Genomic DNA, 115,343 nt, shown 5'->3' with positions numbered 1-115,343 from the left:
TGAATAGCAAAAAGGAACCGCAGGTTCGCGGTTCCTTTTTGCTATTTTGATTTTCGGGCTTTCACGATCAAGAAATGAGGATTCGTCATTAATCGCTCATACCATTTTGCTATCCAGGCCTCCGCCTCCGGCTTGTCTTTATGCTCTAAGCTCGGCTGCGGCTCGACCATCTCTTCGATGCTGAAACAGGAGGAGGTCACGTTGATGATTTCTTGCATCGGTCTTCTGTAGAAAGCGACCTCGACGGGACCGGACTCCGGTTTGTTCCAAATCTCCGTCAGCAACGCTCGCGCAAAGTAGTCTTGCCGGTCAAAATGCTTAAAATCCATAAAGGGATGATGCACGGAGAAAATCAAGCGGCCTCCGGGTTTCAGCACCCGCTGAAATTCGCGAAAGGTTGGCAGCCACTGCTCAATGTAATGAAGCGTCAATGAACTTACGATGTAATCGAAAGCTTCATCTGCAAATGGCAGGGTCTCGGTCAGATCGCATGCAGCGATGGTCGCTTCACTGCCCACTCGCCTTTTGCAGGCTTCAATCATCGACGGACTCAGATCGATCGCCGTCACCCTAGCCCCCCGTTGAATCAACTGCTCCGTATACCACCCGGCGGCACATCCGGCATCCAATACGGACATCCGCTCCATGTTCTTCGGCAGCATCCGGAGCATGGCCGGCCTCTCGTAAAAGGCATTGTGCCCGCTCTGCGAATCCACATGCCGTTCGTAGTCTCCAGCCAGCTTGTCGTATGCCTTCAAAACCTTCTCCTTCATGGCTTCATAACCTCCATATGTACCTGCTGAATTCCTACCCATTGCTGCCGCACTAACTCGTTTGATTACGATCAGCTTGAGTACAGGGAACAATACGTGCGCTCGAAATTCTTGGCCAGCAGATCTTCTTTTCGAATGAAAAATTGCAGTTCTCCCGCATCCCACCAGCAAAAACCGACATCGTCGTCCGAATCGACAGCCAGCAGCAGCACCGTATCCTGAATTTCCTGCTGCGCGCGTTCCGCGCTGCCGCCGCAATGCTTGGTGATCTGCTGCATGGCTGCATCCATAGAGTAATTGTACTCTGAACCGGTTAAGAGCATTAATGCAGCCTCAAACTCACAATCGCCGTGCTGGGTCGAAGGATAGCCAAAGATGGTCCCGAGGTCGCCGGAATTTAGACCCGTCAATTGAAAGCACAGCTCCTCGTATGATTCATAATCATGCTCCTCATCCTCGATAACCTCATCATCCACATAAGCATAATTAGGAGGCTCAAGCGTGGCTCGGGCCTCCACACGGTAGCCGGTGAACACCTCATCTAACGCGGTTTCCTCGGGAGCGCGTCGTCGAACCGCTCCCGAACTCTGACCCTCGGGAAGATAGAGCACTCGGTGCTCAATGTTATAGGCGGGTTCATCCACGCCAACGAAGAAATACAGCATTCCGCTTGTCGGCAGCGAGCTAGTGGCGTCCTGAGCTGCCACATCCTTCAACTGGAGCTGTGCCAGAAACGTCATTGGTAGTCCCTCCGAATTGAGGGGCCACTCCACCGCTTCGGGAAGATCCGGGTCACCGCCAAAGCGCGAGTTGTTTGACTCGGCATAGTCCTCCAGCTTCTTTTTGGATAATCGTACGCCTTGCCGCGTATGCTCGATTAAATACTCTGCGGCATGTTCGAATTGATGCTCCTTGATGATATTCTGCATTTTGCTCAAATTTTGTTCGGTTAGCTTCATCGTCCGGTTCCTCATCTTTTCATGAATTTTATTCTGCCTTGATTACAAAATTGCCCTAGTCTGAAGTCACCTGCTATTCTTCCTTAAAGAGATCTTGAATGATCGACTTATCATAGCCATTGGTGATCCTGTAGGTCCAGGAATATTTCTTATGTATGCCTCTATTCGGAGAAATCCGGACGATATCCGGTTCCGTATAATGTATTTGAAAGGGCTTGTATTCGACATTAATCCAGATCCAGTAATCCGTCCCTCTTGGGTATTGCTCGATCCTTTGTAACTTCGCATCGGAGAAGCTATTCATGATCCGTTCAATGGTCGCCGGATCGGTAATTTTTAGTCGCTCCGCATCGTAAGAACTGTCCCTTTTCTCAATGACTATCTGATCTATCTTCTGTGTGTCATGGATCTGATCGCCCATCAACTCCTTGTAGGTCGTTCTGGATTGAACTAATGAAAGGACCGCTCCCGACAATATGATCAACGCCACGATTGCAAAAAAAATCCGCCATGACCTGTCACTCATCGCGATACCGCCTTGATTTCCTTTAGGTTACGGGCGATCTTACTCACTTTTATCATATCCCCCTTCACTAATGAACGTTAATCGTGCGGCGCTCTCATAATATAAACCCCATCGGCCAAGGTTTAGTTGCCGGATAATTTAACATCTTTTGGTTTGATCTGTCAATCCTCTCTTCGAAAGTACGCCAAATCTCTAAATGGACATGAATGTCCTCTTGGAATCCATGAAAAAAGCGGCAGACCGAACGCCTAGCCGTTCAATCTGTCGCCTCATGAAAAATCGCTTCGGGTGGTCGAAGAACCCTCAGCCCTTTACTTGAACTCGATTATAAATGGCTGTTGATCCGTGGGTTCGACCGCAACCGGTCCCTTCTCTTTGGAATAATTTTTGCGGCCGTTCACGAGCAGCCGGCGATGGTGCGGACTCCAATACATCTTAGAAGGTATGACCCCATGATAGATGGGCTCTGCGCTCAGTACATTCTTCCCTTGAAGCTTACCTGCATAAATCGTATCCTCCCCGTTCTGGGAATAGGCGACATATTTGCGATCCTGCGAGAACTCGAAGCTATCCACCTTCTCCAGCAGAATGGACAGCTCGTGATTTCTGCGGTCATATACGTACAAGGTTCCCTCCGTTCCTAAAAACACGAATTGGTCGTCGTTCAACCATGCGGCTTGGTCTGCCCCGATTTCATGCTCATACTGAACATCAATCGTATTGCCGTTGACGGCTCCCATAGCAATTCGACGACCGTGACCGTATTCATCCAGAACGATGAGCGCCATCTTCCCGTCATCCGAGACAATCACTTTCAAGGGAAGGGCTTCCGTTTCAAGACCCTTCAACCGATGAACACGTGCCGATTCCGATTCCGTATCATAAATCCCGATACTGGACTGCCTTTTGTTTGATTCCATCACCATATAGCTTACGAACCGGCTGTTGCCGGACCAAGCCGGCTCCTCAAACCATAGCTCCTGATTGGCTTCCGTCGTAGCTTCGAGGCTTTCCACCTCCCCGCCCGGATATGCTGTCAATTGCAGTACAACGCCCTCATCCGTTTTGGCAATTCCTGAAACATATTTTCCATTGGGGGATAATTGATACGAGAACTTATTCATTTCAATCTCCAACAAATGGTCGGCTCGCTCGTACGGGGGGGAAAAACGCTGCAAGCTCAATTTCGCCGCATTTACTGCTTCGGTTTCATAAAAAAGACCGACCACCGACTCGGATGATGACCAGCCGAGCAATTCCCCTTGTTCCTTGGATTCTGGCATTCGATAAATCGTCTTCACTTGGAATGGCCGGCTTCCCTCAACCACGGCTTGATCCGTTTCCGTGCCGGGGATGATGACGGTCTCTGATTGCAGTCCGCTTGCACAGCCTGTCAGTATAATCAAGGCAATAGCAATGCATAAAACAAGCTCTTTATAACGATATCTCATTGGACAGCCCCCGCCTTTACATAAGGAATTTCAACGTAGACGACAGTATGAAAATTCTCGCTGATGATACGGATGATTCCGCCGTGATCATCGACGATGGATTTAACGATACTGAGGCCCAGACCCACACTGCCCTCTTCCTTCTGCTTCTGGCTCACCGAGTAGAACGGCTGAAAGACGTTTGCAAGCTCGTCCGCCGGTATGGGCTCTCCGGGATTATCGAAGGTATAACGAACGCTTCCGTCCGAACGCTCAGCCTTGACGGTTATTTCCGATTGGGCTGCACTATATTTGATGGCATTATCCAGAAGATTGATAAAGAGCTGGCGCAGCCGGTCTGGCTGGCCAAGCACGAAGGACCCTTCCTCTGCCTCGCAAACGATGCTCTTTTTATAGCGCTTGGCCCGGAACGACATGGAGTCAACTACATCGCGCAAAATTTTACCCGAATCCACAAGCTCTACATCCTCTTCTCCAGGGTTGTGCTGGGATACTTCCAGCAGCCTTAGCACCATGCCATGCAGACGTCGGCTTTCTTCAACGATGTGATTCATGCCCTTATCGAAGAACTCCCGATCGTCATCCCCTTTCTCCCGAATGATCTCGGCATAACCCAGAATGGAGGTGAGCGGCGTTTTGAGTTCATGGGTCACATTGTCAAAAAAACGTTTCTCTTGCGCATTAAGCTCCTTCAAGCGATCCCGATCACGCTCAATCGTGGATATCTGGCTACCGATCCGGTCGATCATGTCATTGAAATTCAGAGCCAGTTCGCCGATTTCATCTCTTCGCCGAAACCGGATTCGAACATCCAGGTTCCCGTTCTTTACTTCAGTGGAAGCGCGGGTAAGCTTCACTAACGGTATGGTAATATTCCTGGACAGCAGGTACGAGAACAGGAACGCTGCTCCGAATATGGCCAGCGCAATGTAAAATATAATGTCCATGATCCGGCCGCTTTGTTCGTAGAGCAGGGTAAAATCCTTGGTAAATCTCAATATGCCGACCTTGACTCCGTCGATGATAACCGGATATGAATAGAGAACGGTTCCGCTGTTTCGGCCATAGGTGATGGTATAGGCCGTCTTTCCCTCGATCGCTTGGCGAAGATCCGCATCCGAGGGTCCCGAGAATCGTCTCTCGTCCGATGAGAACAGCAACTTGCCGTCGACGGTGTACGCACTGACATGGCTGGAGGTAGCATGCTTCAAATCATTCACCATTTCCTCGGCCATCTGCCCGAAATATAGCTTATTGTTCGTAAAATGATTGATAAGGAAAGCTTGCCTTACATATACATTGCTGTTGTTTTTAAGTCCGACCAGATCGGAAGTTACGATCTTCTGATTGCTTGTCCGAATGATCTCCTTGACGGTTTGATTAAGTACGAGGAACGACAGACTGAAGATCACAAAAAAACCAACAATAAACTTGGCTCTGATGGTCCGGATCATCTCTTATTCCGCCTGCTTCTCGAACTTATACCCGATGCCGAATACGGTTGTGATCAGATCGCCGGCATCCAATTTTTTGCGGAGCCTCTGAATATGCGTATCCACCGTCCGCGTATCCCCCATGAAATCATAACCCCAGACTAAATCCAGCAGTTCCGAGCGGGTATAAATCTTCCCCCGGTGACCGTACATGGTCATGAGCAGGTCGAATTCCTTCGGCGTAAGATCGACCGTGCTTCCGTCTTTCCTGACCAGTCGCTCTTCCGTTACGATCTCGATGCCCTTAAAGCGGATCACGGCTTCCGGCGCCCCTTCCCTATCCCCCTGGTTCGCCTGATCCAGCCGCCGGAGGATCGTGCGAATTCGGGCGACCACCTCCCTCAGATCGAAGGGCTTCGTAATATAGTCATCGGCACCAAATTCAAGACCGAGCACTTTATCCGTAATGTCGGATTTTGCCGTAATCATGAATATGGGGATGTTGTAGTCCGTTGTTACTTTTTTGCATATATCGAGCCCGCTTTGGTCGGGCAGCATCCAATCCAGAAGCAGCAGATCGGGACGAAAAGCCGCAAGCTCCCTAAAGCCTGCGGCAGCGCTGGACGCGGTACGGGTTTCAAAACCCTCCATCGCGAGGCCATAAGCCAGCAGATCGGCGATCGGCTCCTCATCTTCGATAATGAGAATTTTTGTTTTTATCATGAAGTCTCCATTCTTTCCATTGACCTGGTTTAATGAATCGATTTTAGCATATACGGGCTGCTTATGATAAATCCATCTATAGTAACAAGTTCATTCAGGCTGAGATTCAGGCAAATGCAGCAGATCTGGTACGGTGACGAATGAATAGCCTTGGTCTTTCAAATCCGGTATGAACAACTCCAGGGCTTCAAGCGTGTTGGCAAGTTGATTCTTCCCGTTGGCGGTGTGCTGAAGAATGATGCCTCCGGGCTTCAACTGCGTGTCGATGATCCTCATGATCTCCTGTGCGGACACCCCTGACCAATCCATCGTATCCACGGACCAGTTCACGATCGCTAATTCCATATTCTGTATAGCCTTCTCCTTGTCCGCATCCAAAGCGCCGTAAGGAGGCCTGAACAAGGATGGCCGATAACCGATAATATGGTTCAGTTCTTCCTGCGTATCCGTTATCTGCTTCGTCGCTTCCTCCATCGTTAACTCCTTGAAGTTGGGATGCGACCAGGAATGGTTTCCTATCGCGTGCCCCTCCTCTGCAATTCGCCGCACGGTCTCGGGATGTCTCTCCGCCCGGTCTCCTAATATGAAAAAGGTAGCTTTAATATGATGCTCCTTTAGAATATCAAGGATTTGGGGCGTAACAACGGCATCCGGGCCATCATCGAACGTGAGGGCGACCTGTTTTCCGTCTTTTGCCGATCCGTTAAAGTGCACCTTCTTCTCCATGGATGGGTTCCCGGTCCCGTTTAAAGTGGGCCCGGGCGGTTTATCTAAATCCCCCTTTGCTTGCAGCTCATACGAAAGTCGTTCCGAGCCCGTAAAGTAGTCTTTGAGCCCTTCCACGATGGCTTGTGCCGCAAGCTCTTGTCCTTCATCGCTCAGCAGCAAACGTTCATCCTCGGCATTGGTCAGATACCCCGCTTCGATCAGCACGGCTGGCATCGTCGGTGTAGACAGCACTTTTAGCTGCTCTTCCTTTACACCGCGATCACGCAGGTCGAGCGCCTTCACTACATGCTCCTGCAGGGTTTGGGCCAAAGGAATGCTGTCCTCATGCCGGTATAAGGTTTCGGTCCCCGACGTCATGGGGTCCGTATACGTGTTGCCATGGATGGAGATCATGGCGTCCGCATTCCAATCATTCGCGATCGCTGCCCGTTCTTCCAGCTCGATGAAACGGTCATCCGTGCGCGTCAAGAGAGGCTCAAACATAGGATCCTCCTCAAGGAGGGCTGCAATCCGTCCGGCAAGGGACAGGTTGAACGCCTTCTCATAAGCGCCGCTGACGCCAGTAGCTCCGGGATCTTTGCCTCCATGGCCCGGGTCGATGACGATCCGAAATGTCCCTTGATGATTGGGCATGGCAGGAAGTGTTTGGTAGGGCTCCGCGCGTTTGGCAGATGATGCCGGTACCATTTCCACCGTGGATGCACCTGTGTTGACTACCAATCTGAATCCGACAATAAACATGATGGCAATGAGCAGAACATAGAATAGGATGGGGAATTTTTTGCGTTTCTTGTGATCAATCATGGCTCCTCCTTCTGGGTGATCGTGCTAGATACGATTCCATAAGAAGAATATAAAGGCCGGATGTGACAACGATTTTGCCAAGATGTCAACAACTTGTGTCCGAAACAAAACTGTGAAAACTATTTTCATAGGTTTGGAGCTGATACATCCTACAGCACAAAAAAAGCCGCACAAGGTGCGGCTTTCCCGAAATTCATATCTTAATTATATCCATTAAGCCAGTGCGACCAGTAATCACCCGAAACGTCCAACGTGATATCGACCTCAATCGAACCGCCGAAGGTTTGAATCTGCGGCTGCTACACGTTCAGCGAGTAGGACGAACGGGCGATCTCCGTGGCTTGAACCATGTTACGAAGGGAGGCAACCGTTTCTTCCTTGCCGCGCGTCTTGAGGCCGCAGTCCGGATTGATCCAGAACAGCTTCGGATCCAATACGCGCAGTGCCCGTTCGATCATGCCGGTCATCTCTTCCACGCGAGGCACCCGCGGACTGTGGATATCGTATACCCCGAGCCCAATCCCCAGTTTATACGTATTCACCTCGAAACTATGGATCAGCTCGCCATGGCTGCGCGAGGTTTCGATCGAGATGACGTCGGCATCCATCGCCTCGATCGAATCGATCATGTCATGGAACTCGCAATAACACATATGCGTGTGAATTTGCGTGGTCGGCTGCACCGTGCAGGTCGTCATGCGGAAGGCTTTTACAGCCCATGCGAGATACTCGGCTTGATCTTCTTCCTTCAGCGGCAGCCCTTCGCGGACTGCGGGTTCGTCAACCTGAATCATCCCGATGCCGGCCTGCTCGAGCGCCTCGACTTCCTGTCTGAGGGCATAAGCCAATTGGTACGCAATCTGTTCCCTTGAGATGTCCTCGCGTACGAACGACCAGTTCATGATCGTGATCGGCCCGGTCAGCATTCCTTTCACGGGACGGCTCGTCTTCGACTGCGCATATTTCGTTTCTTCTACCGTCATCGGCTGCTCGAATGCCACGTCGCCGAAAATAACAGGAGGCTTCACGCAGCGGGAGCCGTAGGACTGCACCCATCCAAACTGGGTGAAGGCAAATCCTCCAAGCTTCTCTCCGAAAAACTCCACCATATCCGTTCTTTCAAACTCGCCGTGCACAAGCACATCCAGACCGATCTCTTCCTGAAGCTTGATCCAAATTTCGATCTGCTCGTGAATGAATTGCTCGTACTGCTCGTTATTCCAGTCCCCCTTGCGCCACGCCTGGCGAGCCTTGCGCACCTCGGCTGACTGCGGGAAGCTGCCGATGGTCGTCGTCGGGAATATAGGCAGCTTCCACTTGTTCTGTTGGGCGACATGACGCTCCTCGAATGGAAGACTGCGAGCCGGATTCTGAGCGCTAACCTCGGCTACAGCTCGCTGAACATCGAGCCGATTACGCTCTTCCGACTGCTTAAGCGCCTGAAGCGCAAGGTCGTTATGTTCCAGTTCATTCGCGATCCGGGCAGCTCCCGTGGAGATGGCTTTCGTCAGCAGATCCAATTCAATCAGCTTCTCGTCTGCAAAAGCGAGAGCGTCCTTTAGTTCAGGCTGCAATTTCGTTTCCTTGCTTACCGTCACCGGTACATGAAGCAAGCTGCACGAAGACTGCACGATCAAGCGCTCGGCGGCCACATATTTCGTCAGCTCCTCCAATTGCGACAGCTTCTCGCGAAGCGAGGCCTTCCAGATTCCGCGTCCGTCAATGATCCCCGCACCCAAAACTTTGTTCGCCGGAAATCCGGATTGTTGGATGGCTTGCAGATTGCCTTTGTATCCGTGCACCAGGTCAAGGCCGATGCCGCTAACCGGCAGCTGGATGATGTCCTGGTAGTTTTCCACCGATTCGAAGTAGGTTTGCAGCATGATGTTTAGGCCGGGTGCCGAAGCCGCAAACGTTTCATAGATGGTGTTTAATCGCTCCAGATCGGCTTCGCTTAATTTCGTAACCAGGATCGGCTCGTCGATCTGTACCCATTGAACGCCTTCGTGTGCGAGCTCCCGAAGGATCTGAACGTACAGAGGCAGCAATTTATCAAGCCAGGCATCCGTTTCCGAGGCTTGGTAGCCTTTGGACAATTTCAAGAAGGTGAGCGGACCGACAATGACCGGCTTGCCTTCAATGCCGAGCTTCTCTTTGGCCTCCCGATAGGCTGCAAGCGGCCTATTCTCGGTAAGAACCGGAACAGCTCCGTCCAATTCCGGCACGATGTAGTGATAATTGGTGTTAAACCACTTGGTCATTTCACTTGCTGTAGCATCCTTCGTGCCGCGTGCAATCCCATAGTATACAGACAATGGAACAATGCCGCCCTCATATGGGAACCGCTTGGGTACGATGCCGAACATGGTGGCCGTGTCCAGGATATGATCGTAATAACTAAAATCATTGACGGCGATCAGATCAATTCCGCTCTCTTGCTGCTTGCGCAAATGATTCAACCGAATCTCCTGCAGCTGCTTGTGAAATTCCGATTCTTCGAGCTTGCCCGCCCAGAACGCTTCTAAAGCTTTCTTCCATTCCCGATCAGCGCCTATACGCGGATATCCCAGTACACTGCTTTTTGCCATCTATGTAACACTCCTATACAAATTGTTACAAGAAAGATATCACGTATTGCCCGATATAGTGTAACTCAAATAAGCTATATCTAGTTATAGCCTGCGGCTATAGCGAGAGAGCTGAGATGATGAATGAAGACTCTCCTTCCTTCTTGCCGATCATGCCTTGTCATATGAATGATCTGAAAAGAACCAACACAAAAAACCGCGTTATTACGCGGTTTCTCATCACGGTCTTCCATGCGATTCTATTATTTTAAATAAGATGACTGTGATGTCTATGCCGAATCTCGGATCCAAGCATCCAGCAAACGAAACGTTTCCTTCGCCGAATCGATGATTTCATCGGAATCCTTCAAGCCGCTCGACAGCAGCGCTTCCCGGAATTCGGTCCATCTTGGCTTGGTCTCTTGACCGTATGCGTGGAAATAGCGAATGCCCGACTCTGGACTCACGGGCAAGAACTTCATCAGTTGTTTCGTGATGATTTGGCCACCGAGCGTGGACCCCTCCATCACATAGAGATACCCCCATATTTGCGCAGGCGTGCCCAGCTCGGGCAGCCGGCTGCACAGCGGAAGCTGATTTATTTCATCCTGAGTCATATCCAGATGCATCAAATCTTCTTCCAAATGTTTCGACTTCATCCGAATCGACATATCCAATCCCATATCGTTAACGGCATCCTCTGCCATAAACTTCGTTTCGGCCGGTTTAATGAATCCGTAAAACTTCGCTAAATACGATCGATATTGATCAATCGTCAGGGTCTGGTCGAATGCAGCTTTCGCGTATGGATTCTGTTCGATTTGTTCATGCTGCGCTGCCGTCTCTTCTCTTAACCGTTCTAAAATCCGTGTGCTCAATGGATAACCCCCTATCATGTTTGGAGCTGTGTTGCTGGATCAAAGCACATCTTCAGCAAACCTTATACCGAGGTGTCTGACGGTCGATGAACCCTGCGATAAATATATCATAACGAGATTCATATGAATACATAGCAGGCTCCTCGGTTTCGGAAGCCGGGAACGAAAAGAACGAGAGGCGATCATTATAAGTTGTCTATGCTGTTCAGCACCAAAATCAGTCCCGCAATGCACAAAACCCACGAAAGCACCGATCCGGAGTTCTGGGCGATTTTCAGCCGCAGCTTCTCCAGCGGACGCTGCATGTTGCGGCCAAATGCAAGGTGTGCACCGAGCAATAGGAGCGGAGGAAGCACCATGATCACATTATACGCAGCCAGGAGGGGTACCCATTGAACCGGCGTTAGTTGGCCGATGTCATGAGACCGATCGCCGCAAAATAGGGCAGTGCCGTTGCCACCTCCAGCAGGGACGTGGTGAAGCCCAGCCCGATCATCGCCCCGAGGCTTTTGGATCTTGGACGCCGCGGTTCCGTCGTCCTTTTCGTTGGGACAAAAAAACTGGCTGCAAACAAAACGCCGCCGGTAACAGCCATAACCCAGCTTACCGTTCGATTCTGAAAAATGCCTGTTACGCTCTGAAGAACAGCATCCAAACCGAGCATCAGTGCGGCACCAACCAGGAAATAAAAGCCTGCCACCGTAAACAAATAGACCCATAATCGGGTGATCAACCGATCTCGCTCCGTCAACAGCAAATAGACCGTTACGCCGAGCGTGGCGGGGCTCAAGGTATCCAAGAGCGACAACGCACCTACGGAGAGCAGCAGTTCCGTTGTCATGATGTCTCCCCCTCTTCGTCTAGTTTTTCTTCCAGTCCTGCAGCATAGATGTTAAATGCCAGCTCCATAAACTGAAGAAGCTCTTCCTCAATGGGATACAAGCCCATCTGCTCGGACTGCGCAGGAGATTTGCGGATCTCCCACAATTTATCCACGAAGGGGTCTTCGCCTTCAAAATGCTCCCGGCGTTTTTCGTCCATGCGTCTGATGATCCTCTGTACTTCAGGAGAACCGGGTCCGTTCTCCATGCGCTTTTTAAGCTGTCCCAGCAGAGCGATCCATTCAAGCGAATCCGGATCTGTGCTGTTCATATTCGGGAGAAGGTCCAGCAGCTCTTCTTCGCGCCTCTCAAACATTTGTTGTCGGAACGCATGCTTTAATGAGGGGTCTCTTCCTGAGAGATGGATCAGCTTCTGAATCACATCCCAGCTTGTCTCCCCTTCCACGGCGATGCTATGCAGGACGGCGCGGAGCGCGGATTCCATTTGGTTCAGCTTGTTTTGTTCATTCTTCACGAAGTCCAACTGATTCATCAAACTGGATGACCAGTTCCATTCCGGGTTCGAAATCATATCCGAAATTTCCTGCAAGCTGAAGCCCAGCTTTTTCAGAAACTGAATTTGCTGCAGCTTCTTTAGCTCCTCCTCGCTGTATATCCGGTGTTTACCCGGAGTCTTGGCTGCCGGAATCAGCAGGCCGATCTGATCATAATAGCGAAGCGTTCTTACCGTAATGCCCGTCTGTTTGGACAATTCTTGAATGGGAATCGATTTCATCACCTGCTTTCTTGAGTTCTCCGGTAACTCCACTATACAAGATGACGCAACGTCACTTTCAAGTCATTTTCAAAAAAATCATGTCCATGCAGATAAAAAACAAAAAAAGCCCCGGCTTTCGGGCTTTTTCCATACCATGCTGGTTTCATTTCAAGCTGAGGATTTTCGTTCGCGTTATCCCGACCAGATAGAGGACGATGGGAATCACGATCAAGTGGAGGAGCGCATAGCTTGACCATACGTTCTGAATGATGTCGGCGACATAAACGGTGTTGATGTATGTATTCCAGGCCACGATGACAAACAGCACGGACAACGGATAGATTAACGAATTCTGGTCCTTCAGACCGAATACGGTTTTCATGCCTTGAAGAATCGAAAGATACAGGAGAGAAATCTTGATAAAAAAAGTCAGGATCCACAGCGTAATCAATATGCCTTCGACACGTTGAAAGAAGTTTCCTAAATTAATCGTCTTCGCAAGTGCATATGCCGGAAACGTGCTGTTCTCCGTCTGTTCAATCCCCAAAATTAGCACGCTGAGCAGGACGGTAATGCTAAGGACGAGCCCGCCTGAAGCGGCTCCCCGCATCATTGCCCTCTCCCCTTCCTTCTCTCCTTTGACCAAGGGCAGGAATACCATTAACACAATCAGCTCCTGGAACATGGAAGAATGGAAACCGGCCTTAGCCACGGGCATCCAGCCTTCCTCCAGCATCGGCTTGATATGGTTCCAATCGATCTGGGGCATTAGCGAGAGGACAAGAACCATAAACAGAAATACGATCCACGGAAACATCAATTCACCGACGCGGGCCAACAGAATGATGCCCATTCTGGCGCACATGACGGCCGCTATCAAGAACAAGATTTGAATGGCCTCGATCGGGGTCTCCGGCATCATTTCACTGCTCAGAAAAAAGCCCAAGTTGCCAAGCAAAGTACCTGTTAGAATCAAAAAATAAAACAGATAGATCAGCGAGAAGAGTTTGCCCAGCAGCTTCCCCAGCACCTTTTCGTGGATCTCGAAGATCGATTGGCCGGGATAGAGGCGCGCAATGGCTATATACAGCACGACCATGAGGAGGTTAATGAGCAAACTGAAGAGAGAGGCCATCCACGCATCTTCCCGGGCGGTATGCGCTAATCCGGAAGGCGTAACCAGGATCGAGGTACCGATGGTCAAACCGAATGCCAGTATATAAAATTGCCGCGGTGCGATATCCTTGTATTTGATCACGTATTACCAAACCCTTTCTCATTATGAGATCAATCCGCTCAGGGGCTGCACCAAGGCGCCGATCCAGTCCAGCGGCCTTAAATAAGGCACCTCCATCATATCTCCGATCAAAGCCAGCAAGGTTGCTCCCCATACCGCATAGAATACGATGATGTCCCGGATGGAGCGAAGCTTCAGAAGATGACGGGTTTCCGTAACGAAGACGACGGCTAGAAAGAATATGAATAACCAATGCCAATTCACGGCTCATCCACCTTTTGGTTTAAGGGTTGTATGATGGATCCGACCCGGCGGATCGCTACATCGGTGTCCACCCGGATACTCATCGTTTTAAAGCTTTCGCCCCAATGATCCCGGTATTTTTTCCAAACGTCCGGATATTTTCGGTGCAGAACCTCGCCGAATCCAAAAACGTCGGCTCCATAACGCTGCTGGACCAGCCCGATGTGCTTCCGAATATTAGCATTAAATTTATCCTCGATGTCCTTCTCCAATTCGTCGATGACCGCAGGTTGACTGATATCAATCGCGCATTGAACGGCATTCACGTCGGCCTCGATCTCCAATTCGGCGGAAAAAGCGGGGGTTCCATCCGCATTGAGCTTAACGTCCAGCGTTGTGTCCGCCCGGTTCACGGCGAATCCGACAATACCATCGTCCGGACATGCAATGAATCCCGTCGTGGTGTCGACTCTATTCAGGACATAATTGACGGCTTTGCTGGGAGGTTCCCCCAGCCATCCGACCAACCGGTCCCCCTTGAACACGCCGAGCCCCGTGTGCTGAAGAAGCGTGGAAGGATTGATTTGCTTCACGTTCTCCATGGACTGGCCTTCAGCTAAACTGCCGCTTAATTGGACTCCGGATAATACCGGGTCTGACCCGCTGCGCTTTAGCTCCGTCACGAACTGCTGCAAAGTGACTTTCCCCGTCGCCGCCCATTTTTTTTCCGAGATCAGAATGGAGGAATAGAGCGAATTCGCCGGAACATATTCGAATGGCGTAACGACCTCCAGAATCTCCGCAGCTTTTCCATTCTTGGCGACGAGCATAAAGAAGTCCGTTCGAAGCTGATGATTCCGGGAGATATAATCGAGGACATCGCTGACCCCTGACCTGGCCAGATCTTCACCGAATACCAACACGCGAACGTGGGACAGATACGGCATCCGGGGGGCCATGCTCAACATGCGCTGCAGGGCGTCGGGTATGGTTTTGCCGACGGACTTATAGGTTACGGCCGGAAGACTGCCCATCGATCCGCCTTTTTTGGAGCCGGCCTCGGCGGAGTTAAGCACCTGAGCAGAAATGGCATACCCATCCTCATGGGTGTCGATGCCAAGCGCCATGACGACGGCCAGCTCATTCAGTTCTTTTCTGCTCCAGCATCCAGGGGTGAAGGTCAAGCATAATACGAGCAGGACTGAAAGTAGTATTTTTCTTTCCAACACGATAACCAGTCCCCTCTGTATGAAATAGAGACTTCGAATGCAAGTCCTCGTTATTTGACGGCTTATGTCTTGGATTTGGTCAAGTATTTTTTCATGCTGTGACGGGACAATCGCAACAAGGCATCCTTCTGGCTCCGCCATCTTATGGGGGCGAATGAGGTCATATACGGAACCCCCATGGACTGGAGGCTGCATAGGTGGAGGCCGATGATGATCATGCCGATGATCATCCCGTACAATCCGAATGACGCAGCGATTCCCATGAGCCCGAATCGCAAGATCCGAACCGAGATTCCGATATTGAAAGCCGGCAGGGCAAAATTCGCAATCGCCGTCATGGACACAACGATCACCATCGCGGCCGATACGAGACCCGCTTCCACGGCGGCTTGCCCGATGACCAGCGTACCTACGATGGAGACGGATTGGCCGATCGATTTAGGCAGCCGAATGCCCGCCTCGCGCAGAATCTCGAACGTAATCTCCATGATCAGCGCTTCGATGAATGCAGGGAAGGGAACCCCTTCCCGCTGTCCGATTAAGCTGGTCAACAGGTTGGTCGGCAGCATTTCCTGATGGAACGTGGTAATCGCAATATACAGGGAGGGAGTAAGGAGAGCTATTCCGAAGCATAAGTATCGAAGCAGTCGAACCAAGCTGGCAAAATCCCACCGCTGGTAATAATCCTCGCTCGATTGAAACAGCTGGACGAACAGGGCGGGAACCACCAGAACAAAGGGCGTTCCTTCTAAGAAAATAGCAATGCGCCCTTCCAAAATGGCAGACGCAATGACGTCGGGCCGTTCTGAATTATATACCGTAGGAAAAGGGCTGTAGCGATGATCCTGAATCATCTCCTCGATATAATTGCTCTCCAGGACGCTGTCCAGCTTGATTCCATCCAGTCTTCTGCGCAGCTCGTTCAGTACATCGACATCGCATAATCCTTCCATGTACATCACGGCCAGCTGCGTATTTGTGTGCTCGCCCACCGTTCTCTCTTCCAAGCGCAGTTTAGGGCTTTGAATTCTCCGCCGGACCAAAGCCGTATTCTCTCGAAGCGACTCGGTAAAGCCTTCCCTCGGACCTCTTACCACGGATTGCGAGCTGGCTTCCTCCACTCCACGCTGTTTCAGCGTTTCCGTTCCCACATACAGGGAGGTGGCGGTTCCATCCATGAAAATGATCGTATTGCCGGAGAGCAATTTCTTTTCAACCTCTTGAAAGGTCCGGGCTTCTCCTACTTTTCCCATCGTGATCGTCAGTTCCTGCAGCATTTTCATGCGTTCTTCCGGACGCTGGTCGGGGAGATTCATGAACAGCGGCATATCGGCATGAATCGCTTCGATTAGATATCGGGGATCTCCCATCCCCTCAATATAGACCATGACCGAGGGTATGGCGCCTAGTTGAAGCTCGCGGTAAATAATATCTCCGCTTTGTCCGAAGCGGTTCTTCAAATCGTCAATAAATATCGTCAGGGATGCCGGCAAATTTTCTTGCGGGGCTTCGCCCGGCGTTAAATTCTTCATCATCATGGAAACGACTCCTCGTGCCTGCACGGCCAGCTTTCCCTACAAGGAATTCAAGTTACCTTCAGTTATCTTTTCCTCTACTGTTCCCGGAGTTGGATATATTATGCTTTTTAAGCATTTTGACATAAACGAGGTATACATTTCTGACATTGGCCTCCTCTTCCAGGGCACGTCTAACAAAAAAGCGCGGCCAGAGATTCTCTCTGGCCGCGCTTTTTTAACACGATGAACTGAAAATTATCCTGTCGCTGTGAGCTACTTGTCTTCTCCGTCCTGAACGAAATTAAGCACAGCTTCGTCCACTGCCGCGGTCTGTCCAAGGTCCGGTTGATCTGACAGTTCTGCTTCGCAGCATTCGGGACTGCCGTGCAGTTCAAAAAGAACCAGCTCGTTTTCCCCTTTGCGCAGTAAAGGTCCGGGAATATATAATGCCTTCTGCGGTCCCGCCTTCCAGTACCTGCCGAGATTAAAGCCATTGATCCAGGCGACGCCCTTCGTCCAGCCATCAAAGCGAAGAAACGTATCTCCGATCTCCTCCACCTCGAAGCATCCACGGTAAAACCCTGGCAGACCCGCGTCGCCCCTCTCCGGCATGGACGGTTCTTCTTGCCGCGCCTGCCCTTCCTGCGTAACCGGCGTATACGAGAGCGATGACAGTTTTTCCGGCTCGAGCGGCAGGGTCCGGATCGTCCAGTCGTACAGGAACTGGTTATCGATTCTCACGCCTTCCGTGATTCCCTTGGGATCGCGAATCAGGGGCCCATAATTGACCCGACCCATATTCTCGACGAGAATATCCAGCCTCGCTCCGTCTGCAGGTACGGTAATATCGAGCGGCTTTGAATTCCAGCGTTCGACGACCCCAAGCGGACGACCGTCCAGGAATACCTGGGCGCGATCACGAACCTCCTGAATATGCAGCTGCTGTCCGTGCCGCGGTCCTTGGATAAATGTGCTGTACATGATAAAACCATAGGACTGTCCGCATTTTTCCATCGGCTGAATGCATACGCTTTTTATCGGCTCTGATAAATGCTGGAGATTGGATTCCGTAAACAGGCCGGCCGTTTCAGACAGCGCAACCTTTCCGTAGGCTGCTTTTGGAACGGGCTCGGGGAAGGCACAACCCGGCGCAAACCCATGCTTGCTGAGCACCCTCCGGACCGCCTCGTATTTCTCCGTTTTATCCCCCCATTCCGTCAAAGGGGCATCATAATCGTAGCTTGTCGTCGTAGGCTCATAGGCCTGGATGTGATTCGCTCCACTGTAAAAGCCGAAATTGGTTCCCCCGTGGAACATGTACATATTCATCGAGGAGCCCTTCTCCAGCATTTCATCCAGGACGCCGGCGACATCCGCGGCATCCCGCACGTGATGGTCCTCCATCCAGTGATCAAACCAGCCGTTCCAAAACTCCATCACCATCAGCGGCTCTTCCGTACGATATTCCCGGTATTTGCGGAAGGATTCTTCAACCCGGGAACCAAAATTCACAGTTGCGTGCACATCGCTAAGCGTCCCGCCGAGCAGCATTTCGTCGGTTGGCCCGTCGGAAGTAAAGAGAAGCACGTCGACGCCGCGCCGCACCAGTCCTTCGCGCAAATACTCCAGATAAGCGTGATCGTTGCCGTAACTGCCGTATTCATTTTCAACCTGAACAGCCAGAATCGGCCCCCCGTGCGTGGATAGCAGCGGAACCAATTGGGGGATCAACACATCGTAATAATGATCCACCTTGCTCAAATAGAGCGGGTCGCTGCAGCGAAGCCGTATTTCTCCATAACCAAGCAGCCAGCCCGGCAACCCACCAAATTCCCATTCCGCACAGATGAAAGGGCTGGGTCTGACGATGACGTGCAGGCCCAGTTTCCCGGCCAATTCGATAAACGATGCGACGTCCGCCATACCGCTAAAGTTATATTCCCCCTCCCGGGGTTCGTGCACATTCCATGCGATATAAGTTTCAACGGTATTAAAGCCGCAGGCCTTTAATTTTAATAGCCTGTTCTCCCAATATTCAGGGACGACACGAAAATAGTGAATCGCTCCCGATATGATCCGGTACGGCTGTCCGTCCAACAAGTATTGTCCGTTCTCCCATGTCAGCATTCCCATTCAGCTTTCCTCCACCTCATGTAAAAATCCAAGGCTTATTGCCCGCAATAATAAACCGCGATGTTTTTGATTCTCGGGCTTGCCGCCGATTTCTGTACCCGTAAACGCACCTTCAAGGCAGATACCGGAGCGAAGGCATCGATTTTCTTGTGTCCGATCGCGCTGCCGCGTGTAAGCTCAAGCCACTCTCCATCGATGAAGGCCTCCAGCACATATTGGCTTACCCGTTCCCCGTAAGCAATGTCCTCCATAACAACGACATGATCGATCACGCATGCGCTAGGAAGAGACAATTCAACGACCTCGCCCGATCCCGAGCTTTCAGCCAGGGCATGACCAAACCGACGCTCAATCTCACTGCCAAATGCCTGAAGCCGTTTTACATCGGCTTCCGGAAACAGCCCTCTATGGTCCGGAGCGACATTGAGCAGCAGGGTTGCCCCATGTCCAACCGATCGATAGTAGATATCCATTAACTGTTCCACGGACAACAGCAAGTGTTCTTCGTCCGGATGCCAGAACCAGCGGTCTTTTCGAATCGGAACATCGCATTCCGCGGGCACCCAGCCCGGCGTCTCGGGCAGCCATTTCAACGATTCCTCACTGAACATGCTGCCCCGCGATGAATCGGCCGTGTTCCAGCAAGGATACGGCGCCACCCCATCCTCATTGCCGACCCAACGAATCGTAGGAGCCCCCATGTTAAAGACCATGGCACGGGGCTGATATCGTTTGACCAGTTCCATGATTCGAGGCCAGTCATATTCGCGGCCTTCCGACCCCGCGCCGTCAAACCAAATTTCCACTAACGGGCCATAGCCTGATAACAATTCTTCCAATTGTCTGCAGTAAAAGTCATCATACTGTTGCGGGTCGCCATAACTCGGCTCGTGCCTGTCCCAAGGGGATACATAAATACCGAAGCCGATGCCCTCTTCCCGGCATGCATCCGCGCATTCTTTAACGACATCGCCCCGACCTTCCCTCCACGGACTCGAGGCTACGGAGTAGTCCGTCGTCGCTGTCGGCCACAGGCAAAAGCCGTCATGGTGCTTGGCCGTCAATATGAAATAACGGAATCCGGCTTCCTTCGCGGATCGGACCCACTGTTTGGCATCCAGTCGGTCCGGATTAAACAAAGACGGAGCATCCTTGCCTTCCCCCCATTCCTGGTTGCAGAACGTATTGATACCGAAATGACAGAACATCCCGAGCTCCAGGTCCTGCCAGGCTAGCTGCTCCAGCGAAGGAACAACAAGCTGGTCCTTAAGCTTTCTTGAAATGGACATAACTTCCCCTCCAACTCTCACCAGTCGTAAAAAAAGGGCTTGGGGGAAGCCCGTTAAATGGCCCCCCGAAACCCGTTTCCTACCAGGATTCTCATACCTCGTGCATTGCCCCGTTACTTGACAACGCCTTTTCGTTAATGATTTTGGTGGCTTCATCGACCATCCATTGTTGAACCTCATCAATCGGCTCGTTGCTGAGCATGAATTTCGCAAAGCCGTCATTAATGATCTTGGTCAATTCCGAAGTATCCGTCATCATGACTTTGGCTGCATCCAGATACTGGATTTCATCGCTAAACAGCGTATATTTCAACGACTCCATATCGTACTTATCCTCTTTACCGGCAACCAGCTTTGTCAACAATTCTTCGTTATTCGCTTTCTTGTAGCCAGAGAACTCGAGTCTGCTGTCCGAATCGGCTGTTGTCATGAATCTCATAAGCTTGAAGGATGCTTCCTTGTTGGTGGAATTGGCACCCAGCGCCAGCATGTTGCCGCTGGTGAAGTATTTTCCTTCATACTCTTTAGGTTCCGATCCCGCAGGAGGCACAGGTACAGGAGCGAAAGCTGTTTTGAAATCATGCGGATATTGCTCGGTATTGCCCGGATCCGCTACCGTAAAGTTACCTGTAAGAATCATAGCAGCTTCTTCATTGAAAAATTCAGTACGGTAGTTCAGCTTCGCGGCAAGCACGTCACTGTAAGGTTTGGCCGACTTATCCGTCTCCTCCATATCTTTGCGGAGCTGGAAGAAGTATTTGTAGGTCGGATCTGCCAGAATGGTCGTTCCGTCCTCATATACGAACGGATCCTTCATCATGGTTTGCGCCGGAGCGTTCATATAAAGCTCCCATGTATGGAAGTAAGAACCGTAACGCTTGTCAACGCCTTCGCCCTTGGTCAGCTTTTTGGAATAGTCGCGGTAATCATCCCACGTCCAGCCGAATTTCGGAACCTCAAGTCCCGCTTCATCCAGGGCATCCTTGTTGAGCATCACATAGTTCGTGCTCTTGGTGTACTGCATGCCATAATACTTGTCCTCTAGCTTGGCATTGACAAAGTATTCGTCTTCCGGAACGAGACTTTCCTGCTCATAGAACTCGTTCAGGGGAGCAAGGGCTCCACGTGAGGCCCGTTCGAGAACTCCGCCCAAGCTTGGGAACTGAATAACATCGATCGCTTCACCGGATGAGATCAGGAAATCCAATTTTTTCAACATTTCCACGGAATCGCCGGGAACCAGAACCACATGCTCGACCTTGATATTCGGATTCTGATCCATAAATTCCTGGAGCATGGCGTCCGTACCCGCCTGTTGAGCTTCGTTATCCCAGTTGTAATACTTGACGGTAACCTGCTTGTCAGTCTGACCGCTTCCACCGTTCCCCCCGGCACTCGTTTCCGACCCGGATTTCCCGCAGCCGCTTAATACCAGGGTGCTCGCCAGGATCGTGCTAAGAATGACGGATAATCTGTGTTTGCTTTTTTTCTTCATCTTACTTCCCCCTGCACAGATAAATTAGTTGTGGTGCTGTTTTCATGTTCATTATAGGCACCAGCATGGCCGATCAAGTGCACAATTTTGAGGTTCTAGGATTACATTTTTGACTTTCCGAACTTCTGAATTTTGACTTTAGACTTCTTATCAACCTTTGACCCCGCCCAAAGCAATGCCGTTTATAACCTGCTTTTGCAATGCGATGAACACAATGACCAGCGGAATGATTGCCGAGACTGACGCCATCATCATAATGGCATAGTTGTTGGTGTAGTCATCACGGAACAGCGTCATCCCCAGCGGAATCGTGTATAAGTCCTTGTCCAGCAAGAAGATGAGCGGATTCTGGTAATCGTTCCAGGTCCATATGAATTTAATAATCGCCACCGTAGCCAGCACAGGCTTGCACAGCGGAACCATAATGGAAGCAAATGTCCGCAGATGACCCGCTCCGTCAATTCTCGCCGCTTCCAAGTATTCATCGCTGATCCCGTTCATAAATTGGCGCAGCAGGAACGTAAAGTAAATCGAGAACATGCTCATGAAGATGATGGCCTCATGCGTATTGTAGAGTCCAAACCAGCGAATGAGCAGAAACCGCGGAATGAGCGTCGCCTGATCCGGAATGATCATGAACGAGAGCAAGGCCATAAAAACAAGATTCCGTCCCTTGAATCGTATCTTCGTTAGCGCATAACCTGCCATAGATGAGATAATCAGGGTGATTAGGGTCGTAATAATCGCTATTTTAAAAGAATTGAAATAGAAATCATAGAAGGGAACTCTTCCCATCCAGACCATCTTGAAATTGTACGCCAGATTCACCTTTTCCGGTATCCATTGAATCGGGAATCGCATAACATCCTTCTCATATTTAAAAGCCGCGGAAATCATCCAGATGAGCGGAACGAGAAACACAATGGACAATGCCCCCATGATAAAGGTGACTACCACTTTGGACGCGTTTTTTCGAAGCAGCTGCATGTACATTCCTCTCCCTCCTTATTCTTCATTTCTCATTTTCCAGGTGAGCGCGGTAATCAGGCCGATAATCGCGAACAGCAGCCAGGAAATGGCCGAAGCGTATCCCATATTGTAATATTGAAAGCCTTCCTCATAGATGCGGAATACAAGCACGGTAGAAGAATTGTTCGGGCCGCCTTCCGTTAAAAAGGCAATGATGTCAAACACTTTAAACGAGCCGATCAACATCGTAATTAACAGGAAGAAGGTTGTCGGACGGAGCATCGGAACCGTAATCGCAAAAAACTTTTTAATTGCACCGGCACCGTCAATATCCGCCGCTTCATAAATTTCATTCGAAATGTTAGTAAGCCCGGCCATATAGATAATGATCGTGTAGCCCAAGCCCGCCCAGGAACTGATAATCGAAATCGCCAAGAGCGACGTTTTCGGATCGACCAGCCATTTCGGCGGATTGCTGATCCCGAGATCCATCAGAAACTGGTTGATAGGACCCAGCGATGGGTGGAATAATGCGCTCCATACCGCAGCAACTGCGATAATCGAAGAGATATAAGGAATGAAAAACGCGACTTTAAAGTAACTCTTGAAGAACACGCTGTTATGAATCAAAACCGAAAGCACAAGAGCGATGGCAATCGGGATCGGCACCGTAAGAACCATATAGATCAAATTGTTTTTTATCGCTTGAATAATGGTCGGATCATGGAACATCTTGATGTAGTTATCAAATCCGGTAAACTCGATCCCCTGGACGCCCGACAGCATATCCCAATCGGATAAACTCAAATACAAAGAAAATCCAAGAGCAAACACGTTTAGTAGCAGCATCCCGACGATTTCCGGGGCCAGAAACAGCCACCCGATCAAAGCCTCTTTCCGCTTGGGAGTCCAAAACTTCCGCCGGCTCTTCGGCACTGGTTGTTGTACAGCCTCCATGCAGCATCACCTCGACAATTAGTAAGTTGTCATTATAGTAATACATCCGCCATCGTCAAGAAGGAGGGATTATGACCAGCCATGTGCAAGATTTTGACCTAAAAAAAGCCCCACAAAGTGGAGCCTATGCTTCGATGCTTATTCCAAATACTTTGCGGGGACCCCAGTACAGAAAGCCCCACAAAGTGGAGCCTATGCTTCGATGCTTATTCCGAATACTTTGCGGGGACCCCAGTACAGAAAGCCCCACAAAGTGGAGCCTATGCTTCGATGCTTATTCCAAATACTTTGCGGGGACCCCAAAACAAAATGCCCCACAAAGTGGAGCCTAAACTTCGGTGCTTATTCCGAATACTTTGCGGGGACCTCAAAACAAAATGCCCCACAAAGTGGAGCCTATGCTTCGTTGCTTATTCCAAATACTTTGCGGGGACCCCAGAACAAAATGCCCCACAAAGTGAAGCCAGAGCTTCGATGCTATTCCAAGTACTTTGCGGGACCCCAAAACAAAATGCCCCACAAAGTGGAGCCTATGTTTCGTTGCGCTTTGCTGAAAACTTTAAAAAGCCGCCCTTGCCGGGCGGCATGCTTCTGTATAAGTAATGGAATGCTATCGGTCCTCTTATTTACGCGCGGTGTACTTCGCTTTGTATTCGCTCGGCGTGGTTCCCACGTATTTTTTAAACACTTTTGAAAAATACGTCCTGTCCGAATAACCTAAACCCATGGCCAACGTCTCCAGATTTTGTCCGGACATTCTGAGCATTTTGGTGGCCATCTTCATTTTGTACTGATGCACGTAATCCGTGAAGGTCAGTCCCGTCATCCGTTTGAAATATCGCGAAAAATAGCTCGGATTCAAAAACAGATAGCGTGCCATGTCGATCGACGTGATGTTATCGTCAAGATGCTGATCGATATACTGCTGGATCACCTGCAGCTTCGGCTCATGAGCGTGGTTTCCCGCCCCCGATTGCCGGGTTCCCGTCATTTGGGTCAGCTTTCTCTCCACCAGTTCCATCATATCCTCCAAGGTGCGGACTGCAGCAAGATAGGCGAATAGATCCTCATCGAATTTGAGACTGGAAATCATCAATTCGATGCCGCGAAGCATGGAAGACAAATCCCTGGCAAAGTCTCCTGGATCAATGGACAGTTCTTTTGCTGTACCGGCGATCTTCTGAAGCGTGCAACGTATACCGTCTAGATCCTGCTTGATGAGATTTCGTTCCAGCTCGGATGCGTAGCCGTCAAGAAACCCTTGCGGCGCGGATTGGAACCACCTTGATCGGATTTGAGAAACCTCGGTTATCGTATAATCGGTATTTTCGTAAAATTCGCACCTGCCGTGCACAATTTCCTGATAGATGGAGCCGATCGAGCTTAATTCCATTTTGTCCGTGACCGCGATAACGTTCGGTTGAATTTTGAGAAAGTGGACGCATTGATATCGCAGCTGCCGCAAATAATTGTGCAGATGCAAACTGGCATTCTGTGCGAGATTCACCCTGAAGTTATGCAGAATCACAATGTTCCCCTGTTCCATGAACGGCGTAATGCCTTCAAACGATTCCGACAATTCCATCGCGATATTATAGACTGCGTATAAAATCAGCGGCAGCTCCGTTTTTCTGAAACGCTGGTCAAAGCTGGAGAGCCGAATGCTGACCAGTCCCAGCATAAACCACGGATACGTCCAGGAGATGCCGATCTGTCCCGCATAAGCCAAAGTGGACTCGGAAGGCGAGCCGTTGATTACCCTTTGCAGCAAATCCTGCCGAAAGAGCTGGCTGTTGTAACTCGCCGCCTCGCGATGAATCAGACCGGCCCGCGTTTTTAATAAGTGCATGGATTTGCCAAGGCTCTCTTCCAGCTGCTCGGCCGTCAGCTGGTCTTTGATCAAATAGTCGTCTGCTTGCAGTTTTACGGCTTGCTGGGCATAATGAAAATCTTCATGGCAGGTCAGGAAGATAATCCGAACCTCCGGCTTCATGCGAATAAAATGTTCTGCCAGCTCCATGCCGTTTTTTTGCGGCAGCCCGATATCCGTAATGACGATGTCCGGCCTCACTTCCTCAAACATAAGCAGCGCTTTCGCGCTGGAATACGTACTGCCGGCAATCTGCAGATTGTTTGCTTCCCAGTCAATCATCTGCTGCAATACCTTGAGCATGGGAACGTCATCGTCGATAAGCATTACTCTATACATCATTCTTCTTCTCCCTCCGGCAAAAACCCATGATGATGACTTAAGGGCAAGTACAGCGTAACTGACATTCCGCCATGCGGAAGGTTGGCGAGCGTCAAACTCGCTTCCGGTCCGAAGGTCAATCGGAGTCTTTGGACCACGTTCATCAGACCGACTCTCTCGTAGGCTCCGTCCTGCTCTTCGCTTGGTTTCCCCAGCCTGCGGTTAAGGCATTGGAGCAGCTCTTCATCGGCCCCTGTACCGTTGTTTGTAATCTCAATCCTGATCCCGTCCAGGCTGCTTCGGGAATGGATCTCAATGCGTGGAGTCTGATGGTCGACAAGCCCGTGGACGATGGCATTCTCAACGATAGGCTGCAAAATGAGTTTCGGCAAAATAAGCCCCTCGGTTTCCGGTTCCAGGTCGACCTCTAAATGAAGCGGGATTTCGTTGCGGATTTTCATAATGTCGACATAATGGCCCAGCAGCTTGCATTCCTCGCGTAAAGTGGCCGGCTCATTAACCTTGAGATAAGCCCGGAGCAAACTCATCAGGGAATCGATAATGCCGCTGTGAAGCGTATCCTTCGTCAAGATCAGGCTGCATTTGATCGAATTCAGCGTGTTGATCAAAAAATGGGGACGGATTTGCATAAACAAGGCTTCGAGCTCCATCACCCGCTTCTGTTCCTGCTCCTGTTCGATATCGTGAATCAACCGCTGCAATTGATCGAGCATCGTATTCAGCGTCTGCCCCAATTCGGCGATATCATCCTTGCCCTTGACCTCCAGCCTGACATCCAGGTTTCCCATCCCGAACTGGCGTACCACCCGCTGCAGCTTGTGAATCGGACTGTGGAGCCTCTTGGCCATCAGGATGGACATCCCGGAGAACACCAGAAACAGCAGAAGAACACCGGCAAGACCGGTATAAAAAGTCCGGGAGATCTGCCCCGACCACTCTTTCTCCGAGGCCTCGTAAGCCAGCTTCCAGTTCGATTTCAATATGGTTCTGTCCGTTCGGACGCTGCCCTTGGTTTCCGTATGATGCGGAATCAGCCCGGTATGGCCTGCGATGTATTCGCCGTTAGCGTCAAAGAGCGCCACCTTGCCAAAGTCGATCGTACCCAGCAGCTTGTTGAAGTACGTATCGGAAATGGCGCTGAGCAATACGGACACTTGCCTCTTCTCGCGGCTGTCATAGATGACCCTGGCTATATAATAGCTTTTTCCGTTTCCTGCCGAGTCGCCGCCGGCCATCCCAAGCCATTGCAGGGTTTCAGGTTTACTGAGATCGACGCGCTCCATCAGCTTGTCGAGGCTTCCGTTGATTGCGGTCAAATCCTCCGTGCCGGAAGAGATGACGAAGTGCTGACGGTTGACCAGGTACATGCGGACGTTATTATTCAGCGGCTTCGAATTTATCAGGGAGAACACGTCCTGTATCTGTCTGAAATGCACGTAATCCTGATAAGTAGCCAGCCGTTTGGTGTCTGCAAACGACTTCAGGATATTGCGAACGTTCGTATCGTTCACGATAAAATGGGAGGCAAACGTGACATCGTCAATCGTCTTGCTCAGCTCGTCGGTCATGACGTTCAGGACATTCTCGTTGCTGAGCTGCAGCTTCTCTACCATCGTATTTCGGATCAGAACAAATGAAATGATAGAAACCGCGATCAGCGGAATAAAGATCAGCAAAAGGAAAGACAGCTGAATGCGTTTGTAGAAGGTGAATTTGAACATTTTTCTCTGCGCCTCTCTTATGCTCTAGTCCTCTTTATTCTATCAGTCCTTTGTGCCGGCGGCATTCATTAAATGATGACAGTTGCTTGCTTATTTCTGCCTTGAAGGGTCATCAGAACAACCTCCCCGAAGATCTGCATGCCCTCCACCACATAAGAGTCATAATGACCGGACGGCGCACGGTGACTAACAACGAGAATAAACTCTTCATCCATATCCGGCAGCTGAATCCCGCATGCTTCCGCTTGCCCGTCATGAACCCGTTCGCCCGTTTGGCGATAAACAGGCACTTTACGGACTCGCGGCAAGGCCGTATCGCCTGCACGATGAGGATACAGCACCTGCATGATGCTGATGCATCCTTTCCCGGTTCGGGAGTAAGCCGCATTCGCATTCGGTTCCAGCAGGTTATATTCGCGGGAAATCATGCCTTCGCCGACTTCCCCACGCAGGCCGTCTGCAGCTACGGGGATAATGGAAAGATTCGCCTCCCCAAGGGTGGTTGTGCGGCAAATCAAAGACTCCCCTTCCATCCGGACTTCTCCTGGCGGGTGCGGAAAATGAAAATGCTGAGTAAAGGTATGCTGCTCAAGGCAAGCCAAGCTGTCGATCAGCAGCCAAAAATAAGGCTTGATAAAGATGATCCTTCTGCGCGGATACAACGGATCACTCCCATAGAGATAGCCGTCATGCGCCCCCTCGACATAATCGAACTCCGGCTTGCTGATCCATCTGCAGCCCAGTGGCCCGGCAATCCGGTCGAAAGACCAGGTATCCTTGACCCCGGTAAACCCGATCCCGTCGACGACCGTAGTATTATGGGCTGAACTCTCCTTTAAAGCTTTTCTCAGCGGTGTATGGTCGCTATAGTTATACCTTCCGAGATCGGTGAGCAGATCCCGGCCGTACGCATGGAGATCCATGTGCAGCATATCGGCGTGGCCATGGCCTCCCCCGAGCGGGCCGCAGTGAAAATAAAGGTACAGCGCATCCTCGCCCCAGCCCGTTCGCATCGTATAATGGCCGGAATGGGGAAAAGCTCGGCTTAGGGATGGCGGCTCCGCGGGCACCATCGCTTCGTAATCCCGGATGCCCGACATGCCGAACAGCCAGGCATGATCGTAATCCGGCAGAGCATATCCGCCAAAGCGCAAAACGGGATCCTCAAATAACCACGCGGCGTAGGTCAGAATGGAACGGATATCGCTGTCGTCGCTGTCTCCCAGCATCGGCTGCTTGTGGTTCGGCTTTGCCCAGTACAGGGAGGCTTCGGCCATCTCGCGTACCTTATGCCGGAATAGGCCGTCAAGCTCCAACCCGTTGAGATTGGCGAGGTGAACGCAGTCCAGATAACAAGCCAGCACCTCATGATGGTACGTTGGCGACTGCTCCCAGTGAATGCCGTCTACCATGATCTGAAGCCGGGCCGTCTCATTCAGTCTCTCTTCCCCTAGTTCCCGCCATCGTGCCGAACTCTTAAACTCAGGGAAGTACAGTGCGATATGGTATAAACCGCACGTTTCCAGAACGCCCCAGTTGCTGATATGCTTCCAGCTGGTGAAGGAAGCAGCCAGATACTCCCCGTGCTCGTGAAGCGAAATCAGGGCTTTGCCGAGCAGCAGCGGAGTCAGGGATGGACTGCCGATCATGTATCGAAGTGACTTGATCCAGTTCGCGCTGCGCAGACCGGCTTCGATTGGTCGCCATGTCAGCGTATCCGTCGTTGGCTCATTGGGGACAGGATTCCGATCGATCCAGTCTTCGAGTTGGCGGCAAAACGCTTCCGCATACTTCTCGTCGCCCGTCATTGCATACGCTTGTCCCAGCGCCACCCAATAGCGGTGGCGATTCAGCATGTAAGCCCACTCCGCGTCTTGATCGGGAATATGGGACCAATTCACGCTTCCCTCAAATGTAACGGGAATTTGGCTCCGTTCCATATCCCACGGAAAACGGAACAGGAACGTCTGCTGCACCACTTCTTCCGCCGTCTTCATCACGGTTTCCAGTCCATCTGCGCAATATTGCTTCACGTAATCGGTGATATACTGCTTATCCTCGCCGCTCATCCACCATCCGGGTGTCCTCCGGCAGGTGAAGTATTGATGCAGTTTACACAGTAAATCGTGCCGATGACCTTGATCGTCTGCATCCTGCATCGAACCCATAGCGGGATCCTTCAGGTTCAAAATCTCCAAAACAGCATTCGCCGAAGCTTCCATGGCATCAGCGTTCATACCAGTACCCCTTGCTGCCGGTCTCCAGCCGAATTAAAGCTTCCAGATAAAAATAATCACCCCAGATCATGAAATCATCCGGGGACAAGCCGCCGCGCACATGATAAGAGCCATGCTGCAGCAGACCCTCCGCTTCTTGGCCGATCGTGGAATAGTGGCGGACCAGCGAGGTCATGGAATCCTTCAATCCTTGTTCAAATCCGGCTCTTTCGGGATCCCCCTCCTCCAAATGTCCAATCAGTTCCAGCAAGCCCGCTGCCACGATGGCGGAAGCCGAGCTGTCGCGGTAAGTCTCTGCGGTTACGGGGGCGTTAAAGTCCCAAAGGGCGACATGATCCTCCGGTAAATGCTTTAGGAAATATCTGGCCATTCGTTTGGAAGTATCCAGGTATGCGTGATCTCCGGTGTATCGATAAGCCAGCGCGAAGCCATATACCCCCCATGCTTGTCCCCGCGTCCAGGTCGAACCGTTCGTATAGCCTTGATGCGTGGCACCGCCGATCGGCTCCCCCGTATTGGGATCGAAGAAAAAGGTATGGTATGAGCTGTCGTCTCCCCGTACGAGATAGCGCCTTGTCTTCTCCGCCTGCATGATTGCAATTTCCCGATATTGGGAATTTCCGGTTTGCTGTCCCGCCCAGAACAGCAGCGGCAGATTCATCAAACAATCGATAATGATGCGGCCGCCTTCCTGTTCGTCTCCTTCCGGACCCCACGCTTGAATATATCCTCCGCTTGGACGCCGGCGTTTCAGCAGCAGATCCGCAGCCTGAAGCGTCAACTGGCGGGCACTCTCGTCCTTCTCGACGATCCATTCCGCTTTCGAGGACAAGGAATACAGGAACCCGATATCGTGATGATCAAGCACCTTCTTTTCTGCAAAGCGGCGGCGAAAATCTTCCACTGTTCGTTTTGCTCCCAATCTAAAGGCCTCGTCGCCTGTGTATTCATAACACAGCCAGAGCAGGCCGCTCCAGAAGCCGTTCGTCCAGTCGTCATTGTCATTCAGCAAATAAGCTCCGTCCCTGCTGACGTGGGGAAATCTTGCCCCGAAGGCATCCATGTTCTTCCGGATTTTCTCTACGGCATCTTGAATCGCATTGCTCCACATAACACCTTGCTCCCTTCAAATCGATCCTGATTACGATTCATGATAAGGAGAGTCGCCCGGTTCTAGTAGAGCCGATTTTTGCCTTGATGTGCATTATTTTGACTTTTGCAGCCTTTAGTCGGTAAAAAAGGAACCAGCCTTCCCATTCAGCTCTAATCCAACCAAAAAAACGATCCGAGGTAAACCTCGGATCGTTCGTTTTGCCCTTGAAGCGGTAAAGCGTTACGCGACGAACTTTTTCCACTTTCTGATCTTGGTTCTGAAGCTTTTGAAAGGGGCGACGGAATTGATGTGCAGCCATTTCCACATCGGCCAGTTGGCGCTGGTTACCGTCCATTTTCGAACGCCCGGACGAAACAACTCTTCCTCGGTCAACCGGTTGATCCATTCGCACCATTCATCCGTCCTCTGCTTCAGCATGCTACGCAATTCTTCCAAAGAATAGCCGTCATACGCTTGGTAGAAACGCTGATACAGCGCCCCCAATTGATTCCATTTATAGTCAGGGGCCGGCGTCGTAACTTCGATGCCGGCTCGTTCATCCCGCTCCCAGCTCAGGACGAGAGACAGCCAACCAAGCTGATAGGCGATCATTTCTTGCGGCGTTCTGTCGACTTCGCCAATGCGATGATTCTTTTTATCCTCCGGGACATCATCAAATTCTTGGTCAAACAGCTTATACGTTCGTTGAATTTCAGCGATGAAAGCCTCTTTGCTCGGGTACGTTTGCAACGGTACTCTCTCCTTCATCATTAACATGTACCGCTTAACAGGCACATCCAAATCATACCATGGTTTGGGGTCGCACACGGTGACGAAGATCATCCCGCTCCCTTTGCGGAAAGCGGCAGCCACAACGAAGAATTAAAATTCTTTTGACTCTATCTCGTTCCGAAGCCGTTCAATGACTTGATCCATCGCGATCTCGCCAAGCTCGCCCTCGCCCCGTTTACGAACCGATACGTGATCGGAGTTCATTTCCTTCTCGCCAAGGACAAGCGTGTAAGGCGTTTTCAACAGTCCCGCTTCACGGATTTTATAACCCAGCTTTTCATTTCGGACATCGACGTTCACCCGGATGCCTGCATTCTCCAGACGCTTCTTCACCTTCAAGGAATAATCGATATAGTGATCCGACACCGGAATGATCATCACTTGTACGGGAGCAAGCCACATCGGGAAAGCCCCGCCGTAATGCTCCGTAAGGATCCCGATAAAACGCTCGATGGATCCAAACACCGCCCGGTGAATGACAACCGGCCGATGCTTCTGATTATCTTCTCCAATATAGGACAGATCGAACTTTTCAGGGAACTGGAAATCCAGTTGGATGGTGCCGCACTGCCAGCTTCGCTTTAAGGAATCGAGGATATGAAAGTCGATTTTGGGTCCGTAAAACGCTCCATCCCCTTCATTAATCCGGTACGGCAGTCCCAATTGATCCAGTACCTGCTGCAGCGAAGACTCCGCTTGCTCCCATAGTTCCTCGGAGCCCATGGAATCCTCCGGCCTTGTCGATAACTCGATTGTATATTCAAAGCCAAAGACTTGATACACTCGGCTGATAAAATCGATAACCCGTTTGATTTCTTCCTGGATCTGATCGGGCCTTACAAAAATATGCGCATCATCTTGACAAAACGTGCGCACCCGCATCATGCCGTTAAGAGCGCCTGAGAACTCATGGCGGTGAACCTGACCGAATTCGGATATGCGAATGGGCAGCTCTCTGTAGGAGTGCAGCGAGTTTTTGTAGACCAACATATGTCCTGGACAGTTCATCGGCTTCAGCGCATACTCCGTCTCGTCTACTTGCGTAAAATACATATTGTCTTTGTAGTGATCCCAGTGACCGGACATTTCCCACAGGCGCTTGTTCATCATCAGCGGAGTCCGCACTTCATCGTAATCGCGATGGAATTGAAGCCCTCTTGCGAATTGCTCCAGCTCATTGCGAATGATCATCCCGTTCGGCAAAAAGAAGGGCATGCCGGGCGCTTCTTCCGAGAACATAAAGAGGCCAAGCTCTTTTCCCAGCTTCCGATGATCCCGTTTCTTGGCTTCTTCTAGCAGCAATAAATGCTCATCCAGCTGCGACTTCTTGGGAAACGCCGTTCCGTAGATTCGCTGCAGCATTTTATTGTCGGAGTTCCCCCGCCAATAAGCACCCGCCACACTCATTAATTTGAACGCTTTGATTCTGCCCGTGGATGGAAGATGCGGCCCTCTGCATAAGTCAACGAACTCGCCCTGCTCATATACCGAAATAACCTCGTCCTCCGGTAGTTCACGAATAAGCTCCATTTTATACGGATCATCTTGGAATATACGTTCAGCCTCCTTACGCCCCACTTCCTTGCGAAGGATCGGCAGGTCTTCCTGAACGATCTTCTGCATTTCTCGTTCGATGGCAATCAAGTCATCGGCCGTAATGGAATGCCCCAGATCCATATCGTAATAAAAACCATCCTCAATGACCGGTCCCACCCCAAGATGAACAGATTCACTGCCGTATAGCCGTTTCACGGCCTGAGCCATCAGATGGGCCGTACTGTGCCGATATACGTACAATCCGTCCTCGGAATCCAGTGTAATGATGCTTACTTCCGCATCTTCGCGAAGCTCACGATTCAAATCCACAAGTTTGCCATCCACTTTGGCTGCAACCGCATTTTTCTTCAGTCCTGAATGGATGGATTCCGCGATTTGGATCATCGTCGTTTGTGCGGGATACTCCTTCTTGCTTCCGTCCTGCAGCGTTACTACAATTGACATGGTGATCCCTCCATCAAATTTAGATTGAACGCAAAAAAGCACTCGATCCCTAAGGGACGAGTGCGTTCAGCTCGTGGTTCCACCCTAATTTGATCCGATAATGGCAAACGCTCGTACTGCCGCGCGCTTTGTCGGATCCTCATTCAGACATCCGGTAACGGGGATGATTCGGTGTTTTCTAGTTCCATTTCGATTGTCGAACGACCGATCTGGGTTCAAAAACACAGCTACAAAGGGGTAATTCAAGAAACAAGCGCGGAAGAAGCTTTCACCAATCGCTTCTCTCTCTGGACAGGTCGTTTCACGAATCATGTCTTTGATCGTTGCTGATAGTAAAGTACTATAAGTCAGTTTTTTCTAATTGTCAAACCTAATTTCAAAGATAGTTCGATGTTAATTTGGATAACAAATCCTTCCCTCATGTATCCTATGTCAGCATCTTTTCCATGTTTACGATTCCTCGTCCTTCAGGGTCATTTTGACCAAATATCCAATACCCAAACCGACCAGAACACCCGGAAAAGCATGGTCTAGCGTTAAACCGATCCCGGCCCCGATGATGACGCATGCGTAAATAATGATATCTCCCTTTTTCAATTCTCCCATCTCCCTCTTGTCGATATGTATGACATTCTCCGTGATTTTCGTTGACGAATTATATCTTACAAGATGACGCCGCATCACTTTCAAGCGTCTATTGAGAAGTTGTCAAATTCACGAATGAATCCATAACTGAAAACAAAAAAGCCGCTGTTAACCAGCAGCTCTCATTCATAAAGATCGATTATTGAATATTGTTCATTGCGTCAATGATTACCCTAACCGGTTAAATCTCCCTTGTTTCTGCGCGAAGCGAAAACGTTTAATAACTTACCAATTACACTGCTTCCCAAGGAGGGTTGTCCATGGATATGTTTATCGATTTAGGAGTCAAACTGATCATCAGCTTTTTCGGGCTATGGATCATCACCTTTGTTACTGGGCGCAAAACCATCAGTCAGCTTACACCGCTTGACTTCCTATCCTCCTTAATCCTGAGTGAAATCGTTGGGGCAAGCCTCTATGATGATAAAGTAAAATTGTCCCATTTGTTATTCGCTCTAGCGTTATGGACAACCATGTCTTTCCTCTTCGAGAAGGCAACCACCCACTTTGTCAAGTTCGGCTATTTAACGGAAGGGCGGGCGGTTCTTCTGATCGATAACGGAAAGCTCAACCAAAAGCTGCTCGATAAATACGACATGGAATATAAACAGCTGCTGTCCATGCTCAGACGGCAAAATATTTTCTCATTAACCGAAGTCAAATACGCCATTCTGGAAACGGACGGCTCGCTATCCGTCATGCGCAAACCCGAATACGAGCCGCCGTCGGCCCAGGATCTTGGCATCGAAGCCAAGCCGGATCCCTTCACGGTAACGGTTGTCGACAAGGGAAGACTGCTCGAGGAATCCATGCTGGGCAAGCACATCGAACACAATGAGATTCAATCGAAAGCGCGGGAACAAGGTTTTGAATCCTTGGAAGATATCGCATACGCGGAGTATGGGGATGACGGAAAGCTCTATGTTTTCTCCAAAAAAGAGGTTCAGGATTGAATTTATACCCTTAGATGATCGAAACGCAAAAAAGCCTGGTACCCAGGCTTTTTTGTGTGTTTCGTATATACTAACGACAAAGCGAATTCGACGATATTCTTCCGAAAGCACCAAGCGTTATCCCTTTCTCAAAAGAAATCCATGAGGTAGGTTTGGCCTGCAGGAATCATCGTTTCCAGCTGTGCTGCAGCCTTAGCATCTCCGGTCAGGCGGTGGATGGAATACAGTGCCTGCGGTCTTTTATATCCGGTAAACAAGGCCGACAGTGTCTGAATGTCGGTAGACAGATCCGCCTGCTCCCCTCGATCGGATGGGAGCTCCGACAGTTCCGCTTTCCCCTCTCCATTCACCGACAGCCTCCACAGGCCTGCATTCCAAGGCGCTGCGGAATCCTCCACCTCGATGGTCAGGACAGCTTCCCGCCCCGCTTCAAAAGCATACTGCTCCACGAAGGATTGTAAATCCACGATACGGGCCATGAAGTAAGGAACCGTTTCCCGGGTAACGCGGGGATCCGGCAGCATATAGGGCAGCTGGTCATCCGTCGGCACCATCGTCATGGTCACCTGCTCGATCCTGGAATCATGGTTTGCAAAAAAAGTCCAAAGCGCGCTTCGGGCTTCTTCATTCAGGAAAACAAATTCGTCGCACACCAGTTCTTTGTCTTTTAGCTCATATAACGCATAGCCCGTCGGTTTGCCCTCGGCAGAATAAAACACAACGCTGTGATTGTCTCCCTGCAGGACGAATCTTGTCCACCATGCCTCTTCGCGCACTAGGGTACCGTTATACCGGCTGACATAGGCCTGATACATGCCATCCAGTACAGCAATGTCGTTTACATCTCTTACAACGCGGCCCGGCACCTCCACTTTACGCGGAAATTTGGACACCGGAATGACGTACTTATAATATTCCGCGAACAATTCCCAGCCAAACTTGCGATAAAACGGGATCGAGAACGGATGCAGGAAGGAGAGGGTCTGTCCCTTGCCCTTCATTTCTTGCAATGCATGCTTAAGCAGCGTCGAGACATGTCCCTGTCTGCGGTTCTCCGGCCATGTTGCCACGCCCGCAATGCCGCCCATCGCGAAAGTGTTCCCCTGCAAATAGACCTGCAGCGGAATGATGGTCAGTTTCGCCTGCAGCTCTTCCCCGTCAAAAATCCCCCAGAATCGCTCTGGTTTAAAATGCTTCTGATTGGACTCCCGCTGCTCCGGCGTCAGCGTATATTGAAAGGCATATTCGGATAATTTCGTGCTGATGTCAAATTCATCCGTTCTTAATTGTCTAAGTTCCATTCTTGCTTCACCTCTCCAATCTTCATATGTACGTTAATTGCTGAATGACGCGTGTGATCCCGGCACGAAAAAGTGGGTTCCAAGGCACATGACCAGTATAACATCGCAGCTGTCTATGTGGTACAAAACACCGTTCGATTTCAGGTGAATATCCACCCGTGCATGAATACAAAAAAACTTAGAATATTTTACACAAACTTTTAGTAAGCTGCTTGACAAAGATAACCCACTAAGATTATGATTAGCTCATGCAAAATAACAAGCACACCATGATCACAATATATTCAGAATAATCGGGAGGTAAGAACAGTGTCCAAATTGAATATCGGTATTATTTTAGGCAGTACCCGTCAAGGTCGTTTAAGTCCGCAAGTAGGTGAATGGGTTAAACGTATCGCTGACGAGCGCGGAGATGCAAACTACGAAATCGTAGATATCGCGGATTACAAGCTTCCGCTTTTGGGCGAGGCCGACGCGACTGAACAAGCAACGGCTTGGAATACCAAACTTGCAAGTTTGGACGGCTTTGTATTCATCGTTCAGGAGTACAACCACAGTATTTCCGGCTCATTGAAGAATGCACTCGATTATGCCCGTGAGGCATGGAACAATAAAGCTGCAGGCATCGTGAGTTACGGTTCTGTTGGCGGCGCACGCGCTGCCGAGCATCTGCGCGGAATCCTGGGCGAGCTGTCCGTGGCGGACGTTCGCGTACATCCTGCCCTCTCGTTATTCACTGATTTCGAGAACGGCTCTGTGTTCAAACCGGCAGATCTGCATCTTGTCAACCTGAATGGCATGCTCGACCAAGTGCTCGCTTGGAGCGGTGCTTTGAAGACGCTGCGCTAATCTCTAATAAAAAGGACTGCATGCCGCTTCATCTTCCGATGAGGCGGCGGCAGTCCTTTTTTCTGGCATCCACTGCTTCATGCCGAAAAACCTGCGCCTATTCGATATCAATATGAAACGTTTCGTTTAGCCCTTTCCTGCCCTCGGGCGTGATTTTAATGGCCCTGGTTTTTGGCATCCTTTGTACCCATCCTAATTCAAATAGTCTTTCCAACAGCGCATGGCCCAGCGCCCCGGCAAGGTGATGACGTCTTTCACTCCAGTCCAGGCATCGGTGCGTGAAGGAGCGGCGTTTTCTCTTCACGCGTTCCAGATCGATTTGAAACGCCCTGAAGAAGCCTTCTCCTTTTTCGGTAACCGTAAATTGATGATCCACTTCGGATAAAATCCCTGCACTGAGAAGCGAATCCGTCAATAGAATTCCCAAACTCCCCGCAAGATGATCGTAGCAAGTCCTTGCATGGCGAATGGCTTCGTGCTCCAAAGCTTGGTTGAATGATCTTATTTCAACGGGAGGCGTTATCGATAGAAGGCTCTCCATGATCCGGGCAACCTCCTGGTTCTCTATTCCGTAATAACGATGCCTTCCCTGTTTTTCGACGGCCACCAGATTCGCCGCAACCATTTTGGATAAATGAAAGCTAGCCGTTTGCGGTTTGATATTTGCCATGTACGCCAGCTCTCCTGCCGGGTGGTAACGACCATCCAATAAGACGGTCATGATGGCCGCTCTCGATGCATCGCTTACGAGTGAGGCTACCTGTGCTATGTTCGGACTCGCATTCATCTCCATCCCTCCTGATGTAATCCATATTTCGATGAGCATCGAACCTTTTCTATTCTACAATGATTTGGGATAGAACCGTTAATGGGAGGAACATTTTATGAAAATAACCGCTCAAATGATCGACACTGAACTAATTAAACCGAAAATCCTGTATTATGGAACTCCGGTTATTTTGCTCAACACCCTGAATGAAGATGACACCGTCAATATCAGTCCCATCTCCTCATCATGGGCGCTGGGAGAACATATCATTCTTGGCATCGGACTCGGGGGGAAGGCGATTGAGAACCTGGAACGGCATCCTGAATGCGTCATCAATATTCCGGACCCTTCCTTATGGGAGAATGTTGAGCAGTTAGCCCCTCATACAGGAAAATATCCGGTTCCTGAGGATAAGGCAAAGAACGGTTTTACATATGAAAAAGATAAATATGCAGTATGCAGGTTAACGCCTGCGGATTCTGTTGCCGTAAAGCCTACTCGCATCATGGAGTGCCCCATTCAAATCGAGGCCACCGTGAAAAACATCCGGATTCCTGACTATTCTTCCATGTTTGCTATTGTCGAAACACAGGCGATCCATATACACGCCCATAGCAATATCATTTGGAATGACCATCACATTAATCCCGACCAATGGAGCCCGCTAATCTATAATTTCCGGCATTATTACGGCCTTGGCAACCCGTTAGGCAAAACATTTCGGGCCGAAACTTAAGCCAGAATGATGAATGAAAGAGAGGCCATCCCAAAAGTAGATTTAGGTGCTTGACGTACGGCTCTCAAAAACAGAAAATTGTCAAATAAAGCCATGGCGGTGCTCAGGAAGTTATTCCCGACACACCGCTATGGCTTATGTTTTGATCAAGGGGGCCTCCCGCAAGATCTAAGATCTTTTGGCCCCTATTCTTGCACTCGTTGTTATGGCTGAACCGGAATGGTCAGTTCCAGATCCGTCAGATATGTTTTATCTCCGAAGCTGTCCTTCCCTTGACCGACAACGCTCCAATCCTTCTTGTTTACGGTCAGGGTAAACGGTTTAATCGTGATGGATTTCGGAGTTCCGTTTACAGGACTGTACAATTGATCGATATGATATTCGGTCTCCGGCTTGCTGTTAAAGTAATCAAACTTCCGCGGAGTCAGCACATTCCCTTGATCATCCACCAGCTCATAATAGACCATGCTCGCGATGTAATCGCCTGTTTGCTCTGCAGAAGCCGGCACCTCGCCTTTACTGTCCAGAACCAAGCGGGTCGATACCGGTGAAATATCCAATTGCTTGACGGTATAACTGAATGGTCCATCCGATTTCGTAGCCTGGTCCGGCTTCACGACAACCGATTTATTAGTGACATTCACAGGGACCCTGAATTCGTAGGTTTCGTTCACTTGAGTTACGTTGGCCTGAATGGTCAGCTCGAATTGATCGGGTAATTTCAGACCTTTGGTAAGCTCAACGATATAGGCATTGTCCTGTTGCGGATAATCTCCAAAGCTCCCTTCGCCCATCGCCACTTCTTGTCCGTCTACTAGGATTCGCGGTCTTTCGATATAGCCTTTTTCCTGATCTTCCTTAGCTACTGTCCTCGACTTAACATACTCGCTATCGGGATTACCGATGAATTTAGCGTCTTTGCTAAAATACGGAGAAGCTGTACTCGGTAAATCCACGCCCTCGCGCTCCAGGATAAAGGACAACCGGGTTCCGTCATATAGAACGTCAGCTACCTTCAACGTCACGCCATCGTGAGTTACACTCAAGTTAGGTTCGGATAGAATCCCTTGCTCTATAGCAGCTTTCACAGCATCTTCGCTGGTTCCTTCAAATAACACGCCGAGCACTGGGATTTGCTTCAGGGTTGCTGCCATGACCGGCGATACAAATCCTGACCCGATTACGCTTCCTCCCAGCACAGCAGCTGCGGAGGCAACGAGTATTGTTCTTTTTAAAACGTTCGGTTTTCTTTTGGAAGATGTTCTTGTCCTTGTCATTTCACGTTCTCCAATCCTGTTCATAATTTGATAGCTCATGCTATTCTTCGGTAAAGACGATTCTCGAATCATATCTTCTAGTACGTTCATTTCAGCGAATTCCGTTTGTTTTGGCGATTGTCCCACGTGCTACCTCTCCTTTTTGGCTTATTCGGTCCATCAGTTTACGTCGTAATCGTTCATACTTCTTTCGTATCGTTGCCGACTTGAGTCCCATAATGTCGCTGATTTCCTCGAAGGTATACTGTTCAACGGCCTTCAGCAGCAATATGTGTCGTTCTTCTGCCGTCAAGTAGGCTAACAGCTCGTACACAACCGGCTCGTGCTGAGATATTTGCATAACCGGCTGTTGTTCCTTGTAATGCTCAATCAGGTTAAGAAAACGGCTCTGCTTCTTTTTGATATTGATCAAATGATGATAGGCCATTTTATACAACCAGGCGGAGAAAGACACCTGTCTCTTGTACTGATGAAGATGTTCATAGGCACGAATAAATATTTCTTGCACCGCATCTTCGGTTTCCGCATGATTCTTCAGAATATAGTAGCAGTACGTGTACATCTGCCGCTCAAACTGGAGGATGATCGCTTGGTATGCGTGTTTATCTCCTGTTTTGACTTGTTCTACAATCGCTTCAATGGCTTCTCTCTTTCCTTCCGCTTCCCCGGGGATGGTTGGCTGCAAGCGAGCTCACCTCCTTCTGTGTTTACCTATATAACAATTCCAACAAGCGATTTTGTGACACGAATTGTTTTATGTAGTGAAATAACATGAACGAAGATCTTGCCTTGTAATAGAGCCTGGATGCTGGGTATGAGCTTCATATCGCGCCCGTTTGGCGGCTACAGCTTCGGGTAACTTTTAACGTAATTCAAGAATCGTTTCGTTGCCGGAGATACTTCCCGCAAGGAGCTTACCGCAATGCCAAGCGATCTGAAACTCTTCTCCTTCAATTCGATCAGCCGTATATTCCGCCGCTGCCCTCGCAGCACAAGTTCGGGAAGAATGCTGATGCCCAGGCCCTTCTCCACCATGGCCATAATGGCATAATCGTCTCCAAGCGTATATTTGATATCCGGCTTGGTCGGGGCTTTCTCCAGCACCCGGTTCACATCGTAATCGGAGCCTTTGCTTGGCATAATAAACGGTTCATTCTCAATTTGGGCTAAGGCAATGGAGTCCTCGGAGCTAAGCGGATGTTCCATTGGCAGCAGTACGAGCATCGGGTCTTGATGCAGAGGAATCGCATCGAATGTATCCCACGTCGGAAGTGACAGAAAGCCGCAATCAATTTTGCCCTCCGCGATCCAATCCTCAATTTCCCGATAATCTCCTTCGACCAAACGAATCTCGATATGGGGATAATCCCGCCGGAAATCCTGGATAATCCCAGGCAGCCAGTGAACGCCGACGCTGGTAAAGGTGCCGATGTGAATGGTTCCCAGCTCGATTCCATGAATGGAAGCCACCTGCTGCTCCAAATGCTCGTTCCATTTCAATATTTCCCGCATCGTCTTCACGATCTCCTCGCCATTGGTCGTCAACTTCGCGCCTGAACGGTTTCGAATCAGCAGCGAGAAGCCGAACTCATCTTCCAGGCTGTTGATCATATGGCTGACGCCGGACTGCGTAAATCCCATCACTTCGGCGGCTTTGGTCAAGCTTCCGAGCTCGACGACCTTTACCAGAACTTTGAATTTATTAATACTCACAGGGAATCCTCCGGTTTATTTTATACATGAATTTTACTCATGTTTATTATTAAGAACATTCGTTTTACTTGTCTATTGTACGTGAGTATACTGATTCTGTTCAATCACTTGAAGGAGGAAGAAGAACTTGAAACCGCTGAAGGCCGATCTTATGATTTTGTTTATCACCATGTGTTGGGGCTCGTCCTATCTTTTTATGAAAATGGGACTGGATTCGCTCGGAGCGTTCAATTTGATAGCCCTACGATTTGGATTGGCCTTTATGCTTGCAGGAGCGATTTTTTTCCCGCGCTTGTGCCGGGTTAACCTGAAGACGATCCGTTACGCCATGCTCCTGGGCTTTATTTTGTTTATCATGTTCACGGCCTTGACCTTTGGCCTGAAAACAACGACAGCATCCAATGCCGGGTTTCTGATCAGCTTAACGGTGGTGTTTGTCCCATTGATACATACGTTCCTCTTTAAGAAAAAAATAGAGAAGAAACTGATGATCAGTATTTTGCTTGCCTTAACGGGCATCGCGCTGCTGACCATCCAGCTCCCTTTTGCATTTAAAATCGGGGACCTGTTCTGCATAGCGGCGGCATTATGTTATGCGCTTCATATCAATATCGTCAGCACGGCTGCGCAGAAGGTCGACGCGTTAAGCCTCGGCATCCTGCAGCTGGGATTTACCGGATTGTATGCGTTCCTCTCGTCACTTCTCTTGGAAACACCGGCGTGGCCAAGCTCCACCGACTCATGGACGGCTGTCCTGATCCTCAGCGTCGTATGCAGCGGATTGGGGTTCATCTTCCAGACGATCGCCCAGAAGTATACAACCGCCACCCGAACGGGTCTCGTATTTTCGCTGGAACCTGTATTCGCCGCGCTTTTCGGATACTGGTTTGCCAACGAGGTCATGGATTCCAACCAGTATGCAGGAGCTGCGCTTGTCTTTCTTAGCGTTGTTCTATCCAGCGTTGATGTGAACTTCAGGAAACGGTCGGCCATGAAAAACAGACCCGTTGCGTTGGAGTCCTATTCTGCTGAATTCAAGTAAAAAAGCTTGACTTATCTCTAAAAAATTTATATCTTTATATCACGGCTTAACTGAGGGCGATATCAGTTATGCAGGAACGTGATTAAAGGGGAGTAGCTGTCACAGCAAAGTCGTCATTACGGGAAATGTCCCCGGCTTTGTTGGCAACGATTCGTTGTTTGCGAGACCTTTACCACACACTCTGTGGTGAAGGTCTCTTTTTGATTTCAAAAGGCCTTCACCTGCCGGTGGAGGTCTTTTTTGTGCCTTCAATAATACAACAAGGAGGAAATGGCATGGAGCTTTTATTGGAGTATGGATGGGTGCTGTTAGTGCTCATCGCACTGGAAGGATTGCTGGCGGCGGATAATGCGCTGGTCCTTGCCATCATGGTCAAACATTTACCGGAGAACCAGCGCAAAAAGGCTTTATTCTACGGGCTGCTCGGAGCCTTTGTGTTCCGGATCGGATCGCTGTTCTTAATCTCGTTCCTGGTGGATGTATGGCAGGTACAAGCCATCGGCGCACTCTATCTTCTCTACATTTCGATCAATCACACGTTGAAACACTTTATTAAAGGCAAGAAACCGACGGAAGACGCAAAACCGAAACCGGACAAGCCCAAGAAGCAATCCGGCTTCTGGATGACCGTCTTCAAGGTCGAAGTGGCGGACATCGCGTTTGCCGTAGACTCGATCCTCGCAGCCGTTGCGTTGGCTGTCGCATTGCCGCCAAGCGGATTGGCGAACATCGGCGGCCTGGACGGAGGTCAATTCATCGTCATCTTCCTGGGCGGATTCATTGGTTTGATCATCATGCGCTTTGCGGCATCCTACTTCGTGAAATTGCTGCAGCAGCGTCCCGGACTGGAAGTGGCGGCATTTCTGATTGTTGGTTGGGTAGGCGTCAAGCTTGCGGTGATTACCCTTGCACACCCTGATGTAGCCCTAATCGACCATCACTTCCCTGAGAGCTCGATCTGGAAGGCTTCCTTCTATATCGTTCTCGTGCTGATTGCCGTGATCGGATGGTTTGGCTCTTCGAAAGAGAAGGTACAGGATGAAGACAATGCCATCAAGGAAGTGGAAGAACAACAGCCGGGCAAAACGCTGCAAGGCTAAATCCTCTTCCGCGTGCAATGTATACCAGGCACGAGGCAACTTCATAACATGATTCATCAAACAGGACAAGGCGATTTGCTGACGGTGCTTCAACCGTTCACAAATCGCCTTTCTTCTTGCTTAGATTGTCAATTGCATATGATATAAATTCGCGTAAGCGCCTTGACGGGCAAGCAATTCTTCATGCGTGCCCTGTTCTTGGATCCCGTCTTCGGACAATACGACGATTCGCTGGGCATTCCGTACCGTTGTCAACCGATGAGCGATGACAAGCGTTGTTCGATTATCGCTTAACCGTTCCAGCGAATCTTGGACCGCTCTCTCGCTTTCATTGTCCAGGGAGCTGGTCGCTTCGTCAAATATGAGGATCGGCGGGTTCTTCAGGAACACACGCGCAATGCTGAGCCGCTGCTTCTGTCCTCCGGAGAGCTTGACGCCGCGCTGGCCGATATCCGTTTCATAACCGTCCGGCAGTGCCATGATGAAATCATGGGCATTCGCTCTTTTGGCTGCTGCGATGATCTCATCCTCGCTGGCCTCCATGTTGCCATACCGGATGTTATCGAAGACGGAGCCGGCAAACAAATATACATCCTGCTGCACGATCCCGATATTTTTTCTTAAAGAGTGCTGCGTAATCTCCCGGATATCGCCTGCGTGATCGTCTCGGCAAAATCGGCATCCTCGATATCGGGCTCTACCTCCAGGATCTCCATGAACCTGTCAAATCCCGTAATGCCTTCCTGGTACAGTCTGGCGAAGTTAACCATGCGCTGGATCGGTTCGATCAGAATGCCGATGCATAAGAAAAAGGTCAGCAAATCCGCCAGTTCCAGCGAGGCTTCCACGATTGCGGCTCCGCCGAACACAATAACGGTAATCGTAATAAGCTGGGTAAAACCGACCAGCCCTTCGTGAAAGTATGTTTCGCTCTTATACCCTTCCCTTCTGCTGTCAACGAACCGCTTGTTGGCATAGGCGAATTTCCCCTTCTCTATATGCTCGTTCGTAAAAGACTTCACCACGCGGATACCCGAAAGAGAATCCTCTACCTGTGCATTGATATCCTCGATCCGGTCCTTGCTTACCCGCAACGCCGCGTTCATCTTCTTATTATAGTAAAAAGCAAACGCGGCCATGACCGGGAGAAAGAGAAATACGATCAGGGTAAGCTTCACGTCGATATACATTAAGATGATGAATGCTCCCAGGAACTTCAGAACGGAAATGACGATATCTTCGGGACCATGGTGATACAATTCGGTCAGCGACAGAATGTCATTGGTGGTCCGTGTCATTAGCTGCCCGGTTTTGTGCTCATCGTAGAATCCAAAGGACAGCTTCTGAAAATGGTCAAACAGCTCCCGTCTCATGTCACTTTCCATATAAGCCCCCATCATATGTCCTTTGTATGAAATGAACATATCGCACAGAGTATGGATGATGACCATGGCCAGCATGACGGCACCCACCGCATAGATTTGAATCAGCTGGCTTTGAGAATTCCCTTCCAGCACGTTGATGGTGATGTATCGTATACAGAGCGGAAGCGTCAGCGTAATGGCCGAGACAACAAAAGCACATGCCAAATCTGCAAATAATAACCCCAGGTACGGTTTATAATAGGATAAAAATTTCTTGGTCCGAGAATTCAAATCGCTCTCCTCCATTATGCCGGAGGGTTAATTATTCATATCCCTCCAAACTTGATTCATGATAAACGCCATTGTTGTTCTCATCGTAAACACCCTTCCCTGTACTTGATAATTTCATCATAGCCGATAATTGACCCCAATCCGGAGTGTAAGAATGATTTAGAATTAAAAAATCCCCTAGGAACGAAAAAGCAGGCTTGGATGCTAACCAAAGCCTGCCTCTCGTATACTCACAAATTAACGATTCCATCGTTCGTTAAGCAGCTCGCCGTTGATGGCGGCCGCTGCCATGGCTCCCATCGAAGCGGCCGCAATGGCCTGATACATCTCGGTGGCTGCATCACCGGCGCTGTAGACGCCCGGCACGCTCGTTTTGCCGAAGGCATCAATGACCACACTTCCACCTTCGTTGATATTACAGCCTACAGCCGCCGGCAATTCAGAACCAGGGACCAGCTTCGGCGCGAAAAAGATGCCCGTGCACGGAATGACCGCTCCATCCTCCAATACGACTTGCCGTACCATCCCCTCGTTCGATTCAATGCGATGAATCGGGGAGTTGAATAGAGGGACGTCATGATCCTTTAATTCCTGCCGTTGTTCATCCGTCAGTTCATCCGGTCCGTTTGTACAGATGGTGTACCGATCGCTCCACCCTGCAATCACTTTGGCAAAATGCAGCGCCCCCGCACCCTTGGCAATGACGACGAGCGGTTGATCCCTCAATTCCCATCCATCGCAGTATGGGCAGACGAAGGCACTCTTTCCGTATACGTCGGCTAATCCGTTAACATCCAGCGGGCTGTCCTTCTTCCCAACGGCGAACAGCAGCTTTTTACTCCGGTATATCGTTCCCTCTCCCGTGGTAATCCGGAAATCACCGTCGACTCCCTCTACGGCGGCAGCTGTATTCTCTACGAAGCGGACGGAGGGATAGGCGGTAATCTGTTCTCTTGCTATACGGCGAAACTCCGATGGGCTTGTGCCGTCTCTCGTAAGAAAACCGTGGGTTTCCCGCGTAACCCTGTTTCGCGGCTTTCCTTCGTCAATCAACACCACGTCTTTCCTCGCTCTTCCCAATACCAGCGCAGCATTCAATCCTGCCGGACCTCCGCCGATAATAACGACATCATGCAATTGCTCCGTCATGCACACCATCACCCTTCTGGATCTTTAATGTCCATATTATGAACGCAAGACGACATGACTCCTTGTCTATTTCTCTTTGCCCAAGGAAAAATGCCAAGGACAAATCATATTATGGACTTATGACATCCATTATAGATAAACAAGATCTGTAATGCAATGCCCTCCTGCTATAAAAATTTTAAAAGTTGGTCGAGTCGTAATGCCGTTACCTCTATTTATACTTTACATACTCTATTGTGATATAGAAATTATCCTCATAGATAAGGAGAGTGATGGAATGGCAGCAAGCTTCAACAATTCATCCAAAACGCAAGGCGTATCCATTATTACCTGTACGAATCGCCCTAATTATATTAAAAACTTGTTCCATAATTTCGCTAGACAATCCCATGCCAAGAAAGAGCTCATTATCGTTGTCAACGATAGTACAATCGCCCTCTCCCCTTACCAGCAAATAGCCAACAAGCATCGAAACATACAAATCTACCGCATGCCGGAGCATGTCACTTTGGGTGCGTGCCTAAATTACGCCGTAAGCAAAACGAAATACGGCATCGTTGCCAAATTCGATGATGACGACTATTACGCCCCCCACTATTTGTCGGACAGCCTGAAGTCGTTAAGAAGATCGAACGCCGATATTATAGGGAAACGTGCACATTATATGTATTTACAAGGCTCCAAAACTCTAATTCTACGCTTTCCTAACGATGAAAATCGAACCGTAACCATGCTGCCGGGGGCTACGCTCATATTTAAGAAGCACGTCTTTAACAAAGTACGCTTTCCGAATCAAAGCGTCGGTGAAGACGATCTTTTTTGCACAAGAAGTAAAAGCAAGGGCTTCAAAGTCTATTCCGGCAACAAGTATCATTTTACGGCAGTGCGGCGGAAAAATTCATCCGGTCATACATGGATCATTAGCGATCAGGAACTCATGGCCAAGCACCCTAAAGTTCCGAATGTACGAGATTTCAAAAAATTCGTACAGCGGACGACCGGAGGCGGTCGAGCATGACGCACCGGTCATCATCCCCATCACAGCCTGCCGTATCGATCATCACCTGCACCAAAAGATCGGAATGCCTGCACAATCTGTTGGAGAATTACGCCAGACAGAATTACAGGAACAAAGAGTTAATCGTCATCTTAAATCATGGCAGTCTCAAGCTGCCGGAATATCAAATGGCAGCCAAGTCATATCGCAACGTCAGAATATATAGCAAACCGGAACGATTATCACTCGGCAGCTGCCTTAATTATGGAGTCAAGGTCTCCAAACACGGCCTCATTGCTAAATTTGACGATGATGACTATTACGCACCTGATTATTTGAACGAAAGCGTCCGTCTCATGATCAAGACTCGCGCTGATATTGTAGGAAAGAGAGCGCACTTCATGCAGCTTGCCGGACAAAAAGCTCTTCTGCACCGTTACCCTAACATGGCCAATCAATGGGTTCGCCTTGTTCAAGGGGCGACCATGCTGGTTAAACGGCATGTATTCGATCAAGTAGCGTTCCCGAATCAAAATCGCAGCGAGTGCGTCCAATTTTGTGCTGATTGTATAGCTCGTAACTATAGAATATACTCGGGAAGTCCGTATCATTTCTTAGCGAATCGAAGACGCAACTCCACCAATCACACCTGGATCGTCAGTGACAAGAATCTATTGACTCAACATGTTAAAAAGCTGAACGTAGACAATGCAAAGAAATTCGTGAGCAGAGGCTAAGCGCTGCATGAATCTAAAATGTGGCGAGCTCGAGTATGGCGTGTAGTTTGTTTAACTGAATCAGAAGAACGGTTAAGAGCCACTCCATTGGAGCGGCTCTCATTCATGCCTAGCGAATCGAACGTCTCATTTCAAATAAACGCCATAATCCAAGATGACATTCCCCAGCTCGTCCGGCATCATGAAACGGACTGGATGATAACGTTCAAAGAACCACGGGTTCTCGCCTAGGCTCCAGCCTTGTTCGGCGATTTTCGCCATGCATCGTTTATGAGGCTCCATACCGAACAGCTCCCCGTTATCCTTGCCATATAACCAACATATCCCCGCAGCGCCTTCTTCCAGCTCCGCATGGTCAAATCCTTCCGGCACTTCGATATGCTTCGGGAAAAGCATACCGATCCAATATTCAAACTGAATCCCGTTCATTCGCATAAGACCATAAGAAGCACCCTCCGATTCCGGCAAACAACCAAGCTGCCCGATCTTTTCGAACCAGCCATTGGCGAACCATTCTTCCCACTGGTCCGCGAAGCTTCCTGCCGCATTTCGATGCTCGTCCGTATACCGTTTGCCGATCAAGCGCGCGGACGGGATCTGTTCTTTGTACACACTGGTAATTTCTGCTGCCATTTTCTTAACCTCCTGGGTTCATCTTTTTGAAATATTACTTAATCAAATTCTCGTCAACGCAAGGGAATCCTGCAAGGGAGCAGCCCGGTTTCAACTTTTGACTTGGATTATGATAGTTGAGAACAGCGGTGTGAAATTGTTCAAATCGGAAGAGAACGGGTATGTAAGTTGTATTGTGTTGGAAGCATGTTTTCATTACAAAACTAGAAATTTTTAATATTGGATTTTGAAATGTTGATTATCCGGGAGGCGATCATTATGGAAAAGATCAAACCGATTCCGAAGGAAGAGGGACTTGATCATAGCTTGAATGTGCTGCGAGAAGGCTATTTGTTCATCACGAACCGAACCATCGGCTTTCAATCCGACATATTCGAAACCCGTCTATTGGGGGAACGTGCCATCTGCATGCGCGGAGAAGAAGCGGCCAGGCTGTTCTATGACCGGGATAAGTTTGTGCGAAGCGGCGCAGCCCCGAAGCGCGTGCTGAAAACCCTGTTCGGCGAAGACGGGGTGCAGACGCTGGATGGCGAAGAACACCATCATCGCAAAGCCATGTTTATGTCCTTGATGTCCAGGGAAGCTCTTCATGACATGAGAGCAATCACCCGCAAACATTGGGAGTTTGCCGTAAGCCGGTGGGAATCCAAGGATAGCGTCAAGATTTATGAGGAGGCCCAGGAAATTCTCTGCCGTGTGGCTTGTGAGTGGGCGGCCGTGCCGCTTCCCGAAGCTGAAGCAGAGGAGAAAACGGGCTGGCTTGCTGCCATGATCGAGGCTACAGCGGCTTTTGGCATCAAGCATATGAAGGGAAGAAACGCCCGAACGAAGGCGGAAAAATGGATTCAGGAGCTCGTTGTCGACGTACGCAGCGGAAAAGCGGATCCGCCGCAGGGCAGCACGCTGCACACGATGTCTTGGCATCGCGATCTTCGCGGCGAACTTCTGGATAAAGAAACCGCAGCGGTAGAAATCATTAACATTCTCCGCCCGATCGTCGCCGTTGCCATTTACGTAAGCTTTACCGCCTTAGCTGTCATTCAGCAGGAGCATGAGCGCGAGAAATTGATGACGTCCGACGAGAAACGGCTCACGCATTTTGTCCAGGAGGTCCGGAGATTCTACCCATTCTTCCCCTTTGCCCCAGCGCGTGCACGAAAGGAATTTACCTGGAACGGATATGCATTCGATAAAGGCGTGCTGACGATCCTTGATTTATACGGAACGAACCATCATCCCGGCCTATGGGATCAGCCGGAGCTGTTCAAGCCGGATCGCTTCGAACATTGGAACGGAAGTCCCTTTAACTTCATCCCTCAAGGCGGCGGAGATCATCATACGGGACACCGCTGTGCCGGGGAATGGATTACGCTTGAGATCATGAAGGAGAGTCTGGACTTTCTGGCTAACCGGATGAGTTATGAAGTGCCCGTGCAGGACGTAAGCTTCAGCTTTCATGAGATGCCGTCTCTTCCTCACAGCCGGATCGTCATTCGAAAAGTAAAGGCCCTACATTAGGATGCGATGAATCCAAGGGCGCTTCCGAAATCGCATGTGGGATCCATAACCCACATGGCTGCATGGGAGAGAAAATTAAAGCTTGTACATTGCGCCGTCTGCATGTCACAATACACTAGAGACTGTCAGCATGAACCTATTCATCTAGTCGTTCGCTAACACGTTCTCGGCTGCCCCTGCATTATAGCGCGGCGGCCGTACAATCAACCTATTTTGAATGGGAGGACCGCAATCATGAAAACGATGAAACTAGGAAGCAGTTCACTGGAAGTACCTGTTGTAGCCGTTGGTTGCATGCGCATAAATTCGCTGGAAAAAGCCGAAGCCGAACGTTTCGTGCAATCCGCACTGGAGGAAGGAGCCAACTTCTTCGACCATGCCGACATATATGGCGGCGGAGCTTGCGAGGAGATTTTTGCAGATGCGATACATATGAATGCGGAAGTCCGCGAGAAGATCATTCTTCAATCCAAATGCGGTATCCGTCAGGGCATGTTCGATTTCTCCAAAGAGCATATCTTGAATTCCGTCGACGGCATTCTCAAAAGACTTCGTACCGAATATCTCGACGTTCTCCTGCTCCACCGTCCGGATGCTTTGGTTGAGCCTGAAGAGGTGGCTGAAGCATTCGATCAGCTCGAGAGCTCGGGGAAAGTGCGTCATTTCGGCGTATCCAACCAGAATCCGATGCAGATCCAGCTGTTGAAAAAAGCGGTGAAGCAGCCGCTCGTAGCAAACCAGCTGCAGCTTAGCATCACCAATACCACCATGATACAAAGCGGAATCAACGTGAATATGGAGAACGACGCCGCGGTTAACCGCGATGGCAGCGTTCTGGATTTCTGCAGACTGCACGACATTACGATTCAGCCTTGGTCGCCTTTCCAATACGGGTTCTTCGAAGGCGTATTCCTTGGAAGCGACAAGTTCCCTGAGCTTAACCAGAAGATCGATGAAATCGCTGAAAAATATAACGTTACCAATACGACGATTGCCATTGCTTGGCTTCTTCGCCACCCTGCACAAATGCAGCCCATCATCGGAACGATGAATATCAACCGTTTGAAGGACTGCATCAAAGCAGGCGATGTCACGTTGACTCGCGAGGAATGGTACGCCATTTACCGCGCGGCCGGCAACATCCTTCCTTAAGCCATAACTGAAAACGGCCTCCCATCGACTTCGATGGGAGGCCGTTTCATTATTATGGCTGGGGAGAAGATGACAACGATAAGGGTCCTTTTGCACAATTTTCCAAGGATGGACGACCTCCTGAACCTTACAGTTGTGCAATGCTCCGCCCCGCCTGCCTTCCCGTAAACAGGCAGCCGCCCAAAAACGTTCCCTCCAATGCACGGTAACCATGAACGCCCCCACCACCAAAGCCGGCCGCTTCTCCGACCGCGTAGAGCCCGGGAACCGGTTCGCCGAATGCACTCAGCACCCTCCCTGAGAGATCCGTTTGAAGCCCGCCCAGTGTTTTTCGGCTAAGAATATGCAGGCGCACCGCAATCAATGGACCATGGGCCGGATCAAGAAATTTATGCGGCTTGGCTACGCGCACCAAACGATCGCCTATATAATTCCTTGCTCCCCGGAGCGCCGTGATCTGCAGATCCTTGGTAAAAGCCTGGTCCATCTCGCGGTCTCTGGCGGCAAGCTGACGCTTCAAATCGTCCAGCTTGACCAGATCGCTGCCTGCAAGCTTATTCATGCCGTCCACGAGCTCGGGCAGTGAACCGGCGACAACAAAATCCTCGCCGTGATCCAGAAATGCCTGCACAGGGCCCGGAATGCCCGAGCCAACTCTTCCCAGCACTTTACGGATGCTCTTTCCGGTCAAATCCGGGTTTTGTTCCGAGCCGGACAGGGCAAATTCCTTCTCAATGACCTTTCTGGTCAGAAGAAACCAGGAATAGTCAAAGCCCGTATCCTGAATGGCTTTCAGGGTTCCCAGCGTATCGAAGCCCGGGAAATTCGGAGCAGGAAGCCGTTGCCCCTTGGCATCAAGCCATACTGACGATGGACCCGGCAGTATCCGGATGCCGTGCTTGGACCATACCGGGTCCCAGTTCTTAATCCCTTCCGTGTAGTGCCACATCCGGTCTCGATTGACGACCCGCCCGCCGGCTTGCTCCGTTATTCCCAGCATCCGTCCGTCCACATGCGCGGGAACGCCGGAGAGCATCGCTCGTGGAGGCTTGCCTAACCGGGACGGCCAATGCTGCCTGATCAGCTCGTGGTTGGCGCCGATGCCTCCGCTGGAGACAACCACAGCCTCCGCATAATATTCATAGTCGCCAACGACCTCGCGGGAGCTTTCCTCGCCCCGGCCGGCCGAACTCGGTGCAAGTACCGAGCCCCTTACTCCGATGACGGCATTCTCGCGCGTAATCAGCTCATCGACTTGGTGACGCGGACGATAATCAACTGCGCCGGAACGGATGGCGTCTCTGACCCTGGACTCAAATGGCTGTACGACACCTGGCCCTGTTCCCCACACAATGTGAAAACGCGGCACGGAATTGCCGTGGCCCTCGGCGAGATATCCGCCGCGTTCCGCCCAGCCAACGACTGGGAAGAACCGAATTCCTAACGAATGCAGCCATGCCCGCTTCTCGCCGGCGGCAAAGTCGACATAGGCCTCGGCCCATTTCCGCCCCCACAAATCCTCGTCCTCCTCCCGATCGAAACCAGCGGCTCCCAGCCAATCCTGCCATGCCAGTTCACGGGAGTCCCGGATCCCCAGTCTTCTCTGCTCAGGCGAATCGACAAGGAATAAACCGCCAAAAGACCACCATGCCTGCCCGCCAATAGAGCTTTCCGGTTCCTGGTCAAGCAGCAGCACCCGCTTGCCGGCCTCGGCCATTTCGGCGGTAGCCACGAGACCCGATAAGCCGGCTCCTACCACGATGACGTCATATTTCATGCGTCTCCCCCGTTCTTTCCCTTTTCTAAAACAAGTAATTTCAACTTCACTCCAGCTTGATCGTTACAGATGGCGTTAACTTGATATTCTTTGCGGTGTAAGCGTTTTCCTCTCGCGACGGCATAAAATCGGCTATTCTCGAATGCCGGGTCCGTATTATTGTATGCCTACCCATCCCCGCTAACATGTTCCACAGCAAAATAAAGTGAACCCCAAATCAAGAAGGGTTCACTCCATGGTTAAAAGTATCTTCGTATCGTTCTAGCGTAATTGTAGGCTGCGCATCTCCTCATGTCTGCACAAGGGTTAACCGGTCTTCTCCTGCGCCTCCGCCGCCAGTTTCAGGAGCTGCTCTCGGACCCGCACCACTTCTCCAATGATCAGCAGGGCCGGATTTTTCACGTTCATCCGATGAGAAATCCTGTAGATGGTTCCGAGCGTACCCGTGAAGATTCTCTCTTCTGCCCAGGTTCCCTGCTCGACGATGGCAGCGGGAGTCCACGGCTGCTTGCCATGAGCGATCATCTCTTTACAGATGCCGTCCATTCTGCTGACACCCATGTACACCACAAGCGTATCCACGCTGTGCGCCAGCAAGTCCCACCTCACGCTCTGCTCATTACCATGGCAGCTCGTTCCGCTGACAAAAGCAACCGAGGTACTGGCTCCGCGGTGAGTCAGAGGAATTCCTGCGGACGAGGAAGCGCCCACAGCCGAGGTAACGCCTGGCACGAATTCGAAGGGAATGCCGCGTGCAGCCAATTCGCATGCTTCCTCTCCCCCTCGACCGAAGATCAGCGGATCGCCTCCCTTGAGTCTGACGACATGATGACCGTCAAGGGCAAAGGCCACCATGTTCTCGTTGATCTTTTCCTGCGGAAGAGAATGGCGTCCGGGTGCCTTGCCGCAGTATACAAGCAAAGCATCCTTCTTCGCGTAACTCAACAGCTCATCGTTCACAAGCCGATCGTACATGATGACGTCCGCTTCCTGGATACGCCGGAGGGCTTTCAGCGTAATCAGCTCCGGGTCTCCCGGACCTGCGCCGACGATATACACCATGCCCGGCCTCATCGTCTGTTCTCGACGGAAACTGCCGTCGCCTCCATTATTCCGCGGCCTGAATAGCCGGTCGCCATCCGCGCAACCCCGCGTCTCTTGCCGAATCCATATTGGGCAAAGTACAGCATCGCCCCGGTAAATACCGATCCGCCGATAAAGCTACCTATAAGCACGGGGATTTGATTCCAGAGCCACGCCTTCTTCTGCAGAACGGCTAACGGTAAGAGCGCAAAGCTTCCGGTGACCAGCTCTAAGCCCAGCACTACAATGATGACGAAGCCAACCGGAAATAGGAGCGCGCCCGCCATCGGGATATTCGTTTGGGTCGAAGCCGTAAATGCTAGCGTGGTGGCGCATGCCAGGATAGCGCCGGACAGTATGCCGCGAATAAGCATCTGCGAAGTCTTCAACCGCGCCTTCGCGGCCCCAGCCTCGATCATGTCATGCATCACCTGATCCGGTTTCACGTAATCCATGTCGGTCTACTCCTTCTAATGAAATCAATCCTTAACATTTATGACAGCCTCAAACATGACAGCGGAATATGACTGACAATGCGTTAAGCTGTACGATCCAGCAAGTAAATCGCGCCGCTTGCCGGATCCACTTCTATCTGATAAGTGTTTACATGACCCGTGTCCGGCTCTTGAACCTGTCCGCTGCACAGATCGATTTTCCAATCATGCAGTGGACAGTGCACTTGCTTCCCGCACACCATACCTTCCGAAAGCTTGCCTCCTTTATGCGGGCACTTGTTTTCGACGGCCAGAATATTCCCGTCCGACAAGCGGAACAGCGCAATTTCCGTTCCCCCGATTTCAATAGTTCTTGATCCCTTAGGATCGATTTCGTTCACATATCCTACATGCAGTTTCGCCATATTGGTTCTCCCCCTATTTCGTCACAGCTTCGGCGTCAGGCAAAGGCACGAAATTTTTACGAAGCCCGCTGTCTGACGTAATCTCCTTCCACGGATCCTTTTGCTTGCTTAAAGCCAGCTTTATTCTGGAAACAAGAGCGGCGCGGTCCTCTTTCTTCTCCAATGCTTTTTTCACATGGTCCAGGCCCACTCGCTCGATCCAAACCGACGTCCGTTCATTCCATTGTGCGTTTTCGCGGTAATATTGGATAAAGGCTCCGGCCCATTCGACTACCTCGTCTTCGGTCTTTACGACGCATAACAATTCCGTGGCCCGGACATGAAAGCCTCCATTGCCGCCGACGTGCAGTTCCCAGCCGCCATCAATTGCCACAACGCCAAAATCCTTAATGGTGGCTTCCGCGCAGTTCCGAGGACATCCGGAAACCGCCAGTTTCACTTTGGCCGGGGTGCTCAGCCGCTCAAATTCTTTCTCCAAACGCACGCCCATACCTATGGAGTCCTGCGTGCCGAATCGGCAAAACGTGGACCCTACGCAAGTTTTAACCGTGCGGAGGGCTTTACCGTAAGCATAACCGGAAGGCATATCCAGCTCCTCCCACATCCTCGGCAGATCCTCCTTCTTGACGCCGAGCAGATCGATCCGCTGTCCGCCCGTAATCTTGACCATCGGCACATCGAATTTTTCTGCAATCTCGGCGATTTTCTTTAGCTCCGAAGGCGACGTCACCCCACCGTATATCCGAGGCACCACGGAATACGTGCCGTCCTTCTGAATGTTGGCATGGTACCGCTCGTTCGTGAAACGGGATTCCTTCTCGTCCACGTAGGATTCCGGAAACAGCATGCCGAGATAGTAGTTCAGCGATGGACGGCACTTGGAGCACCCCTCCGGATTGTCCCATCCCAGCACATTCATCACTTCTTTCACGGTACCCAGTCCAAGACGGGTGATCTCGGTGATAATTTCATCTCTCCCCAGCGAAGTACATCCGCATATCCCTTCTTTTACCGGCTCCCCGGCAGCATCCCCGGCGTATAATTGAACGAGTCCCTCGACAAGAGGTTTGCAGCCGCCGCAGGATCCCGAAGCTTTGGTACAAGCTTTAACGGATGCGACGGTATTGCAGTTCTTCGTAAGAATGGCATCTTTGATCGCTTCTTTCGATACGCCGTTACAGCCGCAAATGATCTCATCATCCGCCAGCTGAGCCAGCCGCTGCTCCGGTGATACAACGCCTGCATTAGGCGCGAAGCCTAACAGAAGCTCTTTCTCTCTGCCCCTGATGGATTCCCCGCTCTTCATGAGCGAAAACAGCTTCGGTCCATCCCCCGTATCGCCGAACATAACAGCCCCGATGAGCCGGTCTTCGCGAACGACGATTTTTTTGTATACCCCTTCGACCTCGTCTTGATATCGCATGGATCTGGTTCCTTCCGGGTCTGCAAAATGACCTGCGGAGAATACATCCACGCCGGATACCTTTAATTTCGTTGACGTGACGGAACCGGCATATCCACTAGTCTCCACACCTGCCAGATGCTTGGCGAGTACCGCTCCTTGTTCGTACAGCGGGGCTACAAGACCATAAGCGATGCCCCGATGCTCCGCGCATTCGCCCACCGCATAGACGCCGGGTACGTTCGTCTCCATATAGTCGTTAACGACGATCCCGCGATTAACCTCGATCCCGGAGGACTGTGCCAAAGAGACGTTTGGCTTGATCCCGACGGCCATCACGATCAGATCGGTCTCGACGCTGCTCCCGTCCGTAAAATGGAGCGCCCTCACCCGCTTCCGACCCGAGATCGATTCCGAATTTTTATTCAGCAAAAACGTCATTCCTTGTGTTTCGAGTTCACGCTGCAGCATTTTGGCTGCCGTCTCGTCCAATTGCCGTTCCATTAAATAGGGATTCAGGTGAACCACGGATACATCCATGCCCAGATGCAGAAGACCTCGAGCGGCCTCCAGGCCCAAGAGGCCTCCCCCGATGACCACCGCTTTCTTATATTGCTGCGACGTCTTCACCATCGTTTCGCAATCCTGGATATCCCTAAAGGCGATCACGCCTTCCTTGTCGGCACCCGGCAAAGGCAGCATAAACGGATTGGAGCCGGTCGCAATAATCAAAGCATCATATGGAGCGACAGCTCCTTGTTCGGAGAATACTTTGCGATGCAGCGTGTCGATCCGGTTCACCGTATGTCCTGCATGCAATTGGATCCGGTTCTCCTTGTACCAATCCCAGTCATTAATCATGATTTCCTTCAGATCGGTTCCGCCTGCGAGGACGGATGACAGCATGATCCGATTGTAGTTCGGATGAGGCTCCGCTCCGAATATCGTAATCTCATACGCTTCGGGCGCAAGCTTGATTAAATGCTCGATAGCCCGTACTCCTGCCATGCCATTCCCGATCATCACTAACTTCTTTTTTGTCATGGTTCGCTCTCCCTCCGTCTAACACCTTCGATATACTCATCCATCAACAAATCTTAAAAAACCAAAATAGCCTGCATTCGATCCAGTAGAGTTGGCACACTCTTACCGGGAACGAAAACAGGCTTCTTTGCCGCTAATGGGATACAACGTTGTATCCGGGAAGTATAAAGTTCTTGAGGGAAATATACACTACGCATTTGAGTTCTGTCAACATATTTGACACGAAATTAAGAAAATTAATTAATTATCGACATCCGCTTGTGATTTATGTTATATAAATTAACATAGTTTCTGTTTTGTGCTAAAGCTTAACCTCTGACAGGATTTCATTTATGAAGGGAGCGTCAATCCATGCGTTCATTGCTGGTTATCCACCATCCGGTCCCTGCTTCAGAGCGAAGTGACACAGCTGCCAAGGCGCTTCTTCCGGAATTTATCCTTCGTTCATACGGCTATAAGATCCACCTTGCTCGCAATGAGAAGCAAGCGTTGGCCGGAATCATGGAGGCTGACGGAACGGTTCTCCATCTTCCGGTCTCCTCGATCAAGCCATGGTGCAGTACCCTTGAACAACAAAAGCGCGTGCCGGTTCTGTGGTGGTGCAGCGATCATGCCGCTTCGCAATCTCTCGAAGCATGTGAAGATGATGTTACAATTGATGGACTTTTATTTCCCTCCATGAAGGAGCACGAGCTGCATTGGACGCTTCATTTTAGTTCAAAGCATTTTTACGAACGTCAACAGTGGCATGACGAAAAAACGCAGCTCCTAGCCCGCATTGAAGAACGAAAATGGATTGATATGGCCAAAGGCATTTTATGCGAAATGAAACAAATTTCGGAATCCGAAGCTTACGATGTCCTGCGCAAACAGGCGATGAATGAAAGAAAAAGAATGGTGGACGTCGCCACCTCGATCGTTAAGCTGTATCAATTGCTGCAAGAGACCGGTACAGGAGGTGCCAAAAAATCATGATCCACTTATTGAAAGAAGTCGGCCGCGGCAAACGCGGCGCTCGGGACCTGACTTACGAGGAAGCGCTTCAGGCTGCAGCATCGATACTAGGTGCACAGGCTACTCCTGCGCAGATCGGCGCCTTTTTCATCGCTGAACGCATCAAGATGGAAAGCGTGGAAGAATTGGAAGCCTTCGTGAAGGTCAGTCGTGAATATGCGGACCGTTCGTTTCTACATGCGGGTATCGACTGCGCAGGTCCTTATGACGGCAGAAAGTCATCTTTTTTCTCGACGCTAGCCACTGCTTTTGTCCTCGCGGCTGCCGATCTCCCTGTTACGCTGCACGGGACTACATCCCTCCCTCCAAAGTGGGGGATTACCTTGTCGGATATACTAGCGGCGAAAGGAATAACCGGACCGGCATTGGCAAAAGACTCATGCATCCGGGCGGCCAAACGGACGGGCGTATTATATGTAGATGCGGAAGAATGGTGCCCTCCGCTTAAGCACCTTCGCCCGATTCGCGAGGAACTGGGGATGCGGACCGTACTCAACACGGCGGAAAAGTTTGTCGATTATTCCCATTCCCCTTATTTAACCTTCGGCGTATACCATAATACGGTTTTTGACCGGTTAAGCCGACTGATCATGAAACTCGATTACCGTAAAGCGATCATTATTCAAGGCAGTGAAGGCTCCGATGAATTATTCATTCACCGGCCAACGCGGACATACCGGATCGAGAACGGCAAGGCCAGCCTGCAGATCATCGATCCCGAGGCGTTCGGGCTAGATGTGCCGGTTCCGGACATCGGCTGGACTCCTTCCGAACAAGCTGACGCTACGGCGGAGGTTCTGCTGGGCAAAGGGGACCTCGCATTTATCTACCAGGTGCTGCTGAATGGTGCGGTACGTTTACAGTTGGCGGACAAAGTCAGCTCCGTCGAAGAAGGAATATATACCTGCAAAGCATTGCTGGACTCAGGGAAACCGTGGGAGTTATATAGCAAATGGTTGTCCTTGCTCATAGAATCCGATGTGGTCTCGCCAATGGGAAGGCATGCCTCGCAATGAACGGAAGAAACCCGCACCGAGTAAACGGTGCGGGTTTTTGTCATAACCTATTAAACTCCAAATCCGAATCCGAAAGCAGACAAGATGATGACCAAGAGAATAAAGAGAACCAGCACCGCTCCAACCGATCCGTATCCTCCGCCATTGTAACCGGCAACTTCACCCATGGTTCTAACCTCCTTTATTTTCGGAACACAATATCCTATGCTTGTTATATGAAAGAGTTTAGACTTTAGAGCAAAAAATAAAAACATGGGTTATTGCATCGACCGGATCTAATGCAGAGCTTCTATTTTTGAGCAAGCATATTTTGGGCATAGCGAAGAATATCAGACTTGACGTCTTCCGCCCAAATGCTGTAACGAATCTGTTGCTCCTCATCCACCCAATCCAGGTGATCCCTTCCCTTCGAGTCGGCGGTGTAGACACATTCGACACCGTTAATGACGATGGTTTCCTTGGATTCGTTCGGTTTCTCCTGCGGTACGGGCGTTCCGCCTATCGGCTGTTCGGGAACGATATCACTCGCTACGACTTGAAGCTTTACTTTGCCTTTTTCATAGTTCAGAATCGCAGCGGATGCTTCATTTACCTTCATGATCTCGGAATACACGAACTTCTCGCCGTTTCCAGCCTTCCCCTTCAATTCCTTGTCCAGCTTCTTGTACAAGCTCGACGTTCTTTCAGGACTCTTTAAGTATACAACCGCGTTCTTGAAAGTGTAACCTTTCGGCAAGGCTGCAGGCTTGGTCAGGGACGGTGCACTCATTGCCTTCGACTTCGCCAAATAATCCGTATACTTAGTGAAAGCAAAGCCCTTGGATGCGAAGTAGATTTGATCTGTCCGGTTAAATTCCTGATCGGCAGCATAGTAGGCAATCATCTGACCTGGCTTAAGTCTGTTGACCAAGTCCGTGATTTGATCGTCATATGAAACGATTCCCTTCTCCGGTTTGGCAGATATCGTCTTCGATATCGATGCGCTTTCGGTACTGGCTGCGTATGCGTTGACGGATCCGACCATCATCGTGGCTGCGAGAAATAATGCGACTTTCATCTTGTTTTTTATCATGTTACCATTCGTGCTCCTTTCGGCGGCAAAGCCTTTTGAGTTTTATTAACATCTCATATAACACCTTGCCGTCATCAAAAGGGACATTTTGTAAAAAATCGGATGCCTTTAGGGAATAAGCCCTGCCGCAATCTTCGCAAACTCATCCTTGGACAACGGATCCTTTGGGTCATCCGTAATTATATACAGCACCTCTTCATTGTCGCTTAGCCAAGTCAAGCTGCGCGAAGGGCTGGATGGACTGGCTGACAGAATCATTTCTTTCCCTTTCACCTTTATTTTTACGGCTTGGTTTGTGGGCACCCCGGCCTTGGAGCCCTTCTCTCGGGCAAAAGCTACCATCTTGATCCGATTTTCGCCTTTACGATATTCCATTCCTGTAGATGCAATCTTGAACCAAGGAACAATCTTATAGAACAGTCCCTGTTCTTCATCCGACTTCTCTGCCTGCTCTTTGAGTTCGTTCAGAAGAGTTTCATACTCCGGTGTGCCCCATACGGGATTGTTCATAATTTGAATCTGTCCATAATCATAACGATACCCTTTCGGTACATATTCAGGCTCTTGAAGCACGGGAGCGCCTTTTTCCTCGATTTCTTTTGCGAGTTCCTGATAATTTGAATGCTTAGTCAACATATAAAAATAATTCAGAGGTTGTTCTTTGACGAGTGGCGTCATGTGCAGGTCCTTGATATAAAATACCGCCTGTTCTCCCGGCTTTAACCTCTTTCTCAGCTCTTCTTCCGTCTCTTTCACACGTTTGGCGTTATATTCCGATTCGGAATATTTCCATGGCTTTATGGTAGACAGAATGACTTCGCCTTCCTTGTTCTTGATCTGTATCAAATAATGACTGGCGTAAACACTAAGCGACGAAAGAATCAAAATCGCAGTAAGCATTGCAATCATTAAGGTTTTCTTCCGATTGCCGTCATTTCTTCCGTGTTTCTTCCGGTGAATTCGTCGCACCTTTTGCATGATGGCGGGAGTCACGTCTACTTCTTCATCCACGGAGTGCATTTCCATGCTTCTCAGAATTCGATCTTGCTCCGGCTGTCCCGAATCTCGCATAACCCCGCCCCCTCCTTCTCCTGGATCAGTTGGATGACTTTCTGTTTCATTCGAGCATATTTTTTCTTCACCGCGCTTAGATTCTTATCCAGAATCTGCGCAATCTCCGTAAATGGTTTATCTTCAAAAACCCGCAACACAAGCAGATTTCGCTCCTCTGCCGAGAGCTTGGTCATGGCATATTCCAACGGTTCGCTAAACCACTTGCGCTCCAGCGTCTCTTCCACGCTATCAGCATAACCCGCCGGTTTGATCAGTCGGCTTACTCGCATGCGAACCCGTCGCTTACGAAGAATATTGAGACAATGATGATATCCAATCTTGTATAACCATGATGAGAATGAAACTTTGGCTTCATAGGTATAAAGCTTGGTAAACGCTTTGATGAAGATATCCTGGACGGCATCCTGCGCATCCTGCTTGCAGCCGAGCATTCGGCAGCAATATAGGTAAATCTGTTTTTTGTACGTTTCGACGATAGGCTCGAAACAATCCACCTCTCCGGCCTTAACACGTCTCACGTACTCCTCGATCGAATCCAATTCGAAGACGCACCTCCGTGTAAATCTTATTTACGTCTGTATAACCCCTCATCTTCCAAAAAAGGGACACCCGAAAACATAAATAAAAAAACAACTCATACCTCAAGTATGAATTGTTTTTCCGCCATGTCGATCACTTCTTTTGTTTAGAAGACATATATGTGTGTCGGACTTTACACCCGCGATGATACAAACTGAAAGATCAGCATCTCTTTGTCGTCCCTCGTTGCAACAAATTCCTGCATGGGAGAGGGCGAAACATAATTGTGCATCGTCTTTCTCCAGAATGCCTGAGCCCGCTTATTGCGATCGGTGGCATTCGTCTGGACTTCCCAGCTGCCGGCATGCTTCCCGAACACTTGCGATGCAGCATTCTCAGCAACATGTTTGCCCCGGAAGGGTTTCATAACAAAAAACTCATTCATGTAAAATTCACTGCCAAAAGTGTATGGCGGGGTTGCGACGAGGGCGAACCCTGCCGGAATACCTTCCACTCGAATCAGATAGGGAAACAAAACCGAGGGCTTCTCCCACCATATATCAAAAACTTGATTCTGGTCATATAAGGTTCTAGTATCGTCATCCTCAAAGACGCCGTATCGATTCGGCTTCCACTCCCATATCTCCGATAAATCATGCAAATATAGCGGATATAGATTGTTAATCATAAATTTGGCGGAAGCGTCGGTTAACTCCACGGTAACTTTCATATAATTTCCTCCATCCTAGACATATTCCAAACGCTTGAAATACTGCATTTTGCTATCTATAAAACCTTCATCAAAGTCGGCAATGCCCACATATTCCGAATCGCGAAAACATAGACCAAAGAGCCAAAGCTGCCGAACGGCAACAAATACAGGGACGGCAGCAAGATCATTTTCGCTGAGAGATCTGACGCTACAATACCCTCTCAGAAAGGCGTCCCACAATCTTTCCACTTCCTCCGGGTCATGTCTGCTATGTATTTCTCTGGCCAGCCTAAACTCCGCAATATCGTAAGCTCTCCAGCCGTAACCGCATAAATCAAAATCATAATGGGTCAGCTTTCCGTCCTCTGTCCATGCAGCATTCGTATTGCCGTGCAAATCTCCGTGGCACACGCCCCAATCTAAACCTTGAACCTTGAGGTCCGAAATTCGTTTCTTTAGTTCCGTTGCCATTTCACTAAGGTAGTTACAATCGGTTAACCGATGCTTCATATAGGATCTGATGATGGATAAAGGCTGATCTATAAGAAACTCCATATCCAGCCGTTCCCTTGCAAACCGACTTTCAAATTGATCCGCCGCCTTATGCATATGGCCAATGGATTCACCGAACCGGTAACTGTCCGCTGCGGCGTGAATCGGCATCTCGTGTCCTTCCGCATATTGAAATAGAACCCCGTACCGGGTTCCCTCCATGACGTTAAATCCGCTAAGGTACGCGCCGTCTTTTCCCGGAATGGGCTCTGACACGCTGATCCCGTTCGCACTGAGAAACCGCAGCAATTCCAATTCAAACTCGATGTCAGGCCGGCTTCTTCGATCGGCCCTATAGATACGGAAGATATACTTATCAACATCTGTTTCTATTGCGTACGTATCGTTCATCCCCCGCAAGAAATACTGAATTTTCACAACGGAACCGATCTCATAATTGCGTTGGATATGTAACCCTACCGCTTGTTTGGACAGAAGCGAGTAAGTGACAGGAAATAAACTCAATCCAAATCCCTCCTTGCACTCAAGGGTATCATCCTCGACAAACTCTTATATATAGGCCGTATGATTATAATTAATTTTTATATAAACAGTTGCACGTCATAATGACAAATGACAATTAGATCTCATGATTTCTGACGAAGCACGCAAAAAGAAGCAGCCCGATGACTGCCTCTTTTTATTCAATAACCTGCATATCCGAACGGATGCAGACTTAATGATTTAAATCGTATAAACCAGGTGCGTGCTCGTTGGCCAGCTCCGGCATCACAGGTAACGGGAAACCCTCCGGCGGTTGAACCACTTGTAATTCTCCGCCGTTTCTGCTAGGTGTTTGACCGCTGAAAATTTCGCCGATGCGTGTGTCATCCAGCCTGAAATTGAACTGAGCGTTATGGAAACCCATATCAACGTATTTCTGACATTCCGGGTATTTATGGATGTCATAATTCGGAACGGGAAATATTTTGCCCCATTCCACGCCAAGCGTCTCCAACGCTTTTGCAAAAGCATTTTGATGTGCATTATCCCGTACGATGAGGAAAGCCAGCGTTTCGCGGAAGGCCTTGTTCGTGCTCATCTCATAAATTCGTGTTTTTTGAAGCACTCCCGTAGATTCAAGTACAATATTATCGAGCAAATTACCAACCAGATTGCCGTGATCGTACACGTAATTTCCCATCCACGGGTTTCCGGCGGCGTCCACAGGCAAAGAACTTTGGGCTCCCATAATAAAATGATGCGGATTCGCATGTTGGATCGCTTCGTTCAGCGGGGCCGCGTCCATCCCGGAGTTTCCCGCTCCTTCTGCTCCAGCACCGGTAAGCAGCTGGTTGATTGTATGTTGGACCAATTCGACATGGCTGATTTCTTCCAAAAAAACACCGCGGATCAAGTCGCGGTACTGCGTTGCCTTTCCTCGAAAATTGCTGCTCTGAAAGAAAAACTGCATCATCGTCCGCATTTCGCCGAACCGGCCGCCTAACGTTTCTTGCAGGACTTTGGCAGCTGCGGGATCTGGTTTATCCGGAACGATCAGGTTGATCAGATCCTCTTTATAAAAATACATATGCATATCCTCCGCTTCTTCTAAATTGTCATGTATCAAGTTTGCCTAGGCCTCTCTTTTTCCATGCGTCTGCACCCGATACAATGATTTCCTGCAAATTCTCCTAGAACTTCAATCTGATTTTTTGAAAGAATGAAACAATGACCTCCTGTACATAATGACTCTGTTTGGATAAATATTAAAGGAGCGATTGGGATGGGTATATTAAGCGGCAACCCTAAGGATGAACCCATGCATTACGGGGAGATTTTTAGCGTTTGGGAAACCTCCATGCTGGCAAAGGGCATGGTTTCCTGCTACGAGGCTTATTTGAATCACGCGGGAGATAAAGACCTAAAAAAAATACTTCATGATCTGCTGGATCAGGCGAAACTCGAGATTAAAGAATGCGACGAGCTGCTAACCGACAACGGAATCCCGCCTGCACCGGGGCTTCCCGAAAGACCCCCTGTCAAACTTGAGGATATTCCGGCTGGCGCAAGATTCACGGATCCGGAAATCGCGGCCAAAATCGCAGCGGATACCTCGCTCGGACTGGTATCATGCAGTCAAATCATGGGACAATCGATCCGTGAGGATATCGGTGCGTTATTCGCTAAATATCATCTCGCCAAGACGGCCCAAGGTGTGCGAATCCTTCAGATGAATAAAGAAAAAGGCTGGCTTATTCCGCCGCCGCTTCAAATCAAGAGACCCGAATAAACATGGCGTTAAACACCAAAACACTCTGAGCTTTATCAGCTCAGAGTGTTTGCTGTTTCTAACTTCTTATTGCCAATTGACTGGCGCCCGACTACTAAGCCTGCTGCTTCTTGACAGGCTGATGATCACGCAGGAGCCAGATGTGAAAGAAATATTCAAAGATCCCGGCTAACACCACTATGAGTAGAATCACCGGGAATTCCAACGTCCAGTTCGCCAATTCACTAATAAGCCACAGCAGGACGAGTACAAGTCCTGCGTCCGCGATGGTTGCAACCATATTATTGGTTCTTGGCAAAATTAATAGGTCACCCACGAGATAAGACGCAACGCCTATTCCCAGCGCGGCAATCGCGGCTGATGCAAACGTGGCATTGGATAGCCCGACGATGATGGCCGTAATCATCGCGCCATGGACCAATAGCTTAACCAGTACCTTGTCCATTCTGATCACTCCTGTCATTGATTTATGTTTTTTCGCTTGTATAATCTATAACCCAATTTTATCCTTTCAAACTTCTCCTTTGATGAATACAACCCCCAGCAAGCGGTCTCTCAGTCAATCAGACAGTTGGCACCTGAATCTCTTGAAACGCTGAGCCTTGCCGATCCACAAGCAAAGCAGCGATCAACGCTGCTTCTTTTTGTTAATCTATTCCCTCACTCCAGCGAGGCTTCCATGTTCCGACTGAAGCTGTTTGGCCGACGTAGGGCTTATGGCCTGCTGCCTGCCAATGAGGAACATACCGAGAACGACCAGAATGCCTCCGCCCCACTGCTCCCATCCTGCGGGTTCTTTTAGTACCATGACAGATAACAATAGAGCCGTGAAAGGCATCATGCCGGAAAAAGCGGCAGCTGTTGAAACATGGCAGCGCTTAATGCCGGCATACCACATGATGAACGCCACGGCCGTCACGATCGGACCATACCATATCAGTGCCAGCCATTCTCGTAACCCGATGGCGGCCAAAGAATTGACAGGATCCTCGAAACCTGCGGGAATCAAGCATAATAGGAAGGCGATCGCCGAGACGAGCGTCGTTTGGACTACAGGATGCATGGCATGGTTTGGGGAAGCCGTTTGCTTCACCGAACCGATACGGGATAGCAGGTTAAAGCCGGATTCGCTTAGAGCCGCGCAGAGCACCAGCAAGTTCCCATATATGTGCTGCACCTTGAAAGAAAGGCCGGGCGTGAGCATTCCTTGTAATACGAGGATGCCTCCTACCGTGCTGAGAATGCCTGCCAGCTTGCTGCCGCTAACCGATTCCTTCAGGAGCATGAATGCCAACATCACGGTAAAAGCGGGCGTAGTCCCCGTGAGTATTCCGGCTTCTGCCGTGCTAGTATGAAGAAGGCCATGCAGTAGAAGCATCCGGAACAGAAACATACCCAAGAGCGCCTGAAAAAACAGATACCCCCATTCGCCCCATGAAAGCCTGCCAACCGTTCTCCTCAAATCCTTCATGCTAAAAGGAAGCATGCATAACAGAGCCAGCAATAAGCTGGCCGCCGTTATAGTAAACGCACCTAACTTTCCGTTCAACAGCCACGCCGTGATGACAGAGGTTCCTGCCAGCGTGAAAGCCCCCATTAAATAAAGCATCCCTTTCCATCGTTCCAACATGATCACATCCCCTTAAAAATCTCCAATCGATGGCCGCTAATCTATGCTACAATCATAGGAAATTAACTGGTATGATAAAAGAGCCAGTTGATCACAAATATAAGCATACCAGTCGGAGGCCGAGCCAGCATGTGGGGAATCAAATTAGATCGGAACAGCGAAGTTTCGCTCAAACGCCAAATTTATTTGGCCATAAGGGATAGGATCGTTCAAGGAAACCTGCAGTCAGGAGAAGCCGTCCCCTCTTCCCGTCAATTGGCCAGGGATCTAAACGTATCTCGTGCCACGGTCAACGAAGCTCTGGACATGCTGAACGTCGAGGGCTATGTGGTCAGCAGGCAAGGAGCGCCGACGCGCGTAGCCTCAGGCATCGTGCTGGATCCTCCGACTGACGCCGCACCGCGGACGCAGAAAGAAGGTCCTCCTGACTTTGCAGCGGATTTTCGCACGGGCCAGCCAGAACTGAGGTTATTCCCGCGGTACGCATGGCAGCAGATTTCATCGAAAACCCTTGGCGGCATGAGCTCCGCCCTGCTGGGTTATACGGGTCCCCAGGGCCTGCCGGCGCTGCGCAATGAAATCGCTTTATGGCTATTTCGCAGCAAAGGACTCAGCGTGGATGCCCAGGATATATACATAACGGCAGGCGCGACGCATGCGCTCAGCATCCTTGCCGATTTGCTCTTTCGGGACCGTCAGGAGATATGGTTTGAAGATCCTTGCAATATCGAGATGCTGCAGACGTTTATCAATAAAGGGTATCGCATACGTCCAGTTCCCGTGGACGAATGCGGCATGCAAACAGATCTGCTGGGAGGCAAATCAAGTGGTCCCGTGTATGTCACCCCCTCCCACCAATTTCCACTTGGCGGTATCCTGCCGGCCGATCGGCGCGCTGCCCTTATTCGTTACGCCAGAAAGAACGACAGCTATATCATTGAGGACGATTATGACAGCGAGTTCAGATATTACGGGGATTCCGTCTCGCCTTTATATGCCATGGATCCCGATAGGGTGGTCTATGTCGGCACATTCAGCAAGGTTCTATTCCCTGCGCTTCGCATCGGTTACGCGGTGGTTCCCCGTCGGCTTCAACAAAGCTGGGGCCGGTTACGTACCCATACCGATGTGCAAAATCCCCCTTTTGAACAGGCTGCTTTGGCCGAATTTTTACATACCCGGAAATTTGACAGGCATATCGGGAAAATGCGTAAGATCTACGGCGAACGCAGGCAGGTCCTCTTGTCTTCATTACATGAACACTTCGAAGATGATTGGCGTTCTTGGGGAGATGCAGCCGGTTTGCATCTTGCCGTAGAGTTTCCCGGGGCTGTCTTTGACGAGGCTTTCAGGCAGAGGATCAGGCAAGATCGAATACGCATCACGCCGCTGGATTATCACAGCATTCAAAAAGGTCTCCACGCCAACAAGCTGCTGTTTGGCTACGGCCATCTTGAGCCTGGTGAGATCCGTGACGGAATGATGCTCCTGCATGCTTATTTAAAGGATCACGGATACATATAAAACAGGCTGCCATCAGGCAGCCTTGTTCATGATACATTCCTATTCCGCTAATCCACTTCGTATAGGCTCTATATCTGAAGTCTCCGCCATAGCCAAGTTCTTCGCAGCCGTTTCGGCTTCCTGAAAAGCCTTCTCCAGAATTTGACTTCGATCCAGAATGGCATTCCCTTGTGCCCGGATGATCTGATAATCCATGATCCCCATGAAATTAAACATGGATTTAAGGTACTTATGTGAATATTCCACCTCGGTATACCAGTCATTATTCGTGTAGATGGCGTCACTTGCCTGAATGACCAGCAAACGGCGGCCATCCGTTAGCAAACCTTCCGAACCGTTCTCCGTGTATCGAAACGTCTCACGCGCGATGAGGATGTTGTCGATATAATCCTTAAGCTTGGACGGTACGTTGAAATTGTGCAATGGCATGGCAATGACATACTTCCGCGCATCCTTAAACTGCCTCAGGATGACGGACATCCGGTCCGTGATCTGCTGCTCCTCTTCGTTAAGCGGCCCCCCTCTTCCCTGTTTGCTCCATGCCTCAAGAACCCTGTAGTCAATCGCAGGTATATGATCGCGGTATAAATCTACCTGTTCGATTATCCCTGCTGGATTCCATTTCGTGTACGCCTCTACAAAATGCTGAAGCACCTGTAAACTGACAGAGGCCGCTGCTTCCACCTTCGGATGAGCATTAATAATGAGCATTTTTTCCATTCAATTTCTCTCCTTTTCGTCTATTCCAACATATAGACAAATAAGGCAATGCGATTGTGACATCAGCCGGCGTACTTTTCTTGCATAAAGCAGAGGCTGCAATGGAAATGATATCTAACATTAAGTATGGCGGAGGAGCGGATGCAGATATGAACCTCAATGAAAGCCTGGCTGAATATTTCAAAGCGAATGCCGATTATTTCAATGTTGAAGTTCGATTGCTGCAATATCATGTCCAGGTGATCGGTTTGGATTCATTAGTGGATATTCCCCAGAGCATCGCATCGCTTCAAACCCAAACCTCGAATCTAACCGAAACCGCCCTGCCGCCCGCTGATCTGCTTAAAATCGTGGGCGAGCTTGTTGAACCCAAATTGGAAGTGGTTGTTCCCGACATCATGAAGGGCCACCTGATCATTCTGGAACCTGCGTCCGGATCCTGCAGCGCCGTTCTTCCGATATCGAAAGCTGTCACCCGCTCCGTCGCATCTCCCGAAACCGAGAACACATTATACGGCTCCAGCAGCGCCTTTCTGGAAGATATCAATACGAACATCGGCATTCTTCGAAAACATTGCACCGGATCTTCCTTGCAAGTGGAAACGTACACCGTCGGGAAGAGCCATCCCAAATCTTTATTATTAATTTATCAGGAAGACAAGATCAACCACCGGTTATTACAATCCATTCAAGCAAAAATCAAATCAGGTCTGGATCAGGATGTTCATCATATCCAGCAACTCGAAAAGATGCTTGGCGTCAACACGTGGTCGCTCGTAACCAACTTCAACATGACGGAACTTCCGCAGAATGCAGCCCACTCCCTTCAGCAGGGCAAGGCCGTGTTAATGCTTGACCGTTATCCGTTCGCAATCATTATCCCCAGCCTTGTCATGGATATGTTCTGCATGAAGGACGATCATAATTATCCCCTCCCCTTCATGTACCTGATCCGATTCTTGAGAATCCTCGGCGTATTGATCGCGACGATTATTCCCGGACTCTATGTTGCCCTGGTATCCGTCAATCCCGAGGTTCTTCGGCTTCAACTGGCTCTCTCGATTGCTAACAGCCGGCAAGAAGTCCCTTATCCCGCCTTTGTCGAGACGCTGCTGCTCCTTATCGTTCTGGAACTGATCCTGGAAGCCAGCGTCCGTCTACCCAAAAGCGTGGGTCCTACCATTACGATGGTTGGCGGCATTATACTTGGCCAAGCTGCCGTATCCGCCAAACTCGTCAGCAACCTGTTGATTATTGTGCTGGCGGGTACAACCATAGCTTCTTCTACGGTGGTAGGTTTCCAAAACTCCGTATCCGTGCGAGTGTTCAAGTATCTGCTGATCATACTGTCCGCCATCTATGGCATGCTGGGATTACTTGCTGGAATCGTTGTCATCTGTGCTTATATGGGCCATCAGAAAAGTATGGGGATTCCTTACTTGTCGTTACCAATATTGAATCAGAAGGATGAGCGAAATGGATAAGAACGGTTATCAAGCAACCATCCTGTACGTGATTTGTCATATGGGACTTATTTTTTTCCTCTATCCCTCCGACATGTTTTCCGGCATGGACACGGGCCACTGGATCGGAATCTCCATCAGCTATGCGCTGCATGCAGCTGCCCTATATATGTACATTAAAGGTCTGAAATGGGCCGCCCAGCCGAATGTCGTGGATATGTTCCGCAGCACCGGCAAATACCTGGCGTGGATCTTATTGCTTCCTGCATTCTTTTACTTCGGCATCGCTATCATCGTAACACTTAGGGCCTATTCCGAGATGTTAACTTTGGTCTTCTTATCGAGCACGCCGTTGTGGGCGGTTCAGCTGCTATTGATTGCGATTGGTTTTCTCATGGCGTGGCAAGGAATGTCCAGCATGGCGCGAACCAGCGTCCTGTTGGTTGTGTTGTTCATGTTCCCCATTTTGTTTGTTCTCTGCCTAGGCTTTCAAAATGTGGACTGGTACTACTTGCTGCCGCTCATTGACCGCGAGCAAACTTTTAATTTCATCGCAAAGCCCGATTTTCTGGTCAGTTTATTCGTTTACGCAGGCGGCTCCTTTTTCCTGGGATTGCTGCCTCCATCCATACATATCAGTCTCAAGAAAATGATGCTGGGCTGCCTTCTGCTGCTGCCCATGTTCTTCTTATCGGTCTATTTGCCGCTTTTGACTTTTGGCCAAGCCACCGCCGAGTTATACCAATTTCCTATGCTGATGACCATAGATACCGTGAATATCACCTGGCTGTTGTTTGATCGGATCACGATTTTCTTCTTATTAAGCCTGATGGCGTTTGCGCTGATGTACTTGGGAGTAACCCTATGGGTCCTTGCGACCCTAGCCCAGAAGGCTGTCCCGAATGTCCCCGGCATCTACCTGTTGATTGCTCTGACCGCTGGTCTGTTTGCCATATCCTTGGCCATCCCCAACTGGAATTACCTCAAGAATTTGCAGGTATTGATTATTCCTTTGCGATTGTATATTTTCCTGGTGCTTCCGCTGATCACGTTCCTTATCGGATGGCGGCACAAGCACAAAGCAAACCGTGCAACGGAGGTAACCTGAAATGGACAATCCGGTCAACATCCGCCATCCTTTGAAATGCTTTCTCATGCTGGCTGCCCTGGTCCCCTTGCTTGCAGGCTGCTGGGATAACAAAGACATTAACCATCGCTCGCTTCCGGTGATCATGGGCATTTCGTTAACGGAGGAGAATCAATATAAGGTGTTTCTGGACATTCCGGCCACGAATGAAACCAGCACCGTCAATATCGTTTCGGATACGGGCAACACCATCAATGAAATCATCGATCATATGAGCATGAACATGGAGACTCAGGTGGATCTGCTGCATTTAAAAATCGTCATCGTGGATAAGAACTTTGCCAGCAAGGGCATGGAAGACATTATTTCAGCGTTTAATCGGTCAAGGGACATCTCATCCAAAACGCTTTTAGCGATCTGCGATGAAGAGCTTGATCAATTCTTTTCAAAGGTGCAGGCGAAATCGGAGCACAGCGGCAGCATCGTTTATGATTTTTTTGAAAAAAACGCCGGATGGAACCCCCAGTTAGCGGACACGCGCGTATGGCAAATGTTTCGAAGCATTCATTCTTATACGCATGACGTGATCGTCCCGATCATTCGCTCAGGCAGATCCACCAGTATCGAATGCGTAGGCTCAGCCATCATCAAGAATGGCAGGATGACAGGCCGAATCGGGCCCGACGAAACCCTTGTTGCCAATGCCTTTTACGGAAAAAGCGCATTCGGGAAGGTCGAGGTTATGAACAGCGCCACCGTTCAAATCATTAGCAACAGGCTGACTCATCGCAGCTGGATGAAGGATGGAAGACCTTACCTTCGAAGCCATCTCAGGCTGAAAGTCACCATCCTGGACTCCAGGGGACACCCGACGGAAGAGCAGATCAACGGGAAGCTGGAAGAACTGCTCACCACCAGGCTGAATCAGATGTTTAAGCAAACGCAAAAAGAACAAGCGGATATACTGGCCCTGGGACAACATTTCAGAAACCACCTGACCCGCGAACAACTGCAGGATTGGAGAACGACGTATTATCCCGATCTGGATTTCAAGCTGAGCGTTACGACCGTCATTGAGAATCGTGGCAATCTTAAAAACCTGTAGGTCCCGGAAAAATGGATCAAAAACAGATGGAACTCAAAACAAAAAGAGCCGCGCCTGCGGCTCTTTTTTAGTTTTGGATGAGCTGGTTGCTGCAAGATTATTGACGTGATCCTTGCCTCCCGGGTAATGCCTTTGTATTCCTTCTTCAACGGTTTATGTTGAATGGACCAGGATCTCGCGTAAAGCGTCCAGCAAACCTTGATTTTCTTCCGCGGTTCCTACCGAAATCCGAATATGACGCGGAAGCCCCCACCCTTTGGCTGACCGGACGATGATCCCCCGTTCCAGCAGTTGATGGTATATGATATCTGCATGTTCGCCAAGCTCTGCCAGAATGAAATTGCTCATGCTCTCGACATAAGGAATCGATAATCGGTTCAGTCCCTTATAGATTTGGTGCCTTCCTTGTTCATTCATCCGGCGGGATGCATCGACATGTTCTTCATCTCCGAGCGCGGCCGCGGCCGCTGCCTGTGCCAATGCATTCACGTTAAAGGGCTCCTTAACCTGCAGCAGCGTGCGGATGATCCCTTCGGAAGCAGCGCCGTATCCGACTCGAATGCCCGCAAGCCCGTAAATTTTAGAGAAGGTGTTGAGGGTGATGACCGGATAACCCGACTTGATGAAATCGATGCCGTCCGAATAATCGGAGGCCGTGGCATAATGGCGGTATGCGGTATCAATGACCACCAGCACGCGATCCGGAAGGCTGTCGAGCAGCTTTCTCATTTCGGACTCTGGCATGTAGGTGCCTGTAGGATTATTCGGGGTGCACAGGTAAACGATTTTGGTACGTTCCGTCATAACGGCCAGCATATCTTCAGCAGAGAAAGCATATGGCTCGCGCAGCGGCACCTTAATGACCGTGCCCGACATGAGAAATGCGCCAAACTCGTATTCGCTAAATGTCGGATCGGGCACCACAATCTCGTCGCCAGGCTCCAGATACGCCCGTGAAATCAGCATGATCAGCTCATCTCCGCCGTTCGTCACGATGAATTGATTCGCTGCCAATCCCAGGTTCCGGCCAAGCGCTTGCGCAAGAACCGACGAGCGTTCATCGGGATAACGGTGCAGGTCAGGCAGCTGATTCTGAATGGCTTGCAATGCTTTTGGCGAAGGACCGAGCGAATTTTCATTGGAAGCCAGCTTAATGACGCGATCCAGTCCGTATTCTTGCTGCACTTCCCAGATGGGTTTACCCGCCGTGTAAGGCTTCAGACGTCCTAGCGCCGGCCGCGGCGTTATTTGAGGCTCCGACCCTTCCCCTGCTCTAGTCAATGTTTTCTCCCCCTAACATGATTTATGGTGCCATTGCTTATGGGCCACTTCTATATCTCGCTGTAATCGATCTCCAGAAACTGCTCGACTTCCTTCTCCCAGCGATTCTCGACAAAATCAACATGCTGAGGATGCACATTGTAGGCTTCATAATCGGCTTCGCTCGCAAACTTCATGGAGAAGCCGAAATCGTATGTATTTTTGGGACTGATTTGCTTGAATACCTTAAACTCCTGAACCGTCGGAATCGTGCTGAGGGCAGCTCGTCCGTCCTCCAGGAAACGATGCTCCTCCTCCGAGCCTTTCTCATGCTTAAGCGAAAAAATAACGGAATGAATCAAGCGGTTTGATGACATATTAGTCCAACTCCTTCTCTTTTTCTAGGCAAGAATTACATCATATTATAACGGCAAAGGCCAAAAAAATCGCTACTAAAAAGGCACCCTTTTCCAAAAAAATCGGAACAGGGTGCCTAGCACAGGCAGATTCATCGGCAGCACTATTTTGCCTTTTGATTGTGATTCGCCAGCAAATCAAGCAAATAGGCTTTCAAGTCAACCATACGTAAATGCGGAGGCTTCTCGTTTGTTCCGACAATGATCAGCGGAACAAGCGATTCCATGTGGCGAATCGATCCGTGGCCCCCGCCCCCCTCATGGGTCGGAGAGCTTCGGTCCGCCAATTCGTATCCCGGTTTAGCCGTGACCACCAAGAATTGCCCTTTATGGGAGTTCAGCGCCCCTGACAATCTCGCCAGCACATCCGGATATTGCCCGTAGTCCAAAGTGCGAGTCTGGGCATTCAATTGAAGGTCCAGCACTTCGGCATCCAACTTCACGGTCCACGCTTGTTTATAACGGTCGATCAGGCTGCCCTTCTCTTTATATTGGAGCTCCTTATACGTGGATCCCTGCATGGCGTGAATCCATTCGTCTTCTTTCCATGCAACAAAATCAATGCGGTCATCCTTGCTTATGATTTCGGCCAAGCTTCGCAACGTACGATCCGGCTTGAACTTATATACGTAAGCCATCGTTTCATTCACCGCCAGCGCAATCTCGGTTTCATCCTTAAGATCCTCACCCGGCTTTAATATGCGGATGCCCTTCAGCATAGCAGGCAAATCAATCTCCGAACGCTGCTCACGTGGAAGAAGCTGCGTCATGCCGCTATCCCCGGCAATGACGAATATAGCCTCTTCGAACGCTTTTTCCGGCGATCCGAACGACTGCAGTAAGGATTGAAGCTGCTGATCCACCTTTTTGACGCCTTCGAGCTCCGACGGCCCCTTTTTATGAAGCTTCTGGTCCAAGTCCGGCAAATATACATACAAAAAATCCGGCAGCTTATCAGCTTGGATCAGATAGTTTACGGCCCCTATCGCGAACTTATTGTTCATCCCCATCCGTTCGGTGAGATCGTCAGGCAATTTCTCGTTACCGTCGAAGGGATTGGACAGAGCTCCCAAGGTTAAAAAATCCGGGCCTTTAACTTTTATATTTTTCTGCAGCGACGTCGGCCCCTGTATCCAATCCGGGATCGTCAGCGTATGCTCGGTCGTTCCGCGATATACCAAGCCGTTGATCGACCCCGATTTCAAGCCCCTGCGGGCTAAATCTTCGTGGATCGTACGCGAATCCGCATGTAAATGCTTCCCGTTCAGATGGATTAACGCATCGGTCAGGACCGGATTGATCCCCTGCCTTAAGATTTCCATCGGTCCGGTGCCGTAATTGACCATTTTTTTATCGTCGGTCGAATACCATAACAGACCCGGAACGCCATGTACGTTCGGATAGGCTCCCGTTAACATCGTGCTGTCGATCGTAACGGACATCGTAGGAAAAGAGCTGACCAGATCCTTGTAGTATTGCCCATGTTCAATCAAGGTTTGAAAGGTGGGCAGCTGCTTTTGGGATATGCCCTTATCGATGGCCTGAGCCATTAGGGAGTCGATCATCAAAAATATGACTTTCTTATGCGTCGCTCCTTGTTCGGATTTTACCCGCAGCAAATCCTGCTCGGCAGGTTGTTTGTGCTGGCATCCCATTACCGTGATCAATACAAGAGACAGCATTCCGAATAAGATGTTTTGTATACGCATTTCCATTCACCACCTTCGTACATTTTGTCACAGAGATGGGAATGTCATGCAAGGGATATTTTGCATATTCGCAGCATGTTCAAACTTAAAAAAAGAGAGGACGCTTATCGCCCTCTCTCCCATGGTCTGTATCAATAATCCGCTGCCGTCCCCTGCGTTTTCGTCAGTTTGAAGAACGATCCCGCACCCAGCACGGAGGTGGCAAACAGGATGGCACCCATCGGCACGGCGGTGGATTCGTTAATCCCGACCAGCGGTGACACCATCGAACCCAGCATTAAGGGAAGCAAACCGATGACTGCGCTCGCGCTTCCAGCCCGATGACCCTGGTTCTCCATGGCTAGCGTAAATGTACTGGTAGCTACCATGCCGATCGTGATCATATACGTAAAGATCAAGATGACAATGACCGCAAGAGGTCCTTTGAGCATCGTCATGATCAGCAGCAGCAAGGTTGCACTTACCGAGACCATAACCCCGATCCGAAGCAGGCTCCGCTCATGTATGATGCCGCCAAAACGGCCAATGATGAAACTGCCTGTTATAATGGCGATTCCATTGATTCCGAACAGAATGCTAAAGACTTGCGGCGACACTCCGTAAATGCCTTGATATACAAAGGGAGTACCGGAAACGTAAGCGAAGCTTCCGCCGTGAATGAAGCCTACCGTCAACGCGTAACCGATAAAGGAACGATCCTTGAACAGGCTTCCCATCGTACGTACCGAATGGGCCAGGGAGCTTGGCGTTCTTCTCTCGCGCGGCAACGTTTCCTGTAGCCGTATGGCCACGATCAATACGATGACTGCCCCGAACAAACTTAAAAAATAAAAGATGGAATGCCAGCTCGCTCCCGGCATTAGCAATATGGCCCCGCCGGACATCGGCGCAACCATGGGGGCAACCGCGTTGATGACGGATAATAAGGCAAAAAACTTCGTAAGCTCGCGGCCGCTGAACACATCCCTTACAACGGCGCGCGAGATGACCAGACCTGCCGCTGCGGTAAAGCCCTGCAAGAATCTGGCGATGACAAGCGCCGTAATATGGGGTGCCAAAGCGCAGAACAAGGAGGAAAGGGCAAACAAGACCAGGGAAATGATGAGCGGCTTTCTTCTTCCTTGCGCATCGCTGATAGGTCCCACAATGATCTGGCCGACCGCAAGGCCGATCAGGCAGGATGTCAAGCTTAACTGGACGAGCGATGCACGCGCGCCTAAGTCATCGGCGATTTCGGGAAAGCTGGGCAAATACATGTCGATATTGAACGGTCCTAATATGCCGAGCAAGCTAAGGAGCAAGGCTAATCCGAGGCGTTCTTTTCCTGTCGGGTTATGAAGCATAATGTGTCAAACACCTCTACTCTATGATTTTGTATTACATATCCTGTCATTGACTTGTCCATAAAATAGTAAAACTGCAAGGCTGAACTCCCTATGTATCCCAGCCGACAAAAGAAAAGCCCGGTTCGAATCAAACCGTGCTCTTCCCGCTTTTATAGAGGATCCGATTAACCTTTTCGGAGCTCAGCATCATGATCAGGGCAAACAACAGGATGACGACGGGAAACAACCCGATGGATATCTGGGCTGCAACGATCCCAAAGAGCGGGGGCAGTATCGTTGTGCCTGTGTAGGCAACAGCCATTTGATACCCCATGATTTTGGATGATTGGGCTCTGCCGAAGCGCGCCGGCGTTTCATGCAGCATGCAAGGAAATATGGGCGCTAGGCCGAGTCCGATGACAATCAAACCGATGAGGGACAGATAGGGATGCAGCGGCAGCAATAACAGGACGGCCCCTGCAATAGCCGTCACCTGCCCGGCCCGTATGAGCGTGAGATTGTTGATCTTCAGCGTCACGAATCCGGTTATGAAGCGGCCGACCGTAATGCCTCCGTAATACATGGATACCCAGACTGCCGCTGTTTCCAAAGGGAGCCCCCTGGTCCCTACCAGAAAGCTTGCTCCCCATAAACCAACGGTCACTTCAACACCGCAATAGAACAAAAATGCCAGCAAGGTAACCTTTACCCCTTTGATCTGCAGCGGATTGCCGCGTTTCTGGACCATGGCTTCCCCTCTGCTCGCGGAGTCGGTTCCCGTGTGTACGTCCTGCATGCCTTGAGGCTGATGTCGGCTCGCCACGATCTTCCATAGCGGTAACGTAAGCAGCAGGATGAAGACCAGCGCGAATTGCAGGATCGATACGGTATAATATCCGTCTCTCCATGCATTGCCGGTCCCCATGGAATAGGACATGATGATCGGTCCTAACGTTGCGCCGACGCCCCAGAAGCAGTGCAGCCAGCTCATATGATGGGCCTTATAGTGGTTTGCCACGTAATTGTTCAACCCTGCATCAACTGCTCCTGCGCCTAGACCAAGGGGAATCGCCAACAGAATGAGCCAGAACAACGATGGCGCAAACGAAAACCCGAGCAGCGCGCTGGCCGTCACCAAGCAGCTGATAAGCGTAACGATCCCCGTCCCGAAGCGTTCGATCACGCTTCCGCTGACCAGGCTGGACACGATCGTGCCTCCGGTTACCATCATCGACAGTAAACCCGCGGATTCAAAGGCCGCTCCGATATCCGGCTGCATGGCCGGCCAGGCGACACCAAGCAGCGAATCCGGAAGCCCTAAACTAATGAAGGCAAGATAAATAATAAGAAGAAAAAATGTTACCACCATGAAGGTCCTTTCAACGTTGATATCAATATGGCAATATTCATCTATTCTAAACCTTGTTCGGTCTTATGAAAAGGCCAGGCACGGCTTTTGTCCTCGAAAGCGGCGCGCTGAATGAAATGTCAGGAATGGAACGCCTTCCAGAATTCACCTTCGGTATTGATGATATCCCGGATCTGTGCGAACGGAATGGTGAATGTCGGAAAACCCGCGGCGTAAGGAGCAATCTCGTAAGGCGCAAACACCAGATGAATCGCATGATCCGTCACATAGAAGGACTGGTCGGGAGCGATTCCCGTATAACTGTCCGGAAACACGTACGAATACTGAGGATCCTCCTTGATCTGCTTGCCGACGATCCGGCTGAGCTCCTGCACATAATCGCTGCCTGGCTTAAACAAATCCTTCAGCAAATACATGCTGCCGTTCCCCAGGTTAATCAAGGCAAAGGTTCGTGTCGGCATGCCATGCGCAGCACCGAAGGGATAATGATAACCGTTCAGCTCGAGTACTAGCAGCTGCTCCTTGTAGAATATGACGTCAAAATCGCCTGTATAAGCATATTCCAGCTGCTGGTCGGCCGGGATGGACTTTACTTGAGACATATCTTTAAGCTTGTTATTAACCGCTTGCTCGGCAGCCCGATCCCTCATTCCCTCGATCTGAGGATAATAAACTAAGTAATCCGGATTGGGTTTATACTTCTCCTCTGCGACCTGATAAGGAGGCTGTAACGGAATTACCGTATTCTGCTTCCAGATGACGCGGCCCGATCGATCCAGATACGACAGCCTCTGATCGACCATGGCCTTTATCAAGCCGCCTGGTTCCAGCGTAAATGAACCGCTGCCGTTAACGCGGGGATATCCCGGTGCCGGTTGGCCTGATCGATCGATGAAATACGTCTGCATCGCATCATATACCGAGGCCAAACCGTGCGTGAATTCAAGAACGTCACGATATACATAATCGGACAGCCTCTTTCCTTCCCAATCGGCAATGGCATAGATAGATCCAATATACGGCTGTTCCGGATCGATCGCACGCCCGAGTGCAAACCGGTCTTCCTTCAAATCCCGGATGTCGTTATATTCCGGCTGGATCACCCATGTTCCCTGTTTATTAATGACGCCATACTTCGATCGGTAATCTTCAGCCGTGTTAACGATAGCTCTGCCGTGATGGAAAGGAAATGCCGAAGAAAAAGCCGGCGGGATGACAACGTTTCCCTGTTCATCGATATAACCGTACTTGCCGGCGCTTTCCCTCTGGAAGGCCAGCATGCCCTCACCTAGCGGTCCAACGTAAGCGAACGGATAGGTGGCCAATTGGCGTCCCTGGGGATCGATGAGGGCATACAGATTTTCTTTTATTTTCACAACGGCTTTGCCGCCTGCAAAATCATTCGCTTCCTCATACTGCGCAGGGATCGCCTCCTGACCCTCGGCATCGAGGTAGCCGTATCGGCTGTTTGCGCCATCTCCGCCGCCGGAATCGGTAACATCGAAAACGGCTCTTCCTTCGCTAAGCCCCGCGATATACGGATAACTCCGCCTTGTCAGCACTCGCCCTTGTTCGTTGATCATCTGAAAGCCTTGACGATCGATCACGGTCGCTCGATGTTCCAAGAATGGGCTAATGGATTGATACGTGGGCTTCACGACGAAACGGGCGAACCGGTCGATGAGCCCATAAAGGCCGCCTGCGCCAACGACTGCAAGGCCATTGTCCTGGAAATCCTGAGCATCCTCATACTTGGGTTGAATGACCATGCTGCCGCTACGGTCAATGTATCCCCACTTTGTTCCGCTCGTTGTTTTCACGGATGCCGGATATAAGCGGCCAAGGGTCTGCGATTTCCCCCTGCTTGCCAGCATTTCCTTGATCCGGCTCTCAAGCTCAAGCAGAATCTCGCGTGAAGGGTAAGGCTCTGCGAACTCAAGTGCTTTACGGACCGACACTAGCGCGGCCTCCGGCATCCCTGCCCGGTATTGCGCGTCTGCCAAGTAGTACCAATAATAAGCGTAATCCGGATGTTCGTGCGTCAATCTCTCGTAATACTGAACGACGGCAGGAAAATAATAAGGGTAAGCATCCGTTGCAAGCACTAACGTTCCTCGGTCCCACCTGACCACTTCGACTCGATACGCTTCTCCCGTATCGTGGATCCATAACGCGATTTCAGCAAGACCATCCGAGCCCGCCGGACCGGGCAGATCCACGATATCGATATAACTGAAATTCACGTCAGCAGGCGCGATATCCTTATATCCCTCCGAAGTCCATGCGTAGATCGACAATTTGGACCAGATAGAGCCGAGCTGCCAACCTACGATTACATGGTTCAGGCTAGGGTTTAACACGGGAGCTGCCGTCAGTAAAGTAACCCCATACCCCTGTCCCATGACATTGGCAACGACTTCGTAACCAGCATTTCGATAAAGCAGCACAAATAGATATAATGCTTCATTCAATCGATACACTCCAACGATTTCAGGCACCTGATCTCCCGTAAGATCGGCGGTTATGACGGCAGCATGTTTGGCAGTATGACCCATGTGTACAATTTCCGCGCCGTTTGGCAGATAAGCCTTAACCATCTGAACCAGCTGCGGATCATAAACGGACATGAAGTTTTCCTCCCTATTCGCAAGCTTTCTCGCCTAATCGTATGCAGACGATTGTCAAATATGCGCTAACGCGAGAGGGAGACGGCGCTTCACGCGACATGTTTCGTTGCGGACCGTTAACTAAAAACGACCCGATCGCGGTTTAGCGATCAGATCGTCATTATCGTTCAGAATGGTTTGCTCACCATGAGGTATAAAATAACGAACGGCAGCAGTGTTGCTATCGTCCCGCCTACCGCCCAATACGTTGAAGCTCGCTTATAACTTGCTGATATTCCTCCATCCTCTACGGACTGCAAACTATGCCGAATCATTCCTTTTTGCAGAGGAATCAATATGCCCGCCCACAGAATTCCCGTAATGCCGAACAAAACCAAGGAAGCCGTAAGCCAGCTCATCCCGCTCATTCCATATCCGGCTTGCATGGCCATCACTATGCCTGAAACGATGATCAGCAGCAGGCCTGGAAGCGTGAACACGGCATCGGCTAACATGACATTTTTTACCGTCTGATAGATTTCTGCAGGATCCCCTTTCAGGTCCGCCCGTACCTTCCAGAATGCTGCCGTGACGATATTGCCCAGAAACAATACGCATCCGGCAATGTGAAGAAATAACCATAACGTCATCAGTCATCCCCCTCCTTCCGATGCCCGGGCCGCAATATATCGATGATGAAATCCGAATATTCCTTCGTGCTGAATACATCGCTTGTTACGCCGATAAGTCCCCGCATCCGCAATCCGAAAGACAACAGCTCGAACAGCTCCGCCGTCCGTTCCGCATCGATGGATTTCGTTATGACGCCGGCTTCCTGGCCCGTAACAATCCATTCCTTGGAAGTGGCTCTCGCTTCCCTGTAGAAGCCAGCCACAATGTCGGCAATTTCCGGCTGATCGCTTTTGCCGATCAGGTACATCAAGATCAGGTTGCTGACATCGTCCCTGCTTTCCAGTCTCGACATGCCGTTTGCAATGGCATTCATCGGCCCGTCAAACTGTTTAATGTCCCCTTGATTGTTCACCTCGTTCATGAACTGCTCGTTCTGTTCGGCAAGCTTTGCTCTTAACACGAGGACAAACAGCTCATCCTTGCTTGAAACATAATGAAAAATAGCTCCCTTGGACAAGCCGGAACGCTTCATGATGTCATTGAGCGTGGTTCGGCTTGCGCCCTGCTCACGTATCAGTTCTTCCGTGGCTTCAAGCAGTATTCGCTTGGTCTGCTCTCGTCGTTCTTCCTGCTTCATCTGTTATCCTCCTTGATGATGGTTGGTTACCCCTGAGGCGGAAGCCATCCCGCCATGATGACCGCCGCCAAGAACACGATTTGCATCAGCGTTCTCGGTCCGATCGGAGTGGCCGGCTTGCCGTCGAGCGGCAACCGGTGTTTTGCAGCGAACACATTGGCCGGAAACATGGCCAGCAGCATAAGAGCCAGGCCTGAAGAGGCGAAGGCGGTCGTGGCCGGAATAAGGATCAGAATAGCTCCCGCAATCTCCAGCACCCCGGTGACGGTAACGACAAGCGCGGCATTAGGGATCCCCGGCGGTACCATCGCGATCAGATCGGCTCGCCGTTTTCCCCAATGGGCAGAAGCCGTAATCAGGAACATGACCGCAACCGCTAACCTGAGCGAATTAACCCAATCATTCGTATACTCCCAACCTGCAAAGCCCAGTGCCCGAAACAAAAGAAGCGACACGAACATGGCAATAAACGGTATCATGGCCTTCACCAACCTTCCGTGAATTTGTAACTCCATTATATATACCGACCGGCGGTTTGTAAATATAAAAATACAACGTTTTCCCAAACCTCCACGGCAAGCCTCGTATGAAAAAGTAAAAAAGCCAAGCCGGTTGCGTCCCAACCCGGCTTGGCCCTTTCTTTTTACGATCCATTCAAGCGTCCGCTAGCTATAGCTTTTTTCTACATACATTCGAAATAGCAGAATATACAACACCGTGCTGACCAAGGCCGATAACAGTATGATGCCGAATACGCCCATCGGCGGTACCCAAGCTGACAGAAATACCGTCACCGGCGCCAGCAATCTTCCTACCGTAAACTGCAAGCTGTCAGCTCCCATATACTGCCCTCTTGCATGCTCCGGCGCATAATGGCTGATAAAGCTTTGCGTCACCGGCGAACGGACAATTTCCCCGAAAGTAAAAATAATGGTTACGAAGAATAAAAACCAGATGTTGGTGTTCAGTCCAAGCGCAAACGTGCCTACACCGGATAACAAGGAAGAAAGAACGAATACGTCACGCTCCTTCCAGTTCCGAAACCACTTGGTTACCGGAAGAATAAATAGAACGAACAGGAGCCCGTTAAGGCCCAATACCCACCCAAGAATCTCCGTGCTCGATAACATTAGCGAATGACCGTTCCAAGAGAACAGCGTCTGGGATGGCACATAATCGATGACATATACCGCCAAATACAGGTCCAGCTGCATGATGGTCACTAGGGCAAATATCCCTGCCAGTATGTATACCAGAAAAACTTTATCCCGAAAAATGATGCCATATCCCTTCCACTGCGCCTTGAACACCTGAAGGATCGAATCAGATCGCTCCGGACTCTTCGCTGAAGCCGGCAAGGTTTCCCTAACAATAAAGTAAATCGCGATGAAATAGACCAGCAATACGACTGAACATGACCACAGGAGCTCTTGCCGATACTGAAAAAAGAAAATGGCTCCAAGTGCCGGACCAAGCACGGCCCCTAAGTTGTTCGCCGTCGTAAACGTTGCGAATACCTGCCGTCGTTCTTGAACGGGAACCAAATCCGCTACCATCGCCGAACTGGCCGGCCTGTAGATTGCCCCCCCGAATCCGATGCCGATAAATGCGGCATAATCGGTCCAGTGCGAAGGCGACAGCGCGAACAGGGCAAACATGACCGTTTGCAGCGAGGCGCCAAGCAGCATGACGGGGCGTCGTCCCAGCCGATCGGCTAAAGCGCCGCCGAGCAGGCTGCCAACGATGCTGAATATCGGAGGAACCGTCATTAGGATTCCCGCGATATGATTGCCTAGAGCAGCGCCGAAATATACCGTTATGAAAGGAAAATACATCCAAAACAGCATATTGAACAGCGCTTCGCCGAATAATCGAACCTTTAAATTGGTATTCCATAATCGTATTGGCATAAAACTCCCTCTCTTCAGTCCCAACAGCCCAAGTTAAACATTGGCGATGCAGTTTCTATCCCGGCCGGGTATTACAAACTATAGGGCATTTTCCTGGCAAAATATAGACTTATATTTAACGCTGAGTTATACTAATAATATCAAAGCCGAATATAGTGATTTTCAATTTAGATGACCCATAAAACGAACATTTGTTCCAAATACAAAAGACGCTCCCCTCGGAGCGTCTTTTTTTGTTGCATGGCTGTATTCAATTGGGCCTGCTGTCAGGGCGGGCATGGATAATGAAAACGCCCGTCAGATGGCAGCCAGGATCAAGTAATAGGATAATCCCTAAGGCTTAATCCGCCAGTTTTTTCAGTTCATGCAAATGATCAAAGATCATCTGGCTGACCTCGGAGACCCGTGCCCGATCCTTATACGTGAGCCATGCCAGCTCTTCAATCTCCGAAGCCGGTCTTAACTCCCCTTCATATTCAGCCGTGTAACAGGACATCGTTACTCGAACGCCCTCCGATTTACCGTGGGCGGAAGCGCGGAAGCTCCCTGCATTCGCCGCGGACTCCGGTTTGATGCGAACGGACAGCTCCTCCTCAATTTCCCGAACCAGGGTTTCGATATCGGATTCTCCCGGTTCCCGCTTTCCTCCGGGCAGGTAATACGTGTCCTTGCCTTTTGAACGTGCGCACAGTATGCGTCCATCCACGATGTGGATCCAAGCGATTTTATCAATTTCCGTTATCATATGGATTCCTCCCTCATTCTTCGTTTGCTGATGGCTATGCCGTCTCTTGCTGCTCCTGTTTACCGCCTAACTTAAATACTAGTATGCCCCCGACAATCACAAGAACACCGATCAGCTGATTGCTCGTAAACGGGACCTTCTCCAGGCCCAACCAGCCCAAGGAGTCCCACAGCAGCGCGAAACCGAGCTGCGAGGTCATAACGATCGAAATCGCGAATGTAGCACCAAGCAGCCTTGTCGCTTGTACCAAACAGATCACGACCCCGACTCCGATCATTCCGCTGATCCAGTACCAGGGCTCCATGTTTTGAATGTCGAATGTCCCTTTTCCCTCTACGGCAAGACTCATGGCGAACGAAGCCACAAAGCCCATGCCTAGCACCAACGTCGTTGTAGACCAGGAGCCTGTTTTTTCATTCACCCTGTTATTGAAAATGTTCTGCAAGCTAACCAACGAACCCGCGATCAGCGCTAATACCAATCCTGCTACCATGCTCTATCTCCCTTACGGTTTCTTTCACCATCGTCATTCTTCGTAGATATTGCCGCCGGCTGCACTCATCAACGCTTCCCGATCTTTGATCAGAATGGAACCTTTGCGACGCACGATCAGTCCTTCATGACTGAATTTCTGAATCACCCGGTTTAAATGCCGATAACTGGTTCCGAGCAGATTCGCGACATCCGTCAGATGGTATGCCGCAGGGTCGCTCATGACAAACGTGCCCGACGCTTCCTCCGAAACGGACAGTAAATAACTGGCCAGTCGCACCTCCACCGGGTGCAGTAAATTAAAACTCAAGAAATTGGATTTGATATAAAATTTCCGCGTGATGATCCGCAGCAAAAATTGAAGCAGCGGCGGATGCTCCTGCCCGTATTTGCGAAGCCAGCGATAATGCACGCCGATCATGTAGACGGGCGACACGGCCTGTACCGTATTGATCATCGGATTTCCCTGAACGTATTCGATGTCTCCGATCACCTCGAGCGGCGTTTTGAATGAAAGGACCAGCGCCTTGCCTTCCGCGGATGTCGTGAAAATTTTAATTTTCCCTTCAACCAGGACGTACAGCATCTCGGCAGGCTCGCCTTGCGTACAGATGATGTCGCCGTGGTCGAAATGATATAACACCAAATAAGGCTTTAGCCCATCGGGAAATATGGAATTGATTTGGTTGCTTAACAAAAAATCCTGCATGAGCTCGGCATCATGAATTTCCTTCACGTCCCTGTCTCCTTTCCCCATCACCCGTCTAAAGGCCCCTTATTGTCCGCATCATAATTTGATAATCACGACTCCGGCAATCATCATCCCGATCCCGATGAATTGAGGCAAACTCATTCTCTTCTTCGCCACGCCGAACCATCCGTTGCTGTCAATCAGGAACGTCAAGAATAACTGGGCGATTAATAACGCGGATATCGTTAATGTAACACCGATGTTCTGAATCGCCGTCACCTCGCTGAATATGATGGGCGCGCCCAACGCTCCGCCGATCAGATACAGCGGCTTCACTTGCCCGAAGCCTTGCCTGCTGCCGTCCCGGACGAACAGCAGAATGACCAATGCCATCAAAAACCCGGTCAGCTGCGTGACCGCGGCGGCTTGCCAGGTCCCCATATCCTGGCTGATCCGGGCATTGGCTACACCTTGCAGCGTAATGCAGGCACCGCCAATGAATGCAAATAAAATTCCTCTCACGATACAAACTCCTTCATCTATAGATCTGTATACTATTAAAAGTGATCTCACCGGACGCAGGAAAGGACATATGTCCTGAAATGAACGGGATTCCACATCTAGCCTGTCCGAAGACACGAATTTCATTATATACTATCTGTTGGCTTTTCATCGATCATGCAAAAAAAAGCTGCCTAAATTTCCTTGGCAGCCTAAACGATGGTTACGCAGATATCGGGCTCTCACGCATTCTTAAGGTATAAAACAGCTATAACCAACATTGCATCTATGACTCTATCCTTAATTTGTTTTAAAATATAACTATGATTAGTCATTTATTGACGTTTCTATGACCGGAAGGAGCACCTCTACGCATGCTAGACAGACAAGAACACATCCCTGATGAACAGGGCCGAATTCAATTGCAATCGGATTGCGAACGCTGCTTTGGATTATGCTGCGTCGCTTTGCCTTTCGCTTCCTCCACCGATTTTGCCATCGACAAAGACGGCGGGACTCCTTGCCGCCATCTGCAATCCGACTTCCGATGCGGCGTACACAACAGCCTGCGGCAGCGCGGCATGCGGGGATGCACCGTTTATGAATGCTTCGGCGCGGGGCAAATGGTTTCACAGGTTACCTATAACGGACGCGACTGGCGGCAGGCCCCGGAGACGGCAAAAGAAATGTTCGACGTATTTCCGATTATGCGACAGCTTCAAGAGCTGTTATGGTATCTGAACGAAGCGCTGAGTTTGCAGCCGGCGCATGCCATACATTCTGATCTTAAATCGTCGCTGGAAGCGACGAGGAAGTTGACCCAGCTTCCTGCCGCATCCCTGCTACGGCTGGACGTGGCAGCTCATCGCGCTGAAGTGAACCAGCTGCTTCTTCGAACCAGTGAGCTTGTGCGGAACGATGCGCGACAGAAGCATAAAGGGCCGCCCGTGCGTCAGAAGATCGGGGGCCGTGGTGCCGATCTCATGGGAGCAAAGCTTAAAGGAGCTGACCTAAGATACGCCAATCTGAGAGGAGCTTACCTCATTGCGGCGGACCTCAGAGGAGCCGATCTGCGGGCCGCGGATTTGATCGGGGCCGATTTCCGGGATGCGGACCTAAGGGGAGCTAATTTAACGAACAGCATCTTCCTGACTCAATTCCAGGTTAACGCGGCGAAGGGAGACGCAAGCACCCGGCTACCTTCTTCCTTAGCCCGGCCGGCACATTGGACGTCTTAACGTCCCATGAATAGCAGCATACACAGGATCATTGACCAAGACCTTCGCAAAGGAATCTCCGGCAGCCACTCGCTTCCGGCTTCTTTGCGCTGTCTGAATGTCCGTACCCGATGATCGCGGCCCCTTGATCGTATCCATTAATTCTTGCCGGTCTTCTTCCATGAATCCTTCAACGAAACGACCCGGTTAAACACCGGCCTATGCTCTGTTGCATGCTTGGAATCCAAGCAGAAATAGCCGTGTCTGATAAATTGGTACGTTTGGTTCATGACCGGTTCCTTCATGGAGGGCTCCAGTATGGCGTCTTTGATCCGAATCAACGAATCGGGGTTCAGGAGATCCGCCCAAATATTATCCGATTCCAACAGCTCGGCCGATTCCTTCAATAATGTATCGTACAAGTGAAGCTCCGCCGGAATCCCATGCTTCGCTGAGACCCAGTGCAGCGTGGATTTCACCTTGCGCCCTTTGAATCCGCTGCCGCTCTTCGTCAGTGGGTCATACGTGCAGTGAATTTCCATGATGTCCCCCGTTGCCGGGTCTTTCACGACATGCTCGCATTTGATGAAGTAGGCTCCTTTCAGGCGCACTTCCTTGCCGGGCGATAACCGATGAAATCCGGGATCCGGCTCCTCCATGAAGTCCTCCCGTTCGATGTACAGCTCCCGTGAAAAAGGAACCTCCCGCATCCCTAACGCTTCGTCATGTTCATGGTTCGGTATGCTCAGCATCTCGGTGCGATCTTCAGGAACATTCGTAATGATCACCTTCAGCGGGTTCATGACCGCCATCGCATTGCGGCACCGATCCTTCAAGTCCTGACGGATGAAATGGTCGAGCATCGCCGAATCCACCATGCTGTTGCCGCGAATCACGCCAAGTTCGTCCAGGAAATGCCGGATTCCCTCGGGAGTCACCCCCCGTCGCCGAAGTCCTTTCAACGTAGGAAGTCTGGGGTCATCCCACCCGTCCACAAAACCTCCCTCGACGAGTTCCCTCAGGTATCGCTTGCTTGTTACGTATCCGGAGATGTTCAATCTGCCAAACTCCCGCTGCTTCGGGGGCTCCGTCACTTCCAGCTCGGCCAGCACCCATTCGTACAGCGGTCGATGCTCTTTAAATTCGGCAGAGCACAGCGAATGCGTGATTCCTTCAATCCAATCCTGGATCGGATGGGCAAAATCATACATCGGGTACACGCACCACGTGGTTCCCGTACGATAATGCTCGGCATGAATAATCCGGTATAAGACAGGATCTCTCAGATTCATGTTGGGCGAAGACATATCGATTTTGGCCCGGAGCACTTTCGCAGACGTTCGGAATGCCCCTTCCAGCATTTGTTCGAATAACGATACATTCTCCTCGATGCTGCGCTCTCGAAACGGGCTGTTCATGCCGGCTTCGGTCAGCGTCCCCCGGTATTCCGTCATTTGTACCGGCGTGAGATCACAGACATATGCCTTCCCCTTGGTGATGAGTTTCCTTGCTGCCTCAGCGATTTGATGCGCATAATCCGATCCGAAATAAACGCCCGGCTTCAGTCCGAGCCACTCGACATCCTCCCGGATCGCATCCACGTATTTCATGTCTTCCTTCAGCGGATTCGTATCGTCGAACCGAAGATTGAATGTCCCGTTAAACCGGCTGGCGATGGCATGGTTAATGTGGATTGCATAGGCACTGCCGATGTGCAGATAACCGTTGGGCTCTGGCGGGAACCGCGTAGCCACCGGCCTGTGATATACGTTGTTCTCCACATCGTCCTTGATCATCCTGGTCAAAAAATCCGCCGTTTCCGCTCCATTGTTGTAGTCGTTGCTCATACCTGAATCCTCCCTATGTTTGATTACTGCCGCAATGCCGTATAAAACAAAAAATCCCGTCTCCAAGACATAAGTCTTGGGGACGAGATTCGTTTCGCGGTGCCACCCCGGTTTGCCGATATCTCTCGATACCAGCCTTATCGGGTACGGCCATCACGCGATCGCTTATACCCTAGCTCTGTAACAGGAGCTCCTGTCGCACCATCCCTTATCCATAAGTTCCGATGCGCCGCTCGGAGGCTTGGTTCAATGAAGGGCTTCCCGCTCCTTTTCAGCATACCGGAGCTCTCTGCGGGGATTCCTGTTCATCTACTCTTCTCTTCATGGCGTTTATAATTTGATCCATAATATCACCAGAAACTCAAAAAGTAAACCGCTGTACGCCACCAATAATGAAACGCCCTTGAAAGACGTTCCGCAAGATTATACCGGCAGCAGCTTCACCGCGGCCTGTTTGCCGCTAACCTGTATGCCCGTTTCCTTCTTACCCACCCCGGCCAGATCTTGAACGAGTCGTTCAAGCAGCTTACGGGCCGCTTCGCCTTCCTTGCCCTGGATGCGTATGACCGGCTGGACGGCTTTGCCCGCTGCCAGCAGCTTATGCATCTGCGAGAGCTTGGTGTCGTAATCATGCTCTTCGATATGTACGGACAGGCGGAATTCCTTGACCTTGATCGGACCGCCCGAAACCTGCTGCTTCGCTTTAACCGCCTCCTGCTTCGCTTGGCCGCGGCTTACGAGCTTGCATGGCGGCGGGCTGCTGAACAACGAGGTGCACACCAAATCGGCTTTGTGACGCTTAGCCAGGGCAAGCGCCTCTTCCCTGGAGACGACGCCCAACTCCTCGCCGTTCAAGCCGGTAAGCTCGACTTCGCGCGCTTTTATCTTTTCGTTCATCATCAACATGGACTGATCCTCCTATTATGTCTGTTAAACCATGGCTTTAATGATAGAATAACATACTCTACCTATCACTCCGCAGGCACGGACCGGACAAAATACGTTCGGTATTCCAGTTGTTCCGTGATTTCCAGGCAGTTCAACTGCTTACCGTATACGCATGCCCCATCGATGCCGATTTTGTCCCCATCGCCACAGAACCAAATATGCTCCGAGTCATGCAAGTTGACGGCCGGGGTATGCCCGAATACCACGGTTTTGTCGATGCCGGTGGGATAATTGAAGAATGGTTCCCGTATCCAGATGAAATCATGTGGAGGCTGCTGCTTCCAGTCTTCCACGCCCGGATTGATTCCGGCATGCACGAATATGTGGGTGTCTGTTTCATAATACAGGGGCAGTGTATCGAGAAATGATAGATGATGCTCATATTGCCGTTTTATGTAGGCCTTGCCTTCATTGTATCTGGAGCGATCCAGATCGCCATCAAAAAAATCGGCGCCGCAATAACTTTCAATCGTATTTCGCGCACCATTGCGAATCCAGCGCGAATTCGCTTCGTCCGTATCCAGCAGAATGGCATCCAGCATCATTTGATCATGATTCCCGCGAAGGGTGATGACGCCGGAATCCCGCATTCCCATCACCTGCTCAATCACTTCTTTGCTTTTAGATCCGCGATCCACATAATCCCCAAGCAGGACCAGCTTATCCTGTGCGGGATGATACCGCACTTCGGACAATAACCGATTGAATTCATCATAGCAGCCATGAATGTCGCTTATCGCTAAGGTTCGAATCGCAGTCCCCTCCCATCCTCTTTGATAGTGCCACCATAAGTTATGGCAGAACGCACGGTTTCACATTATGAACGTCTATATTATACAAAACTATATTTAGCCATCACATCTCCCCAGGGAGCATAACCGGCTTCCGTAAACCCGATTTGGGCATAGAGCCTTTTTGCATGCTCGTTCCCGGGTTTGTAACACAGCATAACATCGTCCGTACGATTCGGCGAATGGCGAATCTCATCAAGAACCAGGCGAATCGCAGGCTTGGCATAATGCATTCCCTGAAATTTGCCGTCGATCATAAATCGGTATATCCAATAGTTGTCATCGTGCGGGTGCAGTCCGTACATAACAAATCCGATCATTTCTTCATCATGGAAAATGGCTCTCGTTTCGAAACCCTCCATAAATTGAGCTTCCGCTATGGAATATAGATTAGGGGCAATCCATTTCTCCTGTTCAGGTTTGGGTTTAAGGCGGATGCAATCCTCCCAATTATCTTTATCTATGACATGAAGTGATATCAAATGCAAGACTCCTTCAACATGGTTTATGCCTCTATCCTAATTCAACTCGGGCGATATTTCACGGTAATAAATATGTAAACCCAAACAGGACGCAGCACGTTGTCAGGTACCGTGCAAGATAATGAATGATTATAAGCATTTATTCCATATTCCGTTCCCTTCTCAATGGATAAACTAGAATTAACTTTATTCTACATGGAGGCGATATCTATGCGGCAATGTCACAACGACATCCAACCGAAAGGACTACAAATGATGAAACGAATGAGGGTTACGATATATGAAGAACATATTGAACATTGGAGTTTTGGCCCATGTTGACGCCGGTAAAACTACGCTGACGGAGCAAATTCTATTTAAGGCCGGGATTATTGAACGAGCAGGCTCGGTGGACCATGGCAATACGACCACGGATTCATTGGACATTGAGCGGAGACGGGGCATTACGATCAAATCCGCCGCGGTATCGTTCATGCTGGGCGATCTGAAAGTCAATCTCATCGACACGCCCGGCCATGCCGACTTCATCTCGGAGGTCGAGCATTCGCTTAGCGTACTGGATGGCGTCATTCTGGTCATTTCCGCCGTTGAAGGCGTACAGTCCCAAACCCGGGTGCTCATGCAGACATTGAAGGAACAAAAGATACCCACCCTATTATTCATGAACAAAATCGATCGAATGGGCGCCGACTACCGGAAGGTTTATGCGATGATACGCCATCTGCTTGACGAACATATTTGCGAAATGAGTTCGGTCATCAAGGAAGGCGGCGCAGCCGTTCAGGCGGACGCGGCCGATCCCCACCACGCAGGCTGGGTAGAAACCCTGGCATTGTCCAATGACGATCTGCTGAACGATTATGCCCTGGATATTCCGATATCACACCAACGGCTGCAGGAGGAATTGCGGAGGCAAACGCGCCAAGGCAAAGCTTATCCCCTATTTGCAGGTTCAGCAGCCAAAGGTCTCGGCATAGAACCGCTGCTTCAAGCGCTCGGCGATTTTTTCCCGGTTAACCCATCGTCGATGCTTCAGCATGAACCGTTATCCGGCTTGGTATTCAAAGTGATCAGACGACCGAATGGGGAGCGGAATGTATACCTCCGCCTGTACGCTGGCAGCATCCAGTATCGTGATGAAATTCCGGTGATCCATCAGAACGGACAAACCTCGACGCTCAAGGTGAAGCAGCTTCATGCTCTGCACCAGGGGAAATCCATTCCGGTCCATGGAATCGGCGCAGGCGACATCGCCATTCTTATCGACGGCGAACTCAAGGTGGGCGACGTCATCGGCAGCGTTTCCGGGAGGATGAAGACGGTTCATTTTCAAAAGCCGCCGATTCAAGTCCAGGTTTCGGCCGTTCATTCCGCGGAGAAACATCAGCTGCATGCCGCCTTAAGCGATCTCACCGAAGAGGATCCGTTTCTGCAATATAGCCAGGACACGAAAACAAGCGAGAATGTCATCCATGTATTCGGCAAAGTCCAGCAAGAAATTCTGCTGGAAACGATTCTGCAGCAGTACGGCATCGAAGCCGTATTTTCCGCTCCGCGGGTGATTTGCATCGAGAAGCCTTATGGCACGGGAGAAGCTGTTGAATATATAGGCGAGTGTCCTTTTTATGCAACGGTGGGCATCAGGGTCGAACCAGGCGAGCTCGGTACCGGAATTCAGTACGGACTGGAGGTGGAGCTGGGCTCCCTTCCCTTAGCTTTTCAGAAAGCAATTAAAGACACGGTATTCGAGGTGCTTCAGGAAGGCTTGTACGGATGGGCCGTGACCGATACGATCGTAACGCTGACGCATACCGGTTACGCAAGCCCGGTTTCGACGGCAAAGGACTTTCGAAGCTTGACTCCTCTAGTCCTCATGGCTGCGCTCGACCAAGCAGGGACGGAAGTTTACGAGCCCATGAACGTGATTCAATTCATTCTGCCGGAAAACAGCTTAAGCAAAGTACTATCCAAATTAGCCGCGCTGGACGGCACTTATCAGGAACCCGCGTTCCATAACGGTACCGTTCACGTTCACGGCACCATTCCGGTGCGGACTACCGACTTGCTGAAAGCCGAGGTTCATTCCCTTACGAGCGGCGAAGGCATGCTCACCGTTAAGCCAGGCGGTTATACGAAGGTGCAAGCTCCCTTCCCAGTGAATACACGGCGGCAAGTCAACCCGCTGAACCGTGGCGAATATATGCTTCACTTAAACAAGATCATGTAAGAACACTGGAGGACATGGCTTCATGGAATTTCAAGTTGGTATGTCGCTCTGCATGTTTCACGTTCGGGGGGCATGCATTCAGGATGTAAATACAGATAGCGGTGTCGAGAGAGGATCTCGCCCGCTATTTTTCTTCTTCCCGCACAATAAAAGCCTGCGCATGTCCGCCATAAGCGATTGCATGCACAGGCCAACCCTTATCCATCCCTGTACCTTCCCACTTGTTCTATGGTATCCATAATGAATAATCGCGTAATCAATCTTTCAGATGCTTGACGATTAACGCCTCAATCGCTATCTCGCCATGTCCCCCGCTCCACTCGACCGTATTCCCGTTGCCGGCATTCAGCACAACCGTAATGCCCGTGTATCCCGTTCTTTCGTGGATACCTCCCGTGCCCAATGCGTTTACGAATGAATAATCAGTACCGTTTACGCTCAATCTCAGTTTAGCCAAGCGTTCCGCCGTACCGTAGACGATTCCGACTTCAGCCCTGCCTCCAGTCGATCCGCCTTTGATATCGCCAAATCGGCAGCAGGCCGTATCGGATCTGAGATGGGTTGCAACGGTAACGCCGTCCGCGGCTTGTTTAAGCTCCGCACCGCCGACCACTTGGCATAAAGCTGCCTCATACACCTCCAGCTTCGGAGAGCACGTAGGCCCTCCCGGAGCGGGCTTAACCCCATCGAGCGTTTGGCGCACGGTCTGGATCGTGCCATCCTCATTAAAGTGCAGCTCATCAATACATACGCTCCGGAGAGTGCCCTCACCTGATATCGCTTGATTGTGATAGAACAAATACCAGCTTCCTTTGAACTCGACCACGGATCCATGCGTCGTTGAACAGCCCGTCGGCTCCAGGAATATGCCTTGATATGTCCAAGGTCCGAGCGGATGGTCACTGGTGGCATAACGCATTCGATTATTTCCTTCCAGATTGTCCGCGTAAGTCAGATAATACCGGCCCTCTCTTTTGAATACCCAGGCAGCTTCGTGAAAATCCTCCAGCCCTTCCATGACTTGAACGTCCCCATGAATCGTCATCATGTCATCGTTCAGCTCGACCCCGGCGCAAACGCCGCCCCCGCCGTAGTACATATACGCACGGTTGTCATCGTCAACCCATACGGCCGGGTCGATCATCGCAAAACCTCCCAGGCCTTGGATGTATCCTTGGTCGATAAACCCGCTGGCAGGTTTGTCGCTCGTGGCGACTCCGATCTTCCAGGTATCGTTCCAATCCGATCCGCTCGGGTGAGGATAATAGAAGTAATAGGTTCCATTTCGATAAGCACAGTCCGGCGCCCACATAAATCCGCCTTCCGGCCGGCCCCAGCTCACATCATCGGAGTTTAAGATTTCACCTTCGTCCTGCCAATGCACCATGTCCTCCGAGGAGAATACGTGATAGCGGTCCATCAGGTCGCAGCCTCGGGGCGGATCCACGTCATGCGAGGCGTATACGTAGATTTTGCCGTCATTCCACACATGGGCCGAGGGATCTGCCGTGTAGATGCTGGTAATAACGGGATTCATCGAAGTAGTTTTTTGCTGTATCGTTGCATAGGGATGCATGTTCATCTTATTCATAGGTTAGGACCCTCCTCGGATTCTATTGATGAAGCCTTATGAGCTCATGCTGATGGCAGCTAAGTCTGGGCACAAGAAATTACATGGGGTATGGCAGCAGATATACAAGCGGTAACAGGAGCACTGACGCCTCTTCCGAGGTCAGCGTTTCTTCCGGTAGAAAATAACCGTCCGTCCCCTGCAGCATCCGTACATGCACTAAGATACTGCTGGTCTGCTACAATAACGGACCAGACGACACGATTCCAAGAGTTTCAATAATCAATGGATCGGGTTTGGGTTATTCCTTATTGCATGTCTTGCTGTCCTAGAATTTCCCTCCATGAATGCACCGGCTTCCAGTTCAACCGCTCTCGTGCGCGCCGATTGGTTACGAAAGCGGTCAATTCCTGAATAGAGGTCCCTGGCAATGGTACCTGCGGATAATATCGCCGTGCCAGCTCTTCCAGACCAACATCGCTGAGAATATCGCTGGCCGTCACATCCAGTCGGCAGGCCTCCTGCGATTCGTTAGGGCTTGTTTCTAGCGCTAGACGGCAGGCGGTGGCTGCATCTCTCGCATCGACGTAGCTCCATAAAATACGATGGTGCCTGGCGGTGTCGGAGAAAGCGGCGATCTCGCGGCTATACTCTTCCGGCGTCAGAACTAATGAAAACCTCATCGCGAAGACTTGCATGTTCACCCGTCTGGCAAACATGTCGCCGATATGCTCGTTGGTCTGTTTGGATAGTCCATAGCTCTCCTGCGGCAGCAGCGGATGGTCTTCGTCCACGGGAAGATAGTGAGGCGCAAACGGATGCTTCGCCCAGCAAAAGCCGTAAGCCGACTCGCTGGATCCGAATACGACACGCTGGATACCCAGCTTCGATGCGGCCTCCATAACGTTATAGGTGGACATGACATTGTTAGCGAATATCCGCTCAGGCGAATAACTGACCGGATTCGGTATAGCCGCCAAATGAATCACGGCATCCGCCTCGGCTAATAATCCATATACCTCTCCAAGTTGATTCAAATCCCCTTGCACATAGCGGGCATACCGGTTCCTTCCGCTGGACGGGCGGGTATCCGTCCCAATGACCTTGTAACCCGCCCGGTTCAGCTCTTCCACCACGTAATGTCCGAGTTTGCCTTCCGAGCCTGTGACGATGATTCTGTTCATGATGATGCCTCCTTGTCATTAGCCTTACGGCCGAAGTAGCGTTCCGTCCGGCTTGCGGTCCAGCTTGTATGGGTGGTGATAGGATGTCAGGCGCTTCGGATCGCGCAGCAAGGCGGCCGCTTTAGCTTCATCGATATCGATCCCGAGCCCCGGCTTGTCGTTAAGCTGCAGATGCCCGCCTTCCAGCACGGCATGGCCGGGAAAGGCTTCCTGCTCCTCTGCGCGGAAATGGTTGCTCTCCTGCACGCCGAAACTCATGATGGCCATGTCCAAATGGGCTGCGGCCGCTTGATTCACCGGATCGTTCTCCCCGCCTTCCTGCCATGCGGTACGGACGCCGAATGCTTCGCAGACGACGGCGATTTTGCGGCATGGCGTAATCCCTCCGGCCTTGGAGACACGCATCCTTACGAAGTCAATCAAGCGCTCTTTGACCAATGGCAGCCATTCCTGAGGATGCACGAACAGCTCGCCCACGGCTTGCGGGGTCGTGCTGTTCACCCTCACGCTGCGATACCAGTCCGTATGCTCCGCCGGAAGCAGATCCTCCAAGAAGAACAAGCGGTATGGATCAAGCTCCTTGGATAGGGCAACCGCTCCCGAGGGCGTCAAATGCTCGTGCACGTCATGCGTGAAAGACAGATTCATGCCGAATCGAACGCGAAGCTTTTCAAACATAGCCGGAATGGCCGTAATGTAACTGGCTTCATCAAATCGATTCGCAGGCGGAAAAATCGTTGACGGCAGCCGAGAGGATACAAAACCGCCGCCGCCGTATCCGCCAAGCTGGCAGCGGATGACGCCATAGCCTTGCTCTTGATAAGCCATCACCTCTTCTTCCAGCTGCTCATAGGTGGAACCGTTGGCATGCGCATAACAAGGCACGGCAGAACGGACTGCGCCGCCGAGCAGCTGATACACCGGAAGCCCCGCCTCCTTGCCCTTAATGTCCCATAATGCCATATCTATGCCGCCCATCGCCGTATGAAGCGTCGAACCGTTGCGCCAATACCCGCTGGTATACATCGTTTGCCAGATGTCCTCGATCTGGCTCGCGTCCCGGCCGATCAGAAGCGGCTTCAGCAATTCTTCGATGACGCTGACAATCGCTCCGGGCTGGTATATATCGCTGGCAGAGCCGATCCCGTACAGGCCGTCCTGGTCCGTCAGCACTTTGACAATGACCCAGCTTCCGTCATGCCGGGTACGAATACATTGAATGCCTGAAATGATAGCCATGTCCTTCCCCTCCTTCTATTCAAAGAGATCTGCGTGGATCATCGAGCCGGCGTTTGAATGCCAAGGGTCTGAATTGTTGCCGGGCCGACCTTCAACGCATAACGTTCATCCTCGTCCGGACTCAAGGTTTCTCCCATTTCTTCAATAATCGTGCTTTCATAAACTTGATCAACCTGAAACAAAGGTTTCACCTTCATCGTTGCAGCTTCCGAAGACACATTGAAAACCCGGAACATCAGATCATGCTTCTCTTCACCCTGTTTCAGCGCACTGAAAGCAAGACCTTCGCCCTCCCATTGCAAAAACTCCTGAGAAGCTGGCAGCGTTCCTCCATGAACACCGGTCTGCTGCACCGTCCATGGAACCGGGAATTGATACGCCTGCACATAAGCACGGGAACGGATAACGTCCAGATCATGCGCGATCAGTTCCATCTCCAGGGTGTGCTGCCCCAGGCACTGCGCTTCAGGCGTCGCGAATACGCCCCAATCCCCCAGCTCCCGAACTCCGCGCAGCAAGGTAACCGCAAGTGTATTCCCTTCGGCAAGCACTTCATACTCGTTCAGGCCTTTATTTGCTATCGTAAGTCCTTCACGGCCATTGCTAATGCTAACAAAGGCATTCTGATGCTGGGCATTGCTCGGATTGCTCCATTCCGCCTCCGGTTGAATCGGACGCTGCGCCAGCTCATAGATGGAGTCAACCGTAACATGGTCCGCCTCAAGGCCGGTTCTGAACAGCATTCGGATGCGATGATCCCGCACCGTATTGTCGATGTAACTCTTGATGCCGACCCTACGGCTGTCCTTCTCAAGGGTCAACTCGGTTACAATCCGAACCTCCGCCATCTCGCTCACCCGCCGGGATTGACGGTACCGGAACGGCACCATGGACCGAATCTCTTCATCCAGCAGGTCATCCGCACGGGTCGGAAGCTTCCAGGCGTGCTCGACTCGGTATACCGCTCTCAGCCTTGTATGATGCACAAGCTTAATGTCCGCAGGGAGCCCTTGAGTAGTCAGTGCTACTTCATCATCCGGCTGTCTGTACATGTATTCATTCCCGATATCGCCGGTATCCTCGTAAAGACCCAAGCCATCATATAAGCGGCCGTTTACTTTATCCAATAACGCAAACGATCCGTCTCTGGCAATCTCGACGCGAAGGAACCGGTTTTCCATGACATGATCGCCTGCAACCAACTCGGAGGATACGGATGCTTCCCACGCCTTCACACTTAGGATTTCCTTGGGGACCAAGGCGAACGTGCGGTAGCCGATCCCTGGAATGTCTTGAACGTAAAGCTCCACTTCCACTTGATAAGCCCAGTAGGGCTGACGGAACCGGTCATCCGGGAGATCATAACCAAAGACTGGCCCGATCGGCGTAATCACGGCTTCCACCTGATGGCCATTAGAGTCCGTTATACCCCATTCATCTGGATTAAATGCCTCCCATTGTTGTTTGAACTCCTGATACTTCAAATGCGGCGGCTGGCGGTCAAAATACCTCCGCTCCACTTCCACTGTCGCCCTAACGATTCCTGATCGGCCGTGCCCCGAGCTGTTGAACACGACGAATGGGCGGGCGGCTTCCGGATCGAAGCCGGAGGTATTTACCGATTCCGCTACCCAGGCGGCACTCTGCGTCGCAACCGATTCGGCAACCTGCTGCGATTTGGCAAACCGCGTCAACATCTCCCGGTGCACCTCGTCGATGCTGCAGCCGCAGATGCTGTCATGCGGATGATTCTGAAGCAGCCTCTTCCAGGCATACAGCAGCTCATGCCGCGGATACGCCGCACCGGCCAGCGATGCCATAACGCCCAGCGGTTCGGCCACTTTCTCCAGCAGCGTTTGCGTTTTCGCATTTTGCTGCTTGATATATACACGGCTGGACGCTGTATTCACCAGCGTCATCCAACCGTCGGTCCATTGGCTTCGAAGCTCGCCGCGGATGACGTCCAGCGACTCGGGGCTTGCACTGCGCAAAGCCGCGACATATTCCGGAAAGCTGGAGTGGCGGAACGCCACGCCGGGCACGAGGCTGCCGGCCGTTTGCAAAGCCACCGTCAGATCCTTCTGCAGCGGCTGATGGTCGCAGCCGTTCATGAACAGCAGCTCCGGGCTTGAAGCGAATTCTTCGGCTTCGGCAAGCTTCCGAGACCAGTACGCTTTTGCCTCATCAGGCTCCACTGGAATCTCCATCCCGTTGTTGTACCAATTGGCAAACAGGATCGCCAGCACCCTGGAACCGTCGGGCGATTCCCATAACATCTCCGAGTATTTGGAGGTATGCCCGTGTCCGCTGCCTGACTGTATTTCGTTATTAAATCCAACGGGCTTCACGCCGCGCCCATACACGGCTACTTCGATGCCCGCCTGACGGATCAGCTGAGGCGCCTGCCCCATGTTGCCGAAGGAATCCGGGAAATAACCGATCTTCGGGTAACCGCCCATTTTCCTTGACGCGTTGATGCCGATCAACAAGTTGCGCGCGTTGGCTTCGCTGCTGACCAGGAATTCATCCTGAAGGATGTACCAAGGGCCCACGATCAGCTTGCCCTGTTCGACCAACGATCGGACCTGGTCCGCCCTGTGCGGCATGATTTCCAAGTAATCCTCCAGCACGATATATTGGCCATCCAGGTGAAAGCTTGTGAATGCCGGGTCCTTTTCAAACGTCTCGATGACATCCTCCACCAGCCGAACCAGTCTCAGCCGGTGCTTCTCATATGGCAGATACCACTCTCTATCCCAATGCGAATGCGCGATAACGTGCGCTGTTTTTGTAGTCATCCAGTTCATCCCAATCTTGTAAGGTTTAGTTCAGGGTTGATTCGTTATCGATGATAACGAGTTCAAGCGGTATTACATTTTGACCGAGCCGACCGTCATCCCCTTGACGTACATCTTCTGCATGAACGGGAACGCGACCAGAATCGGAATGACCGTAATCAACGCGCCTGCCATCAGTTCATTCCATTTCTTGAAGGAGGAAGAATCCAGGTACATCAGTCCCATAGGCAAGGTGAACATATCCCGGCTGTCCACGATGATCATCGGCCACAGGATATTGTTCCAGCTGCCGATGAAGTTCAGGATGGCAATCGTTCCGATCGCAGGCAGTGCAAGCGGCAGGTAGATCCTGTAATAGATTTTGAAATTGTCGCAGCCGTCCAGCACGGCACTCTCGTAGAGCTCATGTGAAATCGTGCGGAAATAGCTGGTGAACAAGAAAATGGCGAACGGCGCGGCGCCGTTGATCATGGGCAGGATCATGCCGACGTACGTATTTTGCAGCCCCAGATTTGTCATGTTGATATATAGCGGGATCAGCGTAGTGACCCCCGGAACGAGCAAAAGTGCGATAAACATGTAGTAGATGAATTTTTTGCCTCTATAAATAAACTTCGCAAATGAAAATGCCATCATGGTGTAGATAAGGATGACGCCGACAATGACGACTGCACTCACGATCACGCTGTTGACAAAAAATTGATAGAAATTCAGCTTGTTCCATACCTCTCCGAACGTGGACCAAGCCGGTGCGGCCTGTGGAAACGGGCTTTGCGGATTGGCTAGCGCATCCTGCGATGTTTTCAGCGATGTGCCGATCATCCATACAAAAGGATACAGGCAGGTCAATCCGTACAGGACGAGAACGACGTGTTTAATAAGTTTGACCATGTGATCCTCCTTTAGATGTCCGCCTGGAATGAACGGATGCTGAAAATGGCGATAACGCCGGTAATCAGAAAAGATACCCATCCAATCGCGCTGGCCAGACCGTAGTCATTGTTCAGGAAGGCTGTTCGATATACCAGGGTGCCGATAACCTCCGAGCTGCCCGCCGGTCCGCCGCCCGTCATGATGAACACATTCTCGAAGGCCTGGAAGGCACCGTTCACCATCTGGATGACGGCGATGAGCGTGATGGGCTTCAGCAGCGGCCACGTGATTTTCATGATCATCGTGGATTTTTTGGCGCCGTCTACGCTTGCGGCTTCGTAAAGAGTGGGATCGATGGACGTCAGGCCCGCGTAATACAGAATGAGCGTTCCCGGCAGGCCGCCCCATATGGATGTTAGAATAATGCCAAGCAAGGAGGTCGATGAACTTCCGAGCATCCCCCCGGGCACCGCCAGGAAATCCAGCCCCAGCCACAGGAACAGCGAATTAAATGCTCCGGTTGGCTCAAATAATCCTTTCCATACATAGAAAATCGCTACGCCGGATGCTATCATCGGCAGGAAGTAGATTGTACGGTACCAGGACGCCGCCTTTGTGTTCTGCAGCACAAAGGCCAGTACAAGCGCGATCGGTACGACGACCACGACCTGGGAAACGGCAATCACCAGATTATGGAGTACCGCGTTATAGAAATTTCGGGTTACGATCGGATCATCGCCAAGCAGGAACTGACGGAAATTCGCGAGCCCTTCGAACCGCGCCGTTGAAAAATCAATTCCTGACCAGTTATAAAAACTGAGCATGATCGAGAATCCGACCGAGTATATGCCGATGGCAAGAAACAGAAGTACGCCGGGCAGTAAAAAAAGATAAGGCACCCACTTATTTCGACTCTTTATCATGATCCATCACCTTTGGCTTCTCAATTTAGCGATCGGCTGAACCCGGGGCGGGTCCGGCCGATCGCTCGGAATGCGGCTTAGTTGCCGCTGGCTTTCAGACTTTCCATCGTGTCGTCGAATGTTTTGGCCACTTCTTCGGCCGTCATTTTCTTCTCGATCATGGATTGCATCGATTGGGCGTACACTTCCCACTCTTTATGCTTGCCGCGATACGTATTGATCGCTGGGGACGCTTGGCTGTACGGGCCAGGCTCCGCTGCGAACGCTTCCGATATCGACTTCAGGTTCGGGTCCAGGTCCTGCGCGCGGTCACCCAGGTTCAGTGCCGGTACGGTATACGCCGCATTAGCAAACGCAACGGCCGCATCCGGATCGGCGGTCAAGAATTTAATGAAGTCGAGCGCTTGATCCTTGTTCTTGGAATCCTTGTTCACGGACAGCATCGTCAAAGTAAACGGATCCGTCGTCCAGCTCGTAATCCTCGATCCTTCCAGCGGCGGCACCGGGAACGTAATGATATCCTCCGGATTCATTCCCATGGCCAGCAGCGTCGACATCGTGAAGGAACCCCCCAGATCAAAAGCAGCTTTGCCTGCCGCAAATGCCTGATCGGCACCATCGATATCCGTCGAAAGAATGCCCGGCATTAACAGATCTTTATTGGCTAACGTTTCCATCGCTTTCACCACCGGCAGATTCGCCGGATCGCTCAATTTGGACTTCCGTTCGAGCAGGTCGATATAACCTTGCGGTTCATTCAGCATGATGGACAAAGCCGATCCGGCCCAGTTCTCCCACAAATCAGGAAGCTTGGCTCCAAACACCAATCCGGGCGTTCCCGTCTTCTCTTTGATCGTCTCCATCATCGAGACGAATTCCTCCCAGGTTTTTGGCGCTTCCGCGGTCAGACCCGCTTCTTCGATCAGCTTTTTGTTCCCGTAGAAGGTAAAGAATCCGCCGATATCCAAGGGGAGCCCGTAGAACTGGCCGGCCTTCAGCGACTTTTGAATCGTTGTGGCGTTCTTGTCTGCCTGCCAGGAATCAACCTGACTCTGCGTGACGATAATCGGATCCATGGCTGCACTGTAGTAAGTGTTCAAGATATCGTCGCCAACCTCTCCCGAGAGCTCCATCACGGAGTTCTCGATTGAATCGCCGGCAGTTGCCCACCAATTCACGATATCCGGCAGATTCTTGGAGTTAGCGGCAGCCTGAAATTTCTGGCGGTACGTATCGTCCGGCGTGAAGGTCTCCACTTTGACTTTGACGCCCGTTTTCTCCTCGTACAGCTTCGCGGCTGCCTCGATTCCCGGCGTATAAGCCACCTTCCAGGTCCACATCGTCAGTTCCTTATTGGCGTCAGATTCAGTTCCGCCAGATTGCCCTCCTCCGCAAGCGCTTACAATTAGTGAAAAAACAGTCAACAGCGTCATCATCATTCCTGCTCTGGTTTTCATTTTCCGCAACCACCCTTATCTTCGATTTTGAATGTTCTTCCGTTACGATTCCATTATGACTTGCCATATGGGGATAACAGCTGCTGCACCTCCTTTTGATCTCAAGGAACTTACACCATCCTGCGGTTCATATGAGATGAATACGTCGTATTGGAAACGCTTCATCCAATAACTTTAATAACAATATAAACAACATATTTTTTGATGTAAATGTTTATTTTTTGATACAACTAAAGATCGAAACGAACCCGACATTTTCTTTTAAAATAAGACAATACGGGTTTATCAGCCATAAATAAGGATTGATCATTTTTCTTGTACTCATAATAACTTGATATAAATAAACAACACTTGTATATGTTGTATTTATATAATATATTTAAAACGGATCTATTAGCGATTGGAGATAAATGCCATGGTAAAAAAATTCACGCCCATGTACAAGAAAATCGAAACGTTTATCATTGAACAAATTCGGAACGAAAATTGGAAGCCGCGGAGCCGCATACCTTCCGAGAATGAGTTGGCGGAACAATTCGGCGTCAGTCGAATTACGGTGAAGAATGCGCTGACGACACTGGTGGATAAAGGAGTAGTCTACAGACTGCAGGGTAAGGGCACCTTTGTGTCCGACCACCGTCCGGAGGATATATCCAATATCTCAACAGAGGAAAAAGCAGCTCACACGGTGCCCGCTATCGGTTTTCTCCTGCCCCGTCTGGACAACCGGTTCACCGCTAATCTGCTGAGCGGAATTGAAGATAGCCTGTCCGGGAACGGATATCAGCTCTTATTCGCGAAAACCAACGACTCCCAGGAACATGAAATTCTGAGGATCCAGGAAATGAAGCAGGCCGGAGTCAAAGGACTCATCATTTATCCCGTGGAAGGTGAGCACTACAACAACGAAATCCTGTCGCTTACGCTGAACCGCTTCCCCCTTGTCCTGCTTGACCGCGAGCTAAAGGGAGTGGACACCAATTCGATCAGCTCGGATAACTATGCGGCGGCCATGCAAGCCGTCAACCATCTGCATGAGCTCGGTCATAGCCAAATCGGGTTTATCTCCACGCTTGCCGAAGGAACATCAAGCATTGAGGACCGATTGCACGGCTACGAAAAAGCACTTGAGGACCGCCACATTCTCATTGATCGCGGCATGCAGATGACCAAGCTGGCGATGACCAGCAGTGACGATGAGGTGATCGCCATGATCCAGCAGTTTTTGAAGGCAAATCCGCAGATGACGGCTCTCTTGTCCTCTAATTTCAGCCCGCATGTCATTCAAGCGGCTCTGCAGCTCGGCATCTCCGTGCCGGAGGATCTGTCGGTCGTCTTCTTCGACGATGTGGAGTATCCGGATTTCTGCATCGTTCCTCCTACGGCCGTCGTCCAGCAGGAGCTCGAGCTCGGCCGTGAAGCCGGCAGGCTGATTATGGAGCAAATAGAGAATCGAAGCAGCGAATACCAGCAGATCAAGCTGCCCACGGTTCTGGTTCCCCGCCAATCAACGGCAAAAGCGAGGAAAACGAACCGAACGCCGTAGCATATGGATTATGTTCGCCATAGCGGAATGCGTAACTCTTTCTCTCGATTCTGCGGCCTGCCCTGCATAACAACCCAAGCACGAAGCTTTCATCGTGAATAATATGGATGCATAACCGATGTTCCATCATGAACCTTCAGGAGGCAAGAGGCCTATGCATGCCATAATCGGGATTCTTTCCATCATGCTCACGATAAGCATCCTCCGCCGCAAATCTCGGAGAAACAATCGATAGCCTACGATAGGCGGATATTCGATTGTGGCTGCCTATCTACGGTTGATATATACAACAAATAACGGCCGGCGCATCGCCGGCATTTTTTGCGTTTTACCGGAATCTATCTTTCTTAGTCCGGCGCAACATTTTTTGCCCCTTGTCACATATTAAGCGACAGGAAAAAACGTTGCTCTAGACCCACCCATGCGTGGATTGGTATTATAGTCAGGTACTATTTTTAAGGGTGTGCGGAAGGAGTCGGCCAGACGTGGAAGAACAACGTTACAAGGATTTAAAATTGGGTGAAAAAGGTGCGATCATCAGCATCATTGCTTATATTTGTCTATCTGCAATCAAGCTATTGATAGGTTACTCGGCGAACTCCGAAGCTCTGCGTGCCGACGGATTAAATAATGCTACCGACATCGTGGCATCCATTGCCGTATTGATCGGACTACGATTATCGCAAAAACCTGCGGACCGGGATCATCCTTACGGACACTGGAAAGCGGAGACGGTAGCATCCTTGATCGCCTCTTTCATCATGATGGCCGTCGGGATCCAGGTATTGTTCGGGGCCGCATCTTCCATGTTTGAAGGTACCCACGAATCGCCTGATCTCATATCCGCCTGGACCGGGATCGGCTGTGCAATTGTCATGTACTGCGTTTACCGCTATAACAAGCGTCTTGCCAGCCAAATCAACAGCCAAGCCGTAATGGCGGCCGCGAAGGATAACCTCTCGGACGCTTGGGTCAGCATCGGCACGGTTGTCGGCATCATCGGGGCCCAATTTCAGCTTCCCTGGCTCGACCCGCTGACGGCCATAGTGGTAGGTTTTCTGATATGCAAAACCGCCTGGGATATATTCCGTGATGCCTCTCATCATTTAACCGACGGATTCGATGAGAACATCATCAAAGGCTACAAAGAAACCGTGAAACAAGTGGTTGGCGTCAAAGGGGTCAAAGACATTCGGGCAAGAAATTACGGCAGCAACACGGTGGTCGACATCGTCATTCTGGTCAGATCCAATCTGGACATTCGGGTTGCCCATGATATTTCGGACCAGGTGGAGCATGAATTAAAAGAAACGCACGGCGTTTACGACGTCCATGTTCATATTGAACCGAGTTAATCCTCCAGATTCCAAAGTGTCAGAACAACGACGAAGGTCCGGCCACATTCTTATTGGCCGGACCTTTCATCAATTCTGTGCTTCGATCGATTTTAAAAGACTGCGCTTCAATTCCTCAGTCGCTTCATCACGGTTCATGTCAACGCCTATGATGTGGGGCGGGCTTACTGGATCACCTTCAAGATTTATTTACCTTGTCTTCTCCAAAATAAAACCCTTTAAGTTGTTGATCAAAGAAATCCCTTAAGTTTTCTTGATCGATTGTATAAATCATTTGCCTAGTCCATATATCTGTTTTTGTTATATAAATCTTTTCAAGATCATATTGGATTCTTATTTCTTTTCCGGCCTTTAATTTAAAAACAATCCCTGCACTAATGCTGGTGTTTGATGGTATTTGTTTCAACGCAATACGATCTGAATCAGGTACAGAATTAATCCAATTTACAATATTATTAATTTCATCTTGATTTAATTCAACGTCTATCCAATCGATATATGCACCTGATCCTTTTCTGGTGTATCGTGCTTTGGACATCTCCGTGCTGGAGATTAGTTTTACCTGAATTTCTTTATTTAAGTTTGACTTACTCATGAAACCATTCATATCACCTAGAACAAAATATACAGCCCCTATAACGAGTATGAGGACAAGAAGCGTTCTTCTATTCTTTAGATTGGTTATAATCGCATTCTCCCCCATGGCTAATAAAGTTGGTGTGTTCACGAACTCCACCACCATAAGGCCCGAAAGGCCGCGCAGTGATGCGGTTAGGTAGTGCGAATTTAGCCGGCAATTACTTCTCCGACTTCCCGCCTGGACCGAGGGGCGTATGCCCCGATGAGTGAACACATTGTTATTAAGATGTCAGCGCCTTCTTCGAATAAGTATTCAACTTACTATGTCTCTTCTAATATTTCTTATATTGGGTTCAATTTGATCAAATCGATTTAAACAGTGGTTTCGAATCATTTCTAAGTCATTGATACTTTGAGACTCATCTTTATTCCTAAATAGAATATTCATAACCCAGTTAGATAGATTACGAAGATGTGCACGATAAGAGTAAAAGCGAATCAAGTCCAGATTAATCTGAATTTTTCGATCCAACTGTTTACTATAGGAAGATATAAAGATGTCGAAACTCGAACCAATATAGCCAAACAAATTATACTCAGGTGGTGCTATGATCACCGATTCCCAGTCTAAAAAGAACAACTGATTATTGTGGTATATGATATTTCCACCCCACATATCACCGTGACACAAAACAAGTTGGCTAGCATTGATATGAACTGAATTCCGAATTTCTCTAACTAAGTTCATGAAAAAGAGAATTTGTTCTTTCTTTAATAAAACAAGCTTTCGTAGTGATTGATTTAAGTCATTGTTTAGATTTGATTTCTCAAGGATCGAAATACATCTCAAAAGATCAGATTCGAAAGTGATATCAAATGATTCCTTTGGCAATAAATTCTGATTCACGTGCGGAGTAATCTGTTCTAATGTAGCCACGGACTTTGCAATTCCTACAAGAATCTCATCTGAGAAAGGATATGCCTCGGTCAAGGTCTCTCCAACTATAAAATTAAATAAAACTATAGTGATGTCTTCTAATTTAGTAAATAAACTCCCAAAGCAATTCTTTATTGGATGAGTCATGTTTATAAACAACCCTTGATGATAAAGGTCCCAAGTCAAAGGTAGGTAATAATGTAGTCGTCGTATTCCCTCTCTTTGTCTATCATTATGATGATCAAATAACTTCAAGTAATATTGTTGTTCGTCAATACAATTTACTTTATAGGAATACGCCGAATCCCCGACCGGAATAAATTCAATATCCTTAATAAGAATTCCGTAGTTTTTTTGTATGAATAAAATAAGCTGTTCATCTTCGATTTTGAACTTACTTATCAAAAGTCTCACCACCATATGATTGAGGAATTGTGGTTTGCGCTGTTTTCCGATAACTTCTTTATATTCACGAACCCTCACTGGCTTAAGGGGCGAATACCTGGGTCCGACGGACTTAGCCAGTGCAGGGTTGTCAGGTTGATCCTGCTCCCCTGAAATCCCTCATACCAGACCTAGTAACGAACGGTTCAATGCGTAAATATGGTGTTTTATTTGAAGGACTTGTCCTCCTCGACTTACTTTACAATTCCTTCAAACTTTTCCTTCATTAAAATACTTGATTTCAATCTCGTTTTTTACAATATTTTTTAATCCTTCTTGATAATAAGGCATAAATTCATCTGCTCTATCAATATCTACCCATTCAACATGACTAATTTCGGATGGTCTAGTTATCTCTTGTTGTCCGCCTATTATTTCAGCTCTAAAAGTAATAAACACTACGTGTTCATCATGTTTTCTTAATATTGCCTCATTGATAGCCACTACACCGTGGACTTTAATATCAAATCCCGTTTCTTCCTTTGCTTCGCGGATTGCAGCCGCATCTAAGGTCTCGTTTTCTTCAACGCCTCCACCTGGTAATGACCAAGTACCGTTTTTATGATTCTTCACCATGAGGATTTTTGTTTTGTCTTTATCTGTAATCAAAGAATACGCAACGTCTATTCGTTTCATATGATCTTCCTTTTTTATGTTTTTTAAGTTTCACATGTCTTTCAGATAACGGTTAAAGTTTTAATAAGACCGTCATTCGTTTCAATTCAATCCACACTTCTGCGAGCGGGGCGTCAGCACGATGCTTCTAGAAATGTATATTTCAGTAACTGATGTTTATAAATGTACGTTGCTTATTTGTTACCGAGTTGTTCCGCCAAACCGACTAGAATTCCTTCGGTTCCACGAATGTAGCAGAGCCGATACGAGTCCTCATACTGAACGACTTCGCCAACGAGCTGAGCACCATGCTTAGTGAGTCTGGATACCATTTCGTCAATGTCTTCCACGGTGAACATGACGCGTAGATAACCGAGGGCGTTTACAGGAGAAGTCCGGTGATCTGATATAGTAGGTGGGGTGAGAAATCGGGAAAGCTCAATTCGGCTGTGGCCGTCTGGGGTAACCATCATAGCAATCTCTACGCACTGAGAACCCAGTCCGGTTACGCGACCAGCCCATTCACCTTCGACCGTGGCTCGCCCTTCGAGCTTCAAGCCAATCTCCTCGAAGAAAGAAATTGCGTCATCAAGGGATTCTACAACGATGCCGACATTGTCCATTCTTAGTAAATTGTTTTTTTCCATTGCTATATCTCCTTATGTGTACAAATTTATTTATAGGAAAAAGTGAAATTTGGTTTTCGGGTATGTCATATAACGTTAATGTATCTACGAACCCGAGAGGCTTATGGGGAACAACGACCGGTTCAACGAACATAGCCTCGCAGGGTTATCTGCCTGACTTAACTTCTCCGAAATGCCTCGGGCAGATTAAGGAGCCGCAAGGATGCACCACCGTGAATACGTTGTTACGCGATGCCCAAAGTTCTATTCGATCCATTCATAAATTAATCTATTCTTTCCAAAGTCTTGTTACTTCTTCTAATACCAGGTCTTTAAATTTTAATTTATAGATGTCTGGTTTCTTTGTTTGATTCATGAAATCCAATCCGTAATTCGGATTAAAATGATTCATCATCAATGTCATTACATTCCCGTGTGTTCCAATAGCAATTTTCTTTCCCTTGTGTTCTTCTAAGATATTTTTCAACACTACAACTGATCGATTCTGGCAAACAGTATTAGACTCTCCTCCTGGCAATGCATAGGAAGGGTCATCAAACATCTTCTTCATTGCAGGCATAAATTCTTCATTAGTAATAACATAGTCTGAAAAGTGCCTTTCCCTAAGATCCTCAAATATCTGAATATCTAATTCTAACTCTTTGGCCAACCCCTCCAATGTTAGAATTGCTCGAGCATAAGGACTTGATGTAATAATGTTTATTCCTTCATCCTTTAATATTTCTGTTATTTTTTCTGCGTTCATCTTTCCCTCTAGGGTAAGCCCCCTGGTTCTTTCATTTCCTTCTGTATATGGTGACTCGGCATGCCTAACCATATAAATAATGGTCTTCATATAACCCTCCCTGAACGTTCCCTTATCCACGTTGTCCAACCGACCAACGGGAGCGGCCGCGATGCGGTTAGTCGGTGCGGATGTGTCCGTTGAATTTGCTTCCCTGCCAATCGCTTCTCGCGGACCGAGGAGCTGTCAGGCTCGATGCGTGGATATGATGTTAGGTGATGTCCCCCGCTTCCTGGATTAACATTCAAAAGTTCATTATCTGTTCCGTTATATACGATCCTTCTTGAAAAATTAAACAATTCAACTGCAATCCATATGCACATCCGCCATCAATTCCTATCTTGTCTTTACTAAACCAAATATCTGATGTGCCATGGATATCAATAGTTCTTGTATGTCCAAAAATAACTCTTTTGTTTAGATCCTCAAAAGCGTGTTGAATGAATTCATCCTTAATATACATAAAATCATATTCTGGCTGGTTCTTCCAATCTATAAAATTGGGATTCAATCCCGCATGAACATATATGTGATCATGATCTTCGTGAAATAAAGGTAATTCACTTAAAAAGTCTATGTGGTGACCAAAAAAAGTCTTAATTGTATCCTTCGCCTGGTTCAATATCTCATCAGAGATTTCGTTATTCATGTTATTAATATCACAATAACTTTGGAGGGTTTGTATTCCCCCATGTTCAATAAATTTAGATCGAATCAATGCGCTATCATTATTTATTAAATCAACCAATCGTTGGTCATGATTGCCTCGTAAAGCAATGGCATTATGCATGCTTACTAATTCGATTACTTTATCGACTACTGCTTTACTATTAGGCCCTCTATCTACATAATCACCAAGCAAAATCAACTGATCATCAATCGAATTAAATTTGATACTATGCAACATCTGATTTAATTGATCGATACATCCATGAATATCGCTAATCATAATTGTTCGCTTCATAGAATCTCCTAACTATAAATGTTTTTAAGTTCTTGGATGATTTCACCTACGTTCCTGTATTACGACGTCCATCTCCCTTAGATAGCTCTTATTCTAGGGAAGGCAACATCAAAAATTCAGCTCCAATCATGATATAACATTTGGAAATCTAAAGTAGACTAGACCAGCCTGGGATTCGAGAAGGGCAGCTGGAACCCAGTTTTCATACAGACCCGTTCAATCTCCTCAACGGGAAACGATGTATTTCTGTTCTTCGAAACGAGATTGGTGTAGAAATCATTGATCACTACAGCTATTGGAGCGTACCGCATTATAATCTCCGCTGCCGAATCCATCACTTCTAGGAATTCCTTACCCTCAGCACAACGACGTATGAATTCGATTCGTTCAGAACGGTTCATCCTACCCGTCAATGCTGCTACAAGCCAGTTCACTATTTGTGTTGCCACATAACATCCATCATGAGTCTTGTTCAATTCAAGAAACTCCAATTCGGAATCTGACAGTTCAAATCGAGAAGACGTTGCAAGTCCGAAGTCCGAAATATACACACGGTGTCCGTCGGTTAAAACATTGTTAAAGTGAACGTCGAAATGTAGTAATCCGTTCGCATTCATAAAGGAGACCGTTGACAGCAAGTTTGAGTCCAACAAGGCAAACGCTGAATTGGCTGCATTCTCACCAATAGCGACCTGTTCGGTAAGCCAGTTATGCAGGTTGTAAGGTACGTACTCACAGAACAGTACAACATTGTAGTTGGATTGCTCAAGGGCCTCAATACGATCCCGTATTTTTGAAGTACCCCAAAACTCAACCATTTTTGAAACATCGCTCAGTTCCTCAGAGATTGGATTACGCCGTTCTGGGCTTTTTAACACCCGCCAGTGATACATTAGGGGAAAGTTCTCACACTGTCTCGCCAGAACCCAGTTGGTGGTCATGGTATGGGCAGCGACCTCACGCCACACTCCAGCACCTGGTGAACCTATCCCATAGTGGCAATACGGTGGAAGATTGAACGCGTTTCTGGTAGACATATAATTTTCGGAGTGGCTTTCAAGTTCCGTAAGCGGAACCATTTTCACGAACACGGGTGTCTCATCAATTTGTAAGAAAGCCGTTGTACCGCCAATACCAGTATTTAGAACCGTAGCTTTTTCCACTCGCTTGCTAAGCTGTTCATCACTTACCAGACTTAAGGCAGTGGACACGGCGGCATAGCGGGCAAGTCGAATGTCGTGAATCGAATGCTCGTTCGTTGAAAATTTCATAAGGGATAGCGTCCTTTCGCTCTGTTGTTCTGGTTAATGCATTTTTTACTATGAATCTAACTATTATCATCTCTCTGTTCTGTCGTATAACGTTCTTGTATTCACGACGTCGAGAGGCTTAAAGTACGCATCTGGAGAGGCGTAGCCTCCAACCAAACCGGCTGAGCGGAGCGCAGTTAGCCTCGCAGATGGGTCCGCCGAATTCTCTCCCCTGCCAATCTCATCCCGCAGACCGAGGAGCCGTCAGGCTCCGAAGCGTGGATATGATGATAAATGATGCCGGCGCATCTTCGAATTCCCCTCATTACATCTTAATTATAAATCCTGTCTTATCCCCTTTAGTGAATCCGCAGCTCTCATAAAAGCTATGGGTTCCTTCCATTCTAGAGCTTGTCATTAACATCACTTTGTAACAATCATTCTCCCTAGGTTTCGACTGCTTTTTGAAGTACTAATTTCCCGTAACCGTTCTTTCTATAATCAGAATGTGTAACAACATTCTCAATCAAGCCATATGGTCTTGCGCCCCTAGTTAAATTCCTAATAAGAACTAAAACGCATGAAGAGACAAGCTTCCCCTCATGCTCTACAACAATAATCTTCATCAGCTTGTCATTCATTATCTCTCGCCAATGATCTTGTATTTCGTATATATTCAGTTCTGGATCACCT

General features: G+C 49.8%; 101 protein-coding genes, 2 pseudogenes and 1 other annotated feature (1 of these 104 running past the window's edge). Of the genes and pseudogenes, 20 read left to right on the top strand and 83 right to left on the bottom strand.

The genetic code is table 11. The features are described 5' to 3' along the window. Positions 1-41: 41 nt before the first annotated feature. The 27 genes and pseudogenes from RB297_RS02420 to RB297_RS02290 form a co-directional block, all read right to left on the bottom strand. Positions 42-773, bottom strand: coding sequence for a class I SAM-dependent methyltransferase (locus RB297_RS02420; RefSeq protein ID WP_375119616.1), 732 nt, complete (start codon positions 771-773; stop codon positions 42-44). 71 nt (positions 774-844) lie between these two features. Continuing rightward, entirely contained in the window at positions 845-1,732 is an 888-nt protein-coding gene (locus RB297_RS02415) for a YwqG family protein (protein WP_375119615.1), read from the bottom strand. 73 nt (positions 1,733-1,805) lie between these two features. Continuing rightward, the gene (locus RB297_RS02410) at positions 1,806-2,258 is read right to left on the bottom strand and encodes a hypothetical protein (protein ID WP_375119614.1); all 453 of its coding nucleotides are present in this window, start codon (positions 2,256-2,258) and stop codon (positions 1,806-1,808) included. A gap of 311 nt (positions 2,259-2,569) precedes the next feature. Beyond that, entirely contained in the window at positions 2,570-3,709 is a 1,140-nt protein-coding gene (locus RB297_RS02405) for a hypothetical protein (RefSeq protein WP_375119613.1), read from the bottom strand. Beyond that, positions 3,706-5,163: a sensor histidine kinase gene (locus tag RB297_RS02400; RefSeq protein ID WP_096775534.1), complete on the bottom strand. Its 1,458-nt coding sequence runs from the start codon at positions 5,161-5,163 to the stop codon at positions 3,706-3,708. Before RB297_RS02400 ends, RB297_RS02405 begins: the two co-directional genes overlap by 4 nt. Before the next feature lie 3 nt (positions 5,164-5,166). After that, complete coding sequence (locus tag RB297_RS02395) at positions 5,167-5,865, bottom strand: response regulator transcription factor (protein WP_096775533.1); 699 nt, start codon at positions 5,863-5,865, stop codon at positions 5,167-5,169. A 90-nt stretch (positions 5,866-5,955) separates the two neighbouring features. Then, positions 5,956-7,398 carry an N-acetylmuramoyl-L-alanine amidase gene (locus tag RB297_RS02390; protein WP_375119612.1) on the bottom strand — a complete coding sequence of 481 codons (1,443 nt, stop codon included), beginning with the start codon at positions 7,396-7,398 and terminating at the stop codon, positions 5,956-5,958. Positions 7,399-7,697: 299 nt separating this feature from the next. Beyond that, on the bottom strand, positions 7,698-9,986 hold the full coding sequence (gene metE / locus RB297_RS02385; protein ID WP_375119611.1) for a 5-methyltetrahydropteroyltriglutamate--homocysteine S-methyltransferase: 2,289 nt from the start codon (positions 9,984-9,986) through the stop codon (positions 7,698-7,700). 269 nt (positions 9,987-10,255) lie between these two features. Further along, the gene (locus tag RB297_RS02380) at positions 10,256-10,843 is read right to left on the bottom strand and encodes a biliverdin-producing heme oxygenase (RefSeq protein ID WP_096775530.1); all 588 of its coding nucleotides are present in this window, start codon (positions 10,841-10,843) and stop codon (positions 10,256-10,258) included. Positions 10,844-11,028: 185 nt separating this feature from the next. Then, positions 11,029-11,684: pseudogene (locus RB297_RS02375) on the bottom strand (GAP family protein). Next, entirely contained in the window at positions 11,681-12,460 is a 780-nt protein-coding gene (locus RB297_RS02370; protein ID WP_375119783.1) for a MerR family transcriptional regulator, read from the bottom strand. The pseudogene RB297_RS02375 and the gene RB297_RS02370 overlap by 4 nt, the downstream one beginning before the upstream one ends. A gap of 145 nt (positions 12,461-12,605) precedes the next feature. Continuing rightward, entirely contained in the window at positions 12,606-13,700 is a 1,095-nt protein-coding gene (locus RB297_RS02365; protein ID WP_096775527.1) for a GerAB/ArcD/ProY family transporter, read from the bottom strand. A 21-nt stretch (positions 13,701-13,721) separates the two neighbouring features. After that, complete coding sequence (locus RB297_RS02360) at positions 13,722-13,943, bottom strand: hypothetical protein (RefSeq protein ID WP_375119610.1); 222 nt, start codon at positions 13,941-13,943, stop codon at positions 13,722-13,724. Beyond that, positions 13,940-15,151, bottom strand: a complete 1,212-nt coding sequence (locus RB297_RS02355) for a Ger(x)C family spore germination protein (RefSeq protein WP_375119609.1) — start codon at positions 15,149-15,151, stop codon at positions 13,940-13,942. Before RB297_RS02355 ends, RB297_RS02360 begins: the two co-directional genes overlap by 4 nt. A gap of 62 nt (positions 15,152-15,213) precedes the next feature. Beyond that, on the bottom strand, positions 15,214-16,689 hold the full coding sequence (locus tag RB297_RS02350) for a spore germination protein (RefSeq protein WP_375119607.1): 1,476 nt from the start codon (positions 16,687-16,689) through the stop codon (positions 15,214-15,216). Positions 16,690-16,941: 252 nt separating this feature from the next. Continuing rightward, on the bottom strand, positions 16,942-18,801 hold the full coding sequence (locus RB297_RS02345) for a glycoside hydrolase family 35 protein (protein WP_375119606.1): 1,860 nt from the start codon (positions 18,799-18,801) through the stop codon (positions 16,942-16,944). Positions 18,802-18,836: 35 nt separating this feature from the next. Next, complete coding sequence (locus RB297_RS02340) at positions 18,837-20,090, bottom strand: alpha-L-fucosidase (protein WP_096775522.1); 1,254 nt, start codon at positions 20,088-20,090, stop codon at positions 18,837-18,839. Between the two features lie 91 nt (positions 20,091-20,181). After that, positions 20,182-21,585, bottom strand: a complete 1,404-nt coding sequence (locus tag RB297_RS02335; protein ID WP_375119605.1) for an ABC transporter substrate-binding protein — start codon at positions 21,583-21,585, stop codon at positions 20,182-20,184. Positions 21,586-21,735: 150 nt separating this feature from the next. Next, the gene (locus RB297_RS02330) at positions 21,736-22,572 is read right to left on the bottom strand and encodes a carbohydrate ABC transporter permease (protein WP_036672869.1); all 837 of its coding nucleotides are present in this window, start codon (positions 22,570-22,572) and stop codon (positions 21,736-21,738) included. An 18-nt stretch (positions 22,573-22,590) separates the two neighbouring features. After that, on the bottom strand, positions 22,591-23,511 hold the full coding sequence (locus tag RB297_RS02325) for a carbohydrate ABC transporter permease (RefSeq protein WP_096775520.1): 921 nt from the start codon (positions 23,509-23,511) through the stop codon (positions 22,591-22,593). A gap of 622 nt (positions 23,512-24,133) precedes the next feature. Beyond that, positions 24,134-25,723 carry a response regulator transcription factor gene (locus RB297_RS02320; RefSeq protein ID WP_375119604.1) on the bottom strand — a complete coding sequence of 530 codons (1,590 nt, stop codon included), beginning with the start codon at positions 25,721-25,723 and terminating at the stop codon, positions 24,134-24,136. Beyond that, positions 25,720-27,444, bottom strand: a complete 1,725-nt coding sequence (locus tag RB297_RS02315; RefSeq protein WP_375119603.1) for a cache domain-containing sensor histidine kinase — start codon at positions 27,442-27,444, stop codon at positions 25,720-25,722. The genes RB297_RS02320 and RB297_RS02315 overlap by 4 nt, the downstream gene beginning before the upstream one ends. A gap of 68 nt (positions 27,445-27,512) precedes the next feature. Beyond that, positions 27,513-29,681, bottom strand: coding sequence for an alginate lyase family protein (locus RB297_RS02310; RefSeq protein WP_096775516.1), 2,169 nt, complete (start codon positions 29,679-29,681; stop codon positions 27,513-27,515). Further along, positions 29,671-30,792 carry a glycoside hydrolase family 88 protein gene (locus tag RB297_RS02305; RefSeq protein ID WP_375119602.1) on the bottom strand — a complete coding sequence of 374 codons (1,122 nt, stop codon included), beginning with the start codon at positions 30,790-30,792 and terminating at the stop codon, positions 29,671-29,673. Before RB297_RS02305 ends, RB297_RS02310 begins: the two co-directional genes overlap by 11 nt. Before the next feature lie 222 nt (positions 30,793-31,014). Next, a complete protein-coding gene (locus tag RB297_RS02300; RefSeq protein ID WP_096775514.1) occupies positions 31,015-31,524 on the bottom strand; it encodes a ClbS/DfsB family four-helix bundle protein in 510 nt (169 codons plus the stop codon). 132 nt (positions 31,525-31,656) lie between these two features. Further along, positions 31,657-33,567: a threonine--tRNA ligase gene (thrS, locus tag RB297_RS02295; RefSeq protein WP_375119601.1), complete on the bottom strand. Its 1,911-nt coding sequence runs from the start codon at positions 33,565-33,567 to the stop codon at positions 31,657-31,659. Between the two features lie 450 nt (positions 33,568-34,017). Beyond that, entirely contained in the window at positions 34,018-34,164 is a 147-nt protein-coding gene (locus RB297_RS02290) for a hypothetical protein (RefSeq protein WP_375119600.1), read from the bottom strand. 308 nt (positions 34,165-34,472) lie between these two features. Here RB297_RS02290 and RB297_RS02285 point away from each other — a divergent pair, with 308 nt between their 5' ends. Continuing rightward, positions 34,473-35,165, top strand: a complete 693-nt coding sequence (locus tag RB297_RS02285; RefSeq protein ID WP_096775512.1) for a DUF421 domain-containing protein — start codon at positions 34,473-34,475, stop codon at positions 35,163-35,165. A gap of 128 nt (positions 35,166-35,293) precedes the next feature. Here the strand turns inward: RB297_RS02285 and RB297_RS02280 are convergent, their stop codons facing one another. Beyond that, entirely contained in the window at positions 35,294-36,466 is a 1,173-nt protein-coding gene (locus RB297_RS02280; RefSeq protein WP_096775511.1) for a GNAT family N-acetyltransferase, read from the bottom strand. Between the two features lie 309 nt (positions 36,467-36,775). Between RB297_RS02280 and RB297_RS02275 the strand changes: the two genes are divergently transcribed. Continuing rightward, complete coding sequence (locus RB297_RS02275) at positions 36,776-37,315, top strand: NADPH-dependent FMN reductase (RefSeq protein ID WP_009593544.1); 540 nt, start codon at positions 36,776-36,778, stop codon at positions 37,313-37,315. Positions 37,316-37,412: 97 nt separating this feature from the next. On the opposite strand, the gene RB297_RS02270 is transcribed toward RB297_RS02275, so the two are convergent. After that, entirely contained in the window at positions 37,413-38,102 is a 690-nt protein-coding gene (locus tag RB297_RS02270; protein WP_096775510.1) for an ArsR/SmtB family transcription factor, read from the bottom strand. Between the two features lie 97 nt (positions 38,103-38,199). Here RB297_RS02270 and RB297_RS02265 point away from each other — a divergent pair, with 97 nt between their 5' ends. Further along, the gene (locus RB297_RS02265) at positions 38,200-38,820 is read left to right on the top strand and encodes a flavin reductase family protein (RefSeq protein ID WP_375119599.1); all 621 of its coding nucleotides are present in this window, start codon (positions 38,200-38,202) and stop codon (positions 38,818-38,820) included. Between the two features lie 203 nt (positions 38,821-39,023). On the opposite strand, the gene RB297_RS02260 is transcribed toward RB297_RS02265, so the two are convergent. From RB297_RS02260 to RB297_RS02250, 3 genes are all read right to left on the bottom strand, one after another. Continuing rightward, positions 39,024-40,223 (bottom strand): DUF4179 domain-containing protein, encoded by a 1,200-nt coding sequence (locus RB297_RS02260; protein WP_096775508.1) that lies wholly within the window; start codon positions 40,221-40,223, stop codon positions 39,024-39,026. Next, a complete protein-coding gene (locus tag RB297_RS02255) occupies positions 40,189-40,782 on the bottom strand; it encodes an RNA polymerase sigma factor (RefSeq protein WP_375119598.1) in 594 nt (197 codons plus the stop codon). The genes RB297_RS02260 and RB297_RS02255 overlap by 35 nt, the downstream gene beginning before the upstream one ends. Before the next feature lie 158 nt (positions 40,783-40,940). Then, complete coding sequence (locus tag RB297_RS02250) at positions 40,941-41,810, bottom strand: LysR family transcriptional regulator (RefSeq protein WP_192572199.1); 870 nt, start codon at positions 41,808-41,810, stop codon at positions 40,941-40,943. A gap of 127 nt (positions 41,811-41,937) precedes the next feature. On the opposite strand from RB297_RS02250, the gene RB297_RS02245 reads away from it, so the two are divergent. Next, positions 41,938-42,852: a DMT family transporter gene (locus tag RB297_RS02245; RefSeq protein ID WP_375119597.1), complete on the top strand. Its 915-nt coding sequence runs from the start codon at positions 41,938-41,940 to the stop codon at positions 42,850-42,852. 275 nt (positions 42,853-43,127) lie between these two features. Then, entirely contained in the window at positions 43,128-43,952 is an 825-nt protein-coding gene (locus tag RB297_RS02240) for a TerC family protein (protein ID WP_096775504.1), read from the top strand. A 120-nt stretch (positions 43,953-44,072) separates the two neighbouring features. Here RB297_RS02240 and RB297_RS02235 read toward each other — a convergent pair. Continuing rightward, positions 44,073-45,607, bottom strand: a pseudogene (locus RB297_RS02235) (ABC transporter ATP-binding protein). Between the two features lie 237 nt (positions 45,608-45,844). Then, the gene (locus RB297_RS02230) at positions 45,845-46,756 is read right to left on the bottom strand and encodes an NAD(P)/FAD-dependent oxidoreductase (protein WP_096775503.1); all 912 of its coding nucleotides are present in this window, start codon (positions 46,754-46,756) and stop codon (positions 45,845-45,847) included. A 277-nt stretch (positions 46,757-47,033) separates the two neighbouring features. Between RB297_RS02230 and RB297_RS02225 the strand changes: the two genes are divergently transcribed. Continuing rightward, entirely contained in the window at positions 47,034-47,774 is a 741-nt protein-coding gene (locus RB297_RS02225; RefSeq protein ID WP_375119596.1) for a glycosyltransferase family 2 protein, read from the top strand. Beyond that, positions 47,771-48,490, top strand: a complete 720-nt coding sequence (locus RB297_RS02220) for a glycosyltransferase family 2 protein (RefSeq protein ID WP_375119595.1) — start codon at positions 47,771-47,773, stop codon at positions 48,488-48,490. The genes RB297_RS02225 and RB297_RS02220 overlap by 4 nt, the downstream gene beginning before the upstream one ends. Positions 48,491-48,616: 126 nt before the next feature. On the opposite strand, the gene RB297_RS02215 is transcribed toward RB297_RS02220, so the two are convergent. Beyond that, positions 48,617-49,123, bottom strand: coding sequence for an AraC family transcriptional regulator (locus RB297_RS02215; protein ID WP_375119594.1), 507 nt, complete (start codon positions 49,121-49,123; stop codon positions 48,617-48,619). 258 nt (positions 49,124-49,381) lie between these two features. Between RB297_RS02215 and cypC the strand changes: the two genes are divergently transcribed. Both cypC and RB297_RS02205 read left to right on the top strand, forming a co-directional pair. Next, positions 49,382-50,641, top strand: a complete 1,260-nt coding sequence (gene cypC, locus RB297_RS02210) for a CYP152 family fatty-acid peroxygenase CypC (protein ID WP_375119593.1) — start codon at positions 49,382-49,384, stop codon at positions 50,639-50,641. A gap of 234 nt (positions 50,642-50,875) precedes the next feature. Further along, positions 50,876-51,793, top strand: coding sequence for an aldo/keto reductase (locus RB297_RS02205; protein WP_096775498.1), 918 nt, complete (start codon positions 50,876-50,878; stop codon positions 51,791-51,793). A gap of 127 nt (positions 51,794-51,920) precedes the next feature. Here the strand turns inward: RB297_RS02205 and RB297_RS02200 are convergent, their stop codons facing one another. From RB297_RS02200 to nirB, 5 genes are all read right to left on the bottom strand, one after another. Beyond that, complete coding sequence (locus RB297_RS02200) at positions 51,921-53,570, bottom strand: FAD-binding dehydrogenase (RefSeq protein WP_096775497.1); 1,650 nt, start codon at positions 53,568-53,570, stop codon at positions 51,921-51,923. A 306-nt stretch (positions 53,571-53,876) separates the two neighbouring features. Beyond that, on the bottom strand, positions 53,877-54,632 hold the full coding sequence (gene cobA, locus RB297_RS02195; protein WP_277748718.1) for a uroporphyrinogen-III C-methyltransferase: 756 nt from the start codon (positions 54,630-54,632) through the stop codon (positions 53,877-53,879). 8 nt (positions 54,633-54,640) lie between these two features. Further along, positions 54,641-55,108, bottom strand: a complete 468-nt coding sequence (locus tag RB297_RS02190; RefSeq protein ID WP_096775495.1) for a formate/nitrite transporter family protein — start codon at positions 55,106-55,108, stop codon at positions 54,641-54,643. An 83-nt stretch (positions 55,109-55,191) separates the two neighbouring features. Continuing rightward, the gene (gene nirD, locus RB297_RS02185; RefSeq protein WP_015734883.1) at positions 55,192-55,512 is read right to left on the bottom strand and encodes a nitrite reductase small subunit NirD; all 321 of its coding nucleotides are present in this window, start codon (positions 55,510-55,512) and stop codon (positions 55,192-55,194) included. Between the two features lie 13 nt (positions 55,513-55,525). After that, entirely contained in the window at positions 55,526-57,958 is a 2,433-nt protein-coding gene (gene nirB / locus RB297_RS02180) for a nitrite reductase large subunit NirB (protein ID WP_375119592.1), read from the bottom strand. A 351-nt stretch (positions 57,959-58,309) separates the two neighbouring features. Between nirB and RB297_RS02175 the strand changes: the two genes are divergently transcribed. Both RB297_RS02175 and RB297_RS02170 read left to right on the top strand, forming a co-directional pair. Beyond that, positions 58,310-58,933 carry an ANTAR domain-containing response regulator gene (locus RB297_RS02175; protein WP_375119591.1) on the top strand — a complete coding sequence of 208 codons (624 nt, stop codon included), beginning with the start codon at positions 58,310-58,312 and terminating at the stop codon, positions 58,931-58,933. Further along, positions 58,930-59,988, top strand: a complete 1,059-nt coding sequence (locus RB297_RS02170) for an anthranilate phosphoribosyltransferase (RefSeq protein ID WP_375119590.1) — start codon at positions 58,930-58,932, stop codon at positions 59,986-59,988. Before RB297_RS02175 ends, RB297_RS02170 begins: the two co-directional genes overlap by 4 nt. 50 nt (positions 59,989-60,038) lie before the next feature. Here RB297_RS02170 and RB297_RS02165 read toward each other — a convergent pair whose 3' ends face one another. The 7 genes from RB297_RS02165 to RB297_RS02135 form a co-directional block, all read right to left on the bottom strand. Next, positions 60,039-60,155 (bottom strand): hypothetical protein, encoded by a 117-nt coding sequence (locus tag RB297_RS02165; protein WP_009593567.1) that lies wholly within the window; start codon positions 60,153-60,155, stop codon positions 60,039-60,041. 122 nt (positions 60,156-60,277) lie between these two features. Continuing rightward, on the bottom strand, positions 60,278-61,060 hold the full coding sequence (locus RB297_RS02160; RefSeq protein WP_375119589.1) for a hypothetical protein: 783 nt from the start codon (positions 61,058-61,060) through the stop codon (positions 60,278-60,280). Between the two features lie 108 nt (positions 61,061-61,168). Continuing rightward, positions 61,169-62,131: a hypothetical protein gene (locus RB297_RS02155; RefSeq protein ID WP_375119588.1), complete on the bottom strand. Its 963-nt coding sequence runs from the start codon at positions 62,129-62,131 to the stop codon at positions 61,169-61,171. Continuing rightward, on the bottom strand, positions 62,092-62,652 hold the full coding sequence (locus RB297_RS02150; RefSeq protein ID WP_228468945.1) for an RNA polymerase sigma factor: 561 nt from the start codon (positions 62,650-62,652) through the stop codon (positions 62,092-62,094). The genes RB297_RS02155 and RB297_RS02150 overlap by 40 nt, the downstream gene beginning before the upstream one ends. 194 nt (positions 62,653-62,846) lie before the next feature. Then, the gene (locus tag RB297_RS02145; protein WP_213578118.1) at positions 62,847-63,383 is read right to left on the bottom strand and encodes a GNAT family N-acetyltransferase; all 537 of its coding nucleotides are present in this window, start codon (positions 63,381-63,383) and stop codon (positions 62,847-62,849) included. Positions 63,384-63,398: 15 nt separating this feature from the next. Beyond that, the gene (locus tag RB297_RS02140) at positions 63,399-64,382 is read right to left on the bottom strand and encodes a phosphotransferase (protein WP_375119587.1); all 984 of its coding nucleotides are present in this window, start codon (positions 64,380-64,382) and stop codon (positions 63,399-63,401) included. Positions 64,383-64,593: 211 nt separating this feature from the next. Then, positions 64,594-65,448 (bottom strand): manganese catalase family protein, encoded by an 855-nt coding sequence (locus RB297_RS02135; protein WP_192572216.1) that lies wholly within the window; start codon positions 65,446-65,448, stop codon positions 64,594-64,596. 195 nt (positions 65,449-65,643) lie between these two features. Between RB297_RS02135 and RB297_RS02130 the strand changes: the two genes are divergently transcribed. Then, entirely contained in the window at positions 65,644-66,150 is a 507-nt protein-coding gene (locus RB297_RS02130) for a DUF3231 family protein (protein WP_375119586.1), read from the top strand. Between the two features lie 94 nt (positions 66,151-66,244). Here the strand turns inward: RB297_RS02130 and RB297_RS02125 are convergent, their stop codons facing one another. Then, positions 66,245-66,595 carry a DUF2512 family protein gene (locus tag RB297_RS02125; RefSeq protein WP_096775485.1) on the bottom strand — a complete coding sequence of 117 codons (351 nt, stop codon included), beginning with the start codon at positions 66,593-66,595 and terminating at the stop codon, positions 66,245-66,247. Positions 66,596-66,802: 207 nt separating this feature from the next. Further along, positions 66,803-67,780 carry a DMT family transporter gene (locus RB297_RS02120; protein ID WP_375119585.1) on the bottom strand — a complete coding sequence of 326 codons (978 nt, stop codon included), beginning with the start codon at positions 67,778-67,780 and terminating at the stop codon, positions 66,803-66,805. A 129-nt stretch (positions 67,781-67,909) separates the two neighbouring features. Here RB297_RS02120 and pdxR point away from each other — a divergent pair, with 129 nt between their 5' ends. Next, positions 67,910-69,304, top strand: a complete 1,395-nt coding sequence (pdxR, locus tag RB297_RS02115; protein WP_375119584.1) for a MocR-like pyridoxine biosynthesis transcription factor PdxR — start codon at positions 67,910-67,912, stop codon at positions 69,302-69,304. A gap of 39 nt (positions 69,305-69,343) precedes the next feature. On the opposite strand, the gene RB297_RS02110 is transcribed toward pdxR, so the two are convergent. After that, positions 69,344-70,024, bottom strand: coding sequence for an FMN-dependent NADH-azoreductase (locus RB297_RS02110; protein ID WP_096775482.1), 681 nt, complete (start codon positions 70,022-70,024; stop codon positions 69,344-69,346). 149 nt (positions 70,025-70,173) lie between these two features. Between RB297_RS02110 and RB297_RS02105 the strand changes: the two genes are divergently transcribed. From RB297_RS02105 to RB297_RS02095, 3 genes are read left to right on the top strand one after another with little or no spacing between them, the layout of a single operon-like run. Then, positions 70,174-71,508, top strand: a complete 1,335-nt coding sequence (locus tag RB297_RS02105; protein WP_375119583.1) for a spore germination protein — start codon at positions 70,174-70,176, stop codon at positions 71,506-71,508. Beyond that, complete coding sequence (locus RB297_RS02100; RefSeq protein ID WP_375119582.1) at positions 71,501-72,595, top strand: GerAB/ArcD/ProY family transporter; 1,095 nt, start codon at positions 71,501-71,503, stop codon at positions 72,593-72,595. The genes RB297_RS02105 and RB297_RS02100 overlap by 8 nt, the downstream gene beginning before the upstream one ends. Position 72,596: 1 nt before the next feature. Further along, entirely contained in the window at positions 72,597-73,679 is a 1,083-nt protein-coding gene (locus tag RB297_RS02095) for a Ger(x)C family spore germination protein (protein WP_277748708.1), read from the top strand. Between the two features lie 153 nt (positions 73,680-73,832). On the opposite strand, the gene hisC is transcribed toward RB297_RS02095, so the two are convergent. The 14 genes from hisC to RB297_RS02025 all read right to left on the bottom strand — a co-directional run bounded on the left by hisC (position 73,833) and on the right by RB297_RS02025 (position 87,994). After that, complete coding sequence (hisC, locus tag RB297_RS02090) at positions 73,833-74,960, bottom strand: histidinol-phosphate transaminase (protein WP_375119581.1); 1,128 nt, start codon at positions 74,958-74,960, stop codon at positions 73,833-73,835. Positions 74,961-75,010: 50 nt separating this feature from the next. Further along, a complete protein-coding gene (locus RB297_RS02085; protein ID WP_009593575.1) occupies positions 75,011-75,316 on the bottom strand; it encodes a Dabb family protein in 306 nt (101 codons plus the stop codon). A 143-nt stretch (positions 75,317-75,459) separates the two neighbouring features. Beyond that, positions 75,460-77,064: an alkaline phosphatase family protein gene (locus RB297_RS02080; RefSeq protein WP_213578098.1), complete on the bottom strand. Its 1,605-nt coding sequence runs from the start codon at positions 77,062-77,064 to the stop codon at positions 75,460-75,462. 131 nt (positions 77,065-77,195) lie between these two features. Continuing rightward, positions 77,196-78,407, bottom strand: coding sequence for a Bcr/CflA family efflux MFS transporter (locus tag RB297_RS02075; protein WP_096775475.1), 1,212 nt, complete (start codon positions 78,405-78,407; stop codon positions 77,196-77,198). 130 nt (positions 78,408-78,537) lie between these two features. Then, complete coding sequence (locus tag RB297_RS02070; protein WP_375119580.1) at positions 78,538-79,758, bottom strand: MFS transporter; 1,221 nt, start codon at positions 79,756-79,758, stop codon at positions 78,538-78,540. A gap of 119 nt (positions 79,759-79,877) precedes the next feature. Further along, positions 79,878-82,385, bottom strand: coding sequence for a WG repeat-containing protein (locus RB297_RS02065; protein WP_375119579.1), 2,508 nt, complete (start codon positions 82,383-82,385; stop codon positions 79,878-79,880). A gap of 167 nt (positions 82,386-82,552) precedes the next feature. Continuing rightward, the gene (locus tag RB297_RS02060; RefSeq protein ID WP_277748704.1) at positions 82,553-83,014 is read right to left on the bottom strand and encodes a DUF2269 family protein; all 462 of its coding nucleotides are present in this window, start codon (positions 83,012-83,014) and stop codon (positions 82,553-82,555) included. Then, a complete protein-coding gene (locus RB297_RS02055; RefSeq protein WP_375119578.1) occupies positions 83,014-83,634 on the bottom strand; it encodes a TetR/AcrR family transcriptional regulator in 621 nt (206 codons plus the stop codon). Before RB297_RS02055 ends, RB297_RS02060 begins: the two co-directional genes overlap by 1 nt. 26 nt (positions 83,635-83,660) lie before the next feature. Continuing rightward, entirely contained in the window at positions 83,661-84,113 is a 453-nt protein-coding gene (locus RB297_RS02050; RefSeq protein ID WP_096775470.1) for a DoxX family protein, read from the bottom strand. A gap of 186 nt (positions 84,114-84,299) precedes the next feature. Further along, complete coding sequence (locus RB297_RS02045; protein ID WP_375119577.1) at positions 84,300-85,544, bottom strand: MDR family MFS transporter; 1,245 nt, start codon at positions 85,542-85,544, stop codon at positions 84,300-84,302. Positions 85,545-85,884: 340 nt separating this feature from the next. Next, the gene (locus RB297_RS02040; RefSeq protein WP_096775468.1) at positions 85,885-86,289 is read right to left on the bottom strand and encodes an NUDIX hydrolase; all 405 of its coding nucleotides are present in this window, start codon (positions 86,287-86,289) and stop codon (positions 85,885-85,887) included. A gap of 34 nt (positions 86,290-86,323) precedes the next feature. Further along, on the bottom strand, positions 86,324-86,782 hold the full coding sequence (locus RB297_RS02035) for a DMT family transporter (protein WP_192572234.1): 459 nt from the start codon (positions 86,780-86,782) through the stop codon (positions 86,324-86,326). Between the two features lie 33 nt (positions 86,783-86,815). Further along, complete coding sequence (locus RB297_RS02030) at positions 86,816-87,517, bottom strand: Crp/Fnr family transcriptional regulator (RefSeq protein ID WP_375119576.1); 702 nt, start codon at positions 87,515-87,517, stop codon at positions 86,816-86,818. Positions 87,518-87,568: 51 nt separating this feature from the next. Continuing rightward, positions 87,569-87,994 carry a DMT family transporter gene (locus RB297_RS02025; RefSeq protein WP_015734833.1) on the bottom strand — a complete coding sequence of 142 codons (426 nt, stop codon included), beginning with the start codon at positions 87,992-87,994 and terminating at the stop codon, positions 87,569-87,571. Positions 87,995-88,347: 353 nt separating this feature from the next. Between RB297_RS02025 and RB297_RS02020 the strand changes: the two genes are divergently transcribed. After that, positions 88,348-89,211 carry a pentapeptide repeat-containing protein gene (locus RB297_RS02020; RefSeq protein ID WP_213578085.1) on the top strand — a complete coding sequence of 288 codons (864 nt, stop codon included), beginning with the start codon at positions 88,348-88,350 and terminating at the stop codon, positions 89,209-89,211. Between the two features lie 137 nt (positions 89,212-89,348). Here the strand turns inward: RB297_RS02020 and RB297_RS02015 are convergent, their stop codons facing one another. From RB297_RS02015 to RB297_RS02000, 4 genes are all read right to left on the bottom strand, one after another. Next, positions 89,349-91,037, bottom strand: coding sequence for a glutamine--tRNA ligase/YqeY domain fusion protein (locus tag RB297_RS02015; protein WP_375119575.1), 1,689 nt, complete (start codon positions 91,035-91,037; stop codon positions 89,349-89,351). A gap of 75 nt (positions 91,038-91,112) precedes the next feature. Beyond that, positions 91,113-91,371: a binding site (T-box leader), on the bottom strand. An 89-nt stretch (positions 91,372-91,460) separates the two neighbouring features. Then, entirely contained in the window at positions 91,461-91,943 is a 483-nt protein-coding gene (gene infC / locus RB297_RS02010; protein WP_036663531.1) for a translation initiation factor IF-3, read from the bottom strand. Between the two features lie 65 nt (positions 91,944-92,008). Beyond that, positions 92,009-92,722, bottom strand: coding sequence for a metallophosphoesterase family protein (locus tag RB297_RS02005; protein ID WP_375119782.1), 714 nt, complete (start codon positions 92,720-92,722; stop codon positions 92,009-92,011). Between the two features lie 95 nt (positions 92,723-92,817). Beyond that, positions 92,818-93,258: a GNAT family N-acetyltransferase gene (locus RB297_RS02000; RefSeq protein ID WP_375119574.1), complete on the bottom strand. Its 441-nt coding sequence runs from the start codon at positions 93,256-93,258 to the stop codon at positions 92,818-92,820. A 280-nt stretch (positions 93,259-93,538) separates the two neighbouring features. Here RB297_RS02000 and RB297_RS01995 point away from each other — a divergent pair, with 280 nt between their 5' ends. Continuing rightward, the gene (locus RB297_RS01995) at positions 93,539-95,485 is read left to right on the top strand and encodes a GTP-binding protein (RefSeq protein WP_375119573.1); all 1,947 of its coding nucleotides are present in this window, start codon (positions 93,539-93,541) and stop codon (positions 95,483-95,485) included. A gap of 256 nt (positions 95,486-95,741) precedes the next feature. Here the strand turns inward: RB297_RS01995 and RB297_RS01990 are convergent, their stop codons facing one another. The 7 genes from RB297_RS01990 to RB297_RS01960 all read right to left on the bottom strand — a co-directional run bounded on the left by RB297_RS01990 (position 95,742) and on the right by RB297_RS01960 (position 105,529). Next, positions 95,742-97,076, bottom strand: a complete 1,335-nt coding sequence (locus tag RB297_RS01990; protein WP_375119572.1) for a family 43 glycosylhydrolase — start codon at positions 97,074-97,076, stop codon at positions 95,742-95,744. A gap of 287 nt (positions 97,077-97,363) precedes the next feature. Continuing rightward, entirely contained in the window at positions 97,364-98,239 is an 876-nt protein-coding gene (locus tag RB297_RS01985; RefSeq protein ID WP_096775458.1) for an NAD-dependent epimerase/dehydratase family protein, read from the bottom strand. 24 nt (positions 98,240-98,263) lie between these two features. After that, positions 98,264-99,478, bottom strand: a complete 1,215-nt coding sequence (locus RB297_RS01980) for an enolase C-terminal domain-like protein (RefSeq protein ID WP_375119571.1) — start codon at positions 99,476-99,478, stop codon at positions 98,264-98,266. A 38-nt stretch (positions 99,479-99,516) separates the two neighbouring features. After that, positions 99,517-102,276, bottom strand: a complete 2,760-nt coding sequence (locus tag RB297_RS01975) for an alpha-mannosidase (protein ID WP_375119570.1) — start codon at positions 102,274-102,276, stop codon at positions 99,517-99,519. A gap of 72 nt (positions 102,277-102,348) precedes the next feature. Next, positions 102,349-103,167, bottom strand: coding sequence for a carbohydrate ABC transporter permease (locus RB297_RS01970; protein ID WP_176502492.1), 819 nt, complete (start codon positions 103,165-103,167; stop codon positions 102,349-102,351). Between the two features lie 11 nt (positions 103,168-103,178). Then, entirely contained in the window at positions 103,179-104,072 is an 894-nt protein-coding gene (locus RB297_RS01965; protein ID WP_096775454.1) for a carbohydrate ABC transporter permease, read from the bottom strand. Positions 104,073-104,149: 77 nt separating this feature from the next. Further along, positions 104,150-105,529: an ABC transporter substrate-binding protein gene (locus RB297_RS01960; RefSeq protein ID WP_375119569.1), complete on the bottom strand. Its 1,380-nt coding sequence runs from the start codon at positions 105,527-105,529 to the stop codon at positions 104,150-104,152. 415 nt (positions 105,530-105,944) lie between these two features. Here RB297_RS01960 and RB297_RS01955 point away from each other — a divergent pair, with 415 nt between their 5' ends. Continuing rightward, complete coding sequence (locus tag RB297_RS01955) at positions 105,945-107,075, top strand: GntR family transcriptional regulator (protein WP_375119568.1); 1,131 nt, start codon at positions 105,945-105,947, stop codon at positions 107,073-107,075. A 485-nt stretch (positions 107,076-107,560) separates the two neighbouring features. Then, entirely contained in the window at positions 107,561-108,430 is an 870-nt protein-coding gene (locus RB297_RS01950) for a cation diffusion facilitator family transporter (RefSeq protein WP_096775451.1), read from the top strand. A 178-nt stretch (positions 108,431-108,608) separates the two neighbouring features. Here RB297_RS01950 and RB297_RS01945 read toward each other — a convergent pair whose 3' ends face one another. From RB297_RS01945 to RB297_RS01910, 8 genes are all read right to left on the bottom strand, one after another. Beyond that, positions 108,609-109,157 carry a hypothetical protein gene (locus RB297_RS01945; RefSeq protein ID WP_375119567.1) on the bottom strand — a complete coding sequence of 183 codons (549 nt, stop codon included), beginning with the start codon at positions 109,155-109,157 and terminating at the stop codon, positions 108,609-108,611. 165 nt (positions 109,158-109,322) lie between these two features. Next, positions 109,323-110,360: a phosphotransferase gene (locus tag RB297_RS01940; protein WP_375119781.1), complete on the bottom strand. Its 1,038-nt coding sequence runs from the start codon at positions 110,358-110,360 to the stop codon at positions 109,323-109,325. A 240-nt stretch (positions 110,361-110,600) separates the two neighbouring features. Next, positions 110,601-111,026 (bottom strand): NUDIX hydrolase, encoded by a 426-nt coding sequence (locus tag RB297_RS01935; RefSeq protein ID WP_375119566.1) that lies wholly within the window; start codon positions 111,024-111,026, stop codon positions 110,601-110,603. 173 nt (positions 111,027-111,199) lie between these two features. After that, positions 111,200-111,652 carry a VOC family protein gene (locus RB297_RS01930; RefSeq protein WP_096775448.1) on the bottom strand — a complete coding sequence of 151 codons (453 nt, stop codon included), beginning with the start codon at positions 111,650-111,652 and terminating at the stop codon, positions 111,200-111,202. A 268-nt stretch (positions 111,653-111,920) separates the two neighbouring features. Continuing rightward, on the bottom strand, positions 111,921-112,487 hold the full coding sequence (locus RB297_RS01925) for a histidine phosphatase family protein (RefSeq protein WP_277748688.1): 567 nt from the start codon (positions 112,485-112,487) through the stop codon (positions 111,921-111,923). A 193-nt stretch (positions 112,488-112,680) separates the two neighbouring features. After that, the gene (locus RB297_RS01920) at positions 112,681-113,400 is read right to left on the bottom strand and encodes a metallophosphoesterase family protein (RefSeq protein WP_375119565.1); all 720 of its coding nucleotides are present in this window, start codon (positions 113,398-113,400) and stop codon (positions 112,681-112,683) included. A gap of 158 nt (positions 113,401-113,558) precedes the next feature. Beyond that, positions 113,559-114,671, bottom strand: a complete 1,113-nt coding sequence (locus RB297_RS01915) for a protein kinase domain-containing protein (protein WP_375119564.1) — start codon at positions 114,669-114,671, stop codon at positions 113,559-113,561. A 425-nt stretch (positions 114,672-115,096) separates the two neighbouring features. Further along, positions 115,097-115,343, bottom strand: partial view of a GNAT family N-acetyltransferase gene (locus RB297_RS01910; protein WP_375119563.1) — the 3' portion only. 77 nt of this gene lie beyond the right edge of the window; only the last 247 of its 324 coding nucleotides appear in the window; the start codon falls outside the window, past its right edge; its stop codon occupies positions 115,097-115,099.

Source organism: Paenibacillus sp. CR_12, from assembly GCF_041953985.1.
Lineage (GTDB): Bacteria > Bacillota > Bacilli > Paenibacillales > Paenibacillaceae > Paenibacillus_AQ > Paenibacillus_AQ lautus_A.
This window is presented reverse-complemented; position numbering and strand designations above follow the sequence as displayed.

Coding starts and splice junctions, on each gene's coding strand:
- RB297_RS02420 (WP_375119616.1), bottom strand. CDS start 773: ATGAAGGAGAAGGTTTTGAAGGCATACGACAAGCTGGCTGGAGACTAC.
- RB297_RS02415 (WP_375119615.1), bottom strand. CDS start 1,732: ATGAAGCTAACCGAACAAAATTTGAGCAAAATGCAGAATATCATCAAG.
- RB297_RS02410 (WP_375119614.1), bottom strand. CDS start 2,258: ATGAGTGACAGGTCATGGCGGATTTTTTTTGCAATCGTGGCGTTGATC.
- RB297_RS02405 (WP_375119613.1), bottom strand. CDS start 3,709: ATGAGATATCGTTATAAAGAGCTTGTTTTATGCATTGCTATTGCCTTG.
- RB297_RS02400 (WP_096775534.1), bottom strand. CDS start 5,163: ATGATCCGGACCATCAGAGCCAAGTTTATTGTTGGTTTTTTTGTGATC.
- RB297_RS02395 (WP_096775533.1), bottom strand. CDS start 5,865: ATGATAAAAACAAAAATTCTCATTATCGAAGATGAGGAGCCGATCGCC.
- RB297_RS02390 (WP_375119612.1), bottom strand. CDS start 7,398: ATGATTGATCACAAGAAACGCAAAAAATTCCCCATCCTATTCTATGTT.
- metE (WP_375119611.1), bottom strand. CDS start 9,986: ATGGCAAAAAGCAGTGTACTGGGATATCCGCGTATAGGCGCTGATCGG.
- RB297_RS02370 (WP_375119783.1), bottom strand. CDS start 12,460: ATGAAATCGATTCCCATTCAAGAATTGTCCAAACAGACGGGCATTACG.
- RB297_RS02350 (WP_375119607.1), bottom strand. CDS start 16,689: ATGATGATGAAGAATTTAACGCCGGGCGAAGCCCCGCAAGAAAATTTG.
- RB297_RS02345 (WP_375119606.1), bottom strand. CDS start 18,801: ATGGGAATGCTGACATGGGAGAACGGACAATACTTGTTGGACGGACAG.
- RB297_RS02340 (WP_096775522.1), bottom strand. CDS start 20,090: ATGTCCATTTCAAGAAAGCTTAAGGACCAGCTTGTTGTTCCTTCGCTG.
- RB297_RS02335 (WP_375119605.1), bottom strand. CDS start 21,585: ATGAAGAAAAAAAGCAAACACAGATTATCCGTCATTCTTAGCACGATC.
- RB297_RS02330 (WP_036672869.1), bottom strand. CDS start 22,572: ATGCAGCTGCTTCGAAAAAACGCGTCCAAAGTGGTAGTCACCTTTATC.
- RB297_RS02325 (WP_096775520.1), bottom strand. CDS start 23,511: ATGGAGGCTGTACAACAACCAGTGCCGAAGAGCCGGCGGAAGTTTTGG.
- RB297_RS02320 (WP_375119604.1), bottom strand. CDS start 25,723: ATGATGTATAGAGTAATGCTTATCGACGATGACGTTCCCATGCTCAAG.
- RB297_RS02315 (WP_375119603.1), bottom strand. CDS start 27,444: ATGTTCAAATTCACCTTCTACAAACGCATTCAGCTGTCTTTCCTTTTG.
- RB297_RS02310 (WP_096775516.1), bottom strand. CDS start 29,681: ATGAACGCTGATGCCATGGAAGCTTCGGCGAATGCTGTTTTGGAGATT.
- RB297_RS02305 (WP_375119602.1), bottom strand. CDS start 30,792: ATGTGGAGCAATGCGATTCAAGATGCCGTAGAGAAAATCCGGAAGAAC.
- thrS (WP_375119601.1), bottom strand. CDS start 33,567: ATGTCAATTGTAGTAACGCTGCAGGACGGAAGCAAGAAGGAGTATCCC.
- RB297_RS02285 (WP_096775512.1), top strand. CDS start 34,473: ATGGATATGTTTATCGATTTAGGAGTCAAACTGATCATCAGCTTTTTC.
- RB297_RS02280 (WP_096775511.1), bottom strand. CDS start 36,466: ATGGAACTTAGACAATTAAGAACGGATGAATTTGACATCAGCACGAAA.
- RB297_RS02270 (WP_096775510.1), bottom strand. CDS start 38,102: ATGAATGCGAGTCCGAACATAGCACAGGTAGCCTCACTCGTAAGCGAT.
- RB297_RS02265 (WP_375119599.1), top strand. CDS start 38,200: ATGAAAATAACCGCTCAAATGATCGACACTGAACTAATTAAACCGAAA.
- RB297_RS02240 (WP_096775504.1), top strand. CDS start 43,128: ATGGAGCTTTTATTGGAGTATGGATGGGTGCTGTTAGTGCTCATCGCA.
- RB297_RS02230 (WP_096775503.1), bottom strand. CDS start 46,756: ATGACGGAGCAATTGCATGATGTCGTTATTATCGGCGGAGGTCCGGCA.
- RB297_RS02225 (WP_375119596.1), top strand. CDS start 47,034: ATGGCAGCAAGCTTCAACAATTCATCCAAAACGCAAGGCGTATCCATT.
- RB297_RS02220 (WP_375119595.1), top strand. CDS start 47,771: ATGACGCACCGGTCATCATCCCCATCACAGCCTGCCGTATCGATCATC.
- RB297_RS02215 (WP_375119594.1), bottom strand. CDS start 49,123: ATGGCAGCAGAAATTACCAGTGTGTACAAAGAACAGATCCCGTCCGCG.
- cypC (WP_375119593.1), top strand. CDS start 49,382: ATGGAAAAGATCAAACCGATTCCGAAGGAAGAGGGACTTGATCATAGC.
- RB297_RS02205 (WP_096775498.1), top strand. CDS start 50,876: ATGAAAACGATGAAACTAGGAAGCAGTTCACTGGAAGTACCTGTTGTA.
- RB297_RS02200 (WP_096775497.1), bottom strand. CDS start 53,570: ATGAAATATGACGTCATCGTGGTAGGAGCCGGCTTATCGGGTCTCGTG.
- cobA (WP_277748718.1), bottom strand. CDS start 54,632: ATGGTGTATATCGTCGGCGCAGGTCCGGGAGACCCGGAGCTGATTACG.
- RB297_RS02190 (WP_096775495.1), bottom strand. CDS start 55,108: ATGGATTACGTGAAACCGGATCAGGTGATGCATGACATGATCGAGGCT.
- nirD (WP_015734883.1), bottom strand. CDS start 55,512: ATGGCGAAACTGCATGTAGGATATGTGAACGAAATCGATCCTAAGGGA.
- nirB (WP_375119592.1), bottom strand. CDS start 57,958: ATGACAAAAAAGAAGTTAGTGATGATCGGGAATGGCATGGCAGGAGTA.
- RB297_RS02175 (WP_375119591.1), top strand. CDS start 58,310: ATGCGTTCATTGCTGGTTATCCACCATCCGGTCCCTGCTTCAGAGCGA.
- RB297_RS02170 (WP_375119590.1), top strand. CDS start 58,930: ATGATCCACTTATTGAAAGAAGTCGGCCGCGGCAAACGCGGCGCTCGG.
- RB297_RS02165 (WP_009593567.1), bottom strand. CDS start 60,155: ATGGGTGAAGTTGCCGGTTACAATGGCGGAGGATACGGATCGGTTGGA.
- RB297_RS02160 (WP_375119589.1), bottom strand. CDS start 61,060: ATGATAAAAAACAAGATGAAAGTCGCATTATTTCTCGCAGCCACGATG.
- RB297_RS02155 (WP_375119588.1), bottom strand. CDS start 62,131: ATGCGAGATTCGGGACAGCCGGAGCAAGATCGAATTCTGAGAAGCATG.
- RB297_RS02145 (WP_213578118.1), bottom strand. CDS start 63,383: ATGAAAGTTACCGTGGAGTTAACCGACGCTTCCGCCAAATTTATGATT.
- RB297_RS02135 (WP_192572216.1), bottom strand. CDS start 65,448: ATGTATTTTTATAAAGAGGATCTGATCAACCTGATCGTTCCGGATAAA.
- RB297_RS02130 (WP_375119586.1), top strand. CDS start 65,644: ATGGGTATATTAAGCGGCAACCCTAAGGATGAACCCATGCATTACGGG.
- RB297_RS02125 (WP_096775485.1), bottom strand. CDS start 66,595: ATGGACAAGGTACTGGTTAAGCTATTGGTCCATGGCGCGATGATTACG.
- RB297_RS02120 (WP_375119585.1), bottom strand. CDS start 67,780: ATGTTGGAACGATGGAAAGGGATGCTTTATTTAATGGGGGCTTTCACG.
- pdxR (WP_375119584.1), top strand. CDS start 67,910: ATGTGGGGAATCAAATTAGATCGGAACAGCGAAGTTTCGCTCAAACGC.
- RB297_RS02110 (WP_096775482.1), bottom strand. CDS start 70,024: ATGGAAAAAATGCTCATTATTAATGCTCATCCGAAGGTGGAAGCAGCG.
- RB297_RS02105 (WP_375119583.1), top strand. CDS start 70,174: ATGAACCTCAATGAAAGCCTGGCTGAATATTTCAAAGCGAATGCCGAT.
- RB297_RS02100 (WP_375119582.1), top strand. CDS start 71,501: ATGGATAAGAACGGTTATCAAGCAACCATCCTGTACGTGATTTGTCAT.
- RB297_RS02095 (WP_277748708.1), top strand. CDS start 72,597: ATGGACAATCCGGTCAACATCCGCCATCCTTTGAAATGCTTTCTCATG.
- RB297_RS02085 (WP_009593575.1), bottom strand. CDS start 75,316: ATGTCATCAAACCGCTTGATTCATTCCGTTATTTTTTCGCTTAAGCAT.
- RB297_RS02080 (WP_213578098.1), bottom strand. CDS start 77,064: ATGCGTATACAAAACATCTTATTCGGAATGCTGTCTCTTGTATTGATC.
- RB297_RS02075 (WP_096775475.1), bottom strand. CDS start 78,407: ATGCTTCATAACCCGACAGGAAAAGAACGCCTCGGATTAGCCTTGCTC.
- RB297_RS02070 (WP_375119580.1), bottom strand. CDS start 79,758: ATGGTGGTAACATTTTTTCTTCTTATTATTTATCTTGCCTTCATTAGT.
- RB297_RS02065 (WP_375119579.1), bottom strand. CDS start 82,385: ATGTCCGTTTATGATCCGCAGCTGGTTCAGATGGTTAAGGCTTATCTG.
- RB297_RS02060 (WP_277748704.1), bottom strand. CDS start 83,014: ATGACGTTATGGTTATTTCTTCACATTGCCGGATGCGTATTGTTTCTG.
- RB297_RS02055 (WP_375119578.1), bottom strand. CDS start 83,634: ATGAAGCAGGAAGAACGACGAGAGCAGACCAAGCGAATACTGCTTGAA.
- RB297_RS02050 (WP_096775470.1), bottom strand. CDS start 84,113: ATGATACCGTTTATTGCCATGTTCGTGTCGCTTCTTTTGTTTCGGGCA.
- RB297_RS02045 (WP_375119577.1), bottom strand. CDS start 85,544: ATGCCAATACGATTATGGAATACCAATTTAAAGGTTCGATTATTCGGC.
- RB297_RS02040 (WP_096775468.1), bottom strand. CDS start 86,289: ATGATAACGGAAATTGATAAAATCGCTTGGATCCACATCGTGGATGGA.
- RB297_RS02035 (WP_192572234.1), bottom strand. CDS start 86,782: ATGGTAGCAGGATTGGTATTAGCGCTGATCGCGGGTTCGTTGGTTAGC.
- RB297_RS02020 (WP_213578085.1), top strand. CDS start 88,348: ATGCTAGACAGACAAGAACACATCCCTGATGAACAGGGCCGAATTCAA.
- RB297_RS02015 (WP_375119575.1), bottom strand. CDS start 91,037: ATGAGCAACGACTACAACAATGGAGCGGAAACGGCGGATTTTTTGACC.
- infC (WP_036663531.1), bottom strand. CDS start 91,943: ATGTTGATGATGAACGAAAAGATAAAAGCGCGCGAAGTCGAGCTTACC.
- RB297_RS01995 (WP_375119573.1), top strand. CDS start 93,539: ATGAAGAACATATTGAACATTGGAGTTTTGGCCCATGTTGACGCCGGT.
- RB297_RS01990 (WP_375119572.1), bottom strand. CDS start 97,076: ATGAATAAGATGAACATGCATCCCTATGCAACGATACAGCAAAAAACT.
- RB297_RS01985 (WP_096775458.1), bottom strand. CDS start 98,239: ATGAACAGAATCATCGTCACAGGCTCGGAAGGCAAACTCGGACATTAC.
- RB297_RS01980 (WP_375119571.1), bottom strand. CDS start 99,478: ATGGCTATCATTTCAGGCATTCAATGTATTCGTACCCGGCATGACGGA.
- RB297_RS01975 (WP_375119570.1), bottom strand. CDS start 102,276: ATGACTACAAAAACAGCGCACGTTATCGCGCATTCGCATTGGGATAGA.
- RB297_RS01970 (WP_176502492.1), bottom strand. CDS start 103,167: ATGGTCAAACTTATTAAACACGTCGTTCTCGTCCTGTACGGATTGACC.
- RB297_RS01965 (WP_096775454.1), bottom strand. CDS start 104,072: ATGATAAAGAGTCGAAATAAGTGGGTGCCTTATCTTTTTTTACTGCCC.
- RB297_RS01960 (WP_375119569.1), bottom strand. CDS start 105,529: ATGAAAACCAGAGCAGGAATGATGATGACGCTGTTGACTGTTTTTTCA.
- RB297_RS01955 (WP_375119568.1), top strand. CDS start 105,945: ATGGTAAAAAAATTCACGCCCATGTACAAGAAAATCGAAACGTTTATC.
- RB297_RS01935 (WP_375119566.1), bottom strand. CDS start 111,026: ATGAAACGAATAGACGTTGCGTATTCTTTGATTACAGATAAAGACAAA.
- RB297_RS01930 (WP_096775448.1), bottom strand. CDS start 111,652: ATGGAAAAAAACAATTTACTAAGAATGGACAATGTCGGCATCGTTGTA.
- RB297_RS01925 (WP_277748688.1), bottom strand. CDS start 112,487: ATGAAGACCATTATTTATATGGTTAGGCATGCCGAGTCACCATATACA.
- RB297_RS01920 (WP_375119565.1), bottom strand. CDS start 113,400: ATGAAGCGAACAATTATGATTAGCGATATTCATGGATGTATCGATCAA.
- RB297_RS01915 (WP_375119564.1), bottom strand. CDS start 114,671: ATGAAATTTTCAACGAACGAGCATTCGATTCACGACATTCGACTTGCC.